We start from the raw sequence: 115,343 nt of genomic DNA on the forward strand, positions 1-115,343 counted from the left end.
AGCCGCCGGCGATTCACGTCAGCGCCGCCCGCCAGGAGCGCGCGTGGCTGTTCTCCGTGCGCGACAACGGCATCGGGATACGCCCCGAGGACCACGAGCGGATCTTCGCGATCTTCCAGCGCCTCGATGCGCACAGCCACACCGCCGCAGAGGGCACGGGCGTCGGCCTGGCCATCTGCAAGAAGATCGTCGACCATCACGGCGGGCGCATCTGGGTGCAGTCGCACCCGGGCCAGGGCAGCACGTTCCTGTTCACCGTTGCCGACCGTGAAGGGTAGAAGCCCGCGGTCTCTCGAGGGGGGGCTGCGTAAGCTTTCCGGGGAACTCGTTCAGACCTGCTGGCGCCCTTGGCCTTGGCTGAGTTCTACGGTTTTGCCCTTGCTGTAGAAGCGATTTGAAAAGAACGACTCGGCGGCCATCAGGATCAGGAGCAGCAGCAGGCCCGGGGCGGTCAGGTCCAGGTCCTGGGTGGCCTGGTCCTGTTCGTGGGCGATCTGGTCGATCTTGCTGACGATGCCGGCGCGGCCGGGCGGAAGGAGCTTGAGCACGTCGGCGGGCTCGCTGCGCCGCAGGTCGCTTTCGCCGCTGTCGGGATTGACGCTGAAGCCCCGCAATTCCTGGCGGTCGTCCTGCGTGAAGCGAACCGTCCAGTTGCCCACGGCGTCTGCCGGCAGCGTCACCGACCGCGACTGCACCGACGTCACCACGCCCTGGTACGCCTCGCTGCCCGGGCGGCGAACCGTCACCAGCGGGCTTCGCATGGTGTGCGGAAAGGGAACGCTGGCGGCCGCCCCCCAGGCGTACTGCGAGCGGGTCTCGATGGCGCCCAGGAACACCTGCACGGCGCGCTGGGCCAGCACGGGGAACTGCGCCAGCGGCGCGAGGTTCGACATCGCCCGCGCGGGCGAGAAGTTCCACAACATGACCGTGCCTCGCCCGACCTGGCGGGTGATGATGGCGGGGGTCTTGTCGGCGTAGTCGACGACGCGGGAGGCGTCGCCGGCCAGGGCGGTGATCGAGAACCGCCGCCGGCAGCGCACGTCCGTCAGCGGCGGGTTCTGCCCCTGCGTGAACGGCGTCAGCAGCGGGTGCTGCGAAGGCGTCTGCACATCCCACGCCGCGGCCGGCTCGACCGCCTCCATCGCCCCCAGCGAGGCGGGCATGAGCTTCTGCGCCGCCGGCGTGTTGTACGACGCCGCACCGGTCATCGACCCGACCACCACCCACAGCCCGCCGCCGCTGCTGACGAAATCTTCCAACAGCCGCCACTGCCCCTCGCCCAGGCTGCCCACATCCGACAGCAGCACGATGGCCGCGCTCTTGAGCTCCGCTGCGCTGAGCCGGTCAGCCGTGACGACGCGCGTGCTGACCCAGTCGCCGCCGCGCGCGGCGCGGGTCATGATGAACGTGGTGTCATTGCCCCGGTCGCGATCGTCGCCCTGGCCGATCGTCGCCGCCTCGCGCACCACCAGGCACGTCGCCGGCGGACCCACCTGCAGCGTGAAATACTGCACGTTGTCCCAGGTCAGCGGGTCCTTCTGCCGGATCGCCACGCGCCCCTGCAGCAGCCCGGCGCGCCGGGCCTGTACCGTCAGCGGCGGCGAGTCGATCGCCACCGTCTGACCGGCCTTGAGCGCCACCGCCCGGTGGTCCTCCGGCTGACCGTCCGCGTCCAGGTTCAGGTCGTACTCGCCGGCCAGGCCGCTGCTGGCCAGCTCCGTCCGCAGCGTCACGCTGACGCCCACCGGGACGCGCGGCGATTCCAACCGCAGCGGCGCCAGCGAGACGTTGGCGCCCTGCCCGGCCGAGCAGTCCAGCACGATCACCCGCGGGGCGACGGCGGTCTTTCCGGCGGCGGATTTCGCCGCGGCCAGTTCCAGGCCTCCGCCGTCGCGCCAGCTCTGGGCCGTCATGTCGCTGACGAGGTAGATCTCGCGCCGGGCCAGGTCGCTGGTGGCCAGCAGCGCCGCCGCCCGCGCCATGCCCGCGGCCACCGACGCGTCCGAAGGCGTTTCCTCGATTTCGAGAATCTGCTGGGCCGCCAGCTTCAGGTCGCCCAGGAACAGGGTGCGGGCGGCGGGGCGCGAGGTGCGGATGACCGCCACGCGGCTGCCCGGCGAGCGGCTGGCGATACGCGCGATGACATCCTGGGCCAGCGACCGCCCCTGCGCCAGGAGGCTGCGGTCCTGGAACTGGTAGCCCATCGAGGCGCTGTCGTCGACGACGAACACCGCCGCCACGGGCAAGCTGGCGTCGGCCGCGGTCGTCCAGGCCGCAATCACGCACCGCGCCAGGAGCATGATGATCAGCGCCAGGGCGGCCATCCGCATCAGCAGCAGGATCAGGTGCTTGAGTTTGAGCTTGCTCAGGGTGGCCTGCTGGGTCTTTCGCACGAATCGCAGGGCGGGAAAATCCAGCTCGCGCGGTTTGGTGCGCATGATCAGATGAATGATCACCGGCGCCGCCACCGCGGCGGACGCCCACAGGAGCGAACCGAACATGAATGTCAGCGACGCGAGCATCATCGATGCTGATTATACCCGTGTTGATTGCTGATTGTGGATTTCGGATTGCGGATTTGCGGAACGCGCCGGTGAGGGATCCGGCTCGCCGCTTGCGGTTTGGCGTCTTTGGCATGCGCAGCGGCGGTCCTTCCAGTCAACAAGCGGGTTAAACAAGTCGATATACCAGGCAATGACGAAACGCCGACGGCGTTACGCTTACTGAGGGGAAGGAGAAAATGTCATGACGAGTTTATTGTTGGTAATGATGTTAAGCGCAGCCAATCCTCCTGCACAGACTCAACCTGCCGCCAAGCCGATCGAAGAAGTGCTGCCAAACGAAAAGGCCCCCAACGGCAAGAAGGTCATGGTCACCACTCGCATCTTGATCGAGAAGGTCGACCCCAAGAGCTTCAAGGTGACGTTCATCGACGCCAGCAAGAAGTTCAGCGTCAATATCAAGAAGTGGAAGCCCGGTCTGACCGACGTCAAGCCCGGCTGCATCGTCAACGTCACCGGCGAACTGCATTACGGCGCCTGCCGCGGCGGCACGCAGTCGATCCGGTACAAGGTCAAAGAAATCAGCGGCCGCACGTACAACGACCACCGCCACTGGCGCACGGACCAGGCGATCTACATTATCAATCCCACGTACACCATCACCCCGCCCGAGGCCGCCAAAGAAGCGATGAAGAAGAAGTAGTGGCAACGGCGGAATGATGGAATGTTGGAATAACAACCGATCGCGCGGGCTTCCTGGCCCGCGCGATTGTTTTTGCCGTTGAGCGGAACTGGGGCAGCGGTTCCGCGGTTGGACGTTTGCTGTTTGTCTTCTTGCCTGGAGCTTGTAGCCTGTAGTTTGGAATTTCCGTTTTCCGCCCCGCTCTTTGCCGCTAACATGCCCCTCTTCACGGAGAATGTTATGATCACTGGAAAACTCTGGGACCTGCACGACGAGGCCACGCTCTGGAAGTTCGACGCCGCGGCCGTCCGCCTGCTGACGCAGACGGGCCTGCGCATTCACCACGAGGAACTGCTGGACATCATGGGCCGCGCCGGCTGCCGGATCGACAAGCCCGCCATGCGGTGCTACTTCAGCGAAAAGCTCATCCGCGAGACGATCGAGCACCTGCGCGGCGGCGGGACGGGCGAAGTGAAGATGAACGCCACGTGGAACCCCGCCACGCGCACCGGACACGGCGGCACGTTCCCGCACCTGCTGGACTGGCCCAGCGGGCGGCGAAAGCTCGCCGGAAAGCAGGACGTCATCGACATGGCCAAGATGGCCCAGATGCTCGATGAAATCACCGGCGTGGGCAAAGTGCTCAACTGCTGCGAGGTCGACCAGCGGCTCGAACCGCTCTGGTCGGCGATCACGCTGGCCGAAACCACCAGCAAGCCCGTCGGCGGCGGCGAGACGTTCTATGCCGGGTATATCGAGCCCCTGGTGCGCATGGGCGAGGTGCTCAGCGGACGCCCCGGCGACACCGGACTGGTGGCCCCGTTCGACTTCTTCATCGCCCCGCTGATTTTCGACCGCAAGCAGGCCGAGTGCTTCCTGGAGAAACGCCGCTTCAAGATCGCCCTGTACCCCGGCACGATGGCCATCTCCGGCATGAGCGCGCCGGTGACCATCGCCGGCACGGTCGTCGTCGCCACCGCCGAGCTGCTGGCGGGCTTCGTCATGGGCTATGTGGTGGATCCGTCGCTGCCAGTGGGCTTTGGCATCACGGCGACCGGGTCGCTGGACATGCGCACGACCAACGCGTGCTTCGGCAGCCCCGAGGCGCTGCTGCAGGACCTGGCCGTCTGCCAGGTGTTCCGCCGCCTGTATGGCATCTTCGTCGGCGGGGCGACGGGCTATGTCGACTGCAAGCGACCCGGCATCGAGGCCACGTACCAGAAGATGTTCCCAATGACGGCCGGGGCCATGGGCCTGGGCTCGTACCCCAGCAGCGAGGGTCTGCTCTCAGCCGGTCAGGATTACAGCCCCGTGCAGCACATGCTGGACCTGGAGATCGCCAAGTCGGTCGAGCGGTTCTGGGGACACTTTGAGGTCAACGACGAGACGCTGGCGGTGGAGTTGATCGAGCAGATCGCCCGCGGGCAGGGCGCCGATTTCCTTCAGACCGACCACACGCTGTCGCACTTCCGCTCCGAGCAGTGGTACCCGCGCTGGTTCGACCGCAAGGCCTGGCAGGGCGACGCCGTCGAAGCCGTCGCCGAACGCGATATGCTCAATCGCATCGACGCCTACTGCAAAGACGCCATCGTAAGATACCAGCGCCCGGCGATCGATGAGAAGAAAGTCGCCGAACTGCGCAGGATCTACAACGCCAACGAAGCCAGACTGCTGGCGATGCCGCTCTAGTCCGATATCTCACCGCGGAGATCGCGGAGATCGCAGAGATCGGAGGCGTAGCGGAAGACGGGTGGCATGGCGACACGCGCAGCGGGTCGCCATGATGCTCATCGCACACCCATGGCGACCCGCTGAACAACGCGTGTCGCCATGCCACCCGGCCAGACGGCGCCGCCTTTGGAATTTGCAGACAAATCTACATCCCCCGCCGGGCCCAGAGCCCAAGCCTACGAATCATTCCCTTCTTCCTCTGCGGTCTCTGCGGACTCGGCGGTGAATCACATCCAGTCGATGCCGATGCCGGTGTACTGCTCGGGGTGGGCGTAAATCATCTCGTACGCCTTGGCGGCGTCGGCGGCCTTGAAGCGGTGCGTGATCAGCGGGTCGATGTTCATCGCGCCGCTGGCCATCAGGCGCCAGGTGGCCTGCACGCGGCGGCCTTCGAGCGTCCAGGGGAAGTACGCCTCGTGAACGCGGTTGTGGAAGCAGGGCAGGTTGAAGTTTGCCCCTTTGCACCAGGCCAGGAACACATACCGCCCGCGCCACCGCAGGGCGCCGACGGAGTTCTCGATCGCGGCGTAGTTGCCCGTCGAGTCGGCCACGATGTCCGCGCCCTGCGGCCAGATCTCGCGGACGGCCTTGGCCAGGTCGATGCCCGTGACGTTGATCGCGTGATCGATGCCGGCCTTGGTCGCGCAATCAAGCCGCACCTGGTGCAGGTCGGCGATGGCGACCTCGCAGCCGCGCAGGTGATAGTGCAGCGCCGCGAACTGACCGATCATGCCCGCCCCGATCACCAGCGCCTTCTCGTTGACCTCCGGATGCGAAAGGCTCACGCCCTGGCAGGAGACGGCGCTGATGCCGCCAAACGCCGCCCGCTGACTGGTGAGGTTCTCGGGCACCTTCACCACGTAGCAGTCGCTGCCCAGCAGGTCGCGGCTGGCCGGGTCGACGTTCACCAGCGCCGTGCCCTGGTGCCCGCCGCAGCCCTGGCCCAGCCCGATCGCCGGCTGCGGGGCAAAATACGAAATGCGCTGGCCGATGTTCCAACCGGCGTCGGCTGCCTCTTTCGACACCTCGACGATCCGCCCGATCGGCGCGTAACCGGGAATGACGCCGGGGCGGTCCTTGCTCATCGTGCTGATGATGTACGATTCGGTGCCGACGCTGACCGCCGAGGCTTCCAGCTCGACCTTCACGTCCCAGGGCTTCATCGGCCCGATCCCAATCGGACGATACTCGACCTTCTTGGCATCAACGGCAACGATCGCATGCGGGGTCATCAGTCGTACTCCTTAAAGTTCACCGCAGAGGTCGCAGAGAACGCAGAGGAAGAAGAGGAATATTGGAAGATTGGAATGATGGAATGAACGCGGTCGCGCTCTATTGTTCCATTCTTCCACTATTCCATTATTCCGTCTTCTTCGTCTCTCTGCGGTCTCTGCGATCTCCGCGGTGAATCATGGTTTCGCAGCAAGCTCGTCCAGCGTCACTCCGTCGGTCGGCATGTACGTCCGCCAGTAGTCGACGGAGGCTTCCAGGCGGTTGATGATATCCACCGGGACATCCAGCGTGGAGGAGAAAACTTCCACCGTCAGGTAGATGTCGCTGCACGGCGGCGGCAGGGTCGGGTCGTGCGCCTGGCGGTAAGACTCCGCCAGGGCCTCGAGCAACTTCTCCGCCCGCACGATGCCGCGGGCGTTGTGCTCGGGCGTGAAAGGCCAGTGGGCCGACCGCTGCCCGTCGGTCTGCTGCAGATGCACGATGGGGCAATAGCAGCCCAGTTGCCGCGCCCATTCGTAGAGGTCGCCGTCTTGCGGCTGGGCGAAAAGATGATCGTACTGCTCCAGCATCGTCTCCAGATCGTCCAGCAGTTTGCCCCGCGCGGGGTCGCTCTCGGCGGCGGCTTCGTCCAGCAGGTCGTAGGCGGCCGGCGGACCGAGCCAGAATCCGCGCCACTGCCGTCCGGCGCGCCGCTCGTCGGCCCAATGCTCCATCTGCTGCCGCGTCGGGCGCAGGAACCGCTTCTGCCCGATCTGGTGGCCGGTGTCGAGCGAGAGATAGAACGGCCAGTGGCCGCGGGCGTACACCTCTTTCAGCAACCGCCCGGCGCCGGCGATGGTCCAGGGCACCTGGTGGGGCGTGTACATCTGCTCGACGCCGGCGGCGCGGATGCCCTTGCCCGCGGCGTATGCGGCCACCTCGCCCAGGCGGGTATACAGGTCGTCCTCGGCCGCGGCGTACGCGGCCGGATCGTTGAGCACCGCCTGGTTGAACGCGTGCGTGTAAAATCCCAGCCCCGCGCCCAGGGCGGCCGCCGAATCAATCATCCGCTCGAGCCACTGGTGCTGCATGCGGTCGCGATTGCGAACGTCGCTGTGCGCCAGCCCCAGCGTGGCGTAGGTCCCGTGGCCGGAGTAGAGATTCGCCACCGCGACGCCGGTGGTCTGGCGTGCGGCCTGGCAGTCGGCGATCCAGTCGGCCAGATAGCCTGGATCGCTATAGAGCGGATCGCACTCGTTATCGGCGCTGGCCTCGACGAGCGAGACGCCCAGGTCAGCCACGATCGCCGCCCATTCGGCCGGGGCCGTCCAGCGCTTCGAGGCGAAGCAGTTGTCGATGACAAGATGAACTCTCGGTGACATGCCGGTAGTTGTAACAGAAGAGGATCCTAGGTCCTAGGTCCTAGATCCTAGATCCTCGATGGAGACAGATCCTCGTTCTCGCCCTAGGATCGAGGACCTAGGACCGAGGATCTTGTTTATACATGTCGCCCAGATCCTTCGAATCCGCCGGTGACGAAGCAGGCGGCTCGGCGGCCGCGGCGGCGTGGGCGGCGCTCCAGTAGGGGTTGGGGGTATCCTGCCAGCCGCCGACGGTTTTGTCCCAGATCAGGCGGCAGCGGCGCTCGAGTTCAGTTGGGTCGAGCATCGGGTCCCAGATCGCCTCGGCCGCCAGCGCCGGCACGCGGCGCGGCTTGAGGTCCCATAGGGCCGCCTCGACCAGGATGAAGATGCCCTTGTTCGGCGGGCCTGCGGCCAGGTCGCGGCTCCAGGTCAGCAGTTGCTGCATTTGTGCGTTGTCGAGCACGCCCTTGCCCTGTGGCGGCCGCCAGTCGATCGCGCAGGGGTAGCCCACGTCTTTGCCGTCGCAGCGGAACGGCCAGCGGTTCTTGCCCGGCGGGTCTTCGACGCCTTCCTCGATCAGGTTCCACAGCCCCTCGATGCGCGGCAGCCAGGCGCGATCGATCTCGCCCTGGACCTTTTGGCCGTCGAAGATCATCCCGCAGTTCATCGTGATGCGGTAGACGCCGGCGAAGTCTTCGCCCTTGCCGCGCAGCGCCATCTGTGCCGCGGCCATCTCGCGCGTCGCTGCCCAAGGCACGCCGTTTTCCCACATGATGTTGCAGTACGCCGGCAGAGCGCGCAGGGCCTCGAACGTCGCCGCATCGCCGGTGTTGTGGATGCCGGCCGATATCTTCAGCTTGGGGTACCGCTTGTGCAGCGCCTCCATGATCGGCTTGATGTTCTTGACGACGGCGCGGCCGAGTTCGGCGCTCTTGCCCGCCAGGCGCGGGTTGATCGCCTCGGTGGCCGACTGGAAGTAGATTCCGTCGATGTCGGGAATCCATGCGTACTGGTGCTCGAAGACGTCCAGCACATAGTCCATCAACGCCGCCGGGGTTTCGTCGGCCAGCAGGTCGAGGTTGGCCAGATTGGGGTCGATCTCCCTCTTCTGCTTTTCGTACAGCGCCCACAGCCGCGCGGCCAGGGCAGGGCTGGCGTCTTTAAGATCCTCGGCGACCCAGCCCCAACTGAAGCCCCACCAGATCTTCACGCCGCGCGTGTGGGCGTACTGCACCAAGCGGGCCGCGTCCATCGGCACGCCGCGGTTCCAGAAGACGATGGTGTTGTACTTCCAGCGGCTGGCCTGGTCGATGTACGCGTACGGATCGTAGCAACCGTAGAGCCACGTCCACAGCCCGCGATCCTGAATCTTCGGGCAGGAGACAAAGTCGATCGCCGCGGGCTTCTTGCCCTTGCTCACTGCCGCCAGCCACTCGCGGCAGTAGTAGTGCTGGAAGTCTCGCACGGCCCAGAGCAGCCCCGCCGCGTCGACGCCGGTCAGCGTCACCCCGCGCGGGCTGATGACAATGCGGAAGCTCTCTGCCGGAGCCCCGCGCTTGACGCCCTTGGGATCGATCACGAGCTCGACCTGCCCGTCCGCCTTCGAGGCTGACTCGCCCAACGCGCATTTTTCGTTCTGCAGATGATCCTGCAGTTCGTTAAGTGCAAATCGCGACGTGCGATTGCTGCCGGGAAAACACGCAGTGACAGCCACAGTGATCTTTTGTTTCGCCATGACGGATGTTTCCTTCAGTGAACACGACTGTTCGTATAACCCGCTCGGCCGATGCCGCGGGCGGATATTCGCGCGTGCCCTTGGCGCCCGACAGGGGTTTGATCTCTGGCGGGAATGGCCACTGATCGGAGCGAAATGATGACCCAATATTTCCTTTCCCTATGTCTTGCCGCCTTAGGCGCCGTCTCTTCCATCGCCGCTGCGGCCGAGACGAAACCCGCCCCAAGACCCGCCGCGGCGCCAGTCCAATACGCCGTCGGACGCGAGCTTTGCAAGCTGGCCGATCCGGCGATCCAGGAAAGCAGCGGCGTGGCGGCGGGGCGAACGATCAAGGGGGCGTTCTGGACGCACAACGACTCCGGCGACAAGCCGCGACTGTTCGCCATTGACGCCGCCGGCAAGACCGTCGCGACCCTGGAGATCGAAAAGGCCGCCGCCGTCGACTGGGAAGACATCGCCTCGTACGTGGACTTCGGCAAGAGCACGCTGCTGATCGCCGACATCGGCGACAACGGCGCCAAACGCAAGACCGTGATGATCTACGTCGTGCGCGAGCCGTACATCTATCCTGGGACCTCGGGACTCGATCTCAAGGCCTCGCCCATCGAGACCATCGAGTTCACCTACGAGGGCGGGCCGATCGACTGCGAATCGATCGCCATCGACCCGACCACGCGCAACATCTACCTGGTGGCCAAGGGCAGTAAAGAGAAGGCCTCGTGCAAGATCTTCGAATTGCCCTGGCCGCCCAAGGACCGCAAGGGCAACCGCACCGACAAAGGCCCGTACACGGCCAAGGCCGTCGGGTCTGTGCCCATGCACATGGTCACGGCGATGGACATCTCGCCCGACGGGCTGCGGTGCGTGATGGCCACCTACGGCGGCGGCCTGCAGTACGTCCGCGGCGAAGGCGAGACGTGGGCGCAGGCGTTGGCCCGGCCGGCGGCGAACATCGCCCTGCCCGTGCGCGTGCAGGGCGAGGGGCTCTGCTTCGGCGTCGACGGGCGGACGCTCTACCTCACCAGCGAGACCAAAGGCCAAGGCCCCTCGCCGCTGCTGGAGGTGCCGCCGGCGGCGGCCGATGCGATCAAGACCGCCACGCTGACGGTCTACAACACCGGCGACCTTCACGAGCACACCAACAACCTCTCGCGCATCGCACAGTACGTGCGGACGGCCAAGAAGCTCGACCCCAACTGCCTTTTCTTCGACGCCGGCGACATCACCGGCGGCGGCGGCGAAAGTGAAATGGCCGTCACCGGCGGCGATGCGATGTGGAGCATGATGGCCGCCATGGGCTACGACGGCGGCGTGCTGGGCAATCACGATTACAACAAGGGCATCGTGCGGCTGGAGGAAATCACCCGCAAGTATCCGGCCTTTCCGCTGCTGATGGCCAACGCCGCCTGGAGCGACGAGCAGAAGAAAATCGGCCTGGACAAGCTGATGCCTCCGACGAAGATCGTCAAGATGCAGGGGTTGACGGTGGGGATCGTCGGCGTGGGCTCGCACGACATGCGGTACGCCGCGGCGCCGCGCGTTCCGGCGACGTTCGCGCCCCCGGCCGTCAAGCACCACGTGCCGCTGCTGCGCAAGCAGGGCTGCGACGTCGTGGTGGCCATCACGCACCAGTACGAGGACGACGATTACTGGAAGACCGCCACAGGTGAGAACTATCCCGACCTGATCGTGGGCGGGCACTCGCACGGCGGGTACTCGACGCCGTACGGGTATGGGGCCGTCAAGAACTCGTTCATCGTCAAGGCCGGGCCGTACGGCAAGTGCATCGGCGTGGTGCAGTTCACCTACGACCTGACGAACAAGAAGCTCATCGACCGCATCGGCGACATTGTGCGCGTGGACGACGCGTGGCCCGAGGCCCCGGACGTCAAGGCGCTGCGCGAGAAGATCTTTAAGAAATAGTTGTGAGTTGTGTGTGGTGAGTGGTGAGTGAAAAGGGTGGCATGGCGGGTGCCGTGGCGGGGAGTCCCAAAGGGACGGACAGCCACGACACGTGCAGGGCCAGGGATCGTGGCTCTCCGGGCCTTCGGCCCTGCGCGCCACGGCACCCCCGATTTAAACATATCTTCCGTGCCGCTGAATCGCCGCCATGATCAGGCGCATGCCGGTCAGGCGCGAACCGTTGTTGATGCTCCCTGCCGTGGCGAAGAGCAGGCCCCGCGTTTCGCCGATGAGCTCGTAGTCGCGCAGGAACTCGGCGACGATGCCCACCTCGTCGTTGCGGCTGAAGGTGAACGGGGCGAGCTGCCCGTGGATGACTGCCGTGGGCATGTGGCGGCGGATGTAGTCGACCATGACGGTGGGGCCGAAGTTCACGGCGGTCATGTTGCACCGCGCCAGCACCGGCACGATGTGACCCATCGCGGAATCGCTGTGCTGATAGCGGCCGTCGGTGGGCTCGGGGCTGTAGCGGGCCCAGATGCCCTGCACGATCGGCAGGGCGAAGAACTCGTACATGTCGGCCGTCAGCATCATGCAGTTGTCGTCGGCGAAACCGAACCCGTGCGGGGCGTCGGCGGGGGTGAAGCCCGCTTCTTCATCCTGCACACGGGCCTTTTCGAGCATCGCCCGCAACATCACGTCGCGCAGGCGCGCGGCCAGGGCGGGGTTGTCCAGGATCAGGAAGATCAGGTTCTCCACGCCCAGCATCGAGCAGGCCAGCGTGACCGGCCCGCGCTGCCCGCGGTAGAGCGGGGGCTTGACGCCGGCGGCAAGCAGCTTCTGGCGACACGAGTCCCACTCGGGCGGCAGGAGGAACGCCCGGAGGTTCTCCAGGCGCTTCTCGACGCGGTCGAGCAGTGCGGCCAGTTCCGTCTGATTGCTCGCGGCCTGGTGCCACCACCACGACTGTGAAACATCGTCCCAGCGATTCTCCATCTCGAAGATGTCGTGCAGTTCCTTGACCGCCGGCCAGGCCGGACCGGCCGGGGCGGGCGGGTTTTCCCCCAGCAGCTTGCACCCGACGATCGCCTGGGCCTTGATGTTGTACGCCTTGCTCAGTTCCAGCCGCCACTGCGGGTCGTCGTTCCAGCGCTTCCAGTCCTGCGGGATCCCCATCTCCTCGAAGACGCACTCCCAGTTGCAGTATGTCGCCATGGGAACCTGCGGAATGCTGCGGCCGAAGGGATCCTTGTCGGCGACGGCGTTGTCGGCCCAGAAGCGCTCCAGGTCTACCGGGGCCAGGCCGTCGTTTGCATGGGCCTGCCGCACGAGGTCGGCGGCGGCATCAAGATGCTTTTGCGTTACGTTGATTCGCATAATAAACCTTTGTCCGAAAAGCCCTGCACGCGTGATCGGGTGCCGTGGCGGGAGGGCTTCAGCCCGACAGCCACGACAAATCTTTAGAAAATCGTGGCTCTCCGGGCCTTCGGCCCTGCGCGCCACGGCACCCGCTGCCACTGCGCCACCATTACCTTGCCAGAACGGCGGCGCCGTAGCCTTTCAGCTTCAACGGGCCCTGGACCTTCCTGCCCGTCAGCACGTCGGTGTGTTTGGCCGGGCCTAAGTTGACGCGCTGGGCGGTGCGCTTGAAGTTCAGCAGGAAGACGTATTCCTTCTTGCCGTCGGTGCGAACCTGGGCCGTCACGCCCTCGGGCAGTTTGCCCTTGATGACGCGGGGCAGCTTGAGGGTTTTGATGAGCCCGCCGATCAGGTCGTCGTGGAACCGCTCGTCATTGCGGCTGGCGACATAGTACGCCTTGCCCTTGCCGACGCGGTTGACGGTGACGGCTGGGCTGCCTTTGTAGAACTCTCGCCCATAGGTCGCCAGCACCTTGGCGGACTCGGCGTGAATCAGGTCGCAGAAGACGCCGGCCTTGTACGTGCCGCTCAGGCCGGCGGGATTGTTCTTTCGGGCGACGACGCTATTGGCCTCGTCGTCGTAGAGGACGTCGATTTCCTCGGCCCAGACGCCCAGCAGTTTCCGCAGCGGCCCGGGAAAGCCCGTCAGGAAGCACAGGTCGCTCTCGTTGGCGATGCCCGTCAGATACGTCGTGACCAGCGTGCCGCCGCCGGCAACGAAAGCCTCGAGCTTCTCCGCCACGCCCGGGCGGATCATGTACAGCATCGGGGCGATCAGCAGCTTGTACGGCGAAAAGTCGCTGTCTTCGCTGACGATGTCGGCCGACACGCCCGCCTGCCACAGCGGGCGGTAGTGGTCCACGCAGGTGGCGAAATAATCCTTGCGCTGGTTTCGCGGCCCGGCGATCTGGTCGATCGCCCAGGCGTTTTCCCAGTCGTACAGGATCGCCGCCTGGGCGGGCTTGGTCGTGCCGATGACGGCGTCGAGCTTCTTGAGGGCGGCCCCCACGTCGGCGACCTCGCGGAAGACGCGGTTGTGCTCGTGCCCGCAGTGATCGACGACGGCGCCATGGAACTTCTCGCAGCCGCCGCGGCCCTTGCGCCACTGGAAGTACTGCACCGTGTCGGACCCGTGCGAAACGTACTGCATGCACTCGAGCATGTGGACGCCGGGGCGCTTGAGCTTATTGACCGGCTTCCAGTTCTGCACGCTCGGCGAGCATTCCATCTGCATGTACGGACGGCCGCCCTTGAGGCAGCGGTTGAGGTCGGAGACGAACGAGACGCTGACGGCCTCGCGCCAGTCGCCGTCGCGGTCGTGGTAAGCGGGGTAGCTGTCCCAGGCGACGACGTCGACGGCCTGGGCGAACTTCCACAGGTCCAGTCCGGGGTACACGCCCATGAAGTTGGTCGTCACGGGCACGCGGGGCGTGATGGCCTTGAGCGGCGCCGACTCGCACTTGTAAAAGTCGATCATCTGGTCGGAAGTGAACCGCTTCCAGTCGAGCATCATGCCGTGAAGGCTGAAATCGGCGGGGTAGATCTCTTCCCACTCGCTGAAGCGGTGCGACCAGAACGTCGACCACCACGCGGCGTTGACGGCATCGAGCGAGTCGTTGTATCTGGCCTTGAGCCACGTGCGCCATGCGGCCAGGCAGTGCTCGCAGAAACACTCGCCGCCGTTGTATTCGTTAGACACGTGCCAGGCGATCAGGGCGGGATGGTCCTTGTAACGCTCGGCGAGGCGCGTGTTGATCTCGACGCACTTGGCGCGGAAGACCGGCGAGGTGCGGCAGTGATTGTGCCGCCCGCCGTGCATCTCGCGCCGCCCGTCGGCCCCGACGCGGCAGACCTCGGGGTATTTGCGCGACATCCATGCGGGCTTGGAACCCGACGGCGTCGCCAGCACGGCGTACCCGCCGGCGGCTGTGAGCTTGTCCATGATCGTGTCGAGCCAGCCCAGCTCGAACTGCCCCTCGCGCGGCTCCAAGCTCGCCCACGAAAAGATGCCCGTGGACATGGCGTTGCAGCCGGCGAGTTTCATCAGCCGCATGTCCTGGTCCCACGCCTCCGGCGTGGCGGCCCACTGGTCGGGGTTGTAGTCGCCGCCGTGGAGGAAGTGAGGGAAGCGCGGGTTGATGGGCGGGTAGCGATTAAGCATGGGAGGCTCCAAGTGCTATGGCCTGTGGACAGAGTGGACGAAGTGGACATTATGGACAATAGACATGTCATGTCCACCAGTCCACACCGTCCACAAAGTCGACTTTGTCCACGGCGCTAACGCTGAACTTTCACTTCTTTGCCGGCCTTGGCCGAGCGATTGATCGCCGTCAGCACGCGCACGACGTCCAGGCCTTGCTCGGGCGTGGCGGGCACGTTGCCCTTGCCGCGGCAGGCGGCCGCGAACAGGCGCCCCTGTCGGGCGAAGAATTCCTCCGTCGACGCCAGGGGCAGCTCGACGTTGGCGACCTGTTTCTTCTGCTCGGTGTAGAGCGTGACCTTGTCGCCCCAGGGCATGAAGACCGCGCCGCCCTTGGTGCCGTTGAACTCGATGAACCCCGCGTCGGGCCCGTTGACCGCCCAGGCGATGTTGAAGTTCATCGTGGCGCTCTTGCCGAACCGGACCAGTCCGGTGGTGTAATCTTCAACGTCGAACGTGCCGTCGTAGCGCGGCGGGCCCGCCCACATGCCGCCGAAGTGATACCCCTTCATCAGCGGACCGAACTTGGCGTAGTTGGCGGCGCTGACGGCCGTGGCGTTCCACAGGCTCGCGACGTACATCGCCAGGTCGATCCAGTGTACGCCGATGTCCATGACGGCCCCGCCGCCGCTTTTGGCGGCCGTCGTGAACCATCCGCCCAGGCCGGGGATGCCGCGCCGGCGGATCAGCGTCGCGCGCACGTGGTAGATCTCGCCCAGTTTGCCGCTGTCGATGAGCTTCTTGATCGTCATCGCCCGCCCGTCCTGACGCCACACCACCCCGATCTGCATCGCCAGGCCCTTCTTGCGGGCCTTGACCGCCGCGGCGACCATCGCCTTGGCGTCCTTGACGGAAACGGTCATCGGCTTTTCGCAAAAGACGTGCTTGCCCGCTTCGAGGGCGGCGATGCTCACCGGCGCGTGCAGGTAGTTCGGCAGCGGCACGACGACGGCCTCGACGTCGGCATTGGCCAGGAACTTGCGATAGTCGGTGTAGGTCTGGGTAATGCTGTGCTTCTCGGCGGTGCGTTTCAGGGCCGCTTCGTCGATATCGCACAGGGCGGTGAGCTGGAAGTCGGGATACTTGGCGAACTGGTCCGCGTGGCAGTTGCCCATCGTGCCGGTGCCGATGACGCCGATCTTGATCTTGCGCATGGAAGTCCTCTTAAGAAAGTTCAGGAAGCCTTCAGCAGGGGGGTTAGAAAGCTCACCGCCAGGGCGATATCCGTCCGCGGATCTACGCCGACCTCGCGTTCGACGGTGAGATAGTAGTCGTACTTCGCCGCTTTCAGGGCCGCCAGATACGCCGGCCACGGCACGGCGCCCTGGCCCAGGGGCACTTCGCGGATGAACTCGCTGACATCGAATGCCGCGATGCCCGCTTCGGCGAACGCGCCGTAGAGCGCCTCGGCGTCGCAGGGCTTGAGGTTGAGCCCGTCCTTGGCGTGCGTGTGGACGATGTACGGCCCCAGGGTTGTCGTCGCGGCGGGAATGTCCTCGGCGATGACCATCGCCAGGTTCGCCGGGTCGAAGTTCACGCCGATGCCCCCGCCGACGCCGACCTCGTCGAGAAAGCTCTTGAGAACCGCCGCCGGCTCGGGGCCGGTCTCGATGGCGAAGGTGGCGCCCATGTCTTTTCCGGCCGCGGCGAGTTTGCGGCAGGCGTCGAGCATGACGCCCCATCGCGGGTTCTTGCGGTCGCCTTCGCGATCGGGGCGGGGCATGCCGGCCGTCGGCAGCACGCCGATGTGCGTGGTGACGACGCGGCAGTTGAGGTCCAGGGCGAGTTCCGCGACGCGGCGCGAGTCGTCGATGCGCCTGGCGTTGTCTTGTGCGATCTCGAACCCGTGCCCGCCGAAGTCGCCGCAGATGGCGGCGAATTCGAGACCCATGTCCTGCGTTTTCTTGAGCAGGTCGCGCCTTCGGGTTCCCTTGAGCGTGCGCGGGTGCGTCTCGCCGGCGGTGGCGTACATCTGCACGCCTTGCGCGCCGACATCCGCGGCGGCGCAGAGTCCGCCGTGGAGACCTTCGCGGAATGATTCAACCATCACGCCGATTTTCATTGTCCTGCTCCCGGATCTCTCATTTGGAGTGCGGGTGAGATTACATCAAAAGCCCCTGGGTTACAACCCAGGGGCTCCCCGACTCCGATTATGGTTGTGCGCCCCAATACATCCGCTCCCGGAACGACCACGTCCACGCGCCTTTGTTTTTGCGGTTGAGGATGTACTCGAACACGCAGAGTTGATGTTCACGATTGGCAATGGGACGCACGGCGCAGAGTTTCGTCCATAACTCTTTCACAGGGAATTGCGATCGCAGTGCGAAATACGCATGCAGTTTCGCGCGCCCGGTCCAGTATCGCACGCGGTGATCGGGGAACCGCGCGAGGAAGTGATAGTGTACGCCATCGAGCGATAGACTGAGCAGTTCGATGTTGTCGTTCAGGAGACTTTCGACTAATGCTTGTCCGCCGCACTGGCGCTGCGGTTTCGTCAGTTTTACCGGCGGGTGTTTGAGGAGATCTTTGCTGCGGCGGAGAATCTTCTCCCCGGTTCCCTCGGGCGGCGGGTGCTTGTAATCGCCGTCGACGTGCTTGCGGTGGTTTTTCTCGCGCCATCCTCTGGCGTCGCCGGGTAACCATGTTCCGTATGTTGTTCCGTTGATGTGGTACCAGTTGTTCCAGGCGGGCATTTTCGGTTCCCCGGGTCATTGTTTTGAAGGGTCGGGGAGCCCCTGGGATGTAACCCAGGGGCTTTTTCTGGAAGAATCGGCGACTACCGGCGTTTGCGTTTGTTTCGTTTTTCGCGGTCTTTTTTGGTCAGGCGCTTGGATCGCTGTTTGACCTTGAATCTGGGTACCCCGCCCTGGGCGGCGATCTGGGAGAATTGTTGCGCCATCTTCATGCGACCTGACTGGTCTTTGCCCGCCATCTGCTTCATCATTGCGGCAGCTTGTTCGAAGCTCTTGACCAGACCGGAGACGTCCTGCGGGTCGGTGCCGGACCCTCGAGCGATGCGGCGGCGGCGCGAGGCTTCGATGCTGCTGGGGTCCTCGCGCTCCTTGACGGTCATCGAGTGGATGATCGCCTCCATCGACGCCAGCTCGTCCCCGTCCATCTGCATCGCGTCCATCTGCTCGCCCATGCCGGGCATCATCTTGAGCAGTTCCTTCAGCGGACCCATCTTCTGCATCTGCTTGATCTGCGAGAGGAAGTCCGTCAGGGTGAAGCGGCCCTTGGCCATCTTCTCCTGCATCTTGGCGGCCTGTTCGGCGTCGAACTGCTGCTGGGCCTTTTCGACCAGCGTGACGACGTCGCCCATGCCCAGGATGCGCCCGGCCATCCGGTCGGGGTGGAACTCTTCGAGGCGGTCGAGCTTTTCGCCCACGCCGATGAACTTGATGGGTTTTCCGGTGACGGCTTTAACCGACAGCGCCGCGCCGCCGCGGGCGTCGGAGTCGAACTTGGTCAGGATCACGCCGTCGAGTTCGAGGCGCTCGTTGAACTCCTTGGCGGAGTTGACGGCGTCCTGGCCGGTCATCGCGTCGCAGACGAGATAGATCTGGTGGGGGTTGACCGCCTTGGCGATGTCGGCGGCCTGCTGCATCATCTCTTCGTCGATGTGCAGGCGACCGGCGGTGTCGACGATCACCACGTCGCGTTCGTTGGCCAGGGCCCAGTCGAGGCTCTTGCGGGCGACCTTGACGGGGTTCTTTTCGCCCTCGATCTTGAAGCACGGCACGCCCACCTGCTCGGCGACGACGGACAACTGGTCCACGGCCGCCGGACGCTGCAGGTCGCAGGCTACCAGCAGCGGGTGTTTGCCCTGGGCCGAGATGAATTTGGCCAGCTTGCCGCAGGTGGTGGTTTTACCCGAGCCCTGCAGACCGGCCATCATGATGACGGTGGGGGACGGGCTGACGTAGTAGATGCGCGTGTCGACGGGGCCCATCAGGGACACCAGTTCGTCGTGGACGATCTTGACCATGAGTTGGCCGGGGTGGAGGCTCTGGAGCACCTCGGTGCCAACGGCCTTGGCCTGAATGCTGTCGCAGAAGTCGGTGGCGACCTTGTAGTGTACGTCGGCTTCAAGCAGCGCGCGGCGGACGTCTCGCATCGCGTCGGCGACGTTGGCCTCGGTAATGCGTCCGCGGCCCGACATCTTGCGGATCACGCCGGTCAGTCGTTCTGTCAGTGACTCAAACATCGTTCGTCAAGCATAGCATATTGGTTTGAAGGATGCGACGGGCAGGATGGCTGTGTGTAATTAGCCGCTGAGGTCGCTGAGGACGCAGAGGAAAGAGAGAAATAAGCACTCTACCCTTCTTTCTCAGCGTCCTCAGCGACCTCAGCGGCTTAAGCTTTCCCTTTCTATAGGTACCGACCAATAAGAACATCGTAGCGTTGCCGCGCCTCGGGGGAGATCTTGGAGCGGTCGGACCAGACGGCCATCTCCATCGCCGTGTGCGAGGGCGAGGGAATGTCCGCGATGTTCTTGAACGAGGCGACCGCGGCCTTGATCAGCTCGATGGCATTGGCGGTGGCTTCGGTCAGGTTCCCGATGATCTCCTTGAGCAGCTCGTGCTTGTCGAGATTGCCTGGGGCGGGGCGCCAGCAGTCGTAATCGCTGGGCAGGCAGACCAGGGCGTACGCCAGTTCGGCTTCGCGGGCGAGTTTGGCCTCGGGCATGGCCGTCATGCCGATCAGGTCGCCGCCCCAGAGGCGGTGCATCTCGCTCTCGGCGCGGGTCGAGAACGCCGGGCCTTCCATGCAGATATAACAGCCGCCGTCATGCACGGTGGTCTTAACGGCGCCGGCGCAGCTCAGCAGGTGCTTTCGCAGCACGGGGCAGAAGGGCGCGGCGAACTCCAGGTGTGCGGCCAGGTCGTCGTAGAACGTCCCGTCGCGGCGGAAGGTCTTGTCGATGATCTGGTCAGGGATGACCAGGTGCTTGGGAGCGATATGCTCGCGCAGCGAGCCGACGGCCCCCGAGGCGATCACGTGTGTGCAGCCCAGAGCCTTGAGGGCATAGATGTTCGCGCGGTAGTTCACGCGAGAGGGATTGATCATGTGGCCGCTTCCATGGCGGTTGATGATCGCCACCTCGACGCCGTGCCACGTGGTCTGCAGGATCGCGTCTGACGGTTTGCCGAAGGGCGTGTCTATCTCGACCGATTTGCCCTGCGCCTGTCCCACCAACGCGTCGCCCAACCCGCTGCCGCCGATAATGCCGACTTTCGCCATGTCTGAGGCTCCTTTGTGTGCGGTCATGATAGCGGGGCGGGGTGAAATGAACAATGGACGTTGTGGACGGAGTGGGCGCAGTGGACACAACAGGCAGGTGATTCCGTGTCCACGGTGTCCACAGTGTCCACAAGGTCCACTGCATCCACATAGTTCACCTTTTCAGCTCAGTCCTCTCGCTGATCCGGGCGCAGGAGTTGTTTGATGAACGTGTCGAGGCTGCGCATGGGGACGGTCTTGATCTCCGGGCGGTCGAGCGTTCCGTCGATGTCGATCTCGCCCACTTCGCGCATCATGCCCTTGAAGAACCCATCGAGGAACTCGATGCGGGGCAGGTTTCGCTGCGGACCCGAGAGGAACCGCAGCTTGAGGGCCCGCGTGGCCATGTTCAGCGTGCCCGACCCGACGATCGTCAGCGCCGGACCGCTGAGGTGGATCTCGTCGAAGACCAGTTGCTTGCGGCTGAGCCGGTATCCGACGTAGCCCTCGGTGAAGGCCGACTCGCCGGGCAGGTTCAGCGTGATCACCTGCAGCAGCCCCAGCATGACCGGCAGCTTGAGGATCTTGGCCTTGGTGATGCGAACCTTGCCGGTGGCCTGCATCGTCGCATCGTTGTTCCAGTCGCCGGAGACCACGATCGTGCCCTGGAGCAGTCCGGCCACGTCGGACAGCGCCGCTGCGCCCGGATTCTCGATCCGCACCAGGTCCTCCAGGCGGATGTCCTCGACCGAGAGTCTGACGGTATACCCCGACGGGTCCGCAAGGCTCACCTTGGCCTCGCCGGCCATCCGACCCCCGTAGGCTTTTCCGACAAAATCCTCCAGCGTCACGTGCGGATCGGCGGGTTTCTTGAGCAGGTGGGCGTGGACGTCCGAGATCTCTCGCGACCCGACCAGCATCCGATCCACCGACATCTTCGTGTTGAGCATCAGCCCCGCCGGGCTGTATCCCGCCGAACCGCTGAGCCCGCCGCTGAAGTGGCGGTCGCGAAGCCCCATCTGGATCACCGCATTGTGGAAACTCATCACCCCGTCGGCGCTCCAGGCCGTCAGACGCTGCGCGGCGGGGCGGGTGGTCGCGGACGGGGCAGGCGGCGGCGGGCTCAGCTTCAGCGTCAGTTTCGAAAGGTTGACGCTGCCCGTTCCGCCGGGTCGAAGCCGCCCGGCCAACGCGCCCAGACCCTGCGGCAGGGCCTCCAGCACCGGGGCTGTCAGGGGCACATTCTGCGCCTGCACGGACAGGTCCGCCTCGGTGACCAGGTCGTCATAGGTGACCGTGCCGTTAAGGTTGGCGTTGCCCTCGCCGCTGCGCCCGGAGACATTACTCAGGACGATCTTTCCCGGCACGGCCGAGATCAATCCGGTGACGTCGCTCAGCGCCAGGGGAAAGTCGCGGCAGAGGAATCGCCCCTGCCTCGGGGCGATCTGGAGCTCGTAGTCCAGCGCCGCGGGGTTCTCCGGGGTGTTGTGGCGCAGCTTGAGCCTCATCTGGGCCGATCCGCCCACCGAGAACTGGTCCCAGATCTTGACCACCGTCGGCGGCAGGGCGGTGTAGAGGTCCATGTCCATCGCCAGCGGCCCGGTGACGATATCGATTTGCGCCCCGGGCGAGTCGGTCAGATAGATGATTCCCTCGCCCGCCAGCGCGATGGGCGTCTCGCCGTGACGGGCGTGGAAGTTGGACAGCACCATCTTGTTCTCCGCGATCTGCACGTCGGCCGACGCGTGCGAGATCGCGTAAGGAAAGAACTCGGGTTTAAATGAGGCGTCGGAGACTTTGCCGCTGATGGTGTAGTTGAGCGGCTGCCGGGCGTCGCGTTGGATCCTGACGACGAGGTTGTCCAGATCGCCCGCCAGGTGGAGACTGCGCAGCATCGCCGACGACTTGGGGCTTAGCGCACGGCACAGCGCGGCGTCCAGGGCCAGCGGATAGCCTTCGATGGTGCGCACGGCGACGTCGATGTTCGGATCGTCGCCGCCGGTGCCGGCGATCCTGCCGTCGATGCGGCACTGCATTTTGCCCCGCCGCCCGCGCAGGTGCTCGATCGTCACCCCGCCCCCGTCGGCGTGGATGGCGCCGATGAGATTGTCCAGCCGGTAGGGAAACCCGCTGTACTCCATCGACAGGCGCCCGTCGGCGCTGATGTCGACCTCGACCTGGTCGTGCTCGTCTGCCAGAGTGCGGTGAACCCGGACGCGCGTGGCGACGAGTCCCTGGGGGCTGAACTGGTTCCAGAACTTCTGCCACAACGGCGGCAGGGCGAGGCGCAGGTCGTCGTCGCAGGGGACCTCTTCCGAGGCGACGGTCACGTCGTATTCGCGCCCGTGCGAGAGCAGGTTGGCCGTTCCGTTGATGACGCTGCGCCCGCCGTTGCGCTGGCAGGTGATCTGCTTGAGGATGACGGTGCTGTTGTTGAACTCGATCGTGCCGGTGGCCTTGTGCGTGCGGTAGGGGAAACGCAGGTGGTGGAACGACATGTTCCGGGGCGTCAGCACCCCGTTGACGGCGATGGACCCGCCGGCGGGGCGTTCGAGGTGCATGATGATGTCCATCGGGCCGCTGGGCGAGTACCACTTCTGGATCATCGCCACCAGGTTCGACAGCTCGTTTTCTCCGGCGAGCCGTTGGGGCACGTGGACGTCCTGGGCTGCGATATCCAGGCGGAAGGGGCTGGTCGATTCATATCCGTCATACCGGCCCGACACGGTGAACCGCGCGCCCTGGGCCTCGTCGATCTGCCCGCTGACGTCGTGGATGGTCAGGCCCTTGGGGTCGAACTTCAAAACCCCCACGACGTTGCGCAGCTTCAGCACCGGCGGGGCGTCCTGTGAAGATGCCGCCGGCGCGGAGGTGCTCTTTTCAGTCGTGTTGGGGATCTGCAGCGAGGCGCCCATCAGTTCGATCTCGAGCGATGCCGCCGCCTGCGGTCCGCTCTGGGGGCGAACCCGCACGCGACCCTCGACGGCGAACTGCCTCTGCAGCGCCTGATACTGCTCGGGCAGAGCGCTGGCCAGTGAGGGGATCCACGCCCCCGACCCCGGCAGCGGGCGAACCGTCCCGGTCGAGATGTCCACCGCCACGGTCAGCACCCCGCCGCCTAGCGTCTCGTCGGCCTGGTTCAGCGCCAACAGGTGTTTTTGGATCTCGTCGCTGCCGGCGGCGAGTTTCTTGGCGGCCGCGGGACGCTGGGCACGCGGAAGCTTGAGAAACCCGTCGATCTGCTCGGGCGTCAGACCGGCGCGGGAGAGGGCCGCCAGCGACTCCTGCCTGGGCTCGCGACTGGGTTCGATGGTGATCTGCAGTTCCTTGCTGCCCCGCGGTGCGATGGAGATATTCCATCGCGAGGGATCGATCTCCAGCGTCTTGCCGGCGCTGACCTTGAAGCGTCGCAGGGTGCAGTCGACCATCGAGATGGCCGGCAGGTCCACCGGCAGGACGATGGCGGTGGGCGCGGGGCCCCGCCCGGCGTCGACGCGGAGACGCTGGAAGTTGTAGATGCCCCCTGTCCCGCGCTCATCGGCGTAATGCACGATGGAAATCTCGGGCTCGATCACGCGGATCTCCGAGGGGCTGAATCGCTGCTGAAACAGCAGCTCCCACGGGCGGTGATGCAGCACGACGGTGTCGGCCTTGAGCAGCGGCTGGGGCGCCTCGCGACCCTGCGGGTCCAGCGTGAAGACGCGCACGCCGGAAAGCTCGATGGGTCCGAAGAGGTTGAACTCCGCCGAGCGGATCGTCACCTGCGCCCCGGTGATCTTGCACAGGTATGCCGTCGCCTGCCTGCAGACCCGCTCGTTGTTGGTCAGGTGCCAGTAGCCGTAGATCATCGCGATCAACGCCATCCACACCAGCAGCCCCGCCCCCTGCCGCCGCGCAGAAACGTAACGCCACTGCCTCTTGCGGCGCGGCAGATGCTGGCGGATTGTGTTGACCCATCGCATGATTGAGTGAGTGCCTCAGTATAACAAAACCGCGACGCGATTTCGGATTTGCGATCTCGGATTGCGGATTGACCCTCAAGACTACTGGGCCGACGGCGATGATTTCTTTTTGGCGCGAAGCTTCTTTGCGCCTGCGACTGCCATGCAGCCACCTAAAAGCATTACCAGAACGAACAGCATCACGTTCCCGATGTTGCCGGAAAAACCTCCGGATGTGATTGATACGCCTATGATAATGACTGCCACGCTGAACAATGCCAGGATTAACCCAGAGACCAGCAGAACATACGGCACCGATGCCGGCAGCGGCGGTTGGTACTGACAGCCGCAATCCTTGCAGATGCAATCCCGGGTGGCCGTGAAGGCGGCGAGGCCTTTAGGCGGCGGGAGGCGGTCGGTTCCTTTGGGGGCGAAGCGCCGTCGCCTGGAGCCGCACTTGGGGCAACCTTTCACCGGCGCAGCCTCCGAATCAGCAGTCTGCTGACCCTGCGGATGTGGAGCGGCGGCCGCCGCCGGGGAGGGAATCATGATGGGCTGGCCGCACTTGGGACATTTGCCGTGCTTGCCGGCCTTGTCGTCACTGATGTGCAGCCAGACCAAGCACGCGGGGCACTTGATGGTGATCATTTTTGTTTTCCCATTTTGAAGAGCCGCAAAAAGTATAAGTCGCGCCCTACCAACAAACAATACCCCCCCTTTTTGTTTGCATTGCCCCGGGCTCCAGATATCCTCCAGTGTCGAGACGTTTCAATGACAGGGAGACGGGTATGATTTCGTTCAAATGTGCGTGCGGGCGCAGCATGAAAGCCAATGATCAGCTTGCCGGCAAGAAGGCCAAGTGTCCTCATTGCGGACAAGTTCTGACGATCCCGGCAGGTCAGGTCCAGGCGCCCGTGCCGCAAGTTCCTGCGGCGGCGATTCCCATGGCGCGCCCCGCACCGGTCGCTCTGGTGCAAGGCGAGGACTCCCAGGTGGCATACGAGGTCTTCTTCGGCTTCAACGAAAAATACAACCAAGGTCGCGGCAAGGCCATTCAGTACCGCGGCGAGCTGGCTATTGGCCCCGACAGCGTCTGCATTTCCGGCGCCCCTCGCAAAATATCGACGGGTAACGCGGCGTTCATCGGAGGATTGGCCGGAGTCGTCGCTTTGAAGATTGCAGAATCTCTGGCAGCCCAGCATGCCTTCGAGATCCCGCGAGAGAGCCTGAGCGGGTACTGCGACAGCCGGCGGGGAATCATCAGCCTGCAATATGAAAAGGACCTCTGGGTGGCGGTGCGATGCGATTATAAACCCAAAGCCAATTTTCCCCTGCTGTGCGAAGCTCTCGCGGAGTTTACCGGCCGGTCGCTGAAAAAGGCAGATCTGCCGGGACTGGCGCAATACGAAATCTCTCCGTGGGTATTCTTCCTGATCGTCGTCGGAGGCGGCAGTATAGTCGGCCTATTGGTAAGACTTCTCTACTTGTGAGCCTGCTGCGGCGGGGTGTTGAGGTGCAGCGTTTCGATGGCCGACTCGATGGCGGCGGCCAGTTCGGCGGGCTTCATTTCCGGATTCCATCGCACCAGCAGAGCCCGGCGCTGCTCGGGACCGTATAGGTGCTGGGCGATAAGGGCCAGACGGTAGCTTTGCACGTCAGTCCAGTCGCCCTGCGAAGCGGCGGCGTGGGCGGCCATTGCCTGCAGCACCGTCTGCAGGGCATCCTGCTTAAGAGGATACGGCAGCGACGGGCCGGCGGCTATGCAGCCGAGCCTGGCGAGGAAGGTTTTGATCTGCCTGCGCCCGCGCCCGCGCTGGAGGATGATGAACGCGAACTGTTCAACGGGGCGCACGTCGGCAAAGACCGGGCCGGTCAGCTCATCGAGCTTCTGAAGCTTGGCTTTAAACGAGGCGGCGGCTTCGAACATCAGTTGTTCGGCGGCCGATCGCATGCGCGACTGCAACTGCTCGCGGACGGATTGCGTGCTGCCCTGAGCAACCTGCACGGCCGCGGCGACGTGGCGGGCGTAATCCTCCAGGCTGACGGTGCCGTCGCAGACGGACAGGCACTTGCCCATCTGGGCGTACGGGCAGGGGCGTCCGTGGGGGGCGGCGCGGCCGCACGCGGGTTCGCGGCAGAGGTCGAAGATCTCCACCAGCAGATTGATGTAGGCGTCGGCCGACTTGCCGGTGGGGAAGGGGCCCAAGTACCGCCCGCGGCGTTGCAGGACGCTGCGGCTGCGCTGGAAGAGCGGAAATCGCTCGCCGAGGTCCACGTGTACGAACCAGGCGGGTTTCCAGGCCAGCATCGCCGGATAGTTCTGCGGCCACAGCTCGGCCGCGATGTCCAGGAAGCGCAGGTCCGTCTCGAAGTCGCCGGCGGTGAGCGTCCAGAGAACCTGGGCGGCGACTTTGCTCAGGTCGGGCAGTTTGGTTCCAGCCGGTTCGTCGTCGGCGCCGCGCATGCGGGCCCGCAGGCGGCTGCGCATGTCGGCGGCAGGCAGCAGGACGATGGGCGTTCCGTCGTGCGTCAGCAGGAGCATGAGCCCCCGCCGCGCCGGGACGTGCCCCAGCAGCGATTCATCCCACTCGCCGCCCAGACACACGCCCCGCTCGAAATTGCCGATCCATTCGCTCACGCCGACATGGTAGCCGCAGGCGTCGCCGGATTAAAGCTCCCCATGTCGAACGGGGTATACAATTCCATTGCCTTGGGGAAGGCATCATTTCAAGAGGGGGGTGCAAAGTGCGGAATATGTGGAAGCGCGTCAGGCGCGCCTGGAACAAGCGCGGTCCGGTGGGCTTTGCGCGACTGGCGTGGCAAAACGTGAGGTACTATGCGCGGCTGCCGTTCGATTCGAGGATCGGCCGCGGTCAGCGCTTCGACCACGAGTTCGACAATCGCTACGGCACCGACACCACGGGGTACGTTCCCATCGGGGCCCTGACGGTGCCCGCCGAGCATGAGGATCACGCGCGCGAATACGCTCCGACGGACACTCTTGCCTTCCAGGCGATCCTGGCGCGACTGGAGATCGACCACTCCAGGTACGTCTTCATCGACGTTGGCTCCGGGAAAGGCCGCACCCTCCTGCTGGCCTCTGACTATCCGTTCAAGCGGATCATCGGCGTCGAGTTCGCCCGGGAGATGCACCTGGTAGCCGTCCGCAACATTGCGATCTACCATTCCCCGACGCAGAAATGCACCCGCCTGGAGTCTGTCTGCGCCGATGCGGTGGCTTTCGATCTGCCGGACTGCCCGCTGGTCTGTTTCCTGAACAATCCCTTCGACGACGTCATCATGGACAAATGGTTGGCAAGCCTGAGGCGATGGGCGGCCGGTAATTTGCATGGGGTCTACGTCGTATATCACAACTGTTACCACCGCGCCTTGTTCGATCGCTCGCCGCACTGGCAACTGGTGGTAGAGGGAGGCTCCATGGCCGTAGGCGACGCGTTCGCGATCTATCAGTACATCAGAGAAAGCGCCCCAGCGGTTGCATCAGCCGCGCCCGAAGGCGTTTCCGCGTAACGGCACATGCATCGCGCCCGGTAGGACTCGAACCTACGACCTGCGGTTTAGAAGACCGCTGCTCTATCCAACTGAGCTACGAGCGCTTGGCGGAATTATCGACAACGGTCAAGTTTATCGGGCAGGGGGTATAGAAACAACTGGGTAGCGGCAACCCCTTGGCGAGGGGAAAGCCGCGGGCGACGCGCGAAGCATCCATTATGCCAGCGGTTTTACACGGCCAACCGCCAATACGCTTCGACGGCGGGGGCCAGCGGTTTGCCCAGATAGGTGCGTTCGAGGGCCGAGCGGATCTTCTCCAATGCGACGATCTGGATCTGTCGCACGCGCTCGTCGGTGAGGCCGACCATCCGGGCGATCTCGGCCAGGGTGCGGCTCTTGCCCCCGCTGGAGAGGGCGAAGCGTTCGTCGACAATGGTGCGTTCGATCTTGCTCAGCCGCGCTCCATTGGCGGTGAGGATCTCCTTGAGCGTCTCGACGGATTCGCGCCACTGCTGGTCCTGGCGGGCGTTGGCGGCATCGTGGTAATCCAGGTCGGAAGTGAACTGGATCGGCAGGCGCTTCTGACGGCGCTGGTCGCGTTTGGCCATGCGTCCGAACGCTTTGAGAATCGAGCGGCAGGCGTAGGTGGAGAACTTGGCCCCGCGCGAGACGTCGAAGTTCTCGATGCTTCGCAGCAGGGCCATGCTGCCCTCGCTGATCAGGTCGGCCGACTCGATGCATGAAATATACGATCGCCGGGCCATGGCGTAGACCAGCGCCAGGTTGGCGCGTACCAGCATGACGCGCATGTCGGCCGCACGCTGGCGCCACAGGTCGGCCTGGCTGTCGGGCTCGTCGCCGTCGGCCTGCGACAGCAGCGTGCAGAGGCGGTAGCGGGCATAGTTGTAGCGGCGGAAGAGCAGGCTTTCTTGCTCGCCTGTCAGGGCGGTGGAATTCGTCGGCTGCCGATCGCTATCGGGTCCCTCGACCGGATTCCAGGTCGAGGCGGCGATCTTGAGGGCTCCGCCGCCGAAGAGTTCGCTCTCGGTCCGGGGATGCTGGAAGGAGGGGTGAAAGACGTACTTGATGTCTTCTCCCTCGGCGTCCTGTGTCGCCGGGGGATCGGCCGGAGGCGTCGGTTCCCCCTGCCGCCGCGGCGTCCGCCGAAGCCTGGTGGTCGGATACGCTGCCAGCGTTGCACTGCTCATGATAATCCTCTTGCTGTCTTTCAGAGCGGAGCCCGTTGAGGCCTCGCCTTCCTGAATGTGAATACGGCACAAATCACTTGTTCCCTTGGCACATGGGTTGGCCCCCTGTCAGGCCTGACCATCTTGAAAGAACTCTAGCGGGGCACCGTGGCTCCGCACCATCAGGCTTTGCCTGTTTTGCAGGGGTGGATTGACTGGAGGGGGCATGGGGGGCGGTCCCTTGTCGGCGGTGGGTGGTCTCTAGTACGCCGCCCCGATGCGGCAGTGGTCGGTTGGCGTGGGCGCCGAAAAAGTGCGGCGCGTTGGGAATGGTGCGGGGCGTGCCTATGATCAAGATGATTCCCCGCGGGGACAAAGGGGCAGCCGATCCCTTCGGCGCGTTTGTATCATCATATGGAAATCGCAGTGAACATGCAGATGCGCCGCTGGCAGAGCGTGGCGGTGGGGGCGGTGCTGTCGTGTACCGCCGTGGCGGCCTATTGGACGACCCTGGGCGGGATGTGGCAGCGGTGGTATCCGGCGTGGGGCCGCGCGGATCTGGGACTGATCGATCGCATCAGCGAGGGGGAGAGCTACTACACGCACGGTCCGCTGATGGCGGTGGTAAGCGTGGCCGCGGCGCTGCTGCTGTTGCGTTACACGCGTATCGCGGTGGCGCCGCGGCGGCGGGCGGGAGCGGTGGTGCTGTGCGCGGGGCTGCTGGTGCTGCACCTGGGAATGCTGGGCCGCGTGTCGTTCATCAGCGCCTTGAGTCTTCCGATCGTGATCTCGGGGCTGATCCTGCTGCTGTGGGGCGCCGAGGCGCTGAAGCGGCTGTGGTTTCCAGTGGCGATTCTGGGGTTCATGATCCCGCTGCCGGAGGTGACTATCGCCGAGTTGAACTTTCGCCTGAAACTGGTCGCCACGGACTGGGGCGTTCGCCTGGCGGGTTTGGCCGGCGTGACGGCCGTCCGGTCGGGCAACCAGGCGTTTCTCGCCGGCGGGCAGTCGCTGGTGGTCGCCAACGTGTGCAACGGTCTGCGGACGCTGTTGAGTCTGGTGGCGTTCGGGGCGCTGTTTGCGTACGTCAGCCGCCTTCGCGGGGCGTGGGCGGCGCTGCTGTTCGCGATGTCGATTCCGGTGGCGTTGGCGAGCAACGCGCTGCGGATCGCGGCGCTGGTGGTGGCTGCCAGCGTGTTGGGCGTCGAGGCGGCGACAGGGTGGTTTCATGACGCATCGGGGATAGGCCTGCTGGCGGTGGCGATGGGGCTGATGTTCGCCCTGGAGCGCGTGCTGCTGGAGGTCCGCGCCAAGCTGAGCAAGGCGCCGCTGCCGCAGGGGCGGTTCAGCGCCGTGATGGCGGCCGACAGCGCCGGCGGGCAATGGTCTCGCCTTGGCCATGCACTGTGCGGCCGCCGGGCACTGGTGGCGGCGGGGCTGCTGGGGCTTTCGGCGGCGTTGACGCTCTGGTCGGCGCGTCCGTTGCGCAACGTTTTGCCGGCGGCCGATTCGTCGCTGCTGGCCAGTCGGGTGACGATCGACGGGCTGCGTTACGACAGCTACAGTCTGGACCTTGACGAGCGGACGCTGACGATCCTGGAGCACCCGAGCTACTGCTATCGTCGTTACGTGCCGGCGAAAACAACCCGTCCGGCGATGGATGTCTGGCTGCTGCTGGCGGGGGAGAACCGCAAGGGGATCCATCCACCGGACCTGTGCCTGGAAGGCGGCAGCGCGGGGATCATAGCCAAGCGCGACGTGACGGCCCCGTGCGGTGGCGGCGAGGGCATTCCCTGTCGGGAGTTGATCGTGCAGGACCAGGAGCGGACGTATTATTACCTGTACACGTACCGGTTCGGGCGCCAGTACACGCGCAGCTACTGGCATCAGCAGATGCGCCTGCTGGCGGGGGGTCTGCTGGGGCGCCCGACCCAGGGGGCGCTGATCCGCGTCTCGTCAATCTTTGAGGCGGCGCAACTGGAGCAGACGCGCCGGGAGGCCTTTGCCATGCTGGAACAGGCCTTGCCGCGTCTCGATGCGGCGTTGCCATAAGGGGGTCTTGATGAAGCGACTGATGTTGATCGTCTGTATCGTGGCGGTGCTGGGCGTGCTGTCAGCGGCGGCGGTGGCGTACTGGCACTACAGCGACTCCTCGCGGGTTCTGGCGCGGGCTCGGATCGCCCTGGACGCGCATCAAAATGCCGTGGCGGCGGAGCTGGCCGAGAAGTACCTGCGGAGCCAGGAGAACGATCGCGAGGGTTGGCTGGTGCTGGCGTCGGCGCGGGTGAGCCTGGGAGCCTACGACGGGGCGCGAGCGGCGTTTCATCGCGCCGCCGCTCTCGGGGCCGACCAGACCAGCGTGCGAACGGGGATCGCCGAGACGTACATTCTTCCGGCGATGCATGTCAATATCACCGGGGCGGGGATCAGCCAGGTGAGCATCCTGCGGGCGGCGCTGGAGAGCCTGGACAAGGCCCAGGCGGAACTGGACGAGGTGAAGGAAGAAGACCCCGTCCGGGCGATGAGCGTGCAGGGGCTCCAGGGTTCGGTCGAGATGATCCGCGCCCGCCTGTGCCGCAAGATCGCCATGGTGCTCTTGCACAGCAGCCAGCTCGCCGGCGCGGGCGGGGCCCTGACGCAATCGGGTCGCTACGCTGCCGATGGCGCCGCAATGGCCCGGACCGCCCAGACCTGGGAAGACAAAGCCGTCACCACGCTGTCGGACACGCTGCTGCGGTCGAAGGGGGCTCTGGCGTCGCTGGCCAGCCGCAAGAAGCGCCAGATGCTCCTCAAGCACATCGACACCTCCGCCCGCAACGCTGTCCTTCTCTGCGAAGACCTCGCGGACGACGGTCGCTCCCGCGACCTGCTGGAGATCGTCCACGGTCTGGGGGAGGCGGCGCCGGTGGCGGCCGCGATGAGCGACCTGCACGCAGTACACGTGGCACAATTCGACACCTCCCGCGCTCGCCGCGCCGCATGCCTCGCCGCTGCCCAGCGCGTCGAGGGGCTGCTGTCGGCCGGGCAGGCGGGCTCCGACGACTGCCTCCAGATGCGGCTGATCCAGGCCGAACTGCTTCTGGGCGCCGACGAGTTCGTCAAGGCCGACCAGGCGGTCACGTCGGTCCTTAAGGACAAGAGCGCCTGGATGGACGCGCGCAAGCTTCACGCCCGCGTGCTGATCGCCCAACGGCGATACATCGACGCCGAGAAGCTGCTCTTTGTGCTCAAGACCGACTCGCCGGATCGCCCTGACGTGCTGCACCTGTACGCCCAGGCGGCCGCCGGAGCGGGCAAGCTCGTGCTCGCCCACGACGCCATGCGGGCGCTGCTGGAACTCAACCCGTCTTTCGCCCCGGCCAGGAAGTATCTCGTCGAGCACTACCTGCTGGAGAACTACTCCGAGCAGGCGTACATGCAGGCCCGCACGTTCTGGCAGACAAACCCCGACAACCCCGACGCCCTGCGGCTGTTGATCGAGACGGCCTTGAAGACCAACCGTCGCCCCCAGGCCCGCAATGCCGTCGAAGAAGCGCGAACAAATTACCCCAACAGCCTGACCATGCTGGCGACGGCGGCAGTGTGCTGCCAGAGGATGGACGAACCGGCGGCCGCCCGCCAACTGGCGCTGCAGGCCATCCGGTTTTCGCCGGTGAGCATTCGCGGGCGTCTGACGCAGGCGCGAGCCATGGCGATCCTGGCCCAGTTCGAGGCCGCCCAGAACCTGCTGGCACGCGAATTGGCCGCCAACGGCGACGTGGCGGAGGTTCAGTTCGCGGCTGCGGAGTTCTATCTCGCTGCCGGGCATGCAGCCCAGGCAATCGAGCGGTACCGTGCGGGGCTGGCGGCGGAACCGACAGCCGCGGTGGAGCGCCTGGCATTGGCTCGGGTGCTGCTGGACCAGGGTCTGGCGCGACAGTGCCTGCAGACGCTGGAGGGTTTTGCCCAGAGTCACGCGGCGGCCGAACTGGTGCGCCTCGAGGCGCGGGTGCTGCTGGGAGAAAAGGTGGACCTCTCTCAGCTTCGCATGTCGAACAACCGCTCGGCCGTGCTGGCCATTGGCCAGGCGCTGCTGCGGACGCGCCAGAGCGCCTTGGCGCTGTCGCTGGCCCGGGCGGAACTGGTCAAGGCCCCGCAGTCGTACGAGCTCAACGTGCTGGCCGGGCAGGCCCTGCTCGAACAGGGCGACGCCAAGGCCTGTCAGGAGCATTGGGCGGCGGCGCTGTCGTCGGACCCGACGCGTCTGGACGTGTACCTGCGCCTGGCGAACCTGCTGGGCAGCCAGGGCGGCATCGAGCAGGCTTCGCAGCGGTTGATGCAGATTCCCGGCGCGCGGCAGGAGATGGTTCTGCAGGCCGAGGGAACCATCTGGACGCAAGCCGGCGCGCATGACGCCGCCGCGGCCGTCTATCGCCGCCTGTCCCAGACCAGCGGCGTGACGACCTCGCAGGCTCTGCAGGCCAGTTTCAGTCTGGCGGCCAGCCTCGCCCGAGCCGGGCGCTTCGACATGGCTCTGGCGCGGCTGGACGTGCTGGCCCAGCAGCCGACCGTGCGGGCGCAGGCGCTGTGGGGCAAGGCCGAGGTGCTGGCGGCGGCCGATCGCCCCGCCGAGGCGCTGGCGTGCCTGGACGAGGTCTGGAAAGACGCCCGGACGCGCCTGGACGCCGCCCGCATGGCGCAGACGCTGAGAATGTACGCCCGCCTCGGTCAAAGCGACAAGGCCGCCGCCTGCTGCGACGACATCATCCTGCACGTTCCCGGCGGCGACTACTGGGGGTGCATCCTCAAGGCCCAGGTATACCAGGCCGGTGATAAGCTCGACCAGGCCGAAGCCCTCTTCCGCCGCGCCATCGCCCTGCTGCCGACGGACCTGATCGGATACGAGGGCCTGGCCCAGGTGCTCGACGCCCAGCAGCGCCCCGTCGAGGCGCTGGCGGCGCTGGAGACCATGGGCGCCCAGAGCTGGTCGGGACGCTGCCAGGCCCTTCTGGCCCGGGCGCATATGCTGGGGCGGTGGGGCCTGTACGCCCCGGCGGTCGAGACCCTCGACGTGCTGGTGCGCGAGGGGTACGCCGACAATCCGTCGATCCGCCTGACCATCGGCGAGGCGATGGTGGAGTTCGGCCATCCCCAGCAGGGGCGCCAGTGCCTCTCGCAGATTCCGCCCAGCGCCGGCCAGTACATCGCGGCACAGTTGGCGATGGCGAAAATAGCCCCGACGCATCAGGAGGCGATGGCGATCCTCGAGCAACTGGCGCCGCGCCAGGGGGAAGAGCCGGAAATTCTCGAAGCCATCATGTCGCGCCTGATCGCGGTGGGGCAGTGGGACCGGGCGCTGGAGCAGTTTGCAGCCCATGCCCAGACGCAGCGCCGCTGGTACGGGTGGCCCATCGGGGCGGCCTGGCAGGCGGCGCGGGCGATGATCCACCAGAAGGACTACCCGCGCGCCGCAAGCCTGGCCAGGCGCATGGCCAGGCAAAGCGGCGGACGGGACTGGCGGCGGCTGGCCATCGTGCTGGACCCGGACACGCCGATGGCGGACGTGGCCGCGGCGTCGCAACCGCAGGCCGTGGACCTGCTGCTGGCCTTGGCGCGCCAGGCCCAGCAAGGCCTCCCCTGCGACGCGCGCGTGCTGGAAGACTTCCAGAACGCCGCGGCCAAGCCCGACAGCCGCGCCGGAACCGCCTGGCAGGCCCTGGCGGCTATCATGACGCTGGAGAAACCCTCCGCCCAGCAGACCATCTCGCTGGTGCGCAGCGAGGACGACGACGACGCCCTGACTCGCGTTCTGGCACAGTCGCTGCAGGACACCGCGCCCTGGCCTCACAGCCGAACCGTCGCCGCGCGATTGGCGCGAACCTACGTGGCGCTGGACATGGAGCAGGGACCCCTGGCCGCCCAGATCGCCCGCGCCACCCTCGGCGCCCAACCCACCTGCCAGTGGGCCGCCGTCCTGGCCGTCCGCGCCGACAACACCCCCCAGGCCATCTCCGACGTGCTGGCGCAGATCCAGCCGCCCGGCGGCGTGGGCGCCCAGATCATCCAGGCCGCCCAGTTCGTCCGCCAGAAGAAGTATCGCCAGGCCGCCGACGCCTACGCCAGCGCCGCAGACGCCGCCGGAGGCATCGCCGACTTGAGGCTTGAACAGGCCAAGGCGCTCTACCAGTGCGGCCAGGCTGAGCAGGCGCTGGAGATGTACAAGCAGCTTCGCACCAACGCCTCGGGCAAGGTCGCCGCCGCTGCCTCCAACAACGCCGCCTGCCTCGTCGCCCGGATGTACCCCAACGACCGGGCCAAGCTCGGCGAGGCGTATGGCTGGGCCGTCACGGCCGTGCAGACCCATCCCAAGTGGTTGTATCACGACACGCTGGGATGGCTCTGTCACCTGCTGGGTCGCCATGAAGAGGCTTGCCTGCAACTGCGGTTGGCGCTGCGAGACACGAACCATTCCGGCGAACTTCACGCCCATCTTGCGGCGGCGGAGAAAGCCGCCGGAAACGAGCAACTGGCCCGCTGGCACGAGCAGGCCGCCCGCATGTTCACCCCCCGCGCGGGCGCCGGTCTGGCCGGGGGCACCAGCGACGCGATCCTGCCGCACCTGGGAGAAGCCCCATGACGCCTACCACCGTCGAAGCAACCCGCCCGGACGCCGCCGCGATCGCGGAGATGGCGGTCGCCCCCCGTCCGTGGCGGGCGCCCGTGCAGGCGAAGCTGCCGGCCAACATGCTCTCGTTCGACGTCGAGGAGTATTTCCAGGTCCAGGCGGCCTCCTCATGCGTCAAGCCCTCGCAGTGGGACTCGATCCCATGGCGCCTGGAGGCCGCCGTCGACGGGCTGCTGGACCTTCTGGCCCGTCATGGAACGCTGGCGACGTTCTTCGTGCTGGGCTGGGTGGCGCGGCGTCAGGGTTCGATTATCCGGCGCATCGCCGCGGGAGGGCACGAGATTGCCTCGCACGGCATGACGCACACGATGATCCAGCACCTCAACGCTAGTCAATTCGCCCGCGAGATTCGCGACAGCCGCAAGGCGCTGGAAGACCTCAGCGGCTGCGCGTGCCTGGGATACCGCGCGCCGACGTTCTCGCTGACGCACAAGACGGCCTGGGCGATCGACGCGCTGATCGAGGAAGGCATCGAGTACGACTGTTCGGTCTTTCCGATCCGCCACGACCGCTACGGCGTGCCCGAGGCGCCGCCGGAGCCTCATATGGCCGTTGGGCCCGGCGGGGGTCGAATGCTGGAGATTCCGCCGCTGACGGCACGCCTGCTGGGGATGAATTGGCCGGTGGGCGGCGGGGGATACTTCCGCCTGCTCCCCCTGGCGGCGACGCGGGCGGCGTTGGGCGCCGCCCAGCAGTGCGGGCGCTGCACTATGCTATACCTGCACCCGTGGGAGTTCGATGCGGACCAGCCGGTGCTGGCGATGTCGCGATTGAGCCGGTGGCGCCACCGGGTAGGGCTGCGCCGAACGCCGGGGCGCCTGGCGGCGCTGCTGGAACAGTTCCGCTTTGCGCCCGTCGGCGCCTGCGCCGCGGCGCTGCGCGCGTCGGACCTGGGGGAGCATCGCTACGGCTTGACCGCCGCAGCGGCCGCCGGCGGTGAAAAATCGAACTTCTCCGGGCGGGCGAAGTAATCCGCCGAGACGTCGGCGAACTGCGGTTCCTCAAAGCGGTTGCCCCGAATGCGCGGACCCAGGCCCGACATCAGCTTGAAGCTGACGTTCTGCGGACCGTACTCCATGACGAAGTCCGGACCGGCCGAGCGGAACAGCGTGTTGTTCTCGAAGGCGATGTCCGCGGCGAATCGTTTCTGCCGCAGCGACAGCGAGGGTCCTTCCGAGGTCACCAGCACGTTGTTGCGAAAGACGTTGTCGTTCATCCGCACCTTCTGCTCGACAGTCATGTCATTGATCTGGACAGCCGCGGCGGTCTTGGGCTCGCTGCCCTCCTGCCAGCTCTGCCGCCCGATCCAGATGGTGTTGCGTTCGAAAACGTTGGCGGTCTGATCGTACGCGACGACCTTCTGCGAACCGACGCCGCCGGCAGACAGGGCGATGCCCTGACGCGTGTTGTTGAAGATGAGGTTGTCGGTGGCGGCCGACTGCGACACCCCGTTGCTGAGCAGGATGCCCTCGCCGGTGTTGGTGTGAATGACGTTGCGCTGCAGGAGCAGTTCACTGACGCGCCCGTCGTTGTGCAGCCCGCTGGCGCCGTTTCGGTACGCCAGGCAGATCCGGACCGTCACGCGCGAGTTCGGCAGAACGCGGCTGCCCAGGTACAGACCCTCGGCGGTGTTATCGTGGAAGACGCAGTGCTCGATGAGGATGTCGTGCAGGTCTTCCTGCCCGCGCAGGCCCCACTTGTTCGCGTGGCTGTCCAGGTTCCGCAGGGCGATCTGACCGCAGGCGTTGAGGTCCACCCCGGCGCTGGTGCTGGCCGACCCGGCGCCGACGAGCGTCAGACCGTCCAGGGTGACAAAGTGGCAGCGGTCGAGCACCGCGCAGGCCAGTTGCCCCTCGATGACGGCGCGGTGGCCCGGGTACGCCGCGATCAGGATCGGCGCCTCAGCGGTGCCGATGAGCCCCCGCAGAATCAGCGGGTACTTGCCCGCATACGTGCCTTCGCGGAACAAGACCGCGTCGCCGGCCTTGAGGTCGCGGCGCACCGCCGCGAAGGTGGCGTAGGGCGCCGAAGCGTCGTCGACCTGCCCATTGTCATCGCTGCCCGCCGGCGAGAGGAAGAAGATCCGCTGCGGGCGGTATCCCTGGGCCGCCAGCAGCGCCCGGACGTCCTGACCGTACTTGGCGGTGACGGTGTCGGGGGTATTCAGGGCGGCGTTGGCGTCGCTGGCGTCGGGGCCCAGCGGGCTGGCCGGACCGTACCCGTCGCCGTCGTTATCCCAGTAGAGCACGCCGGCGCCGTTGCGAGATCCGGCGCCGCTGGAGACGCCGGTGACCGCCGCGCCGGCGCCGGCCGCGACCGTCAGTTGCGGGGCGACCCGGCGCACTGCCGCGGGAGGAATGGCCACGGCCTCGACGGGCACCGCCGCGGCCAGCGGTTGCACCACCACGTTATGCACCGCCACCGATCCGCCGCCGCGGGAGAAGTCGAACTTCTCGGGGGTGGCGAAATAGCTCGGCGAGACGTCGCGGAACTTGGGGTCTTCGTAGACATTGCCCTGGACGCGGTTGCCCAGTGAGGCGATCGCGGCATAGGCGAGCGTCTGGGGCACCGACTCGACGCACATCGCCGGACCGGCGATGCGGAAGAGGGTGTTGTTCTCGATGCCCGTCACGGCTGCGAAACGCCGCTGCTTGAACGAGAACACCGGTCCGCGCTGGGTGACGATCACGTTGTCGCGGAAGATGTTTTCGCTCATCTGGATGGTCTGGGCGGTGGTGGAGTCGTTGAAGACGACGGCGGGAAAGTCCACCGGCTCGTACTGCCCGTTCCATCCGCGCTGCCCGATCCAGATGGTGTTGCGCTCGAAGAGGTTGCCGTTCTGGCTGTACGGGACGATCTGCGGATTGGGATCGGTGTACGTGTACATCACGATGCCCTGTTTGTTGTTGTTGAAGATCAGGTTGTCGCGAACGATCGAACTGGACACCCCGTTGATGAACGAGATGCCGCCCAGGGCGTTGGTGTGGAAGGAGTTGTTCTCGAGCAGCAGTTCGGTCACGCGGCCGTTGTGCTGGAACCCATGTCGCCCGTTGCGGTAGGACAGGCAGTTTCGCATGGTCAGGCGCGAGTTGGGGGCCTCGCGGCAGCCCAGGTACACGCCGTGCTCGACGGGGTTGTTGTGCAGCACGCAGTCTTCGATCAGGATCTCGTGGAGGTCCTGCATCCCGTGGATGCCCCACTTGTGACCGCAGGCCTCGATGCGGCGCAGCACGATGCGGCTGCAGAAGTGCATCGACACGCCCGCGCTGCTGCTGGTGGCGCTGCTGGTGAGAGTCAGACCGTCGAAGACGAGATTGCGGCAATTGCCCAAGGCCAGCGCCAGCCCTTCGGCGTCGATCACGACGCGCTGCCCCGGATACGCCGCAACCACGATGGGCTGGTCGTCCGAGCCCTGGACCTTCTGGCAGACCATGGGGTACTTGCCCTTGTACGTGCCGCCCATGAACAAGACCGCGTCGCCGGCCCGCAAGCTCCCAACCACCGCGGCGAATGTGGCGTAGGGCTTGGCCGGGGCATCGGCCTGTCCTGTGGCGTCCCTGCCGGCCGGGGCGATGTAGAAGATGCGCCGCGGGCGGTAGCCCTGCTTGGCCAGCAGCGGCGAGATGTCGTCGCCGTACTTGGCCTTGACGGTGTCGGGCGTGTTGACCAGGGCGTCGGCGTCGTCGGCGTCAGGCCCCATCGGGCTGGCCGGACCGTACCCGTCGCCGTCATGGTCGATGTACAGCGACCCGGCCCCCGGCGGGGGGCCCGCTTCGGCCGGCGCGATGACCTGCCCGTCGACCTTTGCGATAGTTCCTGTGAACGCCGCAAGAAACGCTGCAACCAGAGCGACTCCGACGGAGACTTTAGGCGTGGTTGGCATGGGTCCCCCTCCCGTTGTGTGCCTATGGAGTTTTACGCGATATCTCTACCCCTGCCCTTCATCCGCAGGCCCTATTTCAGCCACAGGCTTTGCCGGATGGGCTTACTCCACGCTTACACTTCCCCGGATTCTTCGCCAAAGGCCGCCGCGGGTAGATCCGGCACCGGGCGGCGCACGACGGTCTTGCGCCAGCGCCCGCTGAGATAGTAGGCGAAGCTCGCCAGCATCGAGACGGCGAAGCTGGCGGCCATCGCATACCACACGCCCGTGATGCCCATGTGATCCGCCAACCACAGCGCCATCGGCACGCGGACGACCCAGAGGCTCACCAGCGAAAACACCGTCGTCACCATCGTGTGCCCCGCGCCGTTGATGACGCCGTTGGTGACGAACATGAAGGCGAAAAACACGTAGCACGAACCCACGATGCGCAGATAGCCCGCCCCCAGTTCCACCACCTCCTTGCCGCACTGGGGGCACATCGTTTTGCCCGCCCCGCCCGGCTGCCCCGCGCGATTCTGCATCGCCGCCACGGACGGCCCCGATGCCGCCGGCGGGCGGTGATCCTTGCACAGCGCGCCGTCGCCGCTGTCGCTGATGAAGACTCGCATGAGCGTCTCCGGAATGCTCACCGCCAGCGCCGAGGCCGCCAGCGTAAAGCCGCCGCTGAGCACGCAGCCCCACAGTACGATCTGGCGCACGCGATGGTGCTTGCGCGCCCCGATGTTCTGCCCGGCCAGCATCGACACCGCCATGCTCAACGCCAGCGCCGGCATGAACGCCAGCATGTCGATGCGACCGGCGATCCCAAAGGCAGCCGTGGCGTTGCCGCCGAAGCCGTTGACGATGCCCGTCACAAAGACCATGCTCACCGACACCAGCGACTGCTGCAGTGCCGAGGGGAATCCGATGCGCGTCGTGATCAGCGCCGTGTGCCCGTCGAATGCCTTCCAGCTCGCCGCCGGGGCCACCAGGTTTTTCTGCCGCCGCAGCACCACCACCAGCGCCCCCAGCGCCAGGCCCTGGGCGATCAGCGTTGCCCAGGCCGTTCCATTAAGCCCCAGCGCGGGAAGCCCGAGCCAGCCGAACATCAACAGCGGGTCCAGCGCCGCATTGATCGCCACCGCAGCGGCCTGGTAGTACAGCGGCGTGCGGGAGTCGCCGATGCCCTGGAGCATGCTGCGCGTCAGGAAGAGGCCGTAGCCCATCGGCAGCGACAGCAGGAAGATCCGCATATACTGTTCCGCCAGGGGCAGCACGTCCTCCTGCGTGTCCATCGCCCGCAGAATCGCCGGCGTGAGCAGCTCGCCTGCCGCCACCAGCACCAGGCTGCACGCGCCGATGAGGATGGTCGAACTGTTCACCACGCGGCGAATCGCCCCCTCGTCTTTGGCCCCGTAGTGCTGAGAAATCAGGATGCTCGACGCCAGCGTCAGCCCCATCCCCGCCGAGATCAGAACGAAGACCACCGGCATCGAGACCGTGACTGCCGCCACGGCATTCTCGCCCAGGTACCGTCCCACCCAGAAGAGGTTGATGAGGCTGTGGCCCATCTGCAGGGCGTTGCCAGCCAGCATCGGCAGCGAGAAGATGATCAGGTGCCGGGGAATGCTGCCGGTAGTCAGATCGCGCCCCCGCAACAGCGGCGAGGCAGCGGGCAAAGGTTTGTCGGGCTCGGTCATTGAAGCGGCTGGCCTTGAAAACATTGATTAGACACCTGCGACAGGGGCTTGGCAATGGAGAAGAAACAACCGACGACGAGGACGAGGACGAGGACGAGGACGAGAAGAACACTCTCCCCGTCCGTCTTTTGTTTGTTTCTTAATCCTCTTAATCCTTTCTATCCCGTCAACCTGCCTGCCGGCAGGCAGGTCCCGCACTCCTCGTCTCCGTCCCCCGCCTAGAATCCTTCAGGGCTTCAGACAGGATGAACCCAGGCACAACGACATCGGGAGGCATTGGCGGGCGCGATCATGCCACGCTTCGGTTCGCCTCTATCGTCGCCAGTTATGGCTTGGGATCGTTCGCCGAGAACTTCTTCAAGCAGGCCGCCATGCTGCTGGCAGTCGGGCAGGGAATGGCGTACTTGCAGGGTCTGGCGGCGATACTGTACTCCCTGCCGTATCTGCTGCTGGCGGCCGCGGCGGGCTGGCTGGCGGACCGCTATTCCAAGCGTCGCGTGCTCATCGCGGCCAAGTGCCTGGAGGTGCTGGCGATGTCGCTGGCGGCGTACGGGCTTTACAGCGGCAACTGGACGCTGATCATGGTGATGTCGGCCCTGATGTCCACGCACGCGGTGATCTTCAGTCCTGCATTCAATGGAACGCTTCCGGACCTGTTCGATCGCCAGGACATGCCCCGCGCCAATGCGGCGACCAAGATTGCGCTGATCGGGTCGATCCTGGCCGGGGTGGCGTTGGCGGGCGTGGTGCTGACGCGCAGCGGCTCAGAGCACGACGCGCGCGTCCTGATCGCCTGGATGACCGTGGCGGTGCCTCTGCTGGGCCTGGCGGCGGCGATGGGGGCCCCGCGCCGCCCGGCGGCAGACCCGCACAAGCGGTTCCCCCGTGCCGGTCCGCTCTCGTCGATGCGTCACCTGATGGCGATGCGCAAAGACCGATTGCTGGCTTACACGGTCATCGCCGACACGTTCGTGTGGTTCCTCGGTTCAGCGCTGATCCAGTTGACCAATACCCTGGGCGTGCAGCAGCTCCAGTTCGGTGAAGAGACGACCGGGCTGTTGGTGGTAGCCGAACTGGCGGGCTTCGGCGTCGGCGGTTTGCTGGTGAGCTTCTACGCCGACGGCAGGGTGTGGTACCGCCTGGTGCCGCTGGCGGGGGTCGTTGCCAGCGCGTTCATCGGGGCGGTCTGGCTCGTGCCGTACCTGCCGCAGTCGTGGCACGTCTGGGCGGTGGTAGCCGCGCTGGGCGGGGCCGGCGCCGGCGGCGGGGCGATCCTCATCCCCGCGGAGAGCTTCATCCAGGTTCGCCCCGCCGCGGCGAGCAAGGGGACGGTGATCGCCGCGGCGAACTTCGCCAATTTCGGCGGCATCCTCCTCTCGGGCGCGGTGGCCAACCTGCTGGATTACTGGTTCACCCCTGCCGCGGCCTTTGGGGCCCTGGCCCTGCTGGCGCTGGTGGTGACCGCGGTGATCGGCGTAACGATGCGGTCGCTGTCGCAGCAAGAACTGGCAGAGGCGTCCTTCGACGCGTGAGCTAGAGCAGCTTGTCCCGGGCCCGGAAATGATGCAATTTCGTTTTGCCGAGTTCGCCCGCCCGGGCATATGATCAGTGCCGGGAGGGGTCAAGTGCAAGAGGGGGGGCTTGGGATGCGCAGGTTATTCCTGGTGGCATGGGCGCTGTTGGTGCTGATATGCGCCCAGGCAGTCCGTGCGGACGCGGTGTTGGACTGGAACAACGTCTGGCTGGACATGATCCGCGCCACGGGCGGGCCGCCTGCCCCCGTCTCGCGGGCCGGAGCGATGGTCCACGTGGCGATCTTCGATTCGGTCAACTCCATCGACCGCCTGTACTATCCGTACCTGGTCAAACTGGACGCCCCGCCCACGGCCTCGCACGAGGCAGCCGTGGCGGCGGCGGCCTATAACGTCATGTCTTGCTTGTACCCTTCGCAGCAATCGGTGCTGGACTCGCGTTACGCCTCGGCCTTGGCGGCGATCCCCGACGGGGCCGGCAAGATGCAAGGCGTGACGCTGGGCGCGGCGGTCGCGTCGGCCGTCATCGCCGACCGCGCCGCAGACGGCTGGGACACGCCGGGGACGTACACTCCGGCCGGAACGCCCGGGACATGGCGCCCGACGCCGCCGGACTACACGGCGGCGTTCGACCCGCAGTGGAAGAGCGTCCAGACCTGGTCTATTCCCAGCGTCGAGGCGATTCGCCCGCCCGCGCCGCCGGACCTGACCAGCCCCGAGTATGCCGCCGAGTGGCTGGAGGTCTACCAGAAGGGGGCCCTGACGGGCTCTACCCGCACGACGGAGGAAACGCAACTGGCGTCGTTCTGGGCCAACGACCGTGACGGCACCTACAAGCCGCTGGGACAGCTCAATGCCATCGCACAGGAAGCCTCCATCGCCAAAGGCTTGAGCCTGATCGAAAACGCCAGACTGTTCGCGATGCTCAACGTGGCGATGGCTGACGCCGGGATCGTCGCATGGGACGCCAAGTACGCCTATGACCTCTGGCGCCCCATCACGGGAATCCAGGAGGCCGACACCGACGGCAACAGCCTCACCTTCGCCGACCCGACATGGGCGCCGCTTTCGGACGACCCGCTGGTCAACGGCTTTACGCCCCCCTTCCCCGCCTACACCAGCGGGCATGCGACGTTCGCCGCCGCGGCCGCGACGGTGATGTCCGACTTTTTTGGCGAGTCGATGACGCTGACTGTCGGCACCGACGACCCTGGATATACGGGCGGCCTCAGAACGTATTCGAGCTTCTGGGAGATGGCCCAGGAGAACGCCCAAAGCCGCATCTGGCTGGGCGTGCATTGGCGATCCGACGCCGTCTACGGTCTGGCCAGCGGACAGCAGGTTGGGCAGTACGTCGCCGACAATGAATTTGGCGTGGTCCCCGAGCCGATGTCGCTGGCGCTGGCGGCCCTGCCTTTGGCGGGCCTGCTGCGGTGGCGCAAGGAGGCCATCTTCACGTGGTTGAGGCGTGTCAGTGGAACAGCACGTCGTTGGGGATGAACTGGCGGGGGATGTTCGGGCCGCTGTACTCGACCTTGAGCAGTTTGCAGGCGGTGACTTCAAAGTACGCCAGGCGGATGGGGTGCAGGCCCGCTCGCAGGGCGATCTGCCCGCTGGCCATCTGCGGGGGGTGGCGGCGGTCGTTGTCGGCCACCCGGGCGTTGCCGATGAAGAGGCAACTGCCGTCGTCGCTGGTGGTATAGAAGGTGTAGACGCCGTCAGTGGGCACGCGGATGTACCCGGTGAAGGTGACGCCCCAGTTGTCGCCAGACGTCCAGGGGCTGATGTCGAAGCTCGGGGATGTTCCGGTTTTGAGGACCTTGAGAGCCCCCATCTCGGCGATGGTCTTGACGCCCCCGCCGGCGTAGGCGTAGGTCAGGCCCGGCTGAACGTTGGGCGGCGTGTCGGGGGCCCGGGCGGCGAGGATGCGGTAAGTCTGCTCTCCCGTGGGGATAGTGGCGAAGGTCTTGCCCGGCGCGCCGGCGGCGGCTTTGACCACCGTGCCGGCCCCCAGGCGCAGCGGGGCGGTGTAAGGCTGACCTGCCGAGAGCGGGTCGGTGCTGTCAAGGGTGTATCGCACGGCAGCGCCGCGGACGGCCGTGCCGATCGCGACGGTGACTTCGCCGACGTAGTCGCCTCCGGGCGGGGTCATGACGGGGCGATAGGCCTGCTGGACGATGGCGTCGACGCCGACAGCGGCGCTGGCTGCCAGGGCGGCTCGCGGCTCGGCCGGCAGGGCGGCTGAGGCGGCGCCGGCGGCGAAGGCCCTGGCGGCGGCCGAGGCCTTGGCGGCTGCGGCGTCGAAGGTGGCGATATCGGGGCTCTTGCCGGCCAGCGCGGCCAGGTCTCGGATGTCGGCGGTCAGGGAGGCGAAGGCTTTTCCGCCGCCGGCGTGGGTGCGAAAGAGGTGCGCGCCGTCAGGGGCGGTGATGGCGACGGCGCGGTCGAAGATGACGCCGCGAGTGGTGAAGTCGCCGAATCCGCGGTCGTAGAAGGGCAGCGAGGCCAGTTCCTGGCGGGCGATGCGCTGACCGCCGGCCAGATCGAAGACATCGACGTACATCCGCGAGTCTTCCGGGCGATACCACAGTCTGCCGTTTCGCATATCGGCGTTGAGGCTCTCGCCGGTCGAGGCCCACAGGACCACCAGCGTGTGGCCGACCTCGCGCAGGTCCAGCACCGTGCAGACGCGGACGAGGTCGCGCGGCTGAAGTTCGTACGCCGCCTGCTGCTTCGTGGCGGTGTCGAAGGCGGACACCTGTCCGCAGGCGTGCAGGTAGAGCCTGCCGCCGCGGGGGAACATCGCGATGCTCGAAGGGTAACGGTCCTGGATGGACTGGTCGAACCACATGTCCCAACCGGCGGCGGCGTCGCCGGCGAGGCTCCTGGCGTGCAGCCAGGCGGTTCGCCCGACGAACCGCATCGCCGTGCTCTCCAGCGGCGGGCGGTGCGGCGAGTCGCCCGGCCCGGCCGGACGCGCCTGGCGAAGCTGTCCGGTGCGAGGGTCGTGATAGCTGACGCCGTGCTCTTGCCACTGGCCGTGTACCTGCACCTGAGGCCAGCGGACCACCAGACCCTGGTCGGTCAGGGCGATGTCGCGAATATCGCCCTGCACGCCGGCAGCTTTCAGCGGACCGGCCCAGAGTACGTTGCCGCCGGCGGGATCGACGACGGCCGCCGCGGGCGGCTGCCCCGGTCCCGACGCCGCCCATACCAGTCCCTGCCCGCCGCCCAGGCGAGCGGGGGCGAAGGGCAGTGCGGCTGTCCATGCCGGCGCGCCGTCGGCGGCGCGGAACGCCTCCAGCGAGCGCGCCGCGGACAGGACGATGGTGCGACCTTCGACGATCGCCGCCTGCGGACGCGTGGGCAGCAGGCGCTGCCAGATCACACCGGCGCCGGCGCCGGCCGCGGCAAGGGTGCGCCCCGAGAGCACCACAAATGTCTCCGCGGCGGCGGGGTCGGTCAGCAGCAGGGGGCTCTCGCAGGAGAGGGTCAAGGCGTCTTCCAGCGGCAGACCCAGCGGCACGTCGGGACCGGCGGGCGTGGAGGGGCGGGCGAACGCCAGCGGTGGGGCGGCGGCTTCGAGCACCGTGCCGTCGTCGAGCAATACGATCTGTGCAGCCGCCCCGGCAGGAAGGTCGAGCCGTTCGGCGATCTGCCCGGTGGCCGCGGCGATGCGGACCAGCGATTCGCCGGCGGCGATGACGGCGCTATCGCCCACGAGCGAGCCGCGCCCCTGAGACCCCTGGGGCAGCGGCGTGATCCAGCGGCGCGTTCCCGTGGCGATGTCGACGCCGGCCGCCCAGCGGTTGCTCATGGATACCGCCACGCCGCCGGCGGCGCCGAGCAGGCGGTCGCTGGGCGTCAGGGGGGCTTCCCACAGCAGTTCGCCGCTGTCGCACCGCAGCGCCAGCACGCCGCTGTGATCGCGCGGGGCCGCCAGCAGCACGCTGCCGGCCACTACCGGCGAGACGCCCTGGCGGGCGAAGTTGTGCGAGTCGGGCGCCGCCCCAACGGCGCTGGCGTAACCGCTGGTCCAGATCAGCGCCCCGTCGCGCAGGTCGCAGCGGGCGATCAGCCCCATGTTCGTCTGGCAGTACACGCTGCCGCGGTGGATCGTCACTGCGCAGCCGCCGCGGGCGAGGTCGCGATGAGTGAACGGTTGCCACCCGATGGCCCGCTTCCAGAGCATGCGCCCGCTGCGCCCATCCAGGCACAGCAGGTACCACATCATGGGCGGGCCTTCGTCCTCGGCCGTGCCGATATCCTGCTCCGCCGGACCCAGGGCCAATGCGAAGACGCAGCCGTCGGCGGCGGCGGGGCGGGACATGATCGTCAGGGCGGCTTGCGACCGCACGACCTGGAACTGCTCGTCATCGGCTGTGGTCCAGAGCGTCTTTCCGGTGGCGGCGCTGACGGCGGCGATGGCGGAGCGGGTCGCGTCGCTCTGGTAGTAGTAGAGGATGCTCGCGTCGGACGAGAAGGCGGAGCTTTCACCGTCTGCCGTCGAGGCGCCGCGTCGCTGGAAATCGGCGGCGGGGTTTTCCCTCTGGTAGCGGCGGGCCGCGTTGGCGTCCCAGGGCAGGGGGGTCTGGTTTTCACCGCAGGCCCAGGCGGCTGCGGCGTCGTCGAATCGCGCGACGCGGTTGCCTGAATACACGATCAATGCCGCCCCGGCGGCTTGCACATGGCTGATCGGCCAGGGGGTGTGCAGAGCGAAGTCCCCGACAGGCCCGTCGCCGACGCGCCCTTCGAGCGTCCACGGGGCCGGAAGGACAATCCGCCGCCGCGGCAGGTTCGCCAGTCTCATGGCATGGGCGTCTCGCCCATGCTCTTGCTGCTGGTCGCCTGCCAGCAGGGCCTGTTTAATCTCTCTCGCGGGCGCCTGGGCGCCGCGCCAGGGCAGTTGCACGCCATCGTCGACAGCCGCCATCGCATCGAGCAAATCCTGTCGCGTCTGGCTCTGCTGGGCCAGCGCCAGCCACAGTCCGACCTGGGCCTGGCCGCGCAGGGCGGGGTCGGCGGCGTGGGAGATGACGTCGGCGAAGGCGGCGGCGGCCCATTGCGGGCGACCGCTGCGCAGCGCCTTCTCGCCGAAGCCCGCCAGCAGTTCATGGACGCCCGCCGACCAGGGGTATCGCCGCCAGGCCGCCAGTGCCGCCTCGGCGTCGGTATCCAGCCGCGCCGCGGATACCAACCGCTCGGCCGCCTGGTTCTGCGCCGCCCGCACGGCCGTCAGCCTCGCCTGCGGAAGGGCGAGCATCATCCGGTCGACCATCGCCTGGCACGAGACCCAGTGTGACTGCCCGACGGCGACGCACGCGCCGCTGCGGGCGGCAAGGTCGAGCGTTTCCTGAACGTCCTGGGCCGAGACCGGCTCGGGGGCGGAGATCTGCTTGAGAGCCCCCGACAGCGCCGCCCATCGCGTCTGCAACTCGAAGTTCGTCTTGGTCAGCGCCACGCGTCCCGATGGGAACCGAGCCTGGTCCACGCCTACGGGCATGAGTTCGTTGACGGCCGCGGCGTGTCCAAAGCTGCCTAGCAGCGTCACCGCCGCCGCCCGCGCCTGGGGAGACTTGTCCGCCAGTTCCTTCAGCCGCCCCAGCAGCGCCGGCAACTGATCGTACCGCTGCTGCGCGATGGCGAACGAGACAGCCTCATTGCACACCGCCGTCGCGGTTGCCGGCTCGGCAGGCAGATTCCCCGCCAGCACCTGCTGCATCGCCTGCTCCTGCGCGCGAGTTGGCACGGCGAAGGCTGCGAGGGTCGCCGCAGTGAGCACGAGTTTCAGGCCAAAGGTTTTCGTGGCGAATCTCCCGCGTGTTAAACCCCGACCATCGGTGCGCGGGCCTATGGAGTGCGGCAGCCTTAGCTGCCGCTTTCAACGCGTCCCACAGGAGGCCAACAACTGCCAAAGCGGCAGCTAAGGCTGCCGCACTCCATATTGCACGCCGCTGCCGCGCGTGTTACTTTCGCCTCCATCGTAAGGAGATTCCCATGCACTCACGCGTTCGCGAGTTGCTTGAAAACCGCGGCGGGAACTATCTGCTTCCGTTCTTCTGGCAGCACGGCGAGGACGAACCGGTCCTGCGCGAGGAGATGGCCCGCATCGCACAGTGCGGCGTCGGGGCGGTCTGCGTCGAGTCGCGGCCGCACCCGGACTTCTGCGGTCCGCTGTGGTGGCGCGACATGGACATCATCATGGACGAGGCCCGCCGCCGTGACATGAAGGTCTGGGTGCTCGACGACGCGCACTTCCCGACCGGTTTTGCCAACGGCTGGATCCGCGACAAGTTTCCCCAGCTCAAGAAGATCTATCTCGCCGAGCGGCACATGGACGTCGCCGGCCCGCTCGCCGGGGCGAGCATCATGGTCAACATGTGGGTGGGCGAGCCGGACACGCTGGTGGCCGTCGTCGCTGCGCCGGTTTCGCCCACGGGCAGCAGCACCGGCGCCGAGCCGGTGGACCTGACCAACCGCATCCGCGACAACCGCCTGTACTGGGACGTGCCTGCCGGTCAGTGGCGGGTGTACTTCGTCTTCGAGACCCAAAGCGGCGGCGGCAACCAGGACTACATCAACCCGATCGAGCCGGCTTCGTGCCGCGTGCTGATCGACGCGGTGTACGAACCGCATCGCGAGCATTACGCCGCGGACTTCGGCAAGACGCTGGTGGGCTTCTTCAGCGACGAGCCCAACATCGGCAACGGCGGCGGGCTGTACGATGTTTCCATCGGCCGCAAGCCCATGGTGCTCCCGTGGCGGGCGGGGCTGCTGGCCGAGCTGCAGCGCGAGTTCGGCGCCCCTGTCGCGGCGCTGCTGCCGGGGCTGTGGCACGACATCGGCCCGGCGAGTTGGCCGCTGCGATACGCGTACATGAACCTGGTCAGCCGCCTGTACAGCGAGTGCTTCGCCGGGCAGCTTGGGCAGTGGTGTACGTCGCACGGCCTGGAGTACATCGGGCACATCATCGAAGACGGCGACGCGCACACGCGCATGGGCGCCAGCGCGCCGCATTTCTTCCGCGCGATGGACGGCCAGACCATGAGCGGCATCGACGTGGTGCTCTGCCAGATCCGCCCCGGCCTCGACCGGCGCAACGCCACGTGGATCATCGACGACCACGCCGACGGCGAGTTCTATCACTACGAGCTGGCCAAGCTCGGGGCCTCGCATGCCCACATCGACCCGAAAAAGCGAGGCCGCGCCATGTGCGAAATCTTCGGCGCCTACGGCTGGGCCGAGGGCCTGCGGCTGATGAAGTGGCTCACCGACCACATGCTCGTGCGCGGGATCAACTGGTACGTCCCGCACGCGTTCTCGCCCAAGGAGTTCCCCGACGGCGACTGCCCGCCGCATTTCTACGCTCGCGGAAAGAACCCGCAGTTCCGCTACTTTGGCGAGTTGATGCGCTACACCAATCGCATCTGCCACCTGATCAACGACGGCCGCCACGTCGCCGACGCGGCGGTGCTCTACCACGCCCAGGCCGAATGGTCGGGCGAGTACATGTCAATCAAAGAGCCGCTGCGCGTACTGGCGCAGGCGCAGCTTGACGCGGACATCGTGCCGGCCGACCTGCTGGATGCGACGACGGCCGTGCGCGGCGGCAAGCTCGTCATCGCCGGTGAGGATTACGGTTGCCTGATCCTGCCGTGCGCCCAGCGCTGGCCCCGCGCGACGCTCGAAGCGATCGTGCGCATGATCGGCGAGGGGCTCAAAGTTGTTGTGGCACAGCCTTTCCAGGCTGTGGAGGCACAGGCTGGAAAGCCTGTGCCACAGCAGTGGCCCGTCGGCATCAGCGAGGGCGGCGACGCCAGTGCGCTGCTAGACTCGCTGCGGTGTGCGCGGGTCTGCGCGCTGGACGATCTGCCCGCGGTGCTCGGCGCGTGGGGCGTCACCGGCGTGCGCACGGGCAATCGCCAACCGTACCTGCGCAGCTACCAGTACCGCCACGACGGGTTGACGATGTGGATGTTCTTCAACGAAGACCCCGCCGCGACTATCGACACCAGCGTCTGGCTCGATGGCGCCAAGAACGTGGTGGCATACGATGCCTTCGCCAACGTGCTGTTGGCCGTCGAGGGCGCCGAGCCCGAAGACGGCGGCATGCGCGTTCCGCTGACGCTCTCGGCCGAGGAATCAATCGTGCTGCTCTCGGGCGAAGGGTGCCATGGCGGCCGTCTTCCAGCCGCCATGTCCCTGACTTCTGCGAAGGGCAAAGTCGTTCCCGTCGCCATCGAGCAATGGGCCGTCTCGACAGCCGACTCCCAGGCGTACCCGACGTGTACGCCCTGGCGGTCGCTCGATGCTCTGGTCAACCTGTGCGAGCCTGACCTGCTGCCCGGCTTCTCGGGCACCATTGCATATGAAGGTGGATTTGATGCCCAGGGCGCCGAAGGCGGCCACGTATTTCTGGACCTGGGGGAAGTGGGGGAGACCGCCGAAGTCTGGCTCAACGATGAGCCGCTGGGTCTGCGGATCGCCCGCCCCTATGCCTTCGACGCCACCGGCGCCTTGCGCGAGGGGCGAAACCGCCTGCGGATCGAGGTGACCAATACGCTGGTGTACGCCCTGCGCGACTGGTGGTCGAAGTTCATGGCCCAGGGCCCATCAGGTCTGATCGGTCCGGTGGTGTTGCGGTACGCGTAGGAAGAAACGGTTCGTCCACGGATCTATAAAAAGAGGCTCACGCCGCGCATTGGGTTGCGGCGTGAGCCTCGCTTCGGGCTATTGATTCCTGCCTCAGCCTTCGGCGGGCGGGGGCGTCGTCTCGGGGGTTTCTTCGTCTCGGATCGGGACGACCCAGACGTGGATGGTGGCGCTGACGTCGTGGGGGAACTTGATCGTCACGTCGTACTTGTCGAGCTGGCGGATCGGCTCAGCCATGACGATGTTCTCGGCGTCGACGAAGGCCTTTTCGGCGGCCAGCGCTTCGGCGATCTGCGCAGGTCCGATGGACCCGTACAGGTGCCCTTCCTCGTTGGCTCGGGCGGAGATGGTGATCTCTTTGCCCTGCACGAGCTTGGCCTTGGCCTCGAATTCCTGGCGCTGTTTGGCGAGTTCTTCGAGGTAGCGTTGCTTGTCGGCCTCGACGGCCTTGAGGTTGGCCGCGGTGGGCTCGACGGCCAGGCCGCGGGGCACGAGGAAGTTTCGGGCGTAGCCGGTCTTGACGTCGACGACCTCGCCGATAGTGCCCAGGTTCGATACGTTCTTTTTCAGCAGCAGTTTCATCTTAGAGTCCTCTGCACGACAGTCGAAGTTTCGTGTTTTTCAGAACAACATTTACAACCGACGACGAGGACGGGGACGACGACGAGGATGAAACAACATCCTGCCATTGCACCTCATCCATTCATCCAACAACATTTCGGCGCCGAACAACCCGTGGGGCAAGCCCCGCCGCTAACGTCTGCCACCTGCGCCTTTCTGCAATTCTGGTCCCGTCCATTCGCGTCGTTCGTGACATTCGTGGACGTAATGCTTTATCCCGCGTACGGCAGCAGGCCCAGGAACCGAGCGCGCTTGATGGCGTGCTTGGTCGAGCGCTGGTGGTGGGCGCAGTTGCCGCTGCGCTTGCGCGAGAAGATCTTGCCCTGCTGCGTCAGCAGCTTGGCCAGGGCGCCGATGTCCTTGTAGTCCACCTGGGGGATCTTTTCCCGGCAGTAACGGCACTTGGCCTGCTCGCGGAAGCGGGGCTTGCGTGGGCCGGTGGTCCGTCGAGGTCGTCGTGATTGCATTGCCATTTCTTGTCCTCAAAAAGCTCGATGTCCGAAGCAGAACGCTATAGGTCCTATAGGTCCCATAGGACCTATGTTTTCACTTAAAACGGAATATCTTCGCCACCGCCGCTGGGGGCGGGGGCTTCGCTGTCGTAGTCAGGCATCGGCGGTTCGTCCGATCCGCCGCCGGCGCCGGCCGCGGATGGGGCGCCTTCGCCGCGCTGTCCGCCGCCGAGGAACTGGAACCGTTCGACCACCACGCGGTGCTTGCTGCGCTTGGTGCCGTCTTTGCCCTCCCACGAGGAATAGTGCAGCCGCCCTTCGATCAGGATCGGCTGGCCCTTGCGCATGTACTTATTGAGCGTTTCGGCGGAACGCCCGAAGCAACTGCAGTCGATGAAGCAGGTCTCTTCCTTCTGCTGCCCGTCGGGCGTGCGCCACTTGCGGTTGACGGCCAGACCGATCTCGCACACCGGAGTCTGGGCCGGCGTAAAGCTCATCTGCGGGTCACGCGTGAGGTTGCCGACCAGGATCACCTTGTTGTAGCTGGCCATATCAGGTCTCCGATTTCGGATTTCTAATTTCGGATTGCGGATTATTGCCCGCGATCCTGCTCATCCGTTGGACGTATATCCAGTCCGAACAACCCGCGGGGCAAACCCCGCCGCTAACGTTCGTTGCCCGAGTCTTTCGCGTCCATTCGCGTCATTCGTGACGTTCGTGGACGTAATGTATTTTCCTAGTCCCTGTAATCGCGATCGCGGTCACGATCGCGGTCGAAGTCCATGTCGTCCTCGCGCGGGCCTTCACCTTCGGCGCGTGGGGCGTCGGGCTTGTGGCCGCCTGTGGCGGGGGTCTCGGCGTTGATCTGTTCCTCGGTGAGGTCGTCGCCGGTCAGGATCAACGCGCGGAGGATCTCCTCGTTGAGCTGACAGTCGTGCTCGATCTCGGTGACCTTGGCCGGGTCGACCTTGAAATAGGTCAGGATATACAGGCCGCGCTTGCGCCCTTTGATCTCGAAGGCCAGGCGGCGGTCGTCCCAGGGCTTCATCGAGAGCACTTCGGCCTCGCTGCGGGCCAGGATGGTGTTGATCGGGGCCGAGGCGGTCTGAAAATCTTTGCCGGAGTCGACCAGGAACATTGCTTCGTACGTTTTGGTCTTGCTCATTCTTCTGCTTTTCCGTTGTACTTGTCCATCACGAAGGCAATCCCGTTGAAGACCCAATCCTCAACGGCATCGGCAGCCGTCTTGACGGCGATCTCGATGATCGCCGCCTGGTCCTGCGGAACCGCTTGCAGGACGTAGTCGGCACTGTCCATATTCGCCGGCGACGGGCCGATCCCGATCCGCAGGCGAGGCAGGGCGTTAGTGCCCATCTTTTGCATCACGTCGGCCAGGCCGTTATGCCCGCCGGCCGACCCCTCCGCCCGCGCCCGAAGGCGTCCCGGCGGCAGGGCCAAGTCGTCCATCACCACCAGCACGTGATGCGGCGCCAGGTGGTAAAAACCCGCCGCCATCGCCACGGCCGACCCCGAGCGGTTCATGTACTCCTGCGGCTCAAGCAGCGTCACGCGCCGCAGGGCATCGCTCCGCGTGGTTCGCACGTCCCAGGCGCGGGCGCCGAAGGCGTCACGGCCGGAGCCTGCATCGAACCGCCGCACCAGTTCGTCGACAACCCGGAACCCCAGGTTGTGCCGCGTGTGGCGATATCGCGTGCCGGGGTTTCCCAGGCCCACGACCAGGCGGCGGTCGACGACATCATTTCCAATTTCCAATTTTCAATTTCCAATTTTCAATTGGAAAAACCGCTCAATCGCAGCTTCCAATATTCCATCATTCCAACATTCCGCATTTACGCCGCTATGCGGCAATGGGCAATTGGAAATCGGAAATTGGAAATTGCCTCACTCTTTCTTCTTGCCCTCTTCCTCTTCGCCTTCCTCTTCCTTCTTGGCGCCGATGACTTCGGGTTCCGCGGCGGCGCCTTCTTCGGCGGGGGCGGTTTCTTCCTCGGTGATGATCACGACCGTGCAGACGATGGTCTCCGGATCGCTCTTGAGGATCGAGCCTTCAGGCAGCTTGAGGTCGGCCATCGTGATGACGTCGTCGACCTTCAGGGCGTTGACCTGCACCGAGAGGCTCTCGGGGATGGCCACGACGGGGCATTCGAGGTCGACTTCGGCGCTGACCTGCTGCAGCGAGCCGCCTTCGATCAGCCCGACGGGCGTGCCCTTGAGGATGATCGGGACCGTCACCTCGACGCGCTCGTCGAGGTTGACGCGCGTCAGGTCGACATGGATGACGTCCACGCCGTAGGTGTCCCACTGCACTTCCTTGATCAGGACGTTCTGAATAGTCCCGGCGACGTCCAGCTCGAGCAGGCGCTCGCCGTGCTTGACGGCCAGTTCCACCTCATGCACCGGAAGGGCGACGGTCTCGTTGGCCAGACCGTGTCCGTAGATCACGGCCGGGATCAGGGACTGTTTTCGCAGGGATCGCGAACCGTGCGTTCCGGTCCGGGTGCGGGGGTTTGCTTTGAGTTTGGCTGCCATGTTCGCTTCTCCTGTTACGGTGGCACAGCCTTTCCAGGCTGTGAAAGTCACAGGCTGGAAAGCCTGTGCCACCAAAAATCGCTAGTCCGAATGCTCGTTGTGCGTCAGGAACAGACTGCTGACGGATTGATCGTTGTGAATGCGGTAGATCGCCTCGCCCATCAACTCGGCCACGCTCAGGACCGTCAGCTTGCCGATGGCGGCTCGCTTGTCGGGGCCGATGGGGATCGTGTCGGTGACGACGATCTCGTCGAAGGGGGCGTCTTTGAGGCGTTTGGCGGCAGGACCGCACAGCACGCCGTGCGTGGCGCCGACGTAGATTTTCCTGGCCCCGCTGTCGCGGCAGAGCTGGGCGGCGCTGCAGATGGTCCCGGCGGTGGAGATCATGTCGTCCATCATCAGGACGTTGCGGTCTTTGACGTCGCCGATGATGCGGCTGACGACGACCTCGCTGCCGCTGGTGCGGCGCTTGTCGATGATGGCCAGGTCGCCGCCGAGGCGGTTGGCGTACACGCGGGCGCGCTTGGCGTTGCCCGGGTCGGGGCTGACCAGCACCAGGTCCTCAAGCTTGCGGCTGGCCCAGTAGCGGCTCAGCACCGGCTCGGCGGCCAGGTTGTCGACCGGGATGTCGAAAAAGCCCTGGATCTGCCCGGCGTGCAGGTCCATCGTCAGCACGCGGTCGGCCCCGGCCGTGGCGATCAGATTCGCCACCAGCTTGGCGGTGATGGGCGTGCGCCCTTCGTCTTTGCGGTCCTGGCGGGCGTAGCCGTAATAGGGCATGACGGCAGTGATGCGTTCAGCCGAGGCGCGCCGGGCCGAGTCGATGAAGATCAGCAACTCCATCAGCGTCTCATTGACCGGCGAACAGGTCGGCTGGATGATGAAGATGTCGCGCCCTCGCACGTCCTCTTCCAGCTTGATCATCAGTTCGCCGTCGGGAAAGACGGAGGAGTTGACCTTTCCCAACGGGATGTTGAGATAGTCGCTGATGGCGCGGGCGAGGTCGGGGTTGCCTCGTCCGCTGAAAAGCATGAGATTAGCTGGTGCAGTCATTGATGTCTCTAATGAAACTACCCGGCCAGGACTCGAACCTGGAAAAACAGGACCAAAACCTGTTGTGTTGCCAATTACACCACCGGGTAAAAGGTTCCAGTCGCTCGTCCGGCCCAGGCGCTGCCTGGCAAAAAACCCAATCGCGGCGGGGGGTCGTCCCGAGGCCTGCGCGGACGGCCGCGAGGGGCCCGCACACTCTCCGCAATACCGCCGCGAAGACGCCCGTGAGGACGATCAGGTAAATCGCCTTGAATCAGGTCCAGAGATTCTACGTTTGAAACAATCCCCTGTCAACGGACTTTGCCGCGAAAATGTTTCCCCGTGAGGAAGAAGAAGCCCTGCCACAGCCCGGAGACCAAATTAGCCGCTGAGGTCGCAGAGGGAAGAAGTCGTTTCATCTCTTTACATCCTCAGCGTCCTCAGCGACCTCTGCGGCCTAATCTATCGGCGGCAGTAATCGCATTCTGCAATAAATTGCGGGCCACGCCCGCGCCGGGCTTGCCACGTAGAACTTACTCCTGGGCGGCCGAGGGGACGCTTGCGACGACCTTGGCGATCAGGTCGTCGGTGTCGATGCCGTCGGCCTGGCCTTCGAACGACAGGATGATCCGGTGTCGCAGCGCCGCGACGGCGACGGATTTAATATCGTCCAGGGCGACGTTGGCCCGCCCGTCGCGCAGCGCCAGCACCTTCGAGGCCATCACGATGCTCTGGGCGCCGCGCGGGCTGGCGCCATAGCGGATGTATTTCTTCGTGTCCGGCGAGGCCGCGTCGTTTCGCGGATCCGTCGCCAGCACCAGGCGGGCGACATAGCCATTCACGTGCGTCGCCACCGGCACCTGGCGCACCAACTGCTGCATCGCGATGATGCCGGCGGCGTCGGCGGCGCGCGGGGCCGGCGCCGTCTCTTCGCCGGTCGTGCGGGCGATGATCGCCGCCAGCTCCTTGGCGCTGGGCGACTCGACGCGGATCTTGAGCATGAAGCGATCGAGCTGCGCCTCGGGCAGCGGATACGTGCCTTCCATCTCGAGGGGGTTCTGCGTGGCCATCACCAGGAATGGCCGCGGCAGGGCGTGCGTCGTGCGCGAGATCGAGACGGTCTTTTCCTGCATCGCCTCGAGCACGGCAGACTGCGTCTTGGGCGTGGCGCGGTTGATCTCGTCGGCCAGCACGAGGTTGGCGAAGATCGGTCCGGGGTGGAACTGGAAGGCCTTGCCGCCGCCTGGGGCCTCGACCACCACATTGGTGCCGGTGATGTCGGCGGGCATCAGGTCGGGCGTGAACTGGATGCGGCTGAAGCTCATCTCCAGCGCCTGCCCCAGCGTGCGCACCAGCAGCGTCTTACCCAGGCCCGGCACGCCCTCCAGCAGCGCGTGCCCGCCGCAGAGCAGGCACGTCAGCACGTCATGCACGACCTGCTGGTGGCCGACGATCACCGTGGCGATCGACTCGGCGATGCGGTTGTAGTCGGCCCCGAAGGCCTCGACCTGCGCGGCAAAGTCGCCGGAATTGCTTTCCTGAGCCATGGGCTCCATTCTACGCCCATCGATCAAGTTCGGTCAAGGAACCGCCGGGCGTTGGCGGTGGTCTGACGCGCGATGGCGTCGTAGCTCACGCCGCGCACCGCCGCCAGGCACCGTGCCACGTGAGCGACGTTGGCCGGTTCGTTAGTCTTCATCTTGCGCACCGGCTCGGGGGAAAGGTACGGGGCGTCGGTCTCGATCAGCAGGCGGTCGTCCGGCACGATGGCGGCTGTCTGGCGCAGGGCCTGGGACTTGGCGAACGTGACGATGCCCGAGAAGCTGATCATCGCCCCCAGGTCCAGCGCCCGGCGGGCGGCGGCGGGATCTTCGGTGAATGAATGAAAGACGATGTGGCCGCCCTCGAGCCCGGACTCGCCCACGATGGCCAGGGTGTCGTCGAACGCTTCTCGCGTGTGAATGATTGCGCCGGCGCCGAGTTGCCGCGCCGCGTCAAGCTGCTCGGCGAAGACTCGACGCTGGATCTCGCGCGGCGAGAAGTCGTAATGGTAGTCCAGCCCGATCTCGCCCACGGCGGCGAACCTCGGCTCGGCCGCCATCGCCCGCAGGGTGTCAAGATATCCCGGCGCGGCGGACTTGGCCGCGTGCGGGTGAATGCCGGCTATGAAAGACAGGTCGCGATGGCTACGGGCGAGGTCTCGTGCGGCGGCGGCCTCGGCCAGGTCGCCGGCGGCGACGATCACGGCGACCACGCCGGCTGAGCGTGCGGCGGCCAGCACGTCGTCGATGCGCTCAGCCAATCGCTCGTGGCAGAGGTGGCAGTGGGTGTCGATGAGTGGGGGCAGGTCGCTCATGTCCGTCAGAACGCTCCGGTCATGTGGTTGATCCGCGGCGGGTCCTGGTCGAGCAGCACCGTGACGATGTCGTAGCGGATGTCCAGGTCCTGCGCAGCGTGGCGGGCGAGATAATGGGCGGCGGCGCTGCGGATGCGTTTCTTCTTGCGCCAGTGAACGGCCGCTTCGGGCTGGGAGTGCTCGGCGCTGGTGCGGGTTTTGACTTCGACGAAGGCCAGCACGTCGGCGGCGTTGTCTCGGCTGTCCAGGGCGATCAGGTCGATTTCGCCGGAGGCGCAGCGATAATTTTCGGCGAGGATTTTGAGGCCTTGCTTTTTGAGAAAGGAACGGGCGAGAGCTTCGCCGCGTGAACCCACGTCGGCGTCATCGCGGCGCTTGCCCGTCCGGAAAGGCCACACGGCCTACTCCTGGGCGGGGCTTTCCGAGGCAGGTTCGTCGGCGGTCTGCTTGTCGCCGGCGGTTGCCTGTCGGGTGATCTGGCGAAGGCGGGTGGCCTTTCCGGTGCGATCGCGGAGGTAGTAGAGCTTGGCCCGGCGGGTGCGTCCGCCGCGGACGACCTCGACGGAGCTGACCTTGGGGCTGTGCATCGGGAAGGTTCGCTCGACGCCCTGGTTGTTGACGATGCGGCGGACGGTGAACATCTCGCCCATGCCCGAGCCCTTGCGGGCGATCACCACGCCCGTGAAGACCTGGACGCGTTCCTTGTCGCCCTCGACGATGCGCACGGAGACGTTGACCGTGTCGCCGATCTTGAACTGCGGCAACGTCGGCTTGATGTTGTGGGCTACGGCTTTGGCGATCAGTTCCTGGCTCACGGTCGTTCTCCCGCCGGCCGACGGGGCGGCTGGCATCATTAAAGTCTATTCGTCCTCTTCCAGTCGGGCGGCGTACTTTGCCCACAGGTCCGGCCGGCGAATCTGCGTCCGCAGGCGGGCCTGTTCCAGCCGCCACTGGGCTATCTTCTTATGGTCGCCGCCGACGAGCACTTCCGGAACCGTCAGGCCCCGAAAATCGCGCGGCCGCGTGTACTGCGGATACTCAAGCAATCCTTCCGAAAACGATTCCTCGTCCAGCGACGTTTCGCCGCCCAGCGCGCCGGGCAGCAACCGCACGATGGCGTCGGTCAAGGCCATCGCCGCGATCTCGCCGCCTGAGAGCACGAAGTCTCCCAGGCTGATCTCGACATCGGCCAGGTTCGTCCGGATCCGCTCGTCGAATCCTTCGTAATGCCCGGCCAGCAATATCAGCCTTGGCTCGGCGGCCAGTTCCTGCACGACCGCCTGCGTCAGCGGGCGGCCTTGCGGCGTCAGCAGCACGACCTTGCCCGGCGGCTCGGCCTGGGGGCGGACGTGCTCGACAGCCGCAAACACCGGCTGGCACATCATCACCATTCCCGCACCGCCGCCGAAGGGCGCGTCGTCGACGCTGCCGTATGCATCTACCGCGAAATCGCGGATGTTGGTTAAGTGGAGTTCGACCAGCCCGCGCTGGACGGCCCGGCCGACGATGCTCGTCTTGCGGAAGTCACCGAACATCTCGACGAACAGCGTGAGGATGTCGATGCGCAAGGCCATCGCAGACCCGTTTCGCCAGCGTGGCGGCGTTACTTCGAGACGGCGATGCCGCTCTTTTTGAGCAGGTCCCGCACCGTCTCGGAGGGCTGGGCGCCGACCGCCAGCCAGTGCTCGATCCGCTCGCGCTTGAGCGAGATCTGGGCCTGGGGGTCCGTTGCCCGGGGATCGTACCAGCCGAGTTCTTCGATCACGCGACCATCGCGCGGGGTGCGCGAATCGATCGCATTGAGCCGAAAGAAGCTGCGATTCCGCCTGCCAAACCGTTTCATTCTTAACCTGACAGCCACGACGTTCTCCGCATCGGCCCGCCCCGCAAAGGGCCCGGCCTGGGACTGACAATTCTCGCAAAGCGTGCGAACCACGCATTCTAGCAATCGCCGCCAACCTTGCAAGAGGATTTCTGGAAAAGACGGGGACGGGGATGGGGAGTGCGGGATTACCGGATTGGGAAAAGGATCAAGAGGATGAGATGATTGAAGAATGAAATTGTCGGGTGGCATGGCGACACGCGTTTTTGTTTCTCGCGGGTCGCCATGGGATTGAGAAAGCACTAAACGCATTGCCTGCCGCTCGGTACAATGAGCATCGCCTCGACGGTGGTCTTCCAAGGAGAACGCGATGAATACTCCAGAGCATCGTCCGCTGGACACTGGGGCCGGCGGGGGACGTGGCAAACGCCAATACGTGGGAATTGTTGCAATTCTGCTGGCCGCGATGTTCAGCGACTGTTCCTCCAGGACGGTCCCGACGAGTCAACCCGCCTCGACGGCTGCAACTGAAAGCCGGCCTGACTCGAGTCCGGCAACGTCCCGTGCGGCTACACGAAGCCAGCCGGCGAGCAAGCCCACCGTTGCGGATCTGGCTGCCGGACTCAAATCGCCTGATGCCAAATCGCGAGTGCAGGCCATCATGGATTTCGTGATGGAATGGGCGGGGGAATTACCAGATGATTCCATTCCTCTTTTTGTTAATGTCAGCCGGGACTCTATCGGTACCGTGCGGAGGGCGGCCTGTTGGTGCTTGGGCTACGCTTCAGGATGGCGAGCAAAGGAACAGGCCCAGGCGGCCTTGCTGGCCAGGCTGGAGGATCGGGATGCTGCCGTTCGCCGCGCGGCGCTTTTTTCGCTGGCGACATTAGGTCTTCCCGCTGACGCAATCGATCGCACTTTGCCGCTTCTGAAAGACACCGACAATAATGTGCGAGCAGCAGCGGTGCTGGCGCTGGGATCCACCGCGACGGAAGGCCGAGGCGACCGCAGAGTGGTGAGCCTGCTTGTCAAGGCCCTGGATGACCCCTCGCACGACGTGCGAGGGGCTACAGTGAACGCCTTTTGGCGAATGGGACCCAACGGGCAATTGGCCGACGAGGCGCTGGTCCGAAAGCTCTCGGACTCCCAGCCGCTGGTGCGGACCGTAGCGGCAGCCGCTTTGACGAAAGTCTGGCCTCAGCGTGCCTGCAAGGGCGACGTGATAGGCATCCTCGTGCAGGCCCTGAAGGGGCAGGACCCGACTATGGCCAACTGGGCGGCCAATGCGCTGCATCAGCTCGGTCCGGCGGCCGCTCCGGCTTCGGAGGCGCTTCTGGCGAGACTGGCGGATCCCAACAATGACACTGCCAACGAAGTTCTGCAGACCCTGCAAGAGATCGGCCCGGTCCTTGCCCCGCAGGTGGGGCAAGTATTGAAGGAGACCAGCGCCCGTCGCCGCGCGGCGGCCGCATTCCTTGTGGCGCAATGGAGCCTCCTGGCCAAAGGCCTGCCACAGCAACTGACCGACCAGGCGTTGGGCGACACGGATGCTGCCGTGCGTCTCTCTGCCGTCCGGCAACTGACGACGACGCCGGAGCGGACGCAGGACAAACTCGTTGATCGCCCCGCGATCGTGCGCCAACTGTGCCAGCGCGTGCAGAATGACCCGGATGCCCGCGTGCGGGCAGAGGCCCTGCGACGGATGCCGACAACGTTTCCGCCGGAGGAGGGGATCTGGCAGGCGATGAAAGTCGCCGCCGCGGACAAGGACAAGTCCGTGCGCGAGCACGCCGCTGCGGCGCTGAAGTCGATGGAAGAAGATCGTACGGCCGCCGCCCTGGGCGAGCAGCTCAAGAGGCCCCAGGCGAAGGATCGCGCCCGCGCGGCGGGGCGCGTCATCGCGGCCGGTCTGGCCGGGCGTCTCCATCGCGAACTTGCCCCTGTGCTCCTGGAGCTTCGGGACAGCGCCGATCTGCGATCCGAATCGGGTGTGGATTGGCCCGAGGCCGCCTGCAGCGCGATGGCCGAAATCCTGAGGCAAGATGCGCCGGCGAGGCTGGTGGATCAGGTCAAGTCACACCGGCAGTTCGGCGAGGGTGTATCGGCCGCGCTTTATCGCGAAGCCCTTGCCGCGACCGGGCACCCGCGCCTGCGGGGTGCGCAGGCCCTGCTGGCCCTGGGTGACCCGCGCGCTGCCGAAATCGCCATAGCGGCGCTGAAGGACAACGAGGAAGAAGTCCGCAAGAAAGCTGTCCGGGTTGTGGCTCTTGCCGGGTCCGGTGAAAGGATAACCAAAGCTCTGGCGGCAGCCTCCGGCGATCAAGGCGTATATGTAAGATCAGACGCGCTGGAGGCCTTGGCCAAGATGGGACGCCCCGCCGGCAAGAGCCTGCCCAGCTTGTTCAGGCAGTCCGCAAAGATCAGAGCGAAAAGCGACTGGCCCTCCAGCGATGATACGATCAAGACAGTCAAGTCCGTCGCCTGTGCGGCCGTCGGGGACTTGGTCGAGGCGATGAAGGATCCCGACCCGGTCGTTCGCCGCGAGGCCGCCTGGACCGCCGGGCAGATCAAAGCCAGTTGCGCCGCCGTGGGCCAGGCGCTGATGGCGGCGTTGAAGGACGAAGACAAGTCGGTTCGGTTGGCGGCGGCACAGTCGCTGGGGGAGCTGAGCTACCTCAGCCGCGACTACAAGAAACACGTGATGAACACGCTGCTGGCGCAGTTCGAAAGCCAGGGGCAGTGGCAGTATCTCTCCGCGGCGGCGTCGTTGCTGGACCACGATACTTTCTCGCCCTCGGCACGGGCAGCCATCTTCAAGGCCACTGATAGTCCCGATGCGGAGGTTCGGGCCGCGGGGGCCCGTGGTCTGGGATGTCTGATCGGCTTGTCGACGCCTCGCCAGGACAGCCCCGCCAGTGCCCCGTCCGGCGCGGCCGACGACCGCGCTATCGTGGCTGCTCTAGTCAGACTCAGCGGCGACCGGGACGACAAGGTGCGGTTGGCCGCAGTCAGCATATTAATCTGGCGGGTGGAGCTCTTTTCGCGCGACGCCCAGGTGCTGGACGCTCTGCGAAAGCGAGCGGCGGACCCCGTCGCGGCCATTCGCTGTTCGGCGATATCTGGATTGGGCCACGATAACGTGAGTGAGCGGGAAAGGGCCGAGCTTTTGGAGCAGGCCCTGAAGGATGTAGATGAGGACGTGCGGCGAACCGCTATCGAGAGCTTGTTCCAGGCAGCCGTGGCGCAGGGGCGGGCAGACCTTATCGAACGCGTGCTGAATCTGCGGGATGAGCACGAGGTCTTATATGCTTTTAGAGTATTGGGGGACATGGCACAATCTGATGGAAGGTATCTGCCCGAGCTGAAACGGCTCTGCAGGCACCCGAGGATCATGGTGCGACGCCACGCGGCTTCAAGCCTGCCCCAGGGCGAGGGGACGCCGGCGATGCTGATCGATCTGCTGGATGATGAATCCAGCGTCGTGGCTTCGGCGGCGCTGGCGCACCTTGATGATCAAAAGGAATTGTGGAGGTCCGATCCCGCCATCATCGACAAGGCCTTGCCCGCCTTGTGCCGATGCCTGAAGGACCCCGACATCAGCTTTCGGGGAGGTGCGGCAAACATGCTGCAGTACATCGGCCCTCAAGGAGCAGTGGCTGCGCCCTTGCTGGCACGGGGGATTTATGTTGTCGAGCCATATTATGGTCATGACAGCTTCTATTTCCCATGGCAGGCGGCAGTGCCGGAGTTGCTCGAGGCCCTCAAGCACCTCGACTGGCGCGTGCGACTCCAGGCAATGCAGGCCCTGAAAGAGATCGACCCACTCCCGCAGGATGCAATCGTCGCCATTATGGAACGACTCAATGGCGACGACGACCCGGCCGTTAGGAAATCTGCCGAACAGGTTTTCGAGAAGGTCCGGATCGCCACGCCCGAGCAAGTTGGAGCGGCTGCGACGGTTCTTAAGAGCGACCAGCCAAAACTGCGCCGGACGGCGGCGCAGGCATTGTCGGCCTTTGTCCAGACCCCTGATTTGTTCGACGACCATAGCGTCCGCTCCAGGCGTGGCCGCCGTTTGGCCATCGAAGCGCTTGTCGGACTCGTCGATGACCCTGATGAGGAAGTGGCACTGGCGGCCGTCAACGGTCTGGCCAAGACCGAGAACCAAAGAGCAAAGGAGGCTTTGGTTCGCGCGAGCAAAAGCTCCCATGCGGCGATACGTCTGGCGGCTGGTCCTCCCGCCAGCATCACCGACCCGGATCCTCGGGTGCGGGCGGCAGCGGCAGACCTGATGCGGGAAGATTCGGATGTGCCCGCGTTGGTCAAGGCCCTGGAGGACAAAGACGAGGACGTGCGTCTGGCGGCGGCTTTGGCTATCTGGAATGTCAGGACTGATTCCGCCGCGATGGAGGCCGCCCTTCCGGTATTGGTCGCGGTCCTGAAGGAGAGGCTTGGCTGCGAGCCTTCGGGCAGCCCGGACGCTGACATGGGCAGGCCATTGCGGAAGTCAATCGATGCGGAAGCTACCAAGATCGTTAGATCCCTGGCTTGGACAGGATCATTGGCCAGACCCGCGGCGGACACCGTCATTGAACTTCTCATTCAGGGAAAACTGGATGATGAAGACGTCGCGTACTGGTTGGAGAACGTGGGGGTCGAGCCGGTAAGTCTGCCGCGGCTGATCGCCATGCTCAAAGACCCGGCGCGGACCGATGTGGCTGCCAAGATAATCCGCTCGATGGGCGCTAAGGGTGCGCCGGCGGCCCCGGTGCTTGTTGAGGCGTTCAAGGCCAACAGGGGCGCCGCTGAAGACGTGCTCTCTGCCCTGGCCGCGGTCGACCCCGGCCGGGCGATGCAGGAGGCGCCGGCCATCATCGCCCTGATGACCGCCGAGCCGTGCCATGTCGACGACTCGATGATGTTCAAGCCCTCGCCATCGGCGCCCAGCAGGATTTGCCGCATTCTGGTAGAGATCGGCGCTCCTGCCGTGCCGCTGTTGCTGGAGGCCCTCAAGCACAAGGACGCCCGTGTGCGGCGCGACGCGGCAGCGACCCTGCGGCGGATCGATCCTTTACCCGTGCAGGCGGTTGAACCGCTCCTGGCGGCGCTGAAGGACGGCACCTGGACCGTCCGCCTGCAGGCGGCAGAAAGCCTGATAGAAATCGCTCCGGATCGGCCAGAAGCCCTCGATACCCTGCTGGACCTGCTGACATGGGATGACGTGCAGGCCCGATCCGACGCCATGCGGAGCCTGTGGCAGATGGGCCCGCTGGCGGCGCCGGTGAAAGATGACCTGCTCAAACTGGCCGGAGGCCAAGACAAGAAGCTGGCGGCAATGGCGCTGCAGGCATTGGGGCGCATCGCCCCCGACAGCCCCGGTTTGCTGGCGGTGGCGGGTGATTCCCTCAGGAATGACGACACGTCCCGCACGGCACTGAGGATTCTGATCCAGTCCGGCTCTGCCGCTAAGCCGTACCGGATGCGGGTTGTAGAGTGTCAGAGTTTCCTCAACTCGACGCAACTCGACACGTTTCTGCTGGCGACGTGCCTGAGCCGCCAGGAGGTTTTGGACGATCTGCCCAGGGACCGCGGCTCAAGCGGATGGCAATACCATCGCGATAAATGGGTGCAGGCCAATTCGTCCCGTCTTGCGGAACTGGGGGGCTTGTACATCTCCTTGCTTGCCAGCGACAGCGATGATATGGCGGGATTGGCGGCCTCGCGCCTCAGTCAACTGGGTCCGGGCCCGTGCCGCCAGGCGATGAAGGCCCTGATTAAGACCCTGAAACGCCAAGGCCTCGAACGGGAAGATTGGCTATGTCCCGGTGGGGACCGCTTCTGGACGGTCGCCAATGTTCGTTCCGCGGCCGCTGAAGCGCTAGGCCAGATCGGATCTGACGCTGCTGCGGCTGTGCCGGCGCTTATGGACGCGCTGAAGGACAGATCGCAGAGCGTGCGCGCATCGGCGGCTATGGCATTGGGCAGCATCGGCCCCGCTGCCGCAGAGGCCGTGCCGCTGCTGAATGCGATGCTGTCCGAGACAGACCTTTGGAGCCTTGCCCCTGCCGCGGCAGCCTTGGGAAACATCGGTCCCAAAGCCTCGACCGCACGGGCGGACCTGGAGAAACTGCTTGCACACGATGACATGTGGGTGCAACTGGCAGCCGCGGAGGCGCTGCTGAAGATCGCCCCTGCGCACCAGGAGGCCCTGGGGCTGCTGGAATCGATCGCCCGTGACGTTGAGGATGATCGCCGGTTCCAGGCCGCCTGCGCGATCGCACAGTGCCCGGCCCAGGTCGACAAGGGCATCGCACTGCTGGAGGCCTTGGAGGGCCCGACGGAAGAGGTGGTCAAGATTCTGGCCGCTCTGGGTCCCAAGGGCAAAGCCGCCCTGTCGCGCCTGTGTGCCAGCGGTATGGACTCTCCCGACGCCATCAAGGAATTGCTGCGAGTCGACCCGTCCAACACTGCTCCGCTGCAGAAACTGGCCAGCGCGGCGATGGACCGCAGCATTCCCGTCCGCCGACGTCGCGAAAGCATCTGGACACTGGGCGAGGTGGGGCCGGTAGCCAAAACGCTGGCGGTGGCGGCCCTGGAGCAGGCGCTGGGCGATCCTGATATTCAAATACGTTCTGCCGGCGCGGACGCTCTGGCGACAGTGGATCCGGAGAATGAACTGTTGGCTAAGGTATTGGTCGCCAAGCTGACCGGGCGCGATCCAAGCCAGGCTTGGGATGGGTTATTGAAAGCGTCCAAGCTCAAGCAGTCGCGAAGGGTTGAAATCATGGTAAAGGCCCGGGCCATAGGAGTCCAAGACCAGCGAACGCGGCAGTATCTCCACAGCGAGTCGAACGAGCTTAAATATTACGACCAATTTTGGGATAGCTCCGCGACACTTCCGTGAAACGTTCAGCTAATGCCGCCGCTGCGGTCGATAAGCAATTGAGAACCCTCACGAGGATGCTCGAATGCTTTATGCCGCGTTTGTTCTCTGGTTGCTGCTGATCGTATTTCTGGGCGCCGGCGTGTACCGTCTCTGGGCGGGCATGACGCGGCCGGCTTGGGTCAACTGGGCGCTGCTTCCGGGCACGCTGGTGGCCGAGATGGCGTACATCTTCGGATGCCTGATCACCGGCGGCGAGATTCGCCACGCGCGGCTCATGCCCGCCGATTCCTCCAAGGGCGCCGCGGCCGACGGCGAGCCGGCGACCGACGCCTCGCCGCGCCTGAAGGTGCTCGGGCCGATCATCGCCTCGCTGCTGGCGCTGGCGGCGTGCGCGGCGGCGATCCTCGCCGCCAACGCGCTGCTGGGCGAGGCCGTGCTCGACCAGTTCAACCGTCACGGCGGTTCGATTCTGCCCAAAGCCCTGCCGACAGGATGGGAGGCGTTCTGGAAGCAGCTTTCCGGGCAGGTCGCCCTGCTCAAGGCCACCTGCGAGACGCTGCCGGACCTGGACTGGCTCGACTGGCGCGTGCCCCTGTTCGCGTACCTGGCGCTGTGCCTGTCGGTACGCCTGGGCCCGGTGCGGCGCGACCTGCGGGCGACGCTGGCGGGGGCGATCGTCGTGGCTGGCGTTATCGCCATCGTCGCCGCAGCCAGCAAGAAGTTCTCAGGGCTGATGGAAGACCTCTGGCCGCTGCTGGGATACATCTACGCCACGCTGCTGCTGACGCTGCTGGCGAGCCTGATCGTCAAAGGCATCATCGCTCTGGCCGGCGTGTTGCGGGGTGGCGAAAAACGCAGAGCTCGGGAAACAACCCGTCGAGCAAGCCCGACCGCTAACTAAACAAAACGACTCTATTCGTTAGGGGGCGAAGACGTGTACGCCGGCGCTGTCGCCCACGATAATCGCGCCGTCGAGGATGCGGGCGGGGTTGGGGTCGGTCCATGAACGGCCAAACTGCACGCACTGGGCGCCGGCGAGTTCCTGTCGGGCGATGTGGCGGCCGCTCGCGAGGTCGAAGACATCCATATATATTCTGAGCGGGACGGCGTCGTAGTTCCAGTACCGCTTGTAGCGGCCTTGGCGGGTGTTGCATTGCCCGCGCCACGCCGAGACGACGACTGTTGTTGTCCCGACATTCTGGAAGTCGAGGATGGCATGCACGCCGCGCGGCGGCTGGGGTGCGGCCGGCGGCGCGGGCGGATCGGGCCGGGCCTGCTTGCCCTTGCGGGGCGGGGTAGGCGGCGGCGGGGGCGGCGCGGGCAACTGGTCGTCGGGCAAGGCGTAGTGTACCTCGCGGCCGGCGGCCGTGTCGTAGTGCATCAGCAGCCCGAGTTGGCGTACATAGATTCCGCCGGGGCGGCCTTCGAGGGAAAACTGACCGGGGTACATCCAGTTGACGTCGGGGTTGACCTGGCGGGTCCACGGTTTGGCCGGGGCAGGCCTGCCCGGCAGTGCGCCCAGTCGCACTTGCGAGGGCTTGCCCGCCTCGCGGGCCACGTAGCCCAAAGCCGCATCGGCTGCGGCCATCGGCGGCATAGACGCAGCGCCGGGGCATATTCGCGTTACTTCTTTGAGACGCCCCGTGGCCGCGTCGATGCTGGCGGCCGCGGGCAGCCAGCCGGTCTCGTCGGCCATCGCGGCGGGCATGACGACCTCGATGGCGGTCTCGTTTCCTTTGTGGCGCAGGAACACCTGGGCGATGCCCTGGTCGCAGTTGAACCGCAGCGACTCGCCCAGCGAGCGGCTCCAGAGCAGCTTGCCGGCTGCCGGGTCAATCGCCGCCAGCCATGGTTCCCATCCGCCGCGAGCGGCCGCGGCCAACAGCAGGTGCTCGTCGCCGTCGACGCGCGAGGGCACAAACGGCAGGCGGACCGTCCATCGCGTATTGCCGGTGGCCGCGTCCAGGCACGCCACGCTGCGGTCTTGCACGCAGTAGATTCGCTCGCCGACGTGCTCGACCAGCGCCGGTTGCTGATCCAGCACGCGCTGCCACGCCAAGCCAACTGACGGCCGCACACGCAGCAGGCCGACGCGCCGCCCCGACCACAGGCACACTGAGTCGCCCAGGTGCGGCCGGTCGGCGGCCGTGACGATCTGGAAGTTCCTCAGTGCCAGCGACCAGACTTTCTTCATGCCCAGGCGCACGGGCGAGGCGGGCACGGCCGGGCCCGGCGGGGCTGTCCATATATCGGGGGCGTGAATCTCGACGAGCGTCCCGTCCGGCAGCATCGTCGTGTCGACGGCATTGGAGGGGCCCAACTCGCGATGCTCGACGAACGAGCCGGCCGCGAGCGAGATGCGTTCAAGCCGCCGCCCGGTCAGCACCACCGCGTCAGTCCCTGCGAGCACACCCTGGCAGGCGGTCGATTCATCAAAACGTCGGCACCATGTCTGGCGGCCGGTGGCGATATCCAGCGCCGCCAGCCAGTGGGCATTGATGCCGATGATCTTTCCGCTCCCGGCGCCGAGGATGCGATCGGACGCGGCACCAAAAGTTTCCCATACGATCTTGCCGCTGCGGCGGTCGAAGGCGATGACGCCGCTATGGTCGCGCGGGGCGGCCAGCACCTTATCGCCGGCCACCAGCGGGCTGCTGCCCTCGCGCGAGAATTGCGGCGCCGGGCGAGCCTGTGGCAGTGCGCCGTCATAGCGGCTGACCCAGTCGAGCGTCCCGTCGCGAACGTCCAGCCGCGCGGCCAGACCGCTGCTGGTCACGCAGTAGACGCTGCCCTGGTACACACTGATGGCTCGCGCGCCGCGGGCCAGGACCGTTGCGGCGGCGCCCTGCCAGCCGATGGTCCTTTTCCAGCGAATCGTGCCGTCGCCCAGGTCCAGGCACACCACGCTCATCTCGGCGTCTTCGGGATGGGCTTGCATCGCCAGAACGAATACCAGGCCGTCGGCTACGCACGGTTGGCTCAACGGGCGAAGTTGCCCCCATTCCTCGCGGCCTGTGGTGGCCCAGAGCGTGCGGCCGCTGGCAGCATCGATGCCGGTGATCATTTCCGGCACGGCGGGGTCCCAGAAGCGGCAGAGGATGTCGCGTCCGTTCACGCGCCCGCGCTGGCATGTCGTGGCGATTGGCCAGCGGTGGTACTCGGTCCAGGGCGCACCGTCGCCGCGGATGGGCGGCATGGGCATGTTGGCATCGAGGTCCATCGGGCTTCCGGCTTCGATCCCGCCGCTGCTCATCATCACCGAAGGGGCGCCTTGGGCATCGAATCGCCCCAGTCGTCCGGGGCTGGCGGCCATCAGGTCGCCCTGATACGCCCAGACTGCCGCCACCGGCCAGGGACGATGCAACGCCAGTTCGGGCAAGCTCTCGGCGCCGGGCGGCGTGAGCCACTGTTGCGTCAGAGAGAGGCGCCGCACCGCCAGGGCTGTAAGGACGACGGGCTTGCTCGGCGCGATGGATTTGAGCAGTTCGGTCTTGATCTTTGCCGCTGGGGCGATGGCGCCGCGCCAGGGCAGCGGGGCGTCGTCGGGCACGGCCGCCGCGGCAGTGGTCAGGCTTTCGGCGTCGCCACAGGCGCTCAGAGCCAGCCACAGGCCCGCGCGGGCCTCTCTGCGGAGTTGCTCATCGGCGCAGAACCGCAGCACGTCATCGTATGCCGCGGCAGCCCAGTGCGGGCGCCCCGCTCGCAGGGCGTCCTCGGCGGCCTCCAGCAGCGTCGGGTGTATCTGCGGGGCCAGGGGATACCTGCGCCAAAGGGCCACAAGTTCATCGGCTTCGAGGGGGCCGATGGTTCCGGCGGCAAGCTGCTGCTCCCGGCGCAGCGCCTGGAGCGACTCGGGGGTCGCCTGGGTCAACTCCCGCGTGACGACTGTCCAGAAGGACGCGGCCCGGGCGGGATCGATCTGTTGAACGGCGCCACTCTTGGCAGCGGCCAACAGGCACGCGTTCATGTCCGCCGGCGTGATGTTCTTGAGGTCGAGCCTGCCGTCGCTGCGGGCGAAACTCTGCCAGCGCGTCTCGAGGTCGAAACTTCGCAGCAGACCCAGCGGCTGGGGCCTGGGCAGCAGATTCTGCTTTTCCAGATTCGCCAGGGCGGCGGAGTTTGCTTTCTTATATCGCTCGGCCGCGGCCCGGTAGTGCCCCAGCGCCGCCAGGAAGTCGCCGGCCGCCTCCAGCGCGGCAGGGTTCTTTTGTGCGGCGGTCTCGATCCTGCCCAGCACGTGGGGCAGTTCGTTGTAGTCCATCGCCGCTACGGCCAGTCGCTGAAGCTCGGTACACGCGTTGGCGACGGCCGGGGCGTCGGTGGCGATCGCTCCGCCCTGGGCCTGCGCGAGGATCTCGTCCAGCGCGAACCGCCACTCCAGCACTGAGGGCGCCGTCACCGGCGAGTTGAAGGGCAACTGGATCAGGTCGCGATATGCGGCCGCGGCCAGGTCCTTGCGATCGGAGAACTCCCGCACGATCTTGAGCAGGTAGTAGTTCCGCCGCGCCTTGCAGCCAAGGTTGGCGTAGCCGTTGGCGATCTGTTGATACGCCGCGGCATGCATGTCCTTGCGGGCGGGGAACCTCGCGATCATGGCCTTGAGCAGTTCGATCGACCGCAGCGACTCGATTCGCGACGCCGCGCCCGCCGTGGCGGGGTCGGCAGCCAGTTCCTTCTGCCATTGATCGAGCGGGTTTGCTGCCAGCGTGTCTTCCCATGTGTCTTTCCAGACGACATCAACCTTGAGCCACTGATCCGGCACGCCCTCGACCGGCGGCAGCGGCGGGTCGCCGGCGCGTGCTGGCGAGGTGGCGACGAGGCAAAGCATCAGGATCCCAATGCCGGAGAGACGACGAAGTTCCCGCATCCCGCAGGGACGCCAGGATTTAGCCGGGGGCGTCAGCCCCCGGAACACGGTGGAGAAGAAGCCGAGCCTCGTAGAGGCGACAGGTTGTCGGCGGCCGCGGCGGTCCTGAAGCCTGCCGCCTCTGCCAGGCGGAATGCTTTCAACAACGTCTTCCGGAGGCTTGCGCCTCCGACTAGATTCTGGAGCCTCTGCGAGGCTCAAGCAAGCCGCGCCGACATTCTCATGCGAACAAGCGAAATTTCCGTGGGGACCGTCCATCGCCAGTAATCAAACCCCCAGGCGCGGGCGTTGGCGCGAGAGTGGACGAATTGTTTCAGAAGGCATATTTGACTCTGACGATCAGGGACACGCACAACGGAGTTGTGCGTGGCACCCACTTATATCGACACCACGCGGCCTTCGAGGCGCGACTGCTCGGCCGCGAAGACGATCTTGTGCGTCGCCAGCGTTTCGCTGGTCGAGGATCGCACCAGCGATGCGTCGCCCGCCGCCACCGCCGCCGCCAGCGTCGCGATCACCTGCGCGTCGCCGCCGCTGTGGTCCTCGGCGCCGTCCTGGGAGACGACCATCTCCTCCTGGCGGTCGGCGGCGAAGTTGTACAGTTCGATGCGCCCCGTCTCGAGCTGGGCGCGGATCGTCCCTGCCGTGCCCGACAGGAACAGCCGCCGCTCCATCTTCGCGTAGGCGGTCATCGTGAAGGTGCCGGTCAGGCCGCCGTCGAATTCCATCGCGACGACCTGATGGTCGACCATCTCGTTATCGCAGCGCCACACGCAGCGGCCGTACGGGCTGGTCTTGAGCAGGTCCATCCGGGCAGCGCCGTCGGCGGGCATTTTGGCCTGCTCCCAGCGGTAGGGCAGGGGGTTGGGGCCGTAGATGCGGATCGCCGAGTACAGGCACGTCTTCTCGTGCGGGCAGTTCTGCACGCAGTACGCCGGGGCGCCCGGCGGGCAGTTGGCCGGCGTGAACAGCGACAACTCGCCGAACGAGCTGACGCGCCGGCACGGGCGGGCGGCCATCCACGCGAGCTGGTCGATGTCGTGGCAGTTCTTGGCCATCAGCATGAACGTCCCGCAGCGGCGGCTGTTCCAGTTGCCCCGAACGTAGCTGTGGGCGAAGTGCTCGGGCCCGACGCCTTCGGTCTGGTCGAAGCTGATCAGCCGCCCGATCGCCCCCTCGTCCAGCATCGCCTTGACCTTCTTCCACACCGGGATGTACCGCAGCGAGTGGCACACCGCCACGATGCAGCCGTACACGCGGGCGAGGCGGTCGACCTCGACGCACTCGGCCGGCGTCGTGGCCATCGGTTTTTCCAGCAGCATGTGGTAGCCCTGCGGCAGGGCTTGCAGGCACACCGGCCCGTGGTCGCGGTCCATCGTGGCGTTGATCAGCACGTCGGCCAGCCGTGGCTGGGCCAGCAGATCCGCCCACGACTTGAACTGCATGTCCGGTGCGACGCCGCAGCGGGCGGCCACCAGCTCGCGCCGAGCGGGCGCCGGGTCGGCCACCGCCACGACGCGCCCGACGTCCGGCCGCCGCGCGATCCAGTCCGCAAAGAACTCCCCGCGCGTGCCCGCCCCGACGATGGCGAATGTTAATGGTCTTGTGCTCATGAGAGCGAATATAACACGCCCTGCGGCGGCGAAGAGAAGAGAAAACCGACGACGAGGACGAGGACGACGACGAGGACGAGCAGAAGCCCGAAGTAGCGTTTGCTTTGTTAGCGACCGACGGATGCTTGACAGGTTTGATCCATTCCAGAAACCGCGCGGAGCAAGCTCCGCCGCTAACGTCGCCATTGGAGGCTTTGTTTCTTCGTCCTCGTCCTCGTCGTCGGTTGTTTCTTTCCCTCGCCCTGACGGCACAATCCCATATAATCCATCAGGTGAGGATCGTTGCTCTTCAATCCGGAAGCAATGGCAATTGCGTATACGTCGAGGCCGGCGGTGTACGGCTGCTCTTTGACGCGGGGATCTCGCTGCGCCAGGCGCGGTTGCGGTTGGCGGGGCTGGGGCTTTCGCCCGAGGGCGCCGCGGCGCTGCTGATCTCGCACGACCACAGCGACCACGTCCGCAGCGCCGGCGTCTATCAGCGGGCATTGCATGTGCCGCTGCACGTGACGGCCGGCACGCTGGCGGCGGCATCGCGGCGCATGAGCCTGGGCGAACTGGACGACGTGCAACATTTTCTGCCCGGTTCCACGGTGCCGGTGGGCGACGTCGAGGTGCGCACCCTCGCCACGCCCCATGACGGGTGCGAGGGCGTGGCGTTCATCGTCGATGACGGCCGCGTGCGACTGGGGATCTTCACCGACCTTGGCCACGTCTTCGCCGGTCTGGGCGAGGCCGTCGCCGAGTGCGACGCGGTGCTGCTGGAGAGCAACTACGACGAGCAGATGCTCACCGACGGACCATACCCGGCGTTTCTCAAGGCCCGCATCCGCGGCGCCGGCGGGCACATCTCCAACGCCGAATCGGCGGACCTGCTGGCCGCGGCGGCAGGGGCGCGCCTGCAATGGGCCTGCCTGGCGCACCTCTCGCACGAGAACAACACTCCCGAGTTGGCGTTGCAGACGCATCGCGACCGCCTGGGCGGCAAGCTGCCCATCCACGTGGCGACGCGCTATGGCGCTACGGGGATCATGGAGATCTGAATCTGAGCCGGAGGGTTTTCTGGCTGCTGACCACTGGCCAGCGGATATATTCTTTGGGAGAATATTTCTTCGCCCACATGAGGACGCGACCGATGCGATGGGTCCTGGTACTTCTGATGACAGCGGCGGCCGCCACCGTTGCCGCGGCGGATGACCCGCCCAAGACGATCGACCAGGTCGTCAAGGAGCCGGACAAGGCCCCTGCAGCCAAACCCAAGTTCGCCCCGGGGACGCAGACGCAGGTTCCGCTGCCCAACACCAAGACCTCCATGGTCGTGTATGTCCCTGCCGACTACATTCCCGAGCGGCACTGGCCGGTCATCTTCAACTATCACGCCAGGTACCACAGCGACCAGTGGCAGTTCGCCACCGTCGAGCCGTTCCTGAAGATCACCGGCGGCAAGGGGTTTGTGATCGTCGGCATGAACTACGCCAGCAAGGCGTTTTATTCATCGCCCTCGCCGGCCGGCGCCGCGGGCGAGGTCGAGGCCTTCCGTGAAGCGTGGCAGATGCTGAGCAAGGAGATCGAACTCTCGCCCAAGATGGTTTTCGTGGGCGGGTACAGCCTGGGCGGGTTTGCGGCCACCGCCGTCGGCGAGAAGCTCATGGCCAACGTCTCGGGCCTGGTGCTGCTTTCGGGGGGACGGTTCTACCTCAAGGGCGGCAATGCCCCGCCGGCCGAGCTGGTGCGAGGCAAGTCCGTGTTCCTGGGCGTGGGCGCCGAAGATGCGGCTATGCTCCCGGCGGCGCAGGACGCCGCCGAGTGTTACATGAAACTCGGCGCCCGCGTGCGGTTGGAGAAATGGACCTCGGGAATCGAGATCGACTACGACAAGACGCAACTGGGCAAGTGGCTGCTCGAGGCCGGGCCTCTGCAGACGCTCACGGAAGACCTTGCCGCCGCCCGCAAGCTCGAACGCGGCGGTAAGCAGGGCAAGGCGTATCTGCTCTACCAGACGCTGGCGACGGTCTCCGCCACTCACCGCGACGCCCAGGCCGCCGCCAAGGCCGCCGCAGCAATGGCCGATCAGGCCAAGGCGCAGCTGGCTTTGGCCGACAAGCTCCTTGCCGAGAAGGACTTTCCCAAGGGCTCGGGGCTGCTCAAGGTCCTGGCGATGCGCTACCAGGGCTGCGAGTTCGGCGCGCAGGCGCAGAAGCGTCTCGATGAGATCAGCGCCGACCCCGACGCCCAGTCGCAGATGACGCGAGACGCCCTCAACGCCAAGGCCGACGCCATCGAGGCCCAGGCCCGCCAGGCGGAAGAACGCAAGGATTACGCCACGGCGCTATCGCTGTATGAACGCTACGTCGCGGATTTTCCCCAGGCCGCGCGCTTCCAGGACGTCTCCGACCGCCTCAAGGCCCTCAAGGAAGACCCCGCCGTCTCGACCAGAATCGTCGCCAGCCAGGCGGAGCAGTTCTGCAAACGCAACCTGCAGTTGGCCGAAAGCTATCTCGGCGCCGGCAAACCCGACAAGGCCCGCCAGTGCCTGCAGAATATCATCGAGACGCACGGGCAGACGCCCTGGGCGCAGAAGGCCCGTGCGCGATTGGCGCAGATTGACGGACAGTAACATAGAGTGCGGCCGGGGGACGTGATGATGAGGAAAACATGAAACCGACTTCTGTTGCGTGTCTATGCCTGGCTCTTGTGGCTTGCGCGGCGATGGCCCAGGATGGCGCCCCGGCGCCTAAGCCGATCCAGCCCAAAGCCGTCGCGCCCGCCGCGCCCAAACCCCGGCTGGTGCTTATCAATGACAGTTGGCTTCTGCCGGCCATGCGAGCGCAGCTCCAGTCGGCAGTCGAGGCCGACGCCTACGACCGGCTCGCCGAAAAGCTCGAGGACATCCTGCTGGCGCGCCTGCGGTGCGGCAAGATCGACAAGCCCGAGGCATTGGCGGAGATGGTTTTTCTGGCCCGGGCGGCGCAGTATCTCGATGGATACCGCGATGCCGCCGGCGACGACCCTGCCGCCAAGCCCATGGCGCGCAAAGCCCTGGCGGCCTGGCTGCTCAAACACGAGCCCTTTGCCCGCGTGCTGTTTCGCGCGATGGGCGCCATGAGGAACCCCGACGACGCGCTGAGACTTCTGGGCCAGCTCCTGACCAGTGAAGAAAAGAAGGTCCTGGAATACCCCGACCTGACGGTGGCGCTGGTCACGGCGCAACCCGATCGCCGCGCTGCCAAGGTCAAGGGGGCGGTTCCCCAGGCCTCGGCCGTCGAGGTCTTCCGCTTCTACACGCGCGGGGGCAAGTTTCGGATGGACTTGCGGGCCTGCCCGTTCGAGATCTTGCAGTACGTCGTGGACAGCCGTCTGAGCCTGGAAGAGCGGCAGTGGGCGCTGCACAATTATGGCAGCCATCCCATGCCGGCCAAGGCGTACTTCGACCTCAAGTACGACATTGAGGCGTATGGCCAGGGAGTCGCGCGCAAGATCGAGTCGCTGCCTTACACGCTGGCGAACCTGCGCAAGGTCGGCGGCGTCTGCATCGACCAGGCGTACTACGCCGCGGAAATATGCAAGACGCTGGGGATCCCGGCGGCGGTCGTTCATGGCAGCGGGTCCAGCGGCATGTCCCACGCGTGGGTGGCGTACCTGAAGGTTGCCGGCGGACGCGGGTCGTGGGACTCCCAGACGGGGCGCTATGCCGTCCACCAGTATAACACGGGATATCTTTATGACCCCGCCGACGGCAAAGAACAGATGGACTCAGCGCTGATGCTGACCGGTCAGATCGCGCAACTGCCGCTGGAGCGGCGGGAACAGGCCGACGCGGCGGCCGCCGCGGCGCGCCTGGTCGTCGACGCCGCCAAGCGCGGCGACGTGGAAGTCCTCAAGACGCTCGCGCAGGACGTCAACGCCGCCGCCGCGACCAAGGGTCGCGCCCCCGCCGCCAAGGTCTCGGCGGACTGGGCCCAGGCGCGACGCGAGCTTGACGCCGACGTGGCGGGCGAACTGCTGACCGTCGCCCTGGACCTCAACCTGGCCCATCATCTCGCCTGGCAGCGCGTCGTCTACCTGCGCGAGCAGAAGATGATGTCCGACAAGGCCGTCGGCGAGTTCATCAACTATCTCACGCGGGCTACCGCCGCGGCGTACCCCGACTACGCTTACGGTGTGGTGATGCGACTGATCCCCACGTACCAAAACGAAAAAGACCGCCAGGGCCTCTATCGCCGCGCCTTGGCGCTGTGGGCGGCGCGGCCGGATCTGCAGTGCCGCATCGTCATCGCCATGGGGGACGATCAGGAAAAGGCCGGCAACAAGTCCGCCGCCCTGGCGCTGTACGCTCAAGCGGCCAATCTGGGGCTCAACCGCGGCGACCTGGGTTATGACGCCGCGGCCAAGGCCGAAGGCATTCTGCGCGACGCGCGCAAGCTCGACGCGGCCATCCGCCTCTACAGCGACATGTTCGCCAAAACCAAGAAACCGGATCGGGCGGCCATGACGTTTCTGAATCAGACCGCTTACGTGAAGATCGGCAATCGCCTGGCGACGCTGCTGCAGGATGCCGGCCGCCCCGCCGAAGCCGACCGCGTCCGCACCGCCATCGGCCAGCCCGCCGCCGCGCCGACGGCCCCGCGCCGCAAGCAGTCGTGACATTCGCACGGGCTGCATGCCGTTGTGCAATAGACAGGGGGCGCCGCGGGGTGTTGCGGCGCCCCCATAGGCCGACCGTGTACGGTCGGGGGGTTAGCGCATCGTGGTGTCGCTCTTGCGGGCCACGGGAGCGGTTTTGGCGTTTATCGTGATCGGGGCGGTTGCCCGCACTCCTTCATTGGCGGTGACGACGGCCTGGCTGGTGTAGGTTGCGCCTCGCGCGGCTCGCAGGTGGTACGTCACGTCGCGCGACTCGTCGGGCCCCAAGGCGCCGATGTCGACGGCGGCTTTGCGATTGCCGCCTTCCATCGTCAGCCCCTCGGGCAGCGTCTCATCCACGCGAACGCCGCTCAACTCGCTTTGACCGCTGTTGCGTATCGTGATGGTGCTGGCGATGGCGCCGCCGGCGGTCGTTTCGCTGCGGCGGTTCACGTTGACCTTGGCTTCGCTGACCTCGGTCGTCGTACACGATTCGGCCGAGAGACCCTGCGCTGCCGTCACCTGTCCGCAGTTCTTGAACGATCCTGCCCGAGCGGCCCGGACACGGACGGTGAAGGTGCGGTTGGCCCCGGCGTCGATCGCGGCGATATTCCACGAGAGGTTCTGCCCGCTGACACTGGCTTTGGGATCGCTGGAGATGTATTGGATGCCCTCGGCCAGCGTGTCGGCCACGATCGCGTCCCGGACGGCGACGCGTGACGGATTGCTCACCACGATACTGTAGGCGAACTCCTGGCGTACCCTCGCGCGGGGCGGGGCGTTCTTGACGATGGCGATCTTCGCCCCCACCCAATGCACGCGCGTCGAGCCGGTCACCAGAGTCTGGCCCGCCGCGTCGTTTCGCGCGTCGGACGGCCGCATGATGTCGATGGCGATCTCGTTGACGCCTTCGAGGGGCTTGGTTTGCCCAAGGGTACACGAGGCTTCGCCGCGCTCGTCGGTGCGGACGGTGGCGGTCTTGCCCTTGCCGTTGAGGGTGGCCTCGGGGCCCGAGACGATGCTGTACGTCACGGGGTACCCGCTCACCGGCGCCCCGTCGCTATGGCGTCTGACACGCGTGACGAGCCGCTGCTCGGCGCCGACAGAGCCCACTGCCGCCGGCGGGAACAGCCACTTGACGTTGTACCAATGACCGACGGCGAAGACCTTGTGCCGCTTCCAGTTTTCAATGTCCGGCGCGTACGCGATAACGTTGGTGGTGCCCTCGACGGGCGAGGTGATGACGGCCCAGGTCTGCCCGGCCAGGAGGTGGATGTCGTCGGAGGGGTCTTCCGTGCCCCGCGTCAGCACACGTGGACAACCGGCGGTATGTGTGATGGCGTACTGGCTGGTGACTTTCGAGCCGTCCACCTCGATCAGGGCGCCCTCGCTGCCGGCGGGAATGATCCACTCGACGCGCCGACCGCCGAGGGGCTCGCCCTTGCTGTCCTTGAGCGTAGCGACGAGGACGTGCTGGCTCATCACGGGATTGACTGCCGCGACGGGCTGCACTTCGATCGAGGCGCCCTCGCCGGCCCCGCACCCGGCGATGAAGAGGGTGGCTGTAAGGAGCAAGAACGCAATCCCCGCCCAGCCGCGCATCCCAAAGCTCCTCTCGACGATGGTGAAGAGGTTGCCCCCGCCGCTGACGCGGGGATTCCCCAATCGCATCAATTATATGGCTGTGAAAGTTTCCCTTACCGGCAAAAGGGGCAAAAAATTTTGCCGATGAGATCCCGCGCCTATTGTGCGGCGTGCTGGAGCACGTCCTGCACCCGGTTGTCCATGGCGACCTGGTCGGCGTTGAACGCGTTCCACCCGGCCAGGTTCATCAGGCTGTCCAGGCCGATGGCGCCCTCCTGCAGCAGGTCGCGCCAGTTCTCCAGGCGGGGGATTTTGCCCTCGGTGGCGCTGCTGTGGCGCTGTTGGCGCGTCCAATCGGGGAAGATGTCGCCGCAGCCGTGGCGGGCGAGGAACGCCGTCAGGTCCCCGCCGGTGAAGGCGTCCACGTCTTCGCTTTCCAGCGCGTGCAGGCATTTGACCAGACGCTCATCGACGTCCCAAAGCGTATGCAGGCCGGTCGCGTGTTCGTCGACGCCCTCGGCCAGCGGCGGGTCATAGCGTCTGGCGGTGCAGTCCTGCAACTGCTGGGGATCGGTTCCTTCGACCAACTGGAGAAACTCGCCAGCCACTTTGGGCGGTATGGTCATCACGTCCAGTCCGGCCAGGTCCCGGACCTGTCTGCCGTCGCGGAAGCTCGCGCCGATCTGGCGCGTGGCGATGCCCATCTGCTCGCGCAGGCCCTTCAGGTGCGCCTGCGAAGCCAAGGTGGCCTTCTCGCCCACGTACGTTCCGTCGCCGAGCTTGTTCTGGGCGACAAAACTGTTCAGACGCCCCAGGAACACGTTGACGAACGCCGGTCGGCCGACCCGGGCGATCAGGTAGTTCTGCCGTGCCGAAAAGCCCAGCGTATGGTTGACGGCGATGCCCTCGGCGGTGCAGCGACGGGTGGCCAGAACGCCCGCCGGCGACAGCGGGATCTTCACGTAGAACCGCTGCGGGCAGATCTCGTAATAGCGCCGCGCGTACGCCAAAGCAGCCGGCAGGTCGTCCGCCAGGTCGGTGTGCTCCTCGACCGAGACGAAGGCGTCGAACGTCTCGACGAGCTTGAGTCCGTGACGCGCATTGAGGATGAACGCCAACTCGAGCTTACGCTGCTGCGGCGAGAGCGTGAAGTCGTCGAGCAGTCTGGAGGCCTCCACGATCAGGTCGTCGTAGAGGCCCTTCTGTACCTGCTGATTGAGCAGGGTGTTGTTGGTGGTCAGAGCGGCGAACTCGCGCGTCCAGCAGACGCCGACGTCGTCGATGTCGCCGCTGTCGAGCCACAACTGCGTTCCCAACTCGTTGAGCCGGCGCCACAGGGGATGGGTCGGAAACGTCGCTCGCACCTGTCCCAGCCGCGGCGCGAATCCCTCAAGCACGAACTCCCTCACACGGTCGCTCAGTTGGGAACCCGGTCCGGCGTCAGTCATCGCGGCGCTCCTTCCGTAAAAGTATAGCAGGCCGCTGAACACGTCGCAGGCGTCCCTCCACGCCCGCGACACGCCAGCGGCCTGCGTGTCCAGTGGCACAGGCTTTCCAGCCTGTGATTGCACAGCCTGGAAAGGCCGTGCCACCGCTAGGGTCTGCAGACTTCCTCGATCACTTCCTCAGCCACGTCGGCGTCGCGGCTTTCGGCGATGTCTCCCAGCGACAGCACGCCGGCGGGCTGGTCGTCATCATCAAGCACCAGCAGGCGGCGGATCTTCTTGCTCTTCATCAACTCTGCGGCATCGGCGATGTCGTCATCGCTGTGGCAGGTGAAGACCTCGCCGGTCATGATCTCGTCGACGGTGGTGGCGGCAGGGTCCATCCCCGCCGCGACGGCGCGGATCACAATGTCGCGGTCGCTGACGACTCCCGCAGGCCTGTCGCTGCGCATCACCGGGAGATAGCCCACGTCCTCGTTCTTCATGATCGTGGCCGCCTCCGTCAGCGATCCGTTGGCGTCGATACTCCTGACGTTTTGTGTCATGGCGTCTCGTACTCGCATGGGAGTCTCCTTCACAAGGGGCCGGCTACCAAATCGTAGGAGCCCACGGCCGCCGGCGGCATGGGGCGAGGGCTTGTTTTCCAGGCAAGACTTCACGCGACGGCGATAGGGCAAATCCGGATGCCCCATGAAGGCCTGAGGCGATTGTGCGGCGGCCTATAATTTTCTCAGCCATGGAAAACGCCCAGGTTGCCGACATGTTCGACGAGATCGCCGACCTGCTCGACCTGCAGGGCGAGGACGCCTTTCGTATCCGCTCCTATCGCAACGCCGCCCGCACCCTGCGCAACCTCTCGCAACGGCTGGAAGACATGGCCGCCGAGGGCAAAGACTTCGCCGACCTGCCCAACATCGGCAAGAGCACGGCTGCCAAGGTCGCCGAAATGCTCGCCACCGGCACGTGCGAGCGACTGGAGGCGTTGCGGGCGGCCGTTCCGAGCGACCTTCCGGTGCTGATGCGTCTTCCGGGCATTGGTCCGCGCAAGGCCATGCAGCTTCACCGGCAGTTGGGGATCACGGCGGTGGAAGACCTCGAAGCCGCCTGCCGCGAGGGCCGCGTGCGAACCCTCGCCGGCATGGGCGCCAAGACCGAGCAGAAGATCCTCGAGGGCCTGGCGATGCTGGGCAAGAGCGCCGGTCGCATCCTTTATACAGCGGCTGCGGGCTATGCGGCGGCGTTGCGGCGGCATCTGGATCGGATCGGGGCGATCTCGCAGTGGGAGATCGCCGGTAGTTTTCGCCGCCACAGCGAAACCGTGGGCGATCTGGACATCCTCGTGCAGGCGCGAGACCGGGCGAAGGCGGCCGCGGCGATCATCGCCTTCGACGAGGTCGACCGGGTGCTGGCGCGGGGACCCGAGCGGGTGGCCGTCACGCTCCAGGGCGGTCTGCAGGTGGACTTTCGCTTCTTCAACGCCGAGGCGTTCGGGGCGGCGCTGATGTACTTCACCGGCTCCAAGGCCCACAACATCGCCCTGCGCCGCCGCGCGATCGAGCGAGGTTGCAAGCTCAACGAGTACGGCCTCTTCGAGGGCGACCGTGCGGTGGCGGGGGCGACGGAAGAGGACGTCTACAAGCGCCTGCACCTGGCGTGGGTTCCCCCCGAACTCCGCGAGGACCGCGGCGAGATCGAGGCCGCGGCGGCGGGGACTCTGCCGAAGCTGATCGAACCGGCAGATGTGCGGGGCGATCTGCAGTCGCACACCACCGCCACGGACGGTCTGCACACGGTCGAGGAAATGGCCCACGCCGCGGCGGACATGGGCTACCAGTACCTCGCGATCACCGATCATTCCAAGGCCATTGCCATGTCGCACGGGCTCGATGAGGATGCCCTGCGCCGCCATGCTGAGCATATCCGCGGCGTCGACGCGACCTTCAAGAACCTGTGGGTGATGGCCGGCGTCGAGGTGGACATTCTCAAGGACGGGCAACTGGACCTGGACGAAAAGGTGCTGGGAGAGATGGACTGGGTGATCGCGGCGGTGCATTCGCATTTCAACCTCGATGAGAAGGCAATGACGCAACGCCTGCTGGCGGCGATCAACAGCGGCGTGGTGCATGCCATCGCCCATCCGCTGGGGCGCATCATCGGCCGGCGCGAGCCGGTCGCCTTCGATGCCGACAAGATCTTCGATGCCTGCAGCCGCCGGGGCGTGCGGCTGGAGATCAACGCCCAGCCGGACCGCCTGGACCTGCCCGACACGCACTGCCGCCGCGCGCGGGAGGCGGGCGTGGGTTTCACGCTGGGCACCGACGCGCACAAGATCGAGGACCTGCACCACATGCCCCAGGGTGTCTACGTGGCCCGGCGCGGATGGCTGAGCCGCGCCGACGTGCTTAATACGCGCACGGCGGCACAATTGCGCAAGGAACTGAAACGGAAGGGGTGAATTGCATGCCCATGGCGACCCGCAAGAAACAACAACGCGTGTCGCCATGCCACCCGGTTTCTTCGAATTTCGAATTTGTTCTTTCGGATTTCCCGGACCAGCAGGTCCGGGTGTCACTTCATCCCGCCGGCGTAATCGATCGCGCACATCGTGCCGTAGTGGGAGTGCGGCGCGATCGCCACGCCGGCGAGTTTGAAGCTCTTTTCGAAGATGTTGAGCCGATGGCCGCGGCTGGGCACGCCGTCGTCGATAATCAGTTGCAGCACGATCTCCCGCGCCGTGGTGGGGCCGTAGGAAATGTTCTCGCCGCTGCTGTGTACGGGCTTGCCGTAGCGTTTGATGCGTTCCTTGGCACTGCTGCCGTCGCTGCCGGTATGCCCGGTCATGCCCTTGGGGCCGGTGTCCTTGGCGTGCTCCATCGCCGCCTGCGATAGCGGCTTGGAAGGCGCCAGCGGCGGGACCGTGGCCACTTTCTCCAGATACGCGATGGTCTCGTCCAGCACGGCTACCCCTTCCTTGGTGCGGATCTTGTGCCCCTCGGCCGAGACGAAGGTGTTGCCTTTCATGCGGGCCTTGAGGTCCTTGACGAGTTTGGCGTAGAACAGCGGGTTGGTGCGGGCAAGGTTCATCTCGGCGATCACCGCCCGCTCCGTCGGCGTCAGGTAGGACGCGGTTATCACTGCAGACTGCGGATCCGGCGACGGAACCGTTACGGGCTTGGGCGTCTCCTTGTCGCGAACGGGCGCCAGGCGCGGGCCGCTCAGCAGCGCGCGGCGGTCGAGGCGCCAGATCATCAGCCCGCCGGTGCTGCCGCTGACGCCGCAGGCCAGATACCGCCCGTCGGAACTGAAGGCCATCGCCGCAAGCGGTTGGCCCAGGGCAAGCTTGTGCATCACGTCGTACCTGGCGTCGCGCAGCACGACGGTGCCGTCGGCGCCCGCCGATGCGAGGATGGCCCCGTCGGCGCTGGCAGCCAGTGCAACCACTCGCCCGGCATGCTCGGCGGGCTTGCGGGCGGGGTCGGCGCCTTTGAGATCCCAGACGGTCAGCCACCCGCCCTCGCCGCCCCCGACCAGGCTCCGCTCGCCCACGAACGCCACTGCCGCCAGGGGCCCAGGAACGGGATCGAACTTGCGGGCGGGCGAACGAGCGGGAATATCCCACAGCAGCGCCGCGGTCGAGGTGGCCGCGGCGAGCCGTTTGCTGTCTTTGGAGAACGTGGCCGCCAGCAACGCACTGCCCGTGGAGACCAGCGGCTGACTCTTGTTTACATCCGCCGCCCGGAACAGCCGCCCCCGCAGGTCGCTGCCGAAGGTGGCCCACCACGTGCCGTCGGGGCTGGCGGCGAGGGAATGGATCTCGCCGATGGCGTCGGCGGAGCGATGGAGGACCTTGCCGTCGGCCGCATCCAGGACCGTCAGGCCCTGTGAACCTGCGACGCCCAGTTGACCGCCGGATGGGTCGAAGCACAATGCCCCGACGCTGCGGATGGGGGCGGCGAAGGCTCGCAGCGCTTTTCCGGTGGCGCTGTCCAGGAGGTGGATGCGGCCATCGGCGCCGCACAAGGCCAGCGTGCTGCCGTCGGGGCTGAACGCCAGCACCCTGGCGCAGCCGTAGTCGGCAGTGTTGAGAACCGTCACGACCGTTTCGCCCGCGAGGGCGGTGGAGACCATGGAGCACCATGCCAGGATGGCGATAACAGAAGCTTGTCTGTGTGGGTAATGGAAAACAAAATGCATGGCACGCCGCTCCTTTCTCCGGCTTCACTATCGCACAACGTCGGCCCCTGGGCAAGCAAAGCTGCGCGTTCCACAAAGCTAAACGCAAGAAGACGGGTGCCATGGCGGTGATTTCATAGCCGCCATGTCCCTGACGGTGATTTGCCAGGCATGGCGGCTGAAGAACGGCCGCCATGGCACCCGGCGTGAAGGCGCATTTTCCGGCCTTCCATCGTTCCTCCAATGCGGGTAAAGTGGGTCGCGTGACAACATCGCACGAAAGCAGAAACGACGCATCGGACGCGATAGCCATCGAGGGTATATCCCGCAACGGCCTGGGGCAGATCGTGGTGCGCCTGGCGGGGCGGAGCGAACCGGTCGTCGACGCCCGCGTTTGCCGCTGCTTTCCCTGGTCGCTGCCGGATCAGTACATCTCGATCCGAGACAAGGACGGCAACGAGGTCGTCCTGCTCGAGACGCTGGACGCCCTGAACGGCGATTGGCAGACCCTGCTGATCGAGGAGCTGCGAGACAAGGCCTTCAACCCGCAGATCCGAAAAGTGCTCAGCCACAAGACCGAGTTCGGCGTCACCTCCATCACCGCGATGACCGACCGCGGCGAGGTGATCTTCCAGATCCGCAGCCGCGAGGACGTGCGCGTGCTCTCGCCCAGGCAGGCCCTCTTCCGCGACGCCGACGGAAACACCTACGAACTGGCCGACCTGAACGCCCTGGACAAGACCAGCCGCCACCACCTGTCGCAGTATTTTTGATGGATGGGGGGGATGAATGGATGAATGGATGGGTGGATGGATGGGATTCGGAGCCGCTGAGGTCGCTGAGGACGAAGAGAGACGGGAGAGACGGGGAAGCCTAAAGCCCTTAATTTGTTTCACTTCAGCGGCAAAAAGAAAGACTTGCGGCGAATGCCATCCATCCATCCATCCATCCATCCATCCACTCGGCTGCTTCATCCGATGGCGATGATCGACTGCATTTCGCTCTGGAGGCGCAGGAGTTTGGCGTAGGTGCCTTCGGGGAGGGCGGATAGGTCGTCGTGCGATCCTTGCTCGATGATCTTGCCTTTGTCGAGCACGACGAGGTGGTCGGCCTTGCGCAGGGTCGAGAGGCGATGCGCGATGGCGATGGTGGTGCGGTTGGCCACCAGGCGAGCCAGGGCTTCCTGGATGAGCTTCTCGGTCTGCGTGTCGACGGAGCTGGTCGCCTCGTCGAGGATCAGGATCGCCGGGTCTGAAAGAATCGCCCGGGCGATGCTGATACGCTGGCGTTCGCCGCCGCTGAGCGTGTGGCCGCGCTCGCCGATGAGGGTGTCGTACCCGTCGGGAAAGCTGACGATGAAGTCGTGGGCATTGGCGGCCTTGCTGGCGGCGATGATCTGGTCGATGGTCGCGTCGGGACAGCCGTAGGCGATGTTGCGGGCGACGGTCTCGTGAAAGAGGAACGGTTCCTGCAGCACCACGCCGATGTGGCGGCGGAGGGTCTCGACGTCGTAGTCGCGCACGTCGACGCCGTCGACGAGGATCTGCCCCTCGAGCACGTCGTAGAAGCGGCAGATCAGGTTCACCAGCGTCGTCTTGCCGCCGCCGGAGGGTCCGGCCAGGCCCAGCATCTTGCCCGGGTCCACCTTCAGCGAGACGTCGTGGAGGACCTTGCGCACGCCGTCGTAGCTGAAGCTGACGTTTCGCAGCTCGATGGCCCCGCGCACGGCGGCGGCGCTGTGGGCGGCGTGTTTGGAGAAGATCGCCGGTTCGGCGTCGAGGATCTCGAAGATGCGCTGCACGGAGCTGGCGGCGCGGTTGAACATGCGGTCGACGTGGGCGATCTGGTGGATGGGGCGGTAGAACATCATCATGTACGCGATGAACGCCATCAGCATTCCCACGGTCATCTGCGGCTGGGGCGTGCCCCATTCCTTGACAACCCACCAGCCTCCGACGATCCACACCAGCAGCGACCCCAGGTGCGTGCAGAACTCCATTACCGGTCCGAACAGCGTCCACAGGCCGATCATCGCCACTTCGTTGCGGTAGTACCCGTCGTTGCGGTCGCTGAAGCGGCGGATCTCGCGTTTCTCCTGGCTGAAGGCCTTGATCACGCGCACGCCGGGCAGGGCGTCGGCGACGACGGCAGTCAGCAGCCCCCAGCGGTGAAAGAGGCGGTCGAAGCCGCGGTGGAGCAGCTTGTGGAAGATGATCGTCAGGGCGAGCATCAGGGGCACCGGCAGCAGGACGATGCAGGCGAGCTTCCAGTTCATCACGAACAGCGCCACGCCGACGCCGACGATGGTCAGCACGGAGGTGGCGATCTGAACGATGGTCCAGGCCAGGAAGTCCCAGATGCGGTCGCTGTCGCTGGTGATTCGCGTCACAAGCGTGCCGGTGGGGCGCTTGGAGAAGAAGCTCAGGCTCAGCTTGTGCAGGTGGGCGTACGCCAGGTCGCGGATGTCGCGGCTGACCCGCGAGCCCAGCATCGCCATCAGGCGTTCGCGCATGGCCCCGGCCAAGGCGCCGATCAGCGTCAGCGCCGCCAGGGCGATGACGTAGGTCAGCAGCACGTTGAAATTCGGCGCCTGCCGCGAGCCGCCGGTCCCCAGGCCCCGGTCCAGCATCGGCTTGGTCAGCCAGGGCATCGCCAGCGCCGTGGCCGTCGTGAACACCGACAGCAGCAACCCCGCCACGGCCCGTCCGCGGTAGGGGCGGATGTAATCGAATAACCGCGTGAGCACCTTGCGGCGCGACAGGCAGGCCGGGCACGCTTCGGCCCAGGGTGGGATCACCCGCTGGCACTTGTCGCAGCGGATCTTCTTTTCGTCGCCGCGCGGCGCTTCGGCGTCGGGTTGTTCGTCCTTGCCGTCGATGCGGCGCTCGATCCGTCGGTGGATGCTGGCCACTTCTCGCGCGTGGCGCAGCGTGTACCGCACCTCGCCCAGCACGCACGAGGCATCGGTCAGGCGCAGGATGCTCATGCCCAGGCCCTCGACCAGCGTCGCCGACGCCAGCGGCGCCAGGTCGATCCACCGCTGCTGCCATTGCCCCGCCGCGAAACGAAAATCGCCCAGCCGCGCCGACGTCAGGACCAGGTGCCCCTGGCAGTACATGCCCCGGTCGTCGAGATCGTAGCGGGCGTATGCCTGCACGTCCTGCGCTGTCCCGAGCAGCTCGATGAGCTCGGGGGGAATGTGGGCAGCCGGATCGGGGGAGGCTGGATCAGGTTGTCGATCTACGGTCATCGCCTGCCTTGTCTGACACAAGAACTACCGCTGGCTGGCGGCGATAGCGGAGAGGGCAGCCGTCCCGCTGCCCGTTCCTCCCCTGCGTATATGCACGATTCTGCAGCGGATTTCAACCCTTGATTGAAGGCCGCTGAAGCAGTGGCTGTTCTTTTCGCCGTCGGAGGAGATTATAATCACGTCTGTCTTCAGGATATTGTTGGTCCGGTCCATGTTTTACGGAACATGTCGAGGTCGACGTGAAAGGAAGTGTTCATGGCGACGGCACCTGAACGAACCCCGCCGGCCAGTCCGCGCTGGATGCGGCTGGCTGCTGTCTTTCTGGCGTTGGCGTCGGGTCTGACGGCGGCACAGGCGATCGTCTGCTGGTTGCTCGACCGGTGGGACTTGGCCTCGTGGGGGCGCGGCCTGGTCCCGATAGCCCCGAGCACCGCGGTGCTGATCCTGCTGCTCAGCGCCTGCGCTGTTCTGCGCCCGCGCTATCCGTCGCGGGCCGTCGCCGGCGGCCTGGTGCTGCTGGGAGTGCTTGCTGCCATCGCCATGGGGCTGTTGGTGTTGGCCCAGGGGGCGTTTGACTTCGAATTGCCGCTGGAGCGGTGGTTGTCGCCCACCACCGCCAAGGTGGACGAGATCCCCATCGGGCGAATGTCGCCGCTGACGGCGGCGGTCTTCCTGCCCATCGCAACGGCGCTGCTGTTCCAATTGCGCCAATGCGGCCGCCGGTGGCTGTGCCAGGCGTCGTCGATTCTGCTTCTTATGGCGAGCCTATGCCTTTTCGTCGTCCTTCTGAGCTACGCCGCCGGCGCACCGGTTCTCTATGGCAGCCGGACGATTCCCATGGCTTTGCCAACGGCCGTCGCCATGGGGCTTCTGGGTTTGAGTGTTCTGGCAGGGTCCGGTCCGCAGGTCTGGCCGCTGTCGCTTCTCGTGACGGGGCCTCTGGAATCGGCGTCACCGAACCCCGTTGCCAAAGGGCCGATCCTGGTTTCCCTGGCGTTGGTTGCGGCCGTGGCGTTCAGCAGCGTTTTTTACGCCCGGCACGAGATATCCCAGGTTCGCCAGGCGGCATATACGCAACTGTCGGCCATCGCCAAGTTGAAGGTGGACCAGATCGTCGCCTGGCAGAATGAGAGGCTCGCCGATGCGCAACTGGCTGCGATGCACATTCTGCAATCCGATGTCGCCCGGTGGTCTGGCGGTGCTGACGAGGCGTCCAAGGCCGCCATCGTAGAGCATCTGCGTATGTTGCAGAGGATCAAAGGATATGAGAATGCGATCCTCGCCGACGCCAACGGGCGGCGCCTGTTATCACTGGACGCCCACCTGGAGTCCCTGGACGACAGCGCGGCGCTATTGGTCGCCAGGATCGTTGCGTCACGTGCCGCCATGGCGGGCGACCTCCTGCACTGCCCCTCATGCCGGCGGATTCATCACGATGTGGGGGCCCCTGTCCTGGGCGGCGACGGGCAGCCCATCGCCGTCATTCTCCTGCGGAGCGATCCAGAGCACTCTCTGTATCCGCTTCTCCAGATGTGGCCAACGCCCAGCCGGACTTCGGAGACATTGCTGATCCGCAAAGAGGCAGACGACGTGCTGTTCCTCAACAAGCTCCGCCACCGCGGCGATGCGGCTTTGACCGTTCGGATTCCGATGTCGAAAGCGGACGTTCCGGCGGTGCGGGCGGCGATGGGCCAGAGCGGAAGGTTCAGCGGGCGCGATTACCGGGGCGTGGAGGTCCTGGCGGATGTTCGGCCGGTGCCGCTGACGCCCTGGTTCATCATCGCCAAGGTGGACGCGCGCGAGATTCTCTCCGAAGCGGCGTATCGCGGATGGGTGGCGCTGCTTCTTGCGGCGCTGCTGACCCTCATGACCGGCGGTGCGACGGCGCTGGTGTATCACCGCCGCCAGCGGAATCTCTATCAAAGCCTGTTCCTGGCTGAACGGCAGCGCCGCCAGGTCCAGGAGGAGATCCGCGCGACGTTCTATGGCATCGGCGACGGCGTGATCTCAACCGACGCGACCGGATGCGTCTCCCGCATGAACGGCGTGGCCGAGCAGTTGACTGGTTGGACCGAGGCCCAAGCGCTGGGCAAGCCCCTCGATCAGGTCTTTCGCATCATCAATGAGGATACCCGCCTGGAAGTGGAAAGCCCCGTCGGGCGAGTCCTGCGCGAAGGGGTCATCGTCGGTCTGGCCAACCACACGCTCCTGATCGCCCGCGACGGCAGCGAGTGCCCCATCGCCGACAGCGGCGCGCCGGTTCGCGACGAACACGGCCGCACCGCCGGCGTGGTGCTGGTCTTCCGCGACGTGGCCGACCAGCGCCAGTCGCAGCAGGAGATGCTCCGCCTGAACCGCTCGCTGCGGGCGATCAGCGACTGCAACCAGGCGATCATCCGCGCGACAGAGGAGTCGCTGATGCACGGCGAGATCTGCCGGATCATCCACGGGGTGGGCGGCTATCCATTTGTCTGCATCAGCATGAGAGAGGACGACGAAGGCAAGAGCGTCCGCGGCGTCGCCCAGGCGGGGGCAGACCAGGTTTATCTAGACGATGCTCGCGTCACCTGGGCCGACACCCCGCGAGGGCGGGGACCCACCGGAACGGCCATCCGCACGGGGCGGCCGAGTATTGTTCAGCGCACGGCCGATGACTCTCGTTATGCCCCGTGGCGCGAGATGGCTACCGCACACGGGTTCCTTTCCAGCGCGGCGTTTCCCCTGATGCTCGACGGTAAGGCCTTCGGGGCGTTGACCGTTTGCGCCGGCGTGGCCGACGCCTTCACCCCGCAGGAGGCGGCGCTGCTGGAGGAACTGGCCGGCGATGTGGCGTATGGCGTGGCGGCGCTGCGAACGGCCTCGACGCTTGGCGCCCAGCAGGAAGAACTGCGGGCGGTTCATGACAACATTTCGATCATGACATTCCTGACGGATCGGGACCGCAACATCGTCTTTGCCAATCGCGCGGGCGCGCGGTTTGTCGGCTTGCCCCAGGACCAGCTCGTGGGCCAGCGCGTCTGCGGCGTGCTGGGGTGCATCCATGCCAATGACGACCCGCGCGGGTGCGGGTTTGGCCCCCACTGCCCCCAGTGCTCGCTGCTCCAGACCATCCAGGACACGTTGGCGACGGGACAGGCCCATCAGGACGTCGAGCAGAGAATGGTCCGCGTCAAAGACGCACAGCGTCAGGAGGCGGTCCTGATCGCCTCGACGGCGATGATCCAGCCGGCGGGGCAGGCGCGCTTGCTGTTGTGCCTGGAGGACGCCACCCAGCGCAAGGAGGCCCAGGAGGCTCTGTCGGAAAGCGAGGCGCGATTCCGCTCCTTCATCGAGGCGGCGCCGGAAGGCTTCTTTGTCCAGAGCGAAGGGCGATTTGCCTTTGTCAACCAGGCCTTGCTCAAGATCATGGGGGCCTCGACGCCTGAGGAACTTCTGGGCAAGGATTTCTTCCCTCGAATCGCTCCGGAGTATCACCAGAAGGTGCGAGATCGCATCCGCTTTCAGCGCGAGACCGGCCAGGCCGTCTCGGCGATGGACCAGGAATTCCTCCGCCTTGACGGCTCGCGGGTTCCGGTCGAGACCGCCGCGGCGCCGATCCGCTACAAGGGCGGCGAGGCGAATCTGGTTTTCGTCCGCGACATCACCGATCGCCGCCGGCTCCAGGAGCAGCTTCGACAGTCGCAGAAGATGGAGGCTATCGGACAACTGGCCGGCGGAGTGGCTCACGACTTCCGCAATCAACTCACCGTGATCAAAGGCTTCGCCGAGATGCTCCTGCGTCGCTCGCTGGTTCTGGACAGCGGCGTCGACCAGGTTCAGGAAATCCTCAAGGCCGCCCAGCGTTCCACTCTCCTGACCGGTCAACTGCTGGCCTTCAGCCGAACGCAGATGCTGACTCCCCAGCGGGTGGATCTGGTGGAGATCGTAGTCGACATCATCAAGGCCGTCCCGCACATGGTTGGCGAGCACGTGCGCCTTTCGGTGTCCGCCTCTTGCGATCGATGCCTGGTGGAAGTCGACCCCACCCAGCTGCAGCAGGCCCTGATCAACCTGGTGGCCAACGCCCGCGACGCCATGCCCGACGGCGGCGAACTGACGATCGAGGTCTCCCGCAGGCGGCTGGACGATCCGATCCTCCAGAAATATCCCGACGCCGTCGCGGGGGTCTATGCAGCCGTGGCGGTCGCCGACACTGGATGTGGTATGGACGATGCGACCCTGTCCAGACTCTTCGAGCCGTTCTTCACGACCAAGGAAGTGGGGCGCGGCACCGGGCTGGGGCTGGCCATGGTCTACGGTTTCGTCAAGCAGAGCGGTGGAATCATCGACGTCGAGAGCCGCCTCGGGCAGGGCAGCACCTTCACGCTTTACTTTCCCCAGTGCGACGATGCTCAGGCAACGGGTTCGTAGCATGCCCCGTATGACGCTGCGGTCCCACCCAAAAGGAAAACTCTTTTGCCAAACGGAGAGGGCGGGATTCGAACCCGCGGTACCCTTTTGGGGCACACAGCATTTCCAGTGCTGCACATTCGGCCGCTCTGTCACCTCTCCGGAAAACTTACCTTACTATATCGTCTATCCTCGCCGCATGGAACATCGCAGCTTGAAGGTTTGTGTCCGGGGGCGGTTCACTTCCTGGTGATGAGCAGATAGTTGATTCGCGTCAGGCGGCCGGCGCGGAGGCGGTCGTGGCTGGAGAGGGTCAATCGCCCGTCTTTGACCTCGACGCTCTTGACGATCTCGCGGTGCTCGCCGCGGTTGACGACCAGGTCTCTGCAGAACTCCACGCCGTTGGCGACGACCGTGCCGTTCTCGATCTTGCCCTCGGCGTCGCCGATGCAGACCGTCACCTCGTACGTGCCGTTGGCCAGCAGGATGCTCCAGGTGCTGCGGGGCATGAAGGCCACCTGCGTACACTTGAGCGGGTCGGCCCCTTTACGCCGCGCGGCCGAGGCGGTCATGTCCACGTTCCAGCCGTACGCCCGATCGCCATGAACGCCGAACATCTCGCCGCTGTCGACAAAATAGCCCTCGACGGCCGCATCCTTGGGACCGAAGTTGATCTTGATCCCGCCGCCGGCGTCGCCCGAGACGCGCGTGAGGGTGACGGGTTTCGCCGCGGCCGCGGCGGGGCCTTTGTCGGTCCAGGTGCGCGCGGTCAGGATGGTCTTAGCCTTGAGCGTCAGCGGTTTGTCATAGACCGGCGAGGCCGCCGTCGGCTCCGATCCGTCGAGCGTATAGCGGATGACGGCGCCCTTCAGCAGCGGCCGCAACTCGACCGAGCCCTGGCCGACGAAAACCGTGCGGCCGACCTGGCCGTCCACGACGACCTGCGAGGCGTAAAGCTCTTGCCGCAGCGAATCGAGGGCCGCTTTCAGGCGGGCCAGCGTGTCGGCGCTCTGCTGCGAGAGACCTGTCTTGCCTTCGACTGGCCCCATGATGCCATGGATCTTCTCGACGGTCTTGGCCGCCTGCGCTTCGACGGCTTGGAAGTCCGCAAGCGTTGCTTGTCCGGCGAGGGCCTTTTGCCGCTGCTGGCTGCAGGCGGCCACGATCTGGAGATACAGGTCTTTTGTGCCGCTGTGCAGCACCTTGTCCAGGTCGCTCGGGTCGAGGCGGATCAGCCTGCCGTCGCCGGCCTTGAGGCCATCCAGAGCGACCGTCCAGGCCGGTTGGATAATGCGCACGGCGTTGGGCGCGGCGCCGGGGGGCGGCAGGATTTCTGCCACGTCAGCGCCCGGGCCGAAGGTCAGGTGGACGGTGCGCGCCGGCGCCTCGGGGCGGCGGGTGAAGTTCGTCCGCTTGTCGACGACCATCACGTAAGCGGGCTTGCTATTGCCGGCCTTGAAGTTCTCGAAGCCGTCCTCGACGACCAGCACACCGGCCAGCAGCGAATCGTCCATGCTCTCGATGAGCTTGCCTGCCCCGACATCGAGCGCGCCGTAGGGTTTATCGCCGCCGCCGGCGGTGTGGTACACGCCCGTGCTGCGGCAGCCGAAAACGTGCCGCCCGACGACCCCGTTGATGTACGCGCCGACCTCGGCGTTGGTCCGGTAGACGTTGCCGGTCTTGGCGTTCCACTGCGGGCGCTTGCCCGAAGAGGAATAGGCAAACGACATCACGCCCGAGGCCCCGTACGCCACGGCTGAGTAGTTCTGGAAACGGATCTCGCTGTCGGCGACGGATTCTCGCGCGGCCAGGGCGGCGTAGATCGGCCAGAAGGTCATGTTGAGCTTGTTGGCGTTGAGTCGGTCGCCTTCGAGCGAGTTGCAGTAATTCATGCGCTTGATATGGTCGGGCCCGGTGTTGTTGTACCCGAAGGCGTAATTCTGCGTCGAGAGTACGGGCATGGGGGTGCGGGCCTGGTGGCCGGGGTTGGGGTTCTCGGCCAGGTATGCGATGAGCGTCGGGTGGTTTTCCTTGAGCCATCCGGCGCACTGCAGCGTCTGTCGCGGCAGGCCCGAGGCGTTGTCCCAGAGGTTGAACCCGATCACGCTGGGGTGTTTGAAGACCTTGTCGCCCAGGGCCTGGAGCTTGGGCAGGTCGTACCAGATGGCCGCGACCATGATCTTCATGTCGTTGGCCTTGGCGTTGTCGAGCCCGCCGGCTCCGTCCATGAGGACGTTGAAGCCGGCCGCCTTGGCGGTGGCGTAGAACTCGCTGCTGTAGTCATGCCCGGTGCGGTAATGGAACCCGACCACCGCCCACTCCCGCAGCGAAAACCGCTTCATGCAATCCAGCGGTGGATGCAGCGGCTCATAGGCCGCCGCAGGCAGGGCAAGCCACAGGATCGTTACAACGAGCAGCATCTTGCGAAGCATGGCGATCTCCAGAAAAGGTTCCACGTAAGGAACACGGTACAGGAGCGATGGTTCTTACGCCAGAGGGAGCTAACGGGGGATAAAGATCGGCCGGATCATTTTCTATTCTGCCAATAGCCGGGTTTGCGGTGGAGGTGCATTATCGCCAGAATCTTCACGCCCTGAGAGTGACTATGGTAGACAACACCATAGGGGAAATGCCGGATTCGACAGCGACGAGTGCGCTAGCCCGCCAAGGGCCAAGCAAGGGGATTCTTCAGTATCCGGTCGGTTGCCTGTCGCGATTCCCAGGCAAATTCAAATCCCAAACCCGCGCCTGTTGGTTGTAGTAATCAATGGCCTCGTTCAGTTCCGCTTCCGCAGCCGGATGAAATTCGATATGCACCGACTTCACCTTTTCTGGTCGATCTTGCGGAAGACTTCCTCTGCGGGAATCCCTTTCACCTGCCCGCTGTCCATCTCATCAAGCCGTTTTTCAGCTTCCTCGGCCCAGGCGGCGTCTATCTCTTCTGCATTGGGCCGATCAAAACTTGACATGAGAGCATCGATCAGTGCTGCCCGTTCGGTGGGGGGGAGGCGTAATGCCCGTTCTTTGATTTCCTGCGCGGTCATGGTCAGGCTCCGACTTCAATTTCATTCTACCGCGACGAATAACGGTTAGCAATTTGCTGAACGTCTTACGTTGCCAGAATGAACGCCTTGCGGCGGTACTACGAACCGACGGCGGCGAGTTTTTCGTCTACGCGCCAGGGGCGCAGGATGCCTTTGCTGTCGAGGTAGGCCTCGCAGCGGGTCATCATACCGGCGTCGTTGCTGTGGCCGTCGAACTGGAGGGTCAGGAACGGCTTGCCCGAGGCCAGCGTGACGAAGTGCTTGATGAACGAATCGGGCCCGCACTTGAAGTTGGTGATATAGATGATGTGCAGGTTGTCGTGTCGGGCGACGATCTTTCCGGCGGCGAGGATCTTGCGCCCCAGGGCCCAGTACATCTGGGCGTTGATCTCGCAGACGTCTACGCTCTCGGTATCCAGGAAGTCCTGCGGGATGCAGTTGACGCCGTAGTTGTCGCGCAGCTTGGCGGCGACCGAGAGGTTCACGCCGGCGTCGTGGATATTGTAAGGCCGCCCCAGCAGGACGATGCCCGGCGCGGCGGCGTTGGCCAGGTCGCGCAGGGCGTGGCGTCCGGCCTGGAGGCGCCGGGCGTTGAAGGCGTCCTGGGCGGCAAAGGCCACCTTCAGGGCGTCGGCAATTCGGCGGCGGGTCAGGCCCAGGCGCTTGCCCAGTTCATGGCGGCGGAAGAACTCGACGAACTCGCGGCAGACGAAGTCGCGCCCTTCGCGGAAGTGGATCACCGGCGTGAGGAAGCGGCCGCCCGCGTCGCGCAGGGCTGGGGCGCGGCGCACCACAAAGGGCAGCGTCTGGTGCCAGGGGCACAGGTGCGCCTCGGTATTGCGCCACTGGGTGTCGCTGGAGATGATATTGGGCATGAAGATGTAGTCGACGCCCTTGTCGGCCAGGTCGGCCACGTGCCCGTGCGCGACGATGATCGGGAAGCACGGTTCGGCCACCACGCTGGCCAGACCCGCCTGCACGATCTTCTTGTTGGTCGCCTCCGAGAGCACCACCTGCATTCCCAGGTGCGACAGCAGCGTGCGCCACAGCGGCATCCACTCCAGGGCGAACATGGTGTTGGGCAGGCCCACCCGCGGTCCCGTCGGCGCCGCGTCGGGCATGAACGAATCGTCCATCATCCACTTGCGCCGCAGGGACATCAGGTCTTCGATGACCGGCTTGGTGTGGCTGCGGGCGGCTTTGCGGTAGCGGTCGGAGCACTTGTCGCCCCAGTAGGTCTTGTCGCCCTCGACGTTGAACTCCTGGATCTGGCAATGGTTCGAGCAGCCCTTGCACGTGAACTCGCGCAGCGAATAATCCACTGCCGCCATGTCATACCCGCGGAAGTTGCTGACCGGCGCCGCGTCCTCCTCGGCATTTCCACGCATGCTGACGTACATGCCGCCCAGGCTCGTCTGCCCGCCTCGCGGGCGCGCGTGACCGTTGGCCGTCATCTTGTCGCGAGCCAGCAATGCCGAGCCGATCGCCCCGATCACTCCGTTGTGCGGCGGGACGATGATCTGCTTACCCGTGACGGCCGCGAACGCCGCGGCTACCGCGTCGTTGTACGCCGTTCCGCCCTGGAAGAAGATGCAGTTGCCGATCTTTCGCCCGCGGACGACGCGGTTGATGTAGTTGTAGACGACCGAGTACGCCAGCCCGGCGACGAGGTCGGCCTTGGACGCGCCGCGCTGGAGGTAGCTGTTGACGTCGCGTTCCATGAAGACGGTGCATCGCTCGCCCAGTCGGATGGGGGAGCGGCTGGACATCGCCAGGGCGGCGAACTCGTTCTTGATGGCGATATCGAGTTCTTCGGCCCGCTCTTCGAGAAAGCTTCCCGTTCCGGCGGCGCAGGCTTCGTTCATGGTGAAGTCGACCACCACGCCGCGGTCGAGGGAGATGTACTTGGAGTCCTGCCCGCCGATCTCGAAGATGGTGTCGGGCATGCGCCCGCCGAGCATGGTGCTTCCGACGTAGTTGGCGCCGGTCTTGTGGGCGGTGATCTCGTCGTTGACGGCGTCGGCGCCGATCAGAGCCCCGATGAGCTCGCGCCCCGAACCGGTGGTCCCCACGCCGCGGATATTCAGGCGGTCGCCCCATTGCGACTCGATTTCCTTCAGCGCCTCGGCGACGACCTCGATGGGACGGCCCAGCGTGCGGGTGTAGATCTCCGCGACCATCCGCCCGGCGTCGTCGATCACCACGACGTTCGTCGAGACGCTGCCGATGTCGATGCCCATGTACGCGTCGATGGGTCCCTGGGAATAATCATGGCGGTACTGCGTCACCTCGTTGCGCAGCAGCACCACGTTGTCCAGGCTCAGCGGGGCGGTGGTGGGGAAGGTCCCGTGGGCGCTGTCGCTGGCGGCGCGAAGGTCCGACAACCGCGACAGCGCCTGCCCGCCGGCGCCCTCGGCGGCGACCACCGCGGCGCCGATGGCGGGAACCTCGGCAAAATGATCCGGCACCAGGAACTCGCCGGCATCGAGACCGAACGCTTCCTGGATGGCCGCAACGACGGCGGAATTGGCCGCCACGCCGCCGATCAGCGCCACGGGCGGCTCGACCGGGTGCGATCGAACCACCGCCGTGCGGAAGTTGCGAGCCACGGCCACGCACAGACCGCCCAGAACCTCGGCGGGGGTGTATCCCTTCTGCTGGGCGTGGATCATGTCGCTCTTGGCGAAGACGCTGCACCGCCCGGCCACCTGCGCCGACCGCTGCGCCCCGGCGACCAGGGCGCCGATATCCTCAATGCGGTACTTCAGCCGCCCGGCCTGCTGATCGATGAACGAGCCCGTGCCGGCAGCGCAGTCGCCGTTGGTGGCGTAGTCGACGATATCATAGCCGTCGGGGCCCTGCTTGAGCCGCAGGTACTTGCTGCTTTCACCTCCGACTTCAAAGACGGTGCGAGCCTGCACCCCCAGCGCCCGCAGCGCCGAGGCGATAGCTTTAAACTCGTTGACGCGCCGGGCGCCGAGGGTGGCGGCGGCGATCTTGGAACCGCTGCCGGTCAGGCAGACCGAGGTGACGTTGTCGCTTCCGACGGTGCGGACGACCAGGTCCATGAGTTCCTGGGCGGCGGCCAGCGGTTTGCCCCGCGTGCGTCGGTACGAGGAGACGTAAATTCGCCGCCCGCTGTTGAGGACGGATGTGACCTGCGTCCAGTCGTCGCCGGCAAGGGCAATGGCCGGATCGTCAATGACAATGGCGGCGCTGGCGCTGACGGCACCGATATCTATACCCACGTGACATTTCATGCTGCGCTGGCTCCACACCATCGAAAGACCCCGGGCCGGGGAAAAGCGTTATCCGCCGGCACGGATTTCAATTCCCCGCCGCAGGTGGGAATGCCTAACCCCGCGACAGGACGTGATATTCTATCCAAGCTGAGCCGGAAAAGGGTGCAAAAAAAGTCTTGGGGCGGTTCCAAAAGAACACCCGCCGGGAGGCATCCTGCCGCCCGGCGGGTATTCGGAGCATGGAAACAACAGAAGGAGCAGTACCAGTCATCAGTTATACGTCGCCGGCGGGAGGCGGTTCTTTCCCGGTGGCGATTTTTTGGGCATGGGGCAATCGAGTAAGGCCAAATCAGGTTAGGCATGATTGAACCTGCGGCGGCGGTAAGAATAAAGTACTGGTGTTACGGCGGCATTGTCGCCGCGGCTCTTGCCGGAGGGGAAACGTTGTCTTGGGGTTCATATTAATCAAAGGAAGGAAACTATCATGTTGAAGTTTATCTGCGCAATATTTTCATTGATGTTGCTGGCCAGCCCGTCGATGGGGGCCTTTTCCGGCTCCCTTGATTCGCAGACTGGCGGCCTGTTGGGAACGGGCTCCTGGGGCGCCGGGCCATCGTCTATTGCCTGGACGGTGACCGAACTGACGGGCGGAACGTGGCAGTATGATTACTCCCTTACCGTCCCCAGCCGGAAGATCAAGAAGCTGGTTCTGGAGACCTCGCTTGGCGGGGCCGACTTCCTCAGCTTCTCCAGTACGCCCATGACCAGGACCAAGCTCAAAACGTTCAGTTCACTGTCGAATCAGCCGCAGGATATCCGCGGCTTGGGGATCTCTCCCAACCGCAAGACGCGCACTCTGGAGTTCAGCTTTGAAACAGACGCAGCGCCGGTCTGGGGCGACTTCTATGCTCAAGGCCCCAAGGAAACCTTCACCACCGGAAAAGGCAGCAACAAGAAGAAGTACAAAACCGACTTGGCCCTGTGGAACGCCGGGTTCATCGGTTGGCCCACGCCGGAACTCGACCCGACGTCGGCCGCCGCCAACGGCTCCATCGGCAACCATATCCTGGTTCCCGGTTCGGCCAACGGCAATGGCGGCAGCAACGGCGGCGCAAGCAATGGCGAGGGCGTGGTCCCTGAGCCGCTGACATTGCTGGGCCTGGGTCTGGCGGTGGCGGCGGTGGCTGGCAAGCTCGTTCGCCGCCGGAACAACGCGACGGTCTAACCTCGCCGGTATCGAGTCCAACGGGAGGCGAGGTCGTTCTCTTGCTGGGGAGCGGCCTCGCCTCTTCTTTTATGAAAACGTGCGGCGAACCGCCGGTTCGCCGCTGCCGCTTTTGCCTTCTGGTTTCTGGTTTCGAGTTTCGGATTTCGAATTTCGAGTTTTCTTCTCCCCCGCTATCGGCGTCCGCCGCGCCCGCCCCCGCCGGACCGTGCCGCCGGGGCCGACGGGCGGTTTCCGCCGCGCGGAGCCGAGACCGCCGGTCGCCGCGAACTGTTGCCCGGGGCCGCAACCCTCGGTGGCGCCGAACTTCGCTGCGGCTGAACCTGTCGTCGCGGGGCCGGAGCGCTGACCCTCGGTGCCGGGGTGCTGCGCTGAGGTTGAACCTGCCGTCTTGGCGCCGGGGCGCTGACCCTCGGTGCCGGGGTGCTGCGCTGGGGCTGAACCTGCCGACTCGGAGCGGCGGGCGTGCTCAACGCGGCTGTATCCGAACCGCTTCGCTGCGGTTGAAACTGCCGCGTCGGAGCAGCCGTGCCGATCCGGCGGGAGTCCCCTCTGGTGCGTTGAGGCTGGGCCTGCTGGGGCGATTGGGCACTGGCATTGTTCTGCCGTTCGACCGCGGCCTGAGCATCGCCGGAGCGCCTGATCGTACTATCGCGTGCGGCCTCTCGAGCGGTCCGGGCCGTTGCGCCGTCGATGGCGGGCGTACCGCTTTGTCGAGCGGTCACGCCGGTACGGGCGTCTTGGGTCCCGCGGCGAACATCACCCCTGCCCGTGCGAATCGAAGGAGTTCCCGCCGCCGGGGCGGCCAATCGCCGTTCGGTTGTCACGCGGTCGCCATCGACAGTCCGACGCGCCGCCCGCGCGCCCGCGCGGTCTACAGCCGTCGCGCTGCCGCCGGAGAGCGGCCTGCGAGCCTGGCGAATCGCCTCGGCCGTCACGGCAGCTTGGCGCTGAGCCTGCAACTGGGCCGTGCCCCCGCCGGTTCGCAGGGCCTGACGCCTTGCCGTGCGGTCGGCAGGGGAGGCGCCGGCCTGTTGCGAGATCACAAGCGGGCTGTCAGCCGTGGTCCGGGCGTTCAGGCTGCGCCGGCTTTGCCAGCGGCTCCGGGTGACCGGGTCGCGCAAGATCTGCTCGCCCGTCAGCGCTGGGGCAGCCAAGGCCGTTGCCCCCGTGTCGCGGTCCTGCCGCCTGCTGGTCCAGTCTCCGCCCCGTCGGCCGTCCCATCGATCGCGGTCGCCCCATCGGCCAGACTTCCACCACGACCTGCCCCACCAGTCGCCGCGATAGCGATGATGATTGCCGTGGTGTCTGAATCCGTCCGTGAAGCTGAAGAACGTGAACAACTGCGGGTAGCGGAATCCGTAAGGGTAGTACGAGTAGTAATTCGGGTAAGGGTCGAGGTACACCGGGTAATACTGGGGGTAATACTGGTAGATCACCGACGGCGGCGACGCGATCTCAGGCGCGTACGGCTGGGCTGTCGGTGTGGCGGCAGCCGCCGCTTCAGCCCGCTCCTGCTCTCGCAGAGCGGTCATAGCCGCGTTGTATCCGTCGATGAACGGCGCCTTGTCGGCGAAGCGATTCAGTTGAACCATCGCCTGGCGGATGTCGGAACTCAATGCAACGCGACCGCTCTGGAAGTCGTGCCATGCCGCCAACTGACCGGCCAACTGCAGCACGTACGGATCCTCGGGCGCCAACTCGGTCGCCCGCACCGTGTCGGCGAAGGCCTCGCCCATGATCCCATCCTGGCCTTTGAAGAACCCCACCAGGGCCCAGCCTAGACCGCTTTGGCCGTTGAGTTGCACCAGGGTCTGGGCCGGCTGTCGCAGCGACTCGATCTGTCCCAGCGACAACATCCGGTTGACGTAGACGTCATAGACCGTAGCGTCCTGGCCTCGAAGGGCAAGCGCCTCAGCAAAGGCTTTTTCGGTCGATGCGGCATCTGTCGCCGAGGCGATCGCCGCCAGGTCCGCAGGGAGTTGTGCTTGCGGAGCGGACGAGGCAGGCGGCGGAGGCGCCGGCAGGCCTTCGTAGCCCCAGAAGGGGTCGCCGGTAACGACTTGTGCGTTGACGTCAGCAGTCAAAGCCCCCAGGCAAAAAAACCCGGCGGCAAAGACGGAAGCTATTCTCGAAGAATCGAATGAAGTTTTCACAACCCACCGCCTCACTCCTCCTCATTTAGCTTGTGGCCGCGGGGGCGGGAAGATTACACCGTCGGGTTCATTTTCCACCCCCGCGTGCAGCCGGCCAAAACCTGGTCGATATAATGACACGCCCGGTTGAAGCCGGCGACAAACCATTGTATCGTGCGGAATCGAATATAAAGGAAAGCAGACCGCCATGCCTGATCCTGCCAAGACCGCCCTGCACGACAAGCACGTCGATGCCGGCGCCGCCATGAGCGAAACCGACGGGTTCCTGATGCCCCTGCACTATGGCGACGCAGCCGGCGAAACCGACGCTGCCCGTAACCGCGCTGCCGTCTTCGACATCTCCTCCATCGGGCGAATCCGTATCAAGGGCAGCGGGGCCGTCGACCTGCTCGAACGCCTCTGCACCGCCGACGCCGCCCATCAGGAAGATGACACGTCACGCCTGACGCTCCTGTGCGACCCGGCGGGCAAGATCATCGACCTGTGCATGATCGCCCGCCTTGACGACGAGTGGCTGCTGACGTGCAGCCCCTCGCGCCGCGCCGCCGTCATGGCGCATCTCGATACCCATGCCGGCGATTTCGACGTCAAGATCAAGGACACCACCGAGGGCAGCACGATGCTGTGGCTGTGCGGACCTGCGGCCGCCCGCATCCTCGACGGCGTGTTGCCGGAGAAGGTCTCGCCCCTGCGGCGCGGGCAGGGCAAGTCCGGTTCGTACGTGATCGCCAAGTACGTCGCCATGCGCACCGGGCTGACCAGGCTCTGGTCGCTGGAGGTGATCTTCCCCAATCTGCTGGCCGGACAGGCGTGGCGATTCATCACTCAGAAGGCCGGCGACAACGCCATCAAGCCCGCCGGCATGGAAGCCCGCGACGCGCTGCGCAGGGGGGCGAATCTCCCCGCCTGGGGCGCCGGGATCGACGAGAACGCCAATCCCTTCGCCGCCGGGCTGGCGCGGGCGATAGACTTCAATCACGACTTCCTCGGGCGCACGGCGCTGGAGAAACTGCAAATCCGGTAACGAAATCCCGATGTGGATGGACTACTTGCAGACGTTGGCGCGGATGGCGGCAATGAGGTCTTCGGCCGGACCGCCCTTGCTGACGTAGGCTTTGGCGCCGGCCTGCTGCATCTTGGCGGCCATGTCGGACTGGTCGTGCATGGACAGCCCGATCACGCAGGTGTCGGGTTGCTGGGCGACGATATGCGACGTCGCTTCGATGCCGTTCATGCCGGGCATGGAAATATCCATGATGATTGCGTCCGGGCGGGTGCGCAGGGCCATGTCGATGGCGGTTCTTCCGTCGGCGGCTTGGCCGACGATCTCGATATCTTCCTCCTCCCCCAGCAGCGCCGCCAGCCCCTCGCGCATGACCTTGTGGTCGTCCACGAGCAGGACGGTGATGACCTTGTCTTTCCGGGCGGTGTCCGATGCGGGCTGTGGCGAGGCCGCCGCCGCGACGGACGTTTTGCCCAAGGACGCCTTGCCGATCGGGGCGGTCAGCACCACCTTGCTTCCGCGCCCGGGCTGGCTCTCGACGCCCAGCGAACCGCCCAGCAGTTCGATGCGCTGGGCGATGCTGAAGAGACCGAACCCGCCCGACGACCCACCGGCCGCCCGAAGCGCCGCGGGATCGAACCCGACGCCCTGGTCGGTGACGGTGACTTCGAGATGATCGTCGGTGCTTTGCAGGTGGACGTCAGCCCGCTGGGCCTGGGAATGCCGCGCCACGTTCAGCAGCAACTCTCGCACGGCGGTAAAGAGAAACACCCGCAGCGGTTCGACCGGTTCGGCCAGAACGCCCTCGACGCGCACCTGCACGTCCACGCCGTGCATGCTCTGCATCTGGCGCCCCAGCCACCCCAGCGCGTCTGCCAGGTCGGCCTCGTAGACGATCGGCGGGCTGAGGTCCATCGCCAGGACGCGTGAGACTTCCATCGAATCGGACAGGAGATTGTCCACCTGCGAGAGCACGTCCTTGAGGGCGTCATCGCCGGCGCGGCGTCGCGCGGCGGTGAGACTGAGCTTGGCCCCGGCCAACGACTGCTGAAGGTTGTCGTGAAGCAGGACTGCCAGGCGGCGCCGCTCGCGCTGCTCGGCCTGGTGGATCTCCAGGGCCATCGCCTGGAGGTGGTTCGCCCGGCGGTGGAGCTGGCAGTTCAATGCCGCCAGTTGCCGCTGGGCCTGGTGGTGGCGCGTGACGTCTTCCAGGGCGAACAGCAGTTGGTCCACGCGCCCGCGATCGTCCAGCAGCGGCGTGAGGGTCCAGTTCCAGTAGGTCGTGCCCCATTCAGGATGGTCGGGAAAGTCAAACGGTTTGGCGTCGATGCGAAAGCCTTCGCCGGTCTGGACGACGCGACTGAAAATCGCCTCGTTTTCCTCGTGCGGATAGAGTTCGAAATGATTGCACCCGGCGAAATCCTCGGGGCGTTTCTGGCAGGCGCGGGCGTAGGCGTCGTTGACGCGGACAAAATTGAAATCCCGATCGAGAATGACCAGCGGCGTCAGCGAGTGATCGAAAAATGCGTCCAGCGTGCGCGCTTGGCGTCGCAACGACTGCACGTTCTCTTTCTTGCGCTCTTGGCCGGCTCGGACCTCCCCTTTCCGTGCGTCGGGCCTGCCTGGGTCGGGGCTAGGCATCGGTTCCTCTCGGAAACATAATCAGGAATTATAGGTAGCCCCCATCCGGATATCAGAATATTTCTGAGAGTTTTTGCGAATAGTGTGCCGGGAGTCTGCCGATCTGACGCGGTTCCTTTTACGCTCGCGGGGGTTTAATTCTTTCATGACCATCAGACTATCACTATCGATCGCGATCATGTTATCCGCTACTCTGGCCGCTGCCGCCGGCGAACCGGCGCCGGCGACGCAACCGGCAGGCGCCTCGGCGCCAATCATTCCCCCGGCCAGCAACACCGCCGAAGGCATCCAGCGTTGGCGCGACATGAAGTTCGGCATCTTCCTGCATTGGGGCCCCGGCGCCGTCGGCGGCAAGGAATTGAGCTGGTCGCGACAGACCCACAAACGATTCGCCGACTATCCCGCCGACGTGTACGACAACTTCTACAAGAAGTTCAAGGCCGAGAAGTTCAACGCCGAGGAGTGGGCCAAGATCGTTGCCGACAGCGGGGCCAAGTACATGGTCTTCGTCACCAAGCACCACGACGGGTTCTGCAACTGGGACACGGCCATCACCGATTACAAGGGCACCGCCAAAGACTGCCCGTTCGGGCGCGACGCGGCGAAGGAGCTCTCGCAGGCCGCGGCGAAAAAGGGCCTCATGCTGGGGTGGTACTTTTCGCAGCGCGACTGGCACGACCGGGACTTCATGACGCAGAACTACAAGGTGTTCGCCGCCAAGATCCGCAAGCAGATCGAGGAGCTCTGCGGCGGCAAGTACGGCCCCATCGGCGTGATCTGGTTCGACGCGGCCGGGCCTTACCCCGAAGGGTTCTGGGACGGGCGCAACCTGTTCAAGCGAATTTACGAACTGCAGCCGGGCTGCCTGATCAACGACCGCTGCGGGCTGCGGGGCGATTTCTCAAGCCTGACCCGCCGCGTGGGCGACTTCGAGCGCCTGCGGCCCTGGGAAAGCGCCGTGCCGATGGGCACGGGCTGGTCGTGGCGGCCGGATGCCAAGCACATGACCTACGAGCAGTGCATGAACATGCTGATCCGCTGCGCGGGGTCGGACGGCAACTTCCTGCTGAACATCGGCCCGCACCCCGACGGGCACATTATCGCAGAAGAAGTCGCCATCCTCCGCAAGATGGGCGCCTGGCTGGGCCAGTACGGAAAGAGCATCTACAAGACCCGCGGCGGCCCGTACGAACCGGCCGACTGGGGCGCAGCCACCTGCCGTGAGAATACGATCTTCCTGCACATCCAGAAATGGCCGGCCGCGGGTAAGCTGACCCTGCCCGCTCTGAAGCAGAAGATCACCGCCAGTGCCGCCCTCACCGGCGGCAAAGCCGCCGTCGAGCAGACCGACAAAGGCCTGAGCATCTCACTGCCCAAAGAAAATCAAGACGCCATCGACACGATCATCGAACTGACCCTCGACGGCCCAGCCTTCGACGCCGCCGAACCCGCGCCCGCGCCGACTGCACCGGCAAAACCATGACATGAGCCGCTGAGGTCGCTGACGATTCCTGGCGACCGACACTGCACTTCCTTGTACTTTGTTGTACTTTTCACAGCGGTTTGCGGGGAAGGTAAGCAATTACTATTGCCTCAATCTAGTTCGATCAGTGCTTTCCGGTACCATAATAAGCAATAATCGTCCCAGATTATCCAGAGTGTTGTTGCGCTGTTGTTAGCGGCGGGGCTTGCCCCGCGCGTTTGCCGCGCGACCTGCCACGGACATGTTCCCTTGATCCTGACCAAGCCACAGTCGAACATGAACCGTCGGTCACTCACCGGAAATCAGTAAACAACGCAGTACGACTACGACGCGTATGGCCGCGCGACGGCGTACGACGGGTCGATGACGGAACTGCAGGCCAGAAATAAGCGGATGCTTGGCATGCGGGCCGAAGGCCTGCAATTCGTCAGCCCAGGGCGAAGTCGCGAGCGAAGCGAGGGACGCAGCCCTGGGTCAGGGCGCCTCCACGGTGCCAGCCCTGAAAGGGCGGCACACGATTGGCGTTTCGCCCTTTCAGGGCTCAAGACGATTCGGACCATGATTGCCCCAGGGCGACTTCCCCTGTCTTGATCTTGCCTTTCAGTACCTTAACCACGGTGGCTTTCGTGGGAACCTCCACACGTACGTGCTCGCTCAACTGGCCGACGGCTGTGATTGCCCCCTCAAAGACCACCGCACTATGCTCAAAAAGATCCTGTGGCGTGGCCTTCTTTCTTGTTATTCCCGGCGCAATGAAAGTGATACAGACTGCCAGCGTCAGGATGAGCCAATACCGCATGGTCTGGGTTCTCATAGCACTGTCTCCTCAGAACATCCAGAAGTCCGCCAGCCAGATTTGTTTTTCGTAGGCGCGGGCCTGGCCGGGTGGGGTTTTCAGCATTGCCGGCAGGAGGAGCGGGGCGGTCTGGCCCAGTTGGCGGTTGGCGAACTTCTTGAGGTGCTCCTTGGCGGCCGCGTCGAGGGCGGGTTCGTTCTGGCGGTAGACCAGGCCCAGCAGATCAGCGTAGGTCAGCTCGGCTTTGGGCGGGAGTTTTACCGTGTAGGCGGTCTTGCCGACGGCGTCGCGGACGGTCATTTCGGCCCCGTCGTCGCCGGTTTCGATGATGTCGAAGATGCCCATGCTGCTGGGGGCGCCGCGGGCGGGGCCTGAGGCGCTGAATCGCGAGGCGTTGACCCGCGACGAACCAGCCACCTCCAGGCGCATGGCCTCGGCGTATGGGTGCCGCTCGAGGTAGCCTTCTAGCGGCTCAGGCGGGGTTGCGTTGGCTTTGGCCTCGTCCTGCGGCCCGCCCCAGCGCTCGATGGCAGTGTCTTTGGCCAGGTGATTCTGGGCGTTGAGTTCTCGCTCGCCAGGCCGAATTGCCTTGCTCATCATGAACTGGAATATCTGCCCCGAGCGGCCGCGCGCCAGGTACGGGTCGAGCTTCTTTTCGAATATCTCGCTGCGCCAGGCGAGCGATGTCTTCTCGAGTGCGGCCATCGCTTCGCGCAGGGCTTTGCGGTCGGCGGGCGTGCGCTGCTGGGGTGCCGCGTCGGCCAGACAGTGCTCGGCCAGTGCTCGCCACATCAGGGCCGAAAACGCCAGCGACCGCTGCGGCGTCTGCACGGCCTTGTCCAGAGCCTGCGCCAGACCGGGGGCATCCTTTGGCAGCAGGCCCTGGCGGTACTGGGCCAGGAAGATTCCTGCCGGGTCGCTCACCAAGGCGTCGGGAACAGAGCGGTCGGCCAGGGGAAGACGGTCGTAAGAATACCCGCCCAGCGGCATGGCATACCAGGCCACGATGGCCTGTTCGATGGCCGAGGCTTCCTGCACGCCTTTGACGAGCTGTTTCACAGCGGGCCGGGTCTGCGCCGGCGCCTTGGGCGGATCGTCCGCCGCCGCGGCGTGGAGCACGCCCATGCAGACGGCCATTCCAGCGGCGGTCTTCAGGGCGGCGCCGACATGCCAGACCGAGCGGAAGCAGTGTGTACCGCTGCGCCGCTGCAGCCAGCACCCTCCGCCGCAGGCGGGGGCGTATTTGCAGGCGGTGCAGCGGCCTTCCATTTGCCGGTGGCGCAGTGCCGAGAAACCATCGCGCCAGATCTCCGCCAGCGGGCGGTCGTGAATGTTGCCAGCCGCCGTCAAGGTATCCAGCGTCGTGCAGGGCACGACGCTGCCGTCGGGCAGCACGACGCACTGTGCGATGCCGGCCCCGCAGCGGAAGGGGCTGTCGCGAAGCTGCGGTTCCCAGTCGCCGGTGTAGCCGATCTCGTCGGCCATCGTCACCGGGAAGTACGCTCGGCGGCGGGCGACGAAACGCATGAGGTCGCCCAGTTGCTTCTTGGACAGGAACAAGTCTGGCCGTTTGGCGGCGCGGCCCTGCGGCACGGGCAGGTGGATGCCCCACGAGTGTGCCCCGCTGGCGACGGTCAGGCGAAACGTCTCGCCCAAGGCCGCGAAGTTGTGCGTGGTCACCGTGGTGCCTGCGGCCACGCGGCAATTGCCCAGGCCGCTGAAGAAGCGGATGGCCGCCAGCGCCTGCTCGAACGAATCGCCGCGACCGCGGAAGGAGTCATGCACGTCCTTGGGCCCATCGAGGCTGACAGCCGCGAACCGCGGCGGATGGGTCTCGATGGCCTCGCGCAGTTCGCCGACGGGCATGATCGCGGTGTTGAGGCTCCACGGCAGGCGGCGCTGCGACAGGCATTCGAGCACCGGCCTAAGGTCCGCCCGGCACAACGGCTCGCCGCCGGTGACCAGAAACTCGCCGACACCCATATCGGCCGCCTCATCGACCAGTCGCAGCGCCGTCTCGATGGGCATGTCGCTCATCGTGTGATCGCCCGCGGCCAGGCAGTGCCCGCAGCTCAGCGGGCACCGCAGCGTGGCCATCCACTGCACCAGCCGCGGCGCGGGGGTGTAGCCATGCTCGTCAAAGAACCGCCGCTCATCCGGGTCGCGCGGGGCAAGATGATGTCGTGACGATCTGCTGTGCGTGCCCATGAGTTGTCCCTTTATTATCGTTCAGTTGGGCGCACTTCTTCGCCGGCTACTGTTTCGGGCTGTGGCCATGCCGCGGCTGCTGTCATTCGCCCCGGAACCACTTTTGGATGACCAGAAAAGCCGACTTGCAGCGGACTACTTGCAGGCTCTCACCATCCATTCCTTCAGCAGGAGGAATCGGCCATCGCCACTGCTCTTTGCCTTGGAGTGTAAACGCGATCAAAGTATTCGGTGCTCGCCCCTTCCGCTCGAGGGCGAAAATTATGTTTTCTGTGTACATAAGGATTGACGTCTGTGCCGGCAACGAGAGCGCAGGGGCTGAGGCGGGGGCGGGTGCGTTCTTGGGCGCAGCGACGCGGGTCGTCGGCGGGCGATCAGTGAGACGCTTGCCCATTGCGGTATCAAAATAGACACAGGAGTCGCCCAAAATGATTCCCGGTTCAACGCCACGGATCCGGTCATTTCTTCGTGGCCACATGTAGGAGGCCATCCAGACGCGCTGGCCGGTCTCAATGTTGATCTTGATGAGCGTCACCGGCCCCTCAATTACCGGCAGCATTCCACCCTCGACCTTTTCACTGCTCTGAGTGCAGTAAGCGAAATACGCAAAGGCGGCGTCAGGCCCCGCCTCATCCGGTTTGGGAAACCATGAACCGGCCAAAGACGCCCACGGTATATCGGTCCTGTAAAGCTCGCGTCCGGTGTCCTTGGCAAAGCCGACAAGGCCGGTTTCTGTTGTCACGATTATTGCGCGGGGGCCGAAGCATACCCATTTGGCGCCCTGCGCTCTTTTCTGCCATGCCCGCGAATTATCGAAGTGGAAGACCGTCAACTCCTCTTTTTCAACATGAGCATACATCTCGGCCACCGGATCGACCGCATCGCCTGGCTTGGTATTCAGGCGGTGGATGAGTCTTCCTTCGCTGCTTAACAAGTAGTGGTCTGTGCCTGCTGCGCCCCCGGCCGCCATCGCCGCCTGGTTCAATACCAAGAGCAGAATCAGCACTGTGCCGCACCCATATTTCGCCTTTGTCTGCAAGGGCATCCCATTCATCTGACCACTCCTTTCGCAAGCACCCTGATTTTGACGGTCAAACTAACAGGAAGTTCCATCTTTTCAACGGGTCGAAGTCGGCTCTGTGATGATGTCGGCCAGGATCGTGTCGGCGACGAAGAGGTACTCGCCGGCGAGGTGGATGGTTTCGCCCGTCACCACCAGGGCGCGCTGTGACGCGTATCGAGCGACGGTGTTGGGGAAAGCTTCGACGGGATCGGCGCCGAAGCGCGCGGATAGTTCGCTGCGGCTGACGCCTTCGATCAGGCGCAGGCCCAGCATGAGCGTTTCGGCGTAGGCGGCGCGGCCGGTGAGGCGTTCAGATGCACCAGGCGGCAAGTGTGGGTGCCATGGCGGCCGTTTTTCAGCCGCCATGTCCCCAGCCAGAGCAGCAATGTAGGTGTCCAAGTCCGGAAAATCGGACGGTTACTATTTTCCAGTGCGGCCAGAGGAAAATCGGGACGGTTACTATTTTCCAGCGCGGCCAGATAAGCATTGAGATCAGGAGCATTGGTGCGGCGCGTGCCGGCGACGTAGCTCGCGGCGGCTGGGCCGATGCCGACGTACGGGCGGTTGTGCCAGTACGTCAGGTTGTGGCGGCAGCGGCGGCCGGGGCGGGCGAAGTTGGAGATCTCGTAGTGCTCCAGGCCCGCGGCCGCAAGGGTCTCGATGGCGGCGTAGTAGCAGTTCTTCTGCGTCTGTTCGTCGGCGGGGGCCAGGCGGCCGGCGGCAAAGTCGGCGGCCAGCGGCGTGCCCTCCTCGACGCTCAGGGCGTAGCAACTCATGTGCGAGGGTTGCAGCGCCATCGCGGCCGTCAATGATCGCTGCCACGAGGCGAGGGTCTGTCCGGGGATGCCGTATATCAGGTCGAGGCTGACGTTGTCGATGCCGGCCCGGCGGACGGTCTCGACGGCGGCGGCGACATCGGCGGCTTTGTGCGGCCGCCCCAGCGTGGCCAGCTCCTGGTCGTCGAGCGGCTGGGCGCCGATGGAGACGCGGTTGACGCCGGCGGCTTTGATGACGCTCGCGACGGCAGAGTCGAGGCTGCAGGGATTGGCTTCGGAACAAAGGGGTCAGGAACCTTTTCGGGTGAAGTGGCAGTCGGCGTGTGAAAGATGATGAATGGTTGAGATCGCAGACAGATCGGTTCAGCTAGCCGCGGGCGCGGCGTTTTGGACGCTGCCCGGGGCCGCCGCGCTCGGCCGTACGGCCGAGCCTCTGGCTTCCAGCGCCCAGCCGCAAGGGCATCACTACGTCTACGACGCCTGGAACCGGCTCAAGGAGGTCTGGAAGGACGATGGCGACGGGGACCTGGAAACGACCGGCACGCCGCCGCCGGATGAGAAACTGGCGTGGTTCTCGTACGACGGCCTCAATGGCGGATCATCGCCGAGTGGGATTACGACTGTCAGTTGAAGGTCTCCGGTCGGCCGCACCATGCTGAAAGGGCGGCACACGATGGTGTTTCGCCCTTTCAGGGCTCAAAACGGTTAGGACCGTGATTACCCAGGGCGGCGCTGCGCTGTGCCCTGGGCTGACGAATATACGTCCTTCGGACGAAAGAGGGATATCGCGGCGGGATCGGCCAAAATCCTGCGTCTGTGCGTCGCAGTTCCGTTGCCGGGTTCCCGTTTCCGAAATCCCATCCTCTTAATCCTTTTCCCAATCCCGGTAATCCCGCAATCCCGCTTCCGGAGTCTGGATAAGAAGAAACCGACGACGAGGACGAGGACGAGGACGAGGACGAAAGCTCCTCTGGACCTCTGCGTGTGCGTCGCAGTTGCCGGTTCACGTTTCCAAAATCCCATCCTCTTAATCCTTTTCCCAATCCCGGTAATCCCGCACTCCCCGTCCCCGGGGTCTGGATAAGAAGAAACCGACGACGAGGACGAGGACGAGGACGAGGACGAGGACGAAAGCTCCTCTGGACCTCTGCATGTGCGTCGCAGTTGCCGGGTTCATGTTTCCAAAACCCCATCCTCTTAATCCTTTTCCCAATCCCGGTAATCCCGCACTCCCCGTCCCCGGGGTCTGGATAAGAAGAAACCGACGACGAGGACGAGGACGAGGACGAAAGCTGCTCTGCGTGCGTGTGTCCCGTTGCCGGGTTCCCGTCTCCAAATCCCATCCTCTTAATCCTTTTCCCAATCCCGTTAATCCCGCACTCCCCGTCCCGGAGTCTGGATAAGAAGAAACCGACGACGAGGACGAGGACGAGGACGAAACGTGTCGCAGTTCCGTTGCCGGGTTCCCGTTTCTGAAATCCCATCCTCTTAATCCTTTTCCCAATCCCGGTAATCCCGCACTCCCCGTCCCCGTCAGCCTCTGGTCTTTTGGTCAGGCGGTATTTGTCAAGGAAGCATCCGAAAGTTGCCGATGCATCAGGATGTTGAAATGGACATCGAGGGTTGTGCCTTCCCTGCGCTGCAGCCGCGCCTGGGAAGAGCTTGCGCGACGCGCATGGAAAGACCTATGGTGGATGGAGCCAACAACGCGACACGCCCATTGCTGGCGGTGATGCTGGCGGCGAGCCTGCTGGCCGGATGCAGCACCGAAATCGGCGAGTATACCAAGGTGGACTGGTCGCGGTTCTTCGACCCCAGCAAGGTTATCGCCAAGCCCAAGCACAAGGTCACCTCCGCGATCTCCGACACGACGGGCCTGATGGATCCGGTCGAGGGTCTGCTGCCCAACTCACGACCGCCGGAGCGGGCGGATTCCGTTTTTGACGAGCGGGAATATATCATCGGCCCCACCGACGTGCTCAACATCGGCGTGATGGACCTGTTCGTGCAAGGGCAGGAGAGCACGTTCCAGCGCGAGGTCACGCCCAACGGCTTCATCGACCTGCCGCTGATCGACAAGCGCATCAAGGCCGACGGCCTGACCAGCGCCCAGCTTCGCGAGCAGATCAAGGGCGCATACAGCCCGGAGATTATCCTCGATCCCAAGGTGTCGATCCAGGTCGTCGCGCGGCGGCAGAGCCGGTTCACCCGCGTCGGATCGACCAACCAGGGGCAGTTCTTCCTCACGCGGCTGGACACTCATTTGCTGGAAGCGCTGGCCGTCAGCGGCGGCATTCCGACGATCCCGGGCGTGGAATACATTTACGTGATCCGTCAGAAGCCCGCCGCCGAGGCGACCGCGGCGGCTGCGGCTCCGGCAGTCCTGGCTCCGGCCCCGCCGGTGGTGGCGCCCACGCCCCCGGTCGTGGTTCCGCAGCCGCCGGTAACGGTACCCCAGCCGCCGGTCGTTCCCCAGCCGCCGGTGGTGACACAGCCGCCGGTGGTGGTACCCCAGCCGCCGATTGTGACGCCGATCATTCCGCCGCTGGTTGCCCCTCCGGCGACGCCGCCTGTGCGGACCCAACCGGCCACAGCGCCGGTGAGCGGTCTGGAGGAATCGGTTCGTCGTCAGGGCACGCGACCGGCCACCCAGAGCCAGGCCTTTGAGAAGCTAAGAGATGCGTTGCCGATTATCCCGCCGGGTACGCAACGGGTTCCAGAGCGAGAAGACCTCGGTCCGCGCGAAGAGCCCCTGCGCCTGTCGGTGACGTCGGCGGCGCCCTCGGGAACCAACGCATCATCCACCGCGAGCCAGAAGTATGCTTTCCGCGACGGCCAATGGGTGAAGGTGCCGCTGTACGTGGCCCAACCCGAGCCCAACCCCGTCGCCACCGCGCCCAAGCCCCCTGCGGCGATTGTCGCGACGCCGGGCAAGCCCCTCCAGGCCGCAGTGCTGCCCGCCAAGGCAACGCCTCCGGCGGCGCCGGCGAAAGAGGCGCCCCGGCCGCAACCCGCCCTCGCCGCGGCAGTCGCGGCCCCGGCGCGACCGCTGCCGCTGCCGGAATCGCTCAAGCTGCCGGTCCAACCGGCCAAGCCCGACAGCGCCGCCGCGCCGGTGCGGGTCGCCACGTTCGACCCGCCGGCCAAGCCCATGCCCGTCCCCGGGCAGGCGCGGAACAATCCGGACATGCAGACGATTCTCAGCCGCGCCCTGGGCGCCAAGACCGCCCAGGCGTTGACCGGACAGGCGCCTGCTCCCGCGCCGGCGAGCCAGCCGCTGACGGCCCCGGTGGGGCGTGCGCCAGCCGTCGCGAGAGACCCCTACGGATGGGACGCGGCCATCGGGGCCGACCAGACCGAAATTATTGCCATCAGATTGGACGAACTTCAGAGCATCAACACCAGTATGAACATCATCGTCCGGGACAACGACGTCATATTCGTCCCCAGCCCGGCGACCGGCGAGTTTTACATGATGGGCGAAGTGGCGCGGCCGGGCGTCTACGCCCTGACCGGAAGAGGCACGACGTTGAAGCAAGCCGTTGCCGCCGCGGGCAATCTCGGCGGCGCGAGTTGGCCTGAAAATTCGATCTTGTTCAGGAGAGTCGCCAGCAACCAGGAACAGGCGATTCCGGTGAACCTGGAAAAGATATTCAGAAGCGAGGAGCCCGACATTTACCTCAAGCCGAACGACATCCTGGCGGTGGGCACGCACGTGGCGGTGCCATTCTACGCCATGGTTCGAGGCATGGTGCCCCAGATCCAGATCCAGAGCACGCTTGAGTATAGTCGAAACTTCTTTAACCCGATTCCGACAACTGGTTTGGACAGCACGCGATTCACTCGCTGGTAAGGCTGCTGGAGAATGACGCAGACATCGGACCCGACGCCCCAGGGTGCGGCAGGCGCGAGCCTCGCTGATCTGGTGGAGGATGCTTCTTCGGAGGCGTCGTCCGCCGTGTCGTCGTTTGCGTCAGGCGTCTGGGCCAAGATCATCCTGGGCGCGGGCCTGCTGGTGGCGAT

Annotated in this window: 75 protein-coding genes and 3 tRNA genes (1 of these 78 running past the window's edge); 26 read left to right on the forward strand and 52 right to left on the reverse strand. The window is 65.6% G+C overall.

Features of this window, described 5'->3' with window-relative positions; genetic code table 11:
- Positions 1-278 (forward strand): ATP-binding protein (locus ABFD92_04740; protein ID MEN6503825.1); only part of this gene is annotated, 278 nt, incomplete at its 5' end.
- Between the two features lie 51 nt (positions 279-329).
- Here the strand turns inward: ABFD92_04740 and ABFD92_04745 are convergent.
- A complete protein-coding gene (locus ABFD92_04745) occupies positions 330-2,525 on the reverse strand; it encodes a BatA domain-containing protein (GenBank protein MEN6503826.1) in 2,196 nt (731 codons plus the stop codon).
- 220 nt (positions 2,526-2,745) lie between these two features.
- Between ABFD92_04745 and ABFD92_04750 the strand changes: the two genes are divergently transcribed.
- A complete protein-coding gene (locus ABFD92_04750) occupies positions 2,746-3,204 on the forward strand; it encodes a hypothetical protein (GenBank protein MEN6503827.1) in 459 nt (152 codons plus the stop codon).
- Positions 3,205-3,423: 219 nt separating this feature from the next.
- Positions 3,424-4,872: a trimethylamine methyltransferase family protein gene (locus ABFD92_04755; GenBank protein ID MEN6503828.1), complete on the forward strand. Its 1,449-nt coding sequence runs from the start codon at positions 3,424-3,426 to the stop codon at positions 4,870-4,872.
- Between the two features lie 269 nt (positions 4,873-5,141).
- Here ABFD92_04755 and ABFD92_04760 read toward each other — a convergent pair whose 3' ends face one another.
- The 3 genes from ABFD92_04760 to ABFD92_04770 form a co-directional block, all read right to left on the reverse strand.
- Positions 5,142-6,146 carry a zinc-binding alcohol dehydrogenase gene (locus tag ABFD92_04760; protein ID MEN6503829.1) on the reverse strand — a complete coding sequence of 335 codons (1,005 nt, stop codon included), beginning with the start codon at positions 6,144-6,146 and terminating at the stop codon, positions 5,142-5,144.
- Between the two features lie 177 nt (positions 6,147-6,323).
- The gene (locus ABFD92_04765) at positions 6,324-7,508 is read right to left on the reverse strand and encodes a TIM barrel protein (protein MEN6503830.1); all 1,185 of its coding nucleotides are present in this window, start codon (positions 7,506-7,508) and stop codon (positions 6,324-6,326) included.
- Between the two features lie 97 nt (positions 7,509-7,605).
- Positions 7,606-9,225 (reverse strand): hypothetical protein, encoded by a 1,620-nt coding sequence (locus ABFD92_04770; GenBank protein ID MEN6503831.1) that lies wholly within the window; start codon positions 9,223-9,225, stop codon positions 7,606-7,608.
- 135 nt (positions 9,226-9,360) lie between these two features.
- On the opposite strand from ABFD92_04770, the gene ABFD92_04775 reads away from it, so the two are divergent.
- Complete coding sequence (locus tag ABFD92_04775; GenBank protein ID MEN6503832.1) at positions 9,361-11,148, forward strand: metallophosphoesterase; 1,788 nt, start codon at positions 9,361-9,363, stop codon at positions 11,146-11,148.
- Between the two features lie 153 nt (positions 11,149-11,301).
- On the opposite strand, the gene ABFD92_04780 is transcribed toward ABFD92_04775, so the two are convergent.
- The 9 genes from ABFD92_04780 to ABFD92_04820 form a co-directional block, all read right to left on the reverse strand.
- A complete protein-coding gene (locus ABFD92_04780; GenBank protein ID MEN6503833.1) occupies positions 11,302-12,504 on the reverse strand; it encodes a uroporphyrinogen decarboxylase family protein in 1,203 nt (400 codons plus the stop codon).
- Positions 12,505-12,655: 151 nt separating this feature from the next.
- The gene (locus ABFD92_04785; GenBank protein MEN6503834.1) at positions 12,656-14,707 is read right to left on the reverse strand and encodes a beta-galactosidase; all 2,052 of its coding nucleotides are present in this window, start codon (positions 14,705-14,707) and stop codon (positions 12,656-12,658) included.
- A gap of 116 nt (positions 14,708-14,823) precedes the next feature.
- The gene (locus tag ABFD92_04790; GenBank protein ID MEN6503835.1) at positions 14,824-15,900 is read right to left on the reverse strand and encodes a Gfo/Idh/MocA family oxidoreductase; all 1,077 of its coding nucleotides are present in this window, start codon (positions 15,898-15,900) and stop codon (positions 14,824-14,826) included.
- A 20-nt stretch (positions 15,901-15,920) separates the two neighbouring features.
- Entirely contained in the window at positions 15,921-16,808 is an 888-nt protein-coding gene (locus tag ABFD92_04795) for a sugar phosphate isomerase/epimerase (GenBank protein ID MEN6503836.1), read from the reverse strand.
- An 88-nt stretch (positions 16,809-16,896) separates the two neighbouring features.
- The gene (locus ABFD92_04800) at positions 16,897-17,439 is read right to left on the reverse strand and encodes a hypothetical protein (GenBank protein ID MEN6503837.1); all 543 of its coding nucleotides are present in this window, start codon (positions 17,437-17,439) and stop codon (positions 16,897-16,899) included.
- An 83-nt stretch (positions 17,440-17,522) separates the two neighbouring features.
- Complete coding sequence (gene ffh, locus ABFD92_04805) at positions 17,523-18,953, reverse strand: signal recognition particle protein (protein MEN6503838.1); 1,431 nt, start codon at positions 18,951-18,953, stop codon at positions 17,523-17,525.
- Positions 18,954-19,117: 164 nt separating this feature from the next.
- Positions 19,118-19,990 (reverse strand): S-methyl-5'-thioadenosine phosphorylase, encoded by an 873-nt coding sequence (gene mtnP, locus ABFD92_04810; protein ID MEN6503839.1) that lies wholly within the window; start codon positions 19,988-19,990, stop codon positions 19,118-19,120.
- A gap of 167 nt (positions 19,991-20,157) precedes the next feature.
- On the reverse strand, positions 20,158-23,931 hold the full coding sequence (locus ABFD92_04815; protein MEN6503840.1) for a hypothetical protein: 3,774 nt from the start codon (positions 23,929-23,931) through the stop codon (positions 20,158-20,160).
- Positions 23,932-24,012: 81 nt separating this feature from the next.
- Positions 24,013-24,558 carry a hypothetical protein gene (locus tag ABFD92_04820; GenBank protein ID MEN6503841.1) on the reverse strand — a complete coding sequence of 182 codons (546 nt, stop codon included), beginning with the start codon at positions 24,556-24,558 and terminating at the stop codon, positions 24,013-24,015.
- Positions 24,559-24,698: 140 nt separating this feature from the next.
- On the opposite strand from ABFD92_04820, the gene ABFD92_04825 reads away from it, so the two are divergent.
- On the forward strand, positions 24,699-25,400 hold the full coding sequence (locus tag ABFD92_04825; GenBank protein MEN6503842.1) for a hypothetical protein: 702 nt from the start codon (positions 24,699-24,701) through the stop codon (positions 25,398-25,400).
- Here the strand turns inward: ABFD92_04825 and ABFD92_04830 are convergent.
- A complete protein-coding gene (locus ABFD92_04830; GenBank protein ID MEN6503843.1) occupies positions 25,391-26,548 on the reverse strand; it encodes a hypothetical protein in 1,158 nt (385 codons plus the stop codon). The two genes, ABFD92_04825 and ABFD92_04830, sit on opposite strands and share 10 nt — an antisense overlap.
- A 116-nt stretch (positions 26,549-26,664) precedes the next feature.
- Here ABFD92_04830 and ABFD92_04835 point away from each other — a divergent pair, with 116 nt between their 5' ends.
- A complete protein-coding gene (locus tag ABFD92_04835; GenBank protein ID MEN6503844.1) occupies positions 26,665-27,441 on the forward strand; it encodes a class I SAM-dependent methyltransferase in 777 nt (258 codons plus the stop codon).
- A 12-nt stretch (positions 27,442-27,453) separates the two neighbouring features.
- Here ABFD92_04835 and ABFD92_04840 read toward each other — a convergent pair.
- Both ABFD92_04840 and ABFD92_04845 read right to left on the reverse strand, forming a co-directional pair.
- Positions 27,454-27,527 (reverse strand) — tRNA-Arg (locus tag ABFD92_04840).
- 126 nt (positions 27,528-27,653) lie between these two features.
- A complete protein-coding gene (locus ABFD92_04845; protein ID MEN6503845.1) occupies positions 27,654-28,631 on the reverse strand; it encodes a sigma-70 family RNA polymerase sigma factor in 978 nt (325 codons plus the stop codon).
- A gap of 411 nt (positions 28,632-29,042) precedes the next feature.
- Between ABFD92_04845 and ABFD92_04850 the strand changes: the two genes are divergently transcribed.
- Genes ABFD92_04850 through ABFD92_04860 form a run of 3 tightly spaced genes read left to right on the forward strand, consistent with a single transcriptional unit; the run spans position 29,043 to position 36,245 of the window.
- Positions 29,043-30,662: an exosortase C-terminal domain/associated protein EpsI gene (locus ABFD92_04850; GenBank protein MEN6503846.1), complete on the forward strand. Its 1,620-nt coding sequence runs from the start codon at positions 29,043-29,045 to the stop codon at positions 30,660-30,662.
- A gap of 10 nt (positions 30,663-30,672) precedes the next feature.
- Positions 30,673-35,226, forward strand: a complete 4,554-nt coding sequence (locus tag ABFD92_04855) for a hypothetical protein (GenBank protein MEN6503847.1) — start codon at positions 30,673-30,675, stop codon at positions 35,224-35,226.
- Entirely contained in the window at positions 35,223-36,245 is a 1,023-nt protein-coding gene (locus ABFD92_04860) for an XrtA system polysaccharide deacetylase (protein ID MEN6503848.1), read from the forward strand. Before ABFD92_04855 ends, ABFD92_04860 begins: the two co-directional genes overlap by 4 nt.
- Here ABFD92_04860 and ABFD92_04865 read toward each other — a convergent pair.
- Together ABFD92_04865 and ABFD92_04870 are read right to left on the reverse strand one after the other, a co-directional pair.
- On the reverse strand, positions 36,179-39,157 hold the full coding sequence (locus ABFD92_04865; GenBank protein MEN6503849.1) for a right-handed parallel beta-helix repeat-containing protein: 2,979 nt from the start codon (positions 39,155-39,157) through the stop codon (positions 36,179-36,181). The genes ABFD92_04860 and ABFD92_04865 overlap by 67 nt on opposite strands.
- 113 nt (positions 39,158-39,270) lie before the next feature.
- Positions 39,271-40,839, reverse strand: coding sequence for an MATE family efflux transporter (locus ABFD92_04870; protein ID MEN6503850.1), 1,569 nt, complete (start codon positions 40,837-40,839; stop codon positions 39,271-39,273).
- Between the two features lie 245 nt (positions 40,840-41,084).
- Here ABFD92_04870 and ABFD92_04875 point away from each other — a divergent pair, with 245 nt between their 5' ends.
- Positions 41,085-42,371 (forward strand): MFS transporter, encoded by a 1,287-nt coding sequence (locus ABFD92_04875; GenBank protein MEN6503851.1) that lies wholly within the window; start codon positions 41,085-41,087, stop codon positions 42,369-42,371.
- A gap of 114 nt (positions 42,372-42,485) precedes the next feature.
- Positions 42,486-43,871 (forward strand): vanadium-dependent haloperoxidase, encoded by a 1,386-nt coding sequence (locus tag ABFD92_04880; protein MEN6503852.1) that lies wholly within the window; start codon positions 42,486-42,488, stop codon positions 43,869-43,871.
- Here the strand turns inward: ABFD92_04880 and ABFD92_04885 are convergent.
- Complete coding sequence (locus ABFD92_04885) at positions 43,843-48,120, reverse strand: PQQ-binding-like beta-propeller repeat protein (GenBank protein ID MEN6503853.1); 4,278 nt, start codon at positions 48,118-48,120, stop codon at positions 43,843-43,845. The genes ABFD92_04880 and ABFD92_04885 overlap by 29 nt on opposite strands.
- A 248-nt stretch (positions 48,121-48,368) precedes the next feature.
- On the opposite strand from ABFD92_04885, the gene ABFD92_04890 reads away from it, so the two are divergent.
- A complete protein-coding gene (locus tag ABFD92_04890) occupies positions 48,369-51,023 on the forward strand; it encodes a glycosylhydrolase-like jelly roll fold domain-containing protein (GenBank protein MEN6503854.1) in 2,655 nt (884 codons plus the stop codon).
- Between the two features lie 93 nt (positions 51,024-51,116).
- Here the strand turns inward: ABFD92_04890 and rplI are convergent, their stop codons facing one another.
- The 14 genes from rplI to rpsP all read right to left on the reverse strand — a co-directional run bounded on the left by rplI (position 51,117) and on the right by rpsP (position 59,895).
- The gene (gene rplI / locus ABFD92_04895) at positions 51,117-51,605 is read right to left on the reverse strand and encodes a 50S ribosomal protein L9 (GenBank protein ID MEN6503855.1); all 489 of its coding nucleotides are present in this window, start codon (positions 51,603-51,605) and stop codon (positions 51,117-51,119) included.
- Between the two features lie 251 nt (positions 51,606-51,856).
- Positions 51,857-52,111, reverse strand: a complete 255-nt coding sequence (gene rpsR / locus ABFD92_04900; protein MEN6503856.1) for a 30S ribosomal protein S18 — start codon at positions 52,109-52,111, stop codon at positions 51,857-51,859.
- Between the two features lie 83 nt (positions 52,112-52,194).
- Entirely contained in the window at positions 52,195-52,647 is a 453-nt protein-coding gene (locus ABFD92_04905; GenBank protein ID MEN6503857.1) for a single-stranded DNA-binding protein, read from the reverse strand.
- Between the two features lie 185 nt (positions 52,648-52,832).
- Positions 52,833-53,261: a 30S ribosomal protein S6 gene (gene rpsF, locus ABFD92_04910; GenBank protein MEN6503858.1), complete on the reverse strand. Its 429-nt coding sequence runs from the start codon at positions 53,259-53,261 to the stop codon at positions 52,833-52,835.
- A complete protein-coding gene (gene pth, locus ABFD92_04915) occupies positions 53,258-53,869 on the reverse strand; it encodes an aminoacyl-tRNA hydrolase (protein MEN6503859.1) in 612 nt (203 codons plus the stop codon). Before pth ends, rpsF begins: the two co-directional genes overlap by 4 nt.
- A 129-nt stretch (positions 53,870-53,998) precedes the next feature.
- Complete coding sequence (locus tag ABFD92_04920) at positions 53,999-54,646, reverse strand: 50S ribosomal protein L25 (GenBank protein ID MEN6503860.1); 648 nt, start codon at positions 54,644-54,646, stop codon at positions 53,999-54,001.
- A gap of 81 nt (positions 54,647-54,727) precedes the next feature.
- On the reverse strand, positions 54,728-55,699 hold the full coding sequence (locus tag ABFD92_04925) for a ribose-phosphate pyrophosphokinase (protein ID MEN6503861.1): 972 nt from the start codon (positions 55,697-55,699) through the stop codon (positions 54,728-54,730).
- A gap of 17 nt (positions 55,700-55,716) precedes the next feature.
- Positions 55,717-55,788: transfer RNA gene (locus tag ABFD92_04930), tRNA-Gln, on the reverse strand.
- Positions 55,789-56,211: 423 nt separating this feature from the next.
- Complete coding sequence (locus ABFD92_04935; protein MEN6503862.1) at positions 56,212-57,225, reverse strand: MoxR family ATPase; 1,014 nt, start codon at positions 57,223-57,225, stop codon at positions 56,212-56,214.
- A 23-nt stretch (positions 57,226-57,248) separates the two neighbouring features.
- Positions 57,249-58,034 carry a TatD family hydrolase gene (locus tag ABFD92_04940; protein ID MEN6503863.1) on the reverse strand — a complete coding sequence of 262 codons (786 nt, stop codon included), beginning with the start codon at positions 58,032-58,034 and terminating at the stop codon, positions 57,249-57,251.
- A 5-nt stretch (positions 58,035-58,039) separates the two neighbouring features.
- The gene (locus ABFD92_04945; GenBank protein ID MEN6503864.1) at positions 58,040-58,432 is read right to left on the reverse strand and encodes a YraN family protein; all 393 of its coding nucleotides are present in this window, start codon (positions 58,430-58,432) and stop codon (positions 58,040-58,042) included.
- Between the two features lie 3 nt (positions 58,433-58,435).
- On the reverse strand, positions 58,436-58,885 hold the full coding sequence (gene rplS, locus ABFD92_04950; GenBank protein MEN6503865.1) for a 50S ribosomal protein L19: 450 nt from the start codon (positions 58,883-58,885) through the stop codon (positions 58,436-58,438).
- Positions 58,886-58,894: 9 nt separating this feature from the next.
- Positions 58,895-59,608, reverse strand: a complete 714-nt coding sequence (gene trmD / locus ABFD92_04955) for a tRNA (guanosine(37)-N1)-methyltransferase TrmD (protein ID MEN6503866.1) — start codon at positions 59,606-59,608, stop codon at positions 58,895-58,897.
- A gap of 29 nt (positions 59,609-59,637) precedes the next feature.
- Positions 59,638-59,895: a 30S ribosomal protein S16 gene (gene rpsP / locus ABFD92_04960; GenBank protein ID MEN6503867.1), complete on the reverse strand. Its 258-nt coding sequence runs from the start codon at positions 59,893-59,895 to the stop codon at positions 59,638-59,640.
- Positions 59,896-60,529: 634 nt separating this feature from the next.
- Here rpsP and ABFD92_04965 point away from each other — a divergent pair.
- Together ABFD92_04965 and ABFD92_04970 are read left to right on the forward strand one after the other, a co-directional pair.
- Positions 60,530-66,760: a HEAT repeat domain-containing protein gene (locus tag ABFD92_04965; protein MEN6503868.1), complete on the forward strand. Its 6,231-nt coding sequence runs from the start codon at positions 60,530-60,532 to the stop codon at positions 66,758-66,760.
- Between the two features lie 64 nt (positions 66,761-66,824).
- A complete protein-coding gene (locus ABFD92_04970; GenBank protein MEN6503869.1) occupies positions 66,825-67,643 on the forward strand; it encodes a hypothetical protein in 819 nt (272 codons plus the stop codon).
- A gap of 18 nt (positions 67,644-67,661) precedes the next feature.
- Here ABFD92_04970 and ABFD92_04975 read toward each other — a convergent pair whose 3' ends face one another.
- A complete protein-coding gene (locus ABFD92_04975; protein MEN6503870.1) occupies positions 67,662-71,570 on the reverse strand; it encodes a PQQ-binding-like beta-propeller repeat protein in 3,909 nt (1,302 codons plus the stop codon).
- 416 nt (positions 71,571-71,986) lie between these two features.
- Entirely contained in the window at positions 71,987-73,222 is a 1,236-nt protein-coding gene (locus ABFD92_04980) for a Gfo/Idh/MocA family oxidoreductase (GenBank protein MEN6503871.1), read from the reverse strand.
- Between the two features lie 272 nt (positions 73,223-73,494).
- On the opposite strand from ABFD92_04980, the gene ABFD92_04985 reads away from it, so the two are divergent.
- The 3 genes from ABFD92_04985 to ABFD92_04995 all read left to right on the forward strand — a co-directional run bounded on the left by ABFD92_04985 (position 73,495) and on the right by ABFD92_04995 (position 77,863).
- Entirely contained in the window at positions 73,495-74,262 is a 768-nt protein-coding gene (locus ABFD92_04985; protein MEN6503872.1) for an MBL fold metallo-hydrolase, read from the forward strand.
- A gap of 77 nt (positions 74,263-74,339) precedes the next feature.
- Entirely contained in the window at positions 74,340-75,836 is a 1,497-nt protein-coding gene (locus ABFD92_04990; GenBank protein ID MEN6503873.1) for a hypothetical protein, read from the forward strand.
- A 38-nt stretch (positions 75,837-75,874) separates the two neighbouring features.
- Positions 75,875-77,863, forward strand: a complete 1,989-nt coding sequence (locus ABFD92_04995) for a transglutaminase domain-containing protein (GenBank protein ID MEN6503874.1) — start codon at positions 75,875-75,877, stop codon at positions 77,861-77,863.
- 93 nt (positions 77,864-77,956) lie between these two features.
- On the opposite strand, the gene ABFD92_05000 is transcribed toward ABFD92_04995, so the two are convergent.
- From ABFD92_05000 to ABFD92_05010, 3 genes are all read right to left on the reverse strand, one after another.
- Positions 77,957-79,507, reverse strand: a complete 1,551-nt coding sequence (locus ABFD92_05000; protein ID MEN6503875.1) for a hypothetical protein — start codon at positions 79,505-79,507, stop codon at positions 77,957-77,959.
- 77 nt (positions 79,508-79,584) lie between these two features.
- The gene (locus ABFD92_05005; protein ID MEN6503876.1) at positions 79,585-80,874 is read right to left on the reverse strand and encodes a transaldolase family protein; all 1,290 of its coding nucleotides are present in this window, start codon (positions 80,872-80,874) and stop codon (positions 79,585-79,587) included.
- Between the two features lie 146 nt (positions 80,875-81,020).
- The gene (locus ABFD92_05010) at positions 81,021-81,434 is read right to left on the reverse strand and encodes a CBS domain-containing protein (protein ID MEN6503877.1); all 414 of its coding nucleotides are present in this window, start codon (positions 81,432-81,434) and stop codon (positions 81,021-81,023) included.
- Between the two features lie 173 nt (positions 81,435-81,607).
- On the opposite strand from ABFD92_05010, the gene polX reads away from it, so the two are divergent.
- The gene (polX, locus tag ABFD92_05015) at positions 81,608-83,326 is read left to right on the forward strand and encodes a DNA polymerase/3'-5' exonuclease PolX (protein MEN6503878.1); all 1,719 of its coding nucleotides are present in this window, start codon (positions 81,608-81,610) and stop codon (positions 83,324-83,326) included.
- Positions 83,327-83,439: 113 nt separating this feature from the next.
- Here the strand turns inward: polX and ABFD92_05020 are convergent, their stop codons facing one another.
- Entirely contained in the window at positions 83,440-84,999 is a 1,560-nt protein-coding gene (locus tag ABFD92_05020; protein MEN6503879.1) for a CAP domain-containing protein, read from the reverse strand.
- Between the two features lie 308 nt (positions 85,000-85,307).
- Here ABFD92_05020 and ABFD92_05025 point away from each other — a divergent pair, with 308 nt between their 5' ends.
- Complete coding sequence (locus ABFD92_05025) at positions 85,308-85,817, forward strand: DUF1854 domain-containing protein (GenBank protein MEN6503880.1); 510 nt, start codon at positions 85,308-85,310, stop codon at positions 85,815-85,817.
- A 197-nt stretch (positions 85,818-86,014) separates the two neighbouring features.
- Here the strand turns inward: ABFD92_05025 and ABFD92_05030 are convergent, their stop codons facing one another.
- Positions 86,015-88,294 (reverse strand): ABC transporter ATP-binding protein, encoded by a 2,280-nt coding sequence (locus tag ABFD92_05030; protein MEN6503881.1) that lies wholly within the window; start codon positions 88,292-88,294, stop codon positions 86,015-86,017.
- 255 nt (positions 88,295-88,549) lie between these two features.
- On the opposite strand from ABFD92_05030, the gene ABFD92_05035 reads away from it, so the two are divergent.
- Complete coding sequence (locus tag ABFD92_05035) at positions 88,550-92,704, forward strand: PAS domain S-box protein (protein ID MEN6503882.1); 4,155 nt, start codon at positions 88,550-88,552, stop codon at positions 92,702-92,704.
- Positions 92,705-92,757: 53 nt separating this feature from the next.
- Here the strand turns inward: ABFD92_05035 and ABFD92_05040 are convergent.
- The 5 genes from ABFD92_05040 to ABFD92_05060 form a co-directional block, all read right to left on the reverse strand.
- Positions 92,758-92,845: transfer RNA gene (locus ABFD92_05040), tRNA-Ser, on the reverse strand.
- Positions 92,846-92,922: 77 nt separating this feature from the next.
- Entirely contained in the window at positions 92,923-95,115 is a 2,193-nt protein-coding gene (locus ABFD92_05045) for a chitobiase/beta-hexosaminidase C-terminal domain-containing protein (GenBank protein ID MEN6503883.1), read from the reverse strand.
- Between the two features lie 256 nt (positions 95,116-95,371).
- Positions 95,372-95,500, reverse strand: a complete 129-nt coding sequence (locus ABFD92_05050) for a hypothetical protein (protein ID MEN6503884.1) — start codon at positions 95,498-95,500, stop codon at positions 95,372-95,374.
- A gap of 5 nt (positions 95,501-95,505) precedes the next feature.
- The gene (locus ABFD92_05055; GenBank protein ID MEN6503885.1) at positions 95,506-95,727 is read right to left on the reverse strand and encodes an addiction module protein; all 222 of its coding nucleotides are present in this window, start codon (positions 95,725-95,727) and stop codon (positions 95,506-95,508) included.
- 98 nt (positions 95,728-95,825) lie between these two features.
- Complete coding sequence (locus ABFD92_05060) at positions 95,826-98,975, reverse strand: acyl-CoA dehydratase activase (protein MEN6503886.1); 3,150 nt, start codon at positions 98,973-98,975, stop codon at positions 95,826-95,828.
- A 478-nt stretch (positions 98,976-99,453) separates the two neighbouring features.
- Between ABFD92_05060 and ABFD92_05065 the strand changes: the two genes are divergently transcribed.
- A complete protein-coding gene (locus ABFD92_05065) occupies positions 99,454-100,194 on the forward strand; it encodes a PEP-CTERM sorting domain-containing protein (protein MEN6503887.1) in 741 nt (246 codons plus the stop codon).
- A 173-nt stretch (positions 100,195-100,367) separates the two neighbouring features.
- Here ABFD92_05065 and ABFD92_05070 read toward each other — a convergent pair whose 3' ends face one another.
- Entirely contained in the window at positions 100,368-102,350 is a 1,983-nt protein-coding gene (locus tag ABFD92_05070; GenBank protein ID MEN6503888.1) for a hypothetical protein, read from the reverse strand.
- A 187-nt stretch (positions 102,351-102,537) separates the two neighbouring features.
- Between ABFD92_05070 and ABFD92_05075 the strand changes: the two genes are divergently transcribed.
- Positions 102,538-103,374, forward strand: a complete 837-nt coding sequence (locus tag ABFD92_05075; GenBank protein ID MEN6503889.1) for a hypothetical protein — start codon at positions 102,538-102,540, stop codon at positions 103,372-103,374.
- A 21-nt stretch (positions 103,375-103,395) separates the two neighbouring features.
- Here the strand turns inward: ABFD92_05075 and ABFD92_05080 are convergent, their stop codons facing one another.
- Complete coding sequence (locus ABFD92_05080) at positions 103,396-104,916, reverse strand: response regulator (GenBank protein MEN6503890.1); 1,521 nt, start codon at positions 104,914-104,916, stop codon at positions 103,396-103,398.
- 256 nt (positions 104,917-105,172) lie between these two features.
- On the opposite strand from ABFD92_05080, the gene ABFD92_05085 reads away from it, so the two are divergent.
- On the forward strand, positions 105,173-106,477 hold the full coding sequence (locus ABFD92_05085; protein ID MEN6503891.1) for an alpha-L-fucosidase: 1,305 nt from the start codon (positions 105,173-105,175) through the stop codon (positions 106,475-106,477).
- 541 nt (positions 106,478-107,018) lie between these two features.
- On the opposite strand, the gene ABFD92_05090 is transcribed toward ABFD92_05085, so the two are convergent.
- From ABFD92_05090 to ABFD92_05110, 5 genes are all read right to left on the reverse strand, one after another.
- Entirely contained in the window at positions 107,019-107,291 is a 273-nt protein-coding gene (locus tag ABFD92_05090; GenBank protein MEN6503892.1) for a hypothetical protein, read from the reverse strand.
- Between the two features lie 12 nt (positions 107,292-107,303).
- Entirely contained in the window at positions 107,304-109,481 is a 2,178-nt protein-coding gene (locus ABFD92_05095) for an SPASM domain-containing protein (GenBank protein MEN6503893.1), read from the reverse strand.
- 82 nt (positions 109,482-109,563) lie between these two features.
- Positions 109,564-110,535 carry a hypothetical protein gene (locus ABFD92_05100; GenBank protein MEN6503894.1) on the reverse strand — a complete coding sequence of 324 codons (972 nt, stop codon included), beginning with the start codon at positions 110,533-110,535 and terminating at the stop codon, positions 109,564-109,566.
- Between the two features lie 63 nt (positions 110,536-110,598).
- Positions 110,599-110,817, reverse strand: a complete 219-nt coding sequence (locus ABFD92_05105) for a hypothetical protein (GenBank protein ID MEN6503895.1) — start codon at positions 110,815-110,817, stop codon at positions 110,599-110,601.
- On the reverse strand, positions 110,799-111,341 hold the full coding sequence (locus tag ABFD92_05110) for a hypothetical protein (protein ID MEN6503896.1): 543 nt from the start codon (positions 111,339-111,341) through the stop codon (positions 110,799-110,801). Before ABFD92_05110 ends, ABFD92_05105 begins: the two co-directional genes overlap by 19 nt.
- A gap of 316 nt (positions 111,342-111,657) precedes the next feature.
- Between ABFD92_05110 and ABFD92_05115 the strand changes: the two genes are divergently transcribed.
- The 3 genes from ABFD92_05115 to ABFD92_05125 all read left to right on the forward strand — a co-directional run.
- Complete coding sequence (locus tag ABFD92_05115; GenBank protein MEN6503897.1) at positions 111,658-111,951, forward strand: hypothetical protein; 294 nt, start codon at positions 111,658-111,660, stop codon at positions 111,949-111,951.
- Positions 111,952-113,007: 1,056 nt separating this feature from the next.
- Complete coding sequence (locus ABFD92_05120) at positions 113,008-115,173, forward strand: polysaccharide biosynthesis/export family protein (GenBank protein MEN6503898.1); 2,166 nt, start codon at positions 113,008-113,010, stop codon at positions 115,171-115,173.
- Between the two features lie 12 nt (positions 115,174-115,185).
- Positions 115,186-115,343, forward strand: the 5' portion of a protein-coding gene (locus tag ABFD92_05125; protein ID MEN6503899.1) for an exosortase/archaeosortase family protein. The gene runs 829 nt beyond the window's last position; the window shows 158 of its 987 coding nt (coding positions 1-158); the start codon lies at positions 115,186-115,188; its stop codon lies off the right edge, out of view.

Source organism: Planctomycetaceae bacterium, assembly GCA_039680605.1.
Lineage (GTDB): Bacteria > Planctomycetota > Phycisphaerae > SM23-33 > SM23-33 > JAJFUU01.

Coding starts and splice junctions, on each gene's coding strand:
- ABFD92_04745 (MEN6503826.1), bottom strand. CDS start 2,525: ATGATGCTCGCGTCGCTGACATTCATGTTCGGTTCGCTCCTGTGGGCG.
- ABFD92_04750 (MEN6503827.1), top strand. CDS start 2,746: ATGACGAGTTTATTGTTGGTAATGATGTTAAGCGCAGCCAATCCTCCT.
- ABFD92_04755 (MEN6503828.1), top strand. CDS start 3,424: ATGATCACTGGAAAACTCTGGGACCTGCACGACGAGGCCACGCTCTGG.
- ABFD92_04760 (MEN6503829.1), bottom strand. CDS start 6,146: ATGACCCCGCATGCGATCGTTGCCGTTGATGCCAAGAAGGTCGAGTAT.
- ABFD92_04765 (MEN6503830.1), bottom strand. CDS start 7,508: ATGTCACCGAGAGTTCATCTTGTCATCGACAACTGCTTCGCCTCGAAG.
- ABFD92_04770 (MEN6503831.1), bottom strand. CDS start 9,225: ATGGCGAAACAAAAGATCACTGTGGCTGTCACTGCGTGTTTTCCCGGC.
- ABFD92_04775 (MEN6503832.1), top strand. CDS start 9,361: ATGATGACCCAATATTTCCTTTCCCTATGTCTTGCCGCCTTAGGCGCC.
- ABFD92_04780 (MEN6503833.1), bottom strand. CDS start 12,504: ATGCGAATCAACGTAACGCAAAAGCATCTTGATGCCGCCGCCGACCTC.
- ABFD92_04785 (MEN6503834.1), bottom strand. CDS start 14,707: ATGCTTAATCGCTACCCGCCCATCAACCCGCGCTTCCCTCACTTCCTC.
- ABFD92_04790 (MEN6503835.1), bottom strand. CDS start 15,900: ATGCGCAAGATCAAGATCGGCGTCATCGGCACCGGCACGATGGGCAAC.
- ABFD92_04795 (MEN6503836.1), bottom strand. CDS start 16,808: ATGAAAATCGGCGTGATGGTTGAATCATTCCGCGAAGGTCTCCACGGC.
- ABFD92_04800 (MEN6503837.1), bottom strand. CDS start 17,439: ATGCCCGCCTGGAACAACTGGTACCACATCAACGGAACAACATACGGA.
- ffh (MEN6503838.1), bottom strand. CDS start 18,953: ATGTTTGAGTCACTGACAGAACGACTGACCGGCGTGATCCGCAAGATG.
- mtnP (MEN6503839.1), bottom strand. CDS start 19,990: ATGGCGAAAGTCGGCATTATCGGCGGCAGCGGGTTGGGCGACGCGTTG.
- ABFD92_04815 (MEN6503840.1), bottom strand. CDS start 23,931: ATGCGATGGGTCAACACAATCCGCCAGCATCTGCCGCGCCGCAAGAGG.
- ABFD92_04820 (MEN6503841.1), bottom strand. CDS start 24,558: ATGATCACCATCAAGTGCCCCGCGTGCTTGGTCTGGCTGCACATCAGT.
- ABFD92_04825 (MEN6503842.1), top strand. CDS start 24,699: ATGATTTCGTTCAAATGTGCGTGCGGGCGCAGCATGAAAGCCAATGAT.
- ABFD92_04835 (MEN6503844.1), top strand. CDS start 26,665: ATGTGGAAGCGCGTCAGGCGCGCCTGGAACAAGCGCGGTCCGGTGGGC.
- ABFD92_04845 (MEN6503845.1), bottom strand. CDS start 28,631: ATGAGCAGTGCAACGCTGGCAGCGTATCCGACCACCAGGCTTCGGCGG.
- ABFD92_04850 (MEN6503846.1), top strand. CDS start 29,043: ATGCAGATGCGCCGCTGGCAGAGCGTGGCGGTGGGGGCGGTGCTGTCG.
- ABFD92_04855 (MEN6503847.1), top strand. CDS start 30,673: ATGAAGCGACTGATGTTGATCGTCTGTATCGTGGCGGTGCTGGGCGTG.
- ABFD92_04860 (MEN6503848.1), top strand. CDS start 35,223: ATGACGCCTACCACCGTCGAAGCAACCCGCCCGGACGCCGCCGCGATC.
- ABFD92_04865 (MEN6503849.1), bottom strand. CDS start 39,157: ATGCCAACCACGCCTAAAGTCTCCGTCGGAGTCGCTCTGGTTGCAGCG.
- ABFD92_04870 (MEN6503850.1), bottom strand. CDS start 40,839: ATGACCGAGCCCGACAAACCTTTGCCCGCTGCCTCGCCGCTGTTGCGG.
- ABFD92_04875 (MEN6503851.1), top strand. CDS start 41,085: ATGAACCCAGGCACAACGACATCGGGAGGCATTGGCGGGCGCGATCAT.
- ABFD92_04880 (MEN6503852.1), top strand. CDS start 42,486: ATGCGCAGGTTATTCCTGGTGGCATGGGCGCTGTTGGTGCTGATATGC.
- ABFD92_04890 (MEN6503854.1), top strand. CDS start 48,369: ATGCACTCACGCGTTCGCGAGTTGCTTGAAAACCGCGGCGGGAACTAT.
- rplI (MEN6503855.1), bottom strand. CDS start 51,605: ATGAAACTGCTGCTGAAAAAGAACGTATCGAACCTGGGCACTATCGGC.
- rpsR (MEN6503856.1), bottom strand. CDS start 52,111: ATGCAATCACGACGACCTCGACGGACCACCGGCCCACGCAAGCCCCGC.
- ABFD92_04905 (MEN6503857.1), bottom strand. CDS start 52,647: ATGGCCAGCTACAACAAGGTGATCCTGGTCGGCAACCTCACGCGTGAC.
- rpsF (MEN6503858.1), bottom strand. CDS start 53,261: ATGAGCAAGACCAAAACGTACGAAGCAATGTTCCTGGTCGACTCCGGC.
- ABFD92_04920 (MEN6503860.1), bottom strand. CDS start 54,646: ATGGCAGCCAAACTCAAAGCAAACCCCCGCACCCGGACCGGAACGCAC.
- ABFD92_04925 (MEN6503861.1), bottom strand. CDS start 55,699: ATGACTGCACCAGCTAATCTCATGCTTTTCAGCGGACGAGGCAACCCC.
- ABFD92_04935 (MEN6503862.1), bottom strand. CDS start 57,225: ATGGCTCAGGAAAGCAATTCCGGCGACTTTGCCGCGCAGGTCGAGGCC.
- ABFD92_04940 (MEN6503863.1), bottom strand. CDS start 58,034: ATGAGCGACCTGCCCCCACTCATCGACACCCACTGCCACCTCTGCCAC.
- rplS (MEN6503865.1), bottom strand. CDS start 58,885: ATGCCAGCCGCCCCGTCGGCCGGCGGGAGAACGACCGTGAGCCAGGAA.
- trmD (MEN6503866.1), bottom strand. CDS start 59,608: ATGGCCTTGCGCATCGACATCCTCACGCTGTTCGTCGAGATGTTCGGT.
- ABFD92_04965 (MEN6503868.1), top strand. CDS start 60,530: ATGGAATGGGCGGGGGAATTACCAGATGATTCCATTCCTCTTTTTGTT.
- ABFD92_04970 (MEN6503869.1), top strand. CDS start 66,825: ATGCTTTATGCCGCGTTTGTTCTCTGGTTGCTGCTGATCGTATTTCTG.
- ABFD92_04975 (MEN6503870.1), bottom strand. CDS start 71,570: ATGCTTTGCCTCGTCGCCACCTCGCCAGCACGCGCCGGCGACCCGCCG.
- ABFD92_04980 (MEN6503871.1), bottom strand. CDS start 73,222: ATGAGCACAAGACCATTAACATTCGCCATCGTCGGGGCGGGCACGCGC.
- ABFD92_04990 (MEN6503873.1), top strand. CDS start 74,340: ATGAGGACGCGACCGATGCGATGGGTCCTGGTACTTCTGATGACAGCG.
- ABFD92_04995 (MEN6503874.1), top strand. CDS start 75,875: ATGAAACCGACTTCTGTTGCGTGTCTATGCCTGGCTCTTGTGGCTTGC.
- ABFD92_05005 (MEN6503876.1), bottom strand. CDS start 80,874: ATGACTGACGCCGGACCGGGTTCCCAACTGAGCGACCGTGTGAGGGAG.
- ABFD92_05010 (MEN6503877.1), bottom strand. CDS start 81,434: ATGCGAGTACGAGACGCCATGACACAAAACGTCAGGAGTATCGACGCC.
- polX (MEN6503878.1), top strand. CDS start 81,608: ATGGAAAACGCCCAGGTTGCCGACATGTTCGACGAGATCGCCGACCTG.
- ABFD92_05020 (MEN6503879.1), bottom strand. CDS start 84,999: ATGGTCTCCACCGCCCTCGCGGGCGAAACGGTCGTGACGGTTCTCAAC.
- ABFD92_05030 (MEN6503881.1), bottom strand. CDS start 88,294: ATGACCGTAGATCGACAACCTGATCCAGCCTCCCCCGATCCGGCTGCC.
- ABFD92_05035 (MEN6503882.1), top strand. CDS start 88,550: ATGGCGACGGCACCTGAACGAACCCCGCCGGCCAGTCCGCGCTGGATG.
- ABFD92_05045 (MEN6503883.1), bottom strand. CDS start 95,115: ATGCTTCGCAAGATGCTGCTCGTTGTAACGATCCTGTGGCTTGCCCTG.
- ABFD92_05055 (MEN6503885.1), bottom strand. CDS start 95,727: ATGACCGCGCAGGAAATCAAAGAACGGGCATTACGCCTCCCCCCCACC.
- ABFD92_05065 (MEN6503887.1), top strand. CDS start 99,454: ATGTTGAAGTTTATCTGCGCAATATTTTCATTGATGTTGCTGGCCAGC.
- ABFD92_05075 (MEN6503889.1), top strand. CDS start 102,538: ATGCCTGATCCTGCCAAGACCGCCCTGCACGACAAGCACGTCGATGCC.
- ABFD92_05085 (MEN6503891.1), top strand. CDS start 105,173: ATGTTATCCGCTACTCTGGCCGCTGCCGCCGGCGAACCGGCGCCGGCG.
- ABFD92_05090 (MEN6503892.1), bottom strand. CDS start 107,291: ATGAGAACCCAGACCATGCGGTATTGGCTCATCCTGACGCTGGCAGTC.
- ABFD92_05095 (MEN6503893.1), bottom strand. CDS start 109,481: ATGGGCACGCACAGCAGATCGTCACGACATCATCTTGCCCCGCGCGAC.
- ABFD92_05100 (MEN6503894.1), bottom strand. CDS start 110,535: ATGAATGGGATGCCCTTGCAGACAAAGGCGAAATATGGGTGCGGCACA.
- ABFD92_05105 (MEN6503895.1), bottom strand. CDS start 110,817: ATGCTGGGCCTGCGCCTGATCGAAGGCGTCAGCCGCAGCGAACTATCC.
- ABFD92_05110 (MEN6503896.1), bottom strand. CDS start 111,341: ATGGCGCTGCAACCCTCGCACATGAGTTGCTACGCCCTGAGCGTCGAG.
- ABFD92_05115 (MEN6503897.1), top strand. CDS start 111,658: ATGGTTGAGATCGCAGACAGATCGGTTCAGCTAGCCGCGGGCGCGGCG.
- ABFD92_05120 (MEN6503898.1), top strand. CDS start 113,008: ATGGTGGATGGAGCCAACAACGCGACACGCCCATTGCTGGCGGTGATG.